General features: G+C 64.3%; 104 protein-coding genes and 1 tRNA gene (2 of these 105 only partly in view). 55 read left to right on the top strand and 50 right to left on the bottom strand.

Annotated elements, in window-relative coordinates; translation table 11 throughout:
• The 3 genes from tcuB to def form a co-directional block, all read left to right on the top strand.
• Positions 1–364, top strand: the 3' portion of a protein-coding gene (gene tcuB, locus CAL22_RS04285; protein WP_094810670.1) for a tricarballylate utilization 4Fe-4S protein TcuB. It extends 842 nt beyond the left edge of the window; 364 of the gene's 1206 nt are visible here — the last part of the coding sequence; its start codon lies beyond the left edge, outside the window; the stop codon is at positions 362–364.
• Positions 365–476: 112 nt separating this feature from the next.
• Positions 477–872: a lactoylglutathione lyase gene (gene gloA / locus CAL22_RS04280; RefSeq protein WP_094810668.1), complete on the top strand. Its 396-nt coding sequence runs from the start codon at positions 477–479 to the stop codon at positions 870–872.
• A 6-nt stretch (positions 873–878) separates the two neighbouring features.
• Positions 879–1412, top strand: a complete 534-nt coding sequence (gene def / locus CAL22_RS04275) for a peptide deformylase (RefSeq protein ID WP_094810666.1) — start codon at positions 879–881, stop codon at positions 1410–1412.
• Between the two features lie 12 nt (positions 1413–1424).
• Here the strand turns inward: def and CAL22_RS04270 are convergent, their stop codons facing one another.
• The gene (locus CAL22_RS04270; RefSeq protein WP_094810664.1) at positions 1425–3674 is read right to left on the bottom strand and encodes an acyl-CoA dehydrogenase; all 2250 of its coding nucleotides are present in this window, start codon (positions 3672–3674) and stop codon (positions 1425–1427) included.
• Positions 3675–3790: 116 nt separating this feature from the next.
• On the opposite strand from CAL22_RS04270, the gene CAL22_RS04265 reads away from it, so the two are divergent.
• Complete coding sequence (locus CAL22_RS04265; protein WP_094810662.1) at positions 3791–5020, top strand: nucleoside recognition domain-containing protein; 1230 nt, start codon at positions 3791–3793, stop codon at positions 5018–5020.
• Here CAL22_RS04265 and pyk read toward each other — a convergent pair whose 3' ends face one another.
• On the bottom strand, positions 5021–6463 hold the full coding sequence (pyk, locus tag CAL22_RS04260; protein ID WP_094811116.1) for a pyruvate kinase: 1443 nt from the start codon (positions 6461–6463) through the stop codon (positions 5021–5023). It lies immediately after the preceding gene.
• Between the two features lie 99 nt (positions 6464–6562).
• Between pyk and CAL22_RS04255 the strand changes: the two genes are divergently transcribed.
• Both CAL22_RS04255 and CAL22_RS04250 read left to right on the top strand, forming a co-directional pair.
• On the top strand, positions 6563–7705 hold the full coding sequence (locus tag CAL22_RS04255; RefSeq protein ID WP_094810660.1) for a glycerate kinase: 1143 nt from the start codon (positions 6563–6565) through the stop codon (positions 7703–7705).
• A gap of 17 nt (positions 7706–7722) precedes the next feature.
• Positions 7723–8202, top strand: coding sequence for a thioesterase family protein (locus CAL22_RS04250; protein WP_094810658.1), 480 nt, complete (start codon positions 7723–7725; stop codon positions 8200–8202).
• Positions 8203–8229: 27 nt separating this feature from the next.
• Here the strand turns inward: CAL22_RS04250 and rsmA are convergent, their stop codons facing one another.
• From rsmA to CAL22_RS04235, 3 genes are read right to left on the bottom strand one after another with little or no spacing between them, the layout of a single operon-like run.
• The gene (gene rsmA / locus CAL22_RS04245) at positions 8230–9018 is read right to left on the bottom strand and encodes a 16S rRNA (adenine(1518)-N(6)/adenine(1519)-N(6))-dimethyltransferase RsmA (protein ID WP_094810656.1); all 789 of its coding nucleotides are present in this window, start codon (positions 9016–9018) and stop codon (positions 8230–8232) included.
• Positions 9019–9031: 13 nt separating this feature from the next.
• A complete protein-coding gene (locus CAL22_RS04240) occupies positions 9032–10579 on the bottom strand; it encodes a peptidylprolyl isomerase (RefSeq protein WP_094810654.1) in 1548 nt (515 codons plus the stop codon).
• Positions 10576–12987: an LPS-assembly protein LptD gene (locus tag CAL22_RS04235; RefSeq protein ID WP_208621865.1), complete on the bottom strand. Its 2412-nt coding sequence runs from the start codon at positions 12985–12987 to the stop codon at positions 10576–10578. The genes CAL22_RS04240 and CAL22_RS04235 overlap by 4 nt, the downstream gene beginning before the upstream one ends.
• 170 nt (positions 12988–13157) lie before the next feature.
• On the opposite strand from CAL22_RS04235, the gene CAL22_RS04230 reads away from it, so the two are divergent.
• The 3 genes from CAL22_RS04230 to CAL22_RS04220 all read left to right on the top strand — a co-directional run bounded on the left by CAL22_RS04230 (position 13158) and on the right by CAL22_RS04220 (position 15749).
• Positions 13158–14201, top strand: coding sequence for an aminoglycoside phosphotransferase family protein (locus tag CAL22_RS04230; RefSeq protein ID WP_208621863.1), 1044 nt, complete (start codon positions 13158–13160; stop codon positions 14199–14201).
• Positions 14201–14881, top strand: a complete 681-nt coding sequence (gene murU / locus CAL22_RS04225) for an N-acetylmuramate alpha-1-phosphate uridylyltransferase MurU (protein ID WP_094810650.1) — start codon at positions 14201–14203, stop codon at positions 14879–14881. The genes CAL22_RS04230 and murU overlap by 1 nt, the downstream gene beginning before the upstream one ends.
• Before the next feature lie 142 nt (positions 14882–15023).
• On the top strand, positions 15024–15749 hold the full coding sequence (locus tag CAL22_RS04220) for a DUF6776 family protein (protein ID WP_094810648.1): 726 nt from the start codon (positions 15024–15026) through the stop codon (positions 15747–15749).
• Between the two features lie 6 nt (positions 15750–15755).
• On the opposite strand, the gene CAL22_RS04215 is transcribed toward CAL22_RS04220, so the two are convergent.
• Both CAL22_RS04215 and CAL22_RS04210 read right to left on the bottom strand, forming a co-directional pair.
• A complete protein-coding gene (locus CAL22_RS04215) occupies positions 15756–16079 on the bottom strand; it encodes a 4a-hydroxytetrahydrobiopterin dehydratase (protein ID WP_094810646.1) in 324 nt (107 codons plus the stop codon).
• A gap of 51 nt (positions 16080–16130) precedes the next feature.
• On the bottom strand, positions 16131–16778 hold the full coding sequence (locus CAL22_RS04210; RefSeq protein WP_094810644.1) for an OmpA family protein: 648 nt from the start codon (positions 16776–16778) through the stop codon (positions 16131–16133).
• A gap of 137 nt (positions 16779–16915) precedes the next feature.
• Here CAL22_RS04210 and CAL22_RS04205 point away from each other — a divergent pair, with 137 nt between their 5' ends.
• Together CAL22_RS04205 and CAL22_RS04200 are read left to right on the top strand one after the other, a co-directional pair.
• Complete coding sequence (locus tag CAL22_RS04205; RefSeq protein WP_094810642.1) at positions 16916–17329, top strand: hypothetical protein; 414 nt, start codon at positions 16916–16918, stop codon at positions 17327–17329.
• An 87-nt stretch (positions 17330–17416) separates the two neighbouring features.
• Positions 17417–18466 (top strand): NADP(H)-dependent aldo-keto reductase, encoded by a 1050-nt coding sequence (locus CAL22_RS04200; protein ID WP_094810640.1) that lies wholly within the window; start codon positions 17417–17419, stop codon positions 18464–18466.
• A gap of 35 nt (positions 18467–18501) precedes the next feature.
• Here the strand turns inward: CAL22_RS04200 and tam are convergent, their stop codons facing one another.
• The gene (gene tam, locus CAL22_RS04195; RefSeq protein ID WP_094810638.1) at positions 18502–19269 is read right to left on the bottom strand and encodes a trans-aconitate 2-methyltransferase; all 768 of its coding nucleotides are present in this window, start codon (positions 19267–19269) and stop codon (positions 18502–18504) included.
• A gap of 117 nt (positions 19270–19386) precedes the next feature.
• On the opposite strand from tam, the gene CAL22_RS04190 reads away from it, so the two are divergent.
• Positions 19387–20031: a hypothetical protein gene (locus CAL22_RS04190; protein WP_094810636.1), complete on the top strand. Its 645-nt coding sequence runs from the start codon at positions 19387–19389 to the stop codon at positions 20029–20031.
• 28 nt (positions 20032–20059) lie between these two features.
• On the opposite strand, the gene CAL22_RS04185 is transcribed toward CAL22_RS04190, so the two are convergent.
• The 7 genes from CAL22_RS04185 to CAL22_RS04155 all read right to left on the bottom strand — a co-directional run bounded on the left by CAL22_RS04185 (position 20060) and on the right by CAL22_RS04155 (position 27642).
• Positions 20060–21640, bottom strand: a complete 1581-nt coding sequence (locus CAL22_RS04185) for an aldehyde dehydrogenase (NADP(+)) (RefSeq protein ID WP_244193797.1) — start codon at positions 21638–21640, stop codon at positions 20060–20062.
• An 85-nt stretch (positions 21641–21725) separates the two neighbouring features.
• A complete protein-coding gene (gene araD1, locus CAL22_RS04180; RefSeq protein ID WP_094810632.1) occupies positions 21726–22715 on the bottom strand; it encodes an AraD1 family protein in 990 nt (329 codons plus the stop codon).
• 165 nt (positions 22716–22880) lie between these two features.
• A complete protein-coding gene (locus CAL22_RS04175) occupies positions 22881–23885 on the bottom strand; it encodes a branched-chain amino acid ABC transporter permease (protein WP_094810630.1) in 1005 nt (334 codons plus the stop codon).
• 8 nt (positions 23886–23893) lie between these two features.
• Complete coding sequence (locus CAL22_RS04170) at positions 23894–24778, bottom strand: branched-chain amino acid ABC transporter permease (protein WP_094810628.1); 885 nt, start codon at positions 24776–24778, stop codon at positions 23894–23896.
• 11 nt (positions 24779–24789) lie between these two features.
• Entirely contained in the window at positions 24790–25521 is a 732-nt protein-coding gene (locus CAL22_RS04165; protein ID WP_094810626.1) for an ABC transporter ATP-binding protein, read from the bottom strand.
• A gap of 1 nt (position 25522) precedes the next feature.
• Positions 25523–26293 carry an ABC transporter ATP-binding protein gene (locus tag CAL22_RS04160; protein ID WP_094810624.1) on the bottom strand — a complete coding sequence of 257 codons (771 nt, stop codon included), beginning with the start codon at positions 26291–26293 and terminating at the stop codon, positions 25523–25525.
• 140 nt (positions 26294–26433) lie between these two features.
• Entirely contained in the window at positions 26434–27642 is a 1209-nt protein-coding gene (locus CAL22_RS04155; protein WP_094810622.1) for an ABC transporter substrate-binding protein, read from the bottom strand.
• A gap of 217 nt (positions 27643–27859) precedes the next feature.
• Between CAL22_RS04155 and CAL22_RS04150 the strand changes: the two genes are divergently transcribed.
• Positions 27860–28798: a LysR family transcriptional regulator gene (locus tag CAL22_RS04150; RefSeq protein WP_094810620.1), complete on the top strand. Its 939-nt coding sequence runs from the start codon at positions 27860–27862 to the stop codon at positions 28796–28798.
• Between the two features lie 62 nt (positions 28799–28860).
• Here CAL22_RS04150 and CAL22_RS04145 read toward each other — a convergent pair whose 3' ends face one another.
• Together CAL22_RS04145 and CAL22_RS04140 are read right to left on the bottom strand one after the other, a co-directional pair.
• Positions 28861–30036, bottom strand: a complete 1176-nt coding sequence (locus tag CAL22_RS04145; RefSeq protein ID WP_094810618.1) for an L-rhamnonate dehydratase — start codon at positions 30034–30036, stop codon at positions 28861–28863.
• A gap of 37 nt (positions 30037–30073) precedes the next feature.
• Positions 30074–31360, bottom strand: coding sequence for an MFS transporter (locus tag CAL22_RS04140; RefSeq protein WP_094810616.1), 1287 nt, complete (start codon positions 31358–31360; stop codon positions 30074–30076).
• A 167-nt stretch (positions 31361–31527) separates the two neighbouring features.
• On the opposite strand from CAL22_RS04140, the gene CAL22_RS04135 reads away from it, so the two are divergent.
• On the top strand, positions 31528–32454 hold the full coding sequence (locus tag CAL22_RS04135) for a LysR substrate-binding domain-containing protein (protein WP_094810614.1): 927 nt from the start codon (positions 31528–31530) through the stop codon (positions 32452–32454).
• 27 nt (positions 32455–32481) lie between these two features.
• On the opposite strand, the gene CAL22_RS04130 is transcribed toward CAL22_RS04135, so the two are convergent.
• Complete coding sequence (locus CAL22_RS04130; protein ID WP_094810612.1) at positions 32482–33351, bottom strand: cupin domain-containing protein; 870 nt, start codon at positions 33349–33351, stop codon at positions 32482–32484.
• A gap of 125 nt (positions 33352–33476) precedes the next feature.
• Here CAL22_RS04130 and CAL22_RS04125 point away from each other — a divergent pair, with 125 nt between their 5' ends.
• Positions 33477–33968 carry a MarR family winged helix-turn-helix transcriptional regulator gene (locus CAL22_RS04125; protein WP_094810610.1) on the top strand — a complete coding sequence of 164 codons (492 nt, stop codon included), beginning with the start codon at positions 33477–33479 and terminating at the stop codon, positions 33966–33968.
• On the opposite strand, the gene CAL22_RS04120 is transcribed toward CAL22_RS04125, so the two are convergent.
• A complete protein-coding gene (locus tag CAL22_RS04120) occupies positions 33959–34753 on the bottom strand; it encodes an SDR family NAD(P)-dependent oxidoreductase (RefSeq protein ID WP_094810608.1) in 795 nt (264 codons plus the stop codon). The two genes, CAL22_RS04125 and CAL22_RS04120, sit on opposite strands and share 10 nt — an antisense overlap.
• Before the next feature lie 145 nt (positions 34754–34898).
• Between CAL22_RS04120 and CAL22_RS04115 the strand changes: the two genes are divergently transcribed.
• The 7 genes from CAL22_RS04115 (at position 34899) to CAL22_RS04085 (ending at position 42076) form a co-directional block, all read left to right on the top strand.
• Positions 34899–36197: an MFS transporter gene (locus tag CAL22_RS04115; protein ID WP_094810606.1), complete on the top strand. Its 1299-nt coding sequence runs from the start codon at positions 34899–34901 to the stop codon at positions 36195–36197.
• Positions 36198–36947: an SDR family NAD(P)-dependent oxidoreductase gene (locus CAL22_RS04110; RefSeq protein WP_094810604.1), complete on the top strand. Its 750-nt coding sequence runs from the start codon at positions 36198–36200 to the stop codon at positions 36945–36947.
• Positions 36948–37049: 102 nt separating this feature from the next.
• A complete protein-coding gene (locus CAL22_RS04105) occupies positions 37050–37814 on the top strand; it encodes an IclR family transcriptional regulator (protein WP_167383549.1) in 765 nt (254 codons plus the stop codon).
• Between the two features lie 281 nt (positions 37815–38095).
• Positions 38096–39400 carry an MFS transporter gene (locus tag CAL22_RS04100; RefSeq protein ID WP_094810600.1) on the top strand — a complete coding sequence of 435 codons (1305 nt, stop codon included), beginning with the start codon at positions 38096–38098 and terminating at the stop codon, positions 39398–39400.
• Positions 39397–40416, top strand: coding sequence for a ketopantoate reductase family protein (locus tag CAL22_RS04095; protein ID WP_094810598.1), 1020 nt, complete (start codon positions 39397–39399; stop codon positions 40414–40416). The genes CAL22_RS04100 and CAL22_RS04095 overlap by 4 nt, the downstream gene beginning before the upstream one ends.
• A complete protein-coding gene (locus CAL22_RS04090; RefSeq protein ID WP_094810596.1) occupies positions 40413–41156 on the top strand; it encodes an SDR family NAD(P)-dependent oxidoreductase in 744 nt (247 codons plus the stop codon). The genes CAL22_RS04095 and CAL22_RS04090 overlap by 4 nt, the downstream gene beginning before the upstream one ends.
• A gap of 23 nt (positions 41157–41179) precedes the next feature.
• Positions 41180–42076: a polysaccharide deacetylase family protein gene (locus CAL22_RS04085; protein ID WP_094810594.1), complete on the top strand. Its 897-nt coding sequence runs from the start codon at positions 41180–41182 to the stop codon at positions 42074–42076.
• Between the two features lie 46 nt (positions 42077–42122).
• Here CAL22_RS04085 and CAL22_RS04080 read toward each other — a convergent pair whose 3' ends face one another.
• Complete coding sequence (locus CAL22_RS04080; protein WP_094810592.1) at positions 42123–43094, bottom strand: tripartite tricarboxylate transporter substrate binding protein; 972 nt, start codon at positions 43092–43094, stop codon at positions 42123–42125.
• A 13-nt stretch (positions 43095–43107) separates the two neighbouring features.
• On the bottom strand, positions 43108–43908 hold the full coding sequence (locus CAL22_RS04075) for an enoyl-CoA hydratase/isomerase family protein (protein WP_167383548.1): 801 nt from the start codon (positions 43906–43908) through the stop codon (positions 43108–43110).
• 97 nt (positions 43909–44005) lie between these two features.
• On the opposite strand from CAL22_RS04075, the gene CAL22_RS04070 reads away from it, so the two are divergent.
• Positions 44006–44764: a FadR/GntR family transcriptional regulator gene (locus tag CAL22_RS04070; RefSeq protein WP_094810588.1), complete on the top strand. Its 759-nt coding sequence runs from the start codon at positions 44006–44008 to the stop codon at positions 44762–44764.
• On the opposite strand, the gene CAL22_RS04065 is transcribed toward CAL22_RS04070, so the two are convergent.
• The gene (locus CAL22_RS04065) at positions 44749–46230 is read right to left on the bottom strand and encodes an aldehyde dehydrogenase family protein (RefSeq protein WP_094810586.1); all 1482 of its coding nucleotides are present in this window, start codon (positions 46228–46230) and stop codon (positions 44749–44751) included. The two genes, CAL22_RS04070 and CAL22_RS04065, sit on opposite strands and share 16 nt — an antisense overlap.
• A 34-nt stretch (positions 46231–46264) precedes the next feature.
• Positions 46265–47326: an alcohol dehydrogenase gene (locus CAL22_RS04060; protein WP_244193775.1), complete on the bottom strand. Its 1062-nt coding sequence runs from the start codon at positions 47324–47326 to the stop codon at positions 46265–46267.
• Positions 47327–47449: 123 nt separating this feature from the next.
• Here CAL22_RS04060 and CAL22_RS04055 point away from each other — a divergent pair, with 123 nt between their 5' ends.
• From CAL22_RS04055 to CAL22_RS04035, 5 genes are read left to right on the top strand one after another with little or no spacing between them, the layout of a single operon-like run.
• Positions 47450–48676 carry an ABC transporter substrate-binding protein gene (locus CAL22_RS04055; protein ID WP_094810584.1) on the top strand — a complete coding sequence of 409 codons (1227 nt, stop codon included), beginning with the start codon at positions 47450–47452 and terminating at the stop codon, positions 48674–48676.
• Between the two features lie 19 nt (positions 48677–48695).
• Positions 48696–50054: an acyclic terpene utilization AtuA family protein gene (locus CAL22_RS04050; RefSeq protein WP_094810582.1), complete on the top strand. Its 1359-nt coding sequence runs from the start codon at positions 48696–48698 to the stop codon at positions 50052–50054.
• Positions 50054–50401 (top strand): AtuA-related protein, encoded by a 348-nt coding sequence (locus CAL22_RS04045; RefSeq protein ID WP_432264292.1) that lies wholly within the window; start codon positions 50054–50056, stop codon positions 50399–50401. Before CAL22_RS04050 ends, CAL22_RS04045 begins: the two co-directional genes overlap by 1 nt.
• Before the next feature lie 16 nt (positions 50402–50417).
• A complete protein-coding gene (locus CAL22_RS04040) occupies positions 50418–51377 on the top strand; it encodes a Bug family tripartite tricarboxylate transporter substrate binding protein (RefSeq protein ID WP_094810578.1) in 960 nt (319 codons plus the stop codon).
• Positions 51378–51399: 22 nt separating this feature from the next.
• Positions 51400–52143 carry an SDR family oxidoreductase gene (locus tag CAL22_RS04035; RefSeq protein WP_094810576.1) on the top strand — a complete coding sequence of 248 codons (744 nt, stop codon included), beginning with the start codon at positions 51400–51402 and terminating at the stop codon, positions 52141–52143.
• A gap of 14 nt (positions 52144–52157) precedes the next feature.
• Here the strand turns inward: CAL22_RS04035 and CAL22_RS04030 are convergent, their stop codons facing one another.
• The gene (locus tag CAL22_RS04030) at positions 52158–52889 is read right to left on the bottom strand and encodes a FadR/GntR family transcriptional regulator (protein WP_167383547.1); all 732 of its coding nucleotides are present in this window, start codon (positions 52887–52889) and stop codon (positions 52158–52160) included.
• A gap of 184 nt (positions 52890–53073) precedes the next feature.
• Here CAL22_RS04030 and CAL22_RS04025 point away from each other — a divergent pair, with 184 nt between their 5' ends.
• From CAL22_RS04025 to CAL22_RS04015, 3 genes are all read left to right on the top strand, one after another.
• The gene (locus CAL22_RS04025; RefSeq protein ID WP_094810572.1) at positions 53074–54279 is read left to right on the top strand and encodes a CaiB/BaiF CoA transferase family protein; all 1206 of its coding nucleotides are present in this window, start codon (positions 53074–53076) and stop codon (positions 54277–54279) included.
• Positions 54280–54364: 85 nt separating this feature from the next.
• Positions 54365–55576: an ABC transporter substrate-binding protein gene (locus tag CAL22_RS04020; protein WP_094810570.1), complete on the top strand. Its 1212-nt coding sequence runs from the start codon at positions 54365–54367 to the stop codon at positions 55574–55576.
• 13 nt (positions 55577–55589) lie between these two features.
• On the top strand, positions 55590–56561 hold the full coding sequence (locus tag CAL22_RS04015; RefSeq protein WP_094810568.1) for a Bug family tripartite tricarboxylate transporter substrate binding protein: 972 nt from the start codon (positions 55590–55592) through the stop codon (positions 56559–56561).
• On the opposite strand, the gene CAL22_RS04010 is transcribed toward CAL22_RS04015, so the two are convergent.
• Genes CAL22_RS04010 through CAL22_RS03985 form a run of 6 tightly spaced genes read right to left on the bottom strand, consistent with a single transcriptional unit; the run spans position 56558 to position 62447 of the window.
• Complete coding sequence (locus tag CAL22_RS04010; protein WP_094810566.1) at positions 56558–57613, bottom strand: amidohydrolase family protein; 1056 nt, start codon at positions 57611–57613, stop codon at positions 56558–56560. The two genes, CAL22_RS04015 and CAL22_RS04010, sit on opposite strands and share 4 nt — an antisense overlap.
• The gene (locus CAL22_RS04005) at positions 57610–58299 is read right to left on the bottom strand and encodes an NAD(P)H-dependent oxidoreductase (protein ID WP_094810564.1); all 690 of its coding nucleotides are present in this window, start codon (positions 58297–58299) and stop codon (positions 57610–57612) included. Before CAL22_RS04005 ends, CAL22_RS04010 begins: the two co-directional genes overlap by 4 nt.
• A 15-nt stretch (positions 58300–58314) precedes the next feature.
• On the bottom strand, positions 58315–59247 hold the full coding sequence (locus tag CAL22_RS04000; RefSeq protein ID WP_094810562.1) for a 3-keto-5-aminohexanoate cleavage protein: 933 nt from the start codon (positions 59245–59247) through the stop codon (positions 58315–58317).
• Positions 59248–59273: 26 nt separating this feature from the next.
• Complete coding sequence (locus CAL22_RS03995) at positions 59274–60470, bottom strand: CaiB/BaiF CoA transferase family protein (RefSeq protein WP_094810560.1); 1197 nt, start codon at positions 60468–60470, stop codon at positions 59274–59276.
• Between the two features lie 2 nt (positions 60471–60472).
• Positions 60473–61246 (bottom strand): enoyl-CoA hydratase/isomerase family protein, encoded by a 774-nt coding sequence (locus tag CAL22_RS03990; RefSeq protein ID WP_094810558.1) that lies wholly within the window; start codon positions 61244–61246, stop codon positions 60473–60475.
• Positions 61247–61262: 16 nt separating this feature from the next.
• Complete coding sequence (locus CAL22_RS03985; protein ID WP_094810556.1) at positions 61263–62447, bottom strand: acyl-CoA dehydrogenase family protein; 1185 nt, start codon at positions 62445–62447, stop codon at positions 61263–61265.
• A gap of 157 nt (positions 62448–62604) precedes the next feature.
• Between CAL22_RS03985 and CAL22_RS03980 the strand changes: the two genes are divergently transcribed.
• The 5 genes from CAL22_RS03980 to CAL22_RS03960 are packed head-to-tail and all read left to right on the top strand — an operon-like array spanning position 62605 to position 66854.
• Complete coding sequence (locus tag CAL22_RS03980; protein ID WP_094810554.1) at positions 62605–63477, top strand: HpcH/HpaI aldolase/citrate lyase family protein; 873 nt, start codon at positions 62605–62607, stop codon at positions 63475–63477.
• A gap of 30 nt (positions 63478–63507) precedes the next feature.
• Positions 63508–64296 (top strand): ABC transporter ATP-binding protein, encoded by a 789-nt coding sequence (locus CAL22_RS03975; protein WP_094810552.1) that lies wholly within the window; start codon positions 63508–63510, stop codon positions 64294–64296.
• Positions 64289–64996 carry an ABC transporter ATP-binding protein gene (locus CAL22_RS03970; RefSeq protein WP_094810550.1) on the top strand — a complete coding sequence of 236 codons (708 nt, stop codon included), beginning with the start codon at positions 64289–64291 and terminating at the stop codon, positions 64994–64996. The genes CAL22_RS03975 and CAL22_RS03970 overlap by 8 nt, the downstream gene beginning before the upstream one ends.
• A gap of 11 nt (positions 64997–65007) precedes the next feature.
• Positions 65008–65895, top strand: coding sequence for a branched-chain amino acid ABC transporter permease (locus CAL22_RS03965; RefSeq protein WP_094810548.1), 888 nt, complete (start codon positions 65008–65010; stop codon positions 65893–65895).
• Positions 65892–66854, top strand: coding sequence for a branched-chain amino acid ABC transporter permease (locus tag CAL22_RS03960; RefSeq protein ID WP_094810546.1), 963 nt, complete (start codon positions 65892–65894; stop codon positions 66852–66854). The genes CAL22_RS03965 and CAL22_RS03960 overlap by 4 nt, the downstream gene beginning before the upstream one ends.
• A gap of 54 nt (positions 66855–66908) precedes the next feature.
• Here CAL22_RS03960 and CAL22_RS03955 read toward each other — a convergent pair whose 3' ends face one another.
• From CAL22_RS03955 to CAL22_RS03930, 6 genes are all read right to left on the bottom strand, one after another.
• A complete protein-coding gene (locus tag CAL22_RS03955; RefSeq protein WP_094810544.1) occupies positions 66909–67985 on the bottom strand; it encodes a fimbrial protein in 1077 nt (358 codons plus the stop codon).
• A complete protein-coding gene (locus tag CAL22_RS03950; RefSeq protein WP_094810542.1) occupies positions 67985–70633 on the bottom strand; it encodes a fimbria/pilus outer membrane usher protein in 2649 nt (882 codons plus the stop codon). The genes CAL22_RS03955 and CAL22_RS03950 overlap by 1 nt, the downstream gene beginning before the upstream one ends.
• A 170-nt stretch (positions 70634–70803) precedes the next feature.
• Positions 70804–71550 (bottom strand): fimbria/pilus periplasmic chaperone, encoded by a 747-nt coding sequence (locus CAL22_RS03945; RefSeq protein WP_094810540.1) that lies wholly within the window; start codon positions 71548–71550, stop codon positions 70804–70806.
• Between the two features lie 77 nt (positions 71551–71627).
• Positions 71628–72173, bottom strand: coding sequence for a fimbrial protein (locus CAL22_RS03940; RefSeq protein ID WP_094810538.1), 546 nt, complete (start codon positions 72171–72173; stop codon positions 71628–71630).
• Positions 72174–72593: 420 nt separating this feature from the next.
• The gene (locus CAL22_RS03935; RefSeq protein ID WP_094810537.1) at positions 72594–76085 is read right to left on the bottom strand and encodes an ATP-binding protein; all 3492 of its coding nucleotides are present in this window, start codon (positions 76083–76085) and stop codon (positions 72594–72596) included.
• A gap of 43 nt (positions 76086–76128) precedes the next feature.
• A complete protein-coding gene (locus tag CAL22_RS03930; protein WP_094810535.1) occupies positions 76129–78921 on the bottom strand; it encodes a hybrid sensor histidine kinase/response regulator in 2793 nt (930 codons plus the stop codon).
• 234 nt (positions 78922–79155) lie between these two features.
• Between CAL22_RS03930 and CAL22_RS03925 the strand changes: the two genes are divergently transcribed.
• Positions 79156–79830: a response regulator transcription factor gene (locus CAL22_RS03925; protein ID WP_094810533.1), complete on the top strand. Its 675-nt coding sequence runs from the start codon at positions 79156–79158 to the stop codon at positions 79828–79830.
• On the opposite strand, the gene CAL22_RS03920 is transcribed toward CAL22_RS03925, so the two are convergent.
• Both CAL22_RS03920 and CAL22_RS03915 read right to left on the bottom strand, forming a co-directional pair.
• Positions 79831–81054, bottom strand: a complete 1224-nt coding sequence (locus CAL22_RS03920) for an EAL domain-containing protein (protein WP_167383546.1) — start codon at positions 81052–81054, stop codon at positions 79831–79833. It lies immediately after the preceding gene.
• A gap of 220 nt (positions 81055–81274) precedes the next feature.
• Positions 81275–81934, bottom strand: a complete 660-nt coding sequence (locus CAL22_RS03915; protein WP_094810529.1) for a response regulator transcription factor — start codon at positions 81932–81934, stop codon at positions 81275–81277.
• Between the two features lie 293 nt (positions 81935–82227).
• Between CAL22_RS03915 and CAL22_RS03910 the strand changes: the two genes are divergently transcribed.
• The 6 genes from CAL22_RS03910 to CAL22_RS03885 all read left to right on the top strand — a co-directional run bounded on the left by CAL22_RS03910 (position 82228) and on the right by CAL22_RS03885 (position 90893).
• A complete protein-coding gene (locus tag CAL22_RS03910) occupies positions 82228–82767 on the top strand; it encodes a sigma-70 family RNA polymerase sigma factor (protein ID WP_094810527.1) in 540 nt (179 codons plus the stop codon).
• Between the two features lie 8 nt (positions 82768–82775).
• Positions 82776–83846 carry a FecR domain-containing protein gene (locus CAL22_RS03905; RefSeq protein ID WP_094810525.1) on the top strand — a complete coding sequence of 357 codons (1071 nt, stop codon included), beginning with the start codon at positions 82776–82778 and terminating at the stop codon, positions 83844–83846.
• Between the two features lie 160 nt (positions 83847–84006).
• Positions 84007–86478 carry a TonB-dependent siderophore receptor gene (locus CAL22_RS03900; RefSeq protein ID WP_094810523.1) on the top strand — a complete coding sequence of 824 codons (2472 nt, stop codon included), beginning with the start codon at positions 84007–84009 and terminating at the stop codon, positions 86476–86478.
• 211 nt (positions 86479–86689) lie between these two features.
• Complete coding sequence (locus CAL22_RS03895; RefSeq protein WP_094810521.1) at positions 86690–87181, top strand: sigma-70 family RNA polymerase sigma factor; 492 nt, start codon at positions 86690–86692, stop codon at positions 87179–87181.
• Positions 87182–87211: 30 nt separating this feature from the next.
• A complete protein-coding gene (locus tag CAL22_RS03890; RefSeq protein ID WP_244193774.1) occupies positions 87212–88312 on the top strand; it encodes a FecR family protein in 1101 nt (366 codons plus the stop codon).
• A gap of 166 nt (positions 88313–88478) precedes the next feature.
• Complete coding sequence (locus CAL22_RS03885; RefSeq protein WP_094810519.1) at positions 88479–90893, top strand: TonB-dependent siderophore receptor; 2415 nt, start codon at positions 88479–88481, stop codon at positions 90891–90893.
• A gap of 218 nt (positions 90894–91111) precedes the next feature.
• Here CAL22_RS03885 and CAL22_RS03880 read toward each other — a convergent pair whose 3' ends face one another.
• Positions 91112–91846 carry a GntR family transcriptional regulator gene (locus CAL22_RS03880; RefSeq protein ID WP_094810517.1) on the bottom strand — a complete coding sequence of 245 codons (735 nt, stop codon included), beginning with the start codon at positions 91844–91846 and terminating at the stop codon, positions 91112–91114.
• 197 nt (positions 91847–92043) lie between these two features.
• Between CAL22_RS03880 and CAL22_RS03875 the strand changes: the two genes are divergently transcribed.
• The 11 genes from CAL22_RS03875 to CAL22_RS03825 all read left to right on the top strand — a co-directional run bounded on the left by CAL22_RS03875 (position 92044) and on the right by CAL22_RS03825 (position 101534).
• A complete protein-coding gene (locus CAL22_RS03875) occupies positions 92044–92901 on the top strand; it encodes a fumarylacetoacetate hydrolase family protein (protein WP_094810515.1) in 858 nt (285 codons plus the stop codon).
• Positions 92898–93893, top strand: coding sequence for an ornithine cyclodeaminase family protein (locus tag CAL22_RS03870; RefSeq protein WP_094810513.1), 996 nt, complete (start codon positions 92898–92900; stop codon positions 93891–93893). Before CAL22_RS03875 ends, CAL22_RS03870 begins: the two co-directional genes overlap by 4 nt.
• A gap of 56 nt (positions 93894–93949) precedes the next feature.
• The gene (locus CAL22_RS03865; RefSeq protein ID WP_094810511.1) at positions 93950–95050 is read left to right on the top strand and encodes a cupin domain-containing protein; all 1101 of its coding nucleotides are present in this window, start codon (positions 93950–93952) and stop codon (positions 95048–95050) included.
• A 26-nt stretch (positions 95051–95076) separates the two neighbouring features.
• Positions 95077–95568 (top strand): aromatic-ring-hydroxylating dioxygenase subunit beta, encoded by a 492-nt coding sequence (locus CAL22_RS03860; protein ID WP_094810509.1) that lies wholly within the window; start codon positions 95077–95079, stop codon positions 95566–95568.
• Between the two features lie 14 nt (positions 95569–95582).
• Complete coding sequence (locus tag CAL22_RS03855) at positions 95583–96872, top strand: aromatic ring-hydroxylating dioxygenase subunit alpha (RefSeq protein WP_094810507.1); 1290 nt, start codon at positions 95583–95585, stop codon at positions 96870–96872.
• 2 nt (positions 96873–96874) lie between these two features.
• Positions 96875–97204 carry a non-heme iron oxygenase ferredoxin subunit gene (locus tag CAL22_RS03850; protein ID WP_094810505.1) on the top strand — a complete coding sequence of 110 codons (330 nt, stop codon included), beginning with the start codon at positions 96875–96877 and terminating at the stop codon, positions 97202–97204.
• The gene (locus tag CAL22_RS03845) at positions 97201–98421 is read left to right on the top strand and encodes an NAD(P)/FAD-dependent oxidoreductase (protein WP_094810503.1); all 1221 of its coding nucleotides are present in this window, start codon (positions 97201–97203) and stop codon (positions 98419–98421) included. The genes CAL22_RS03850 and CAL22_RS03845 overlap by 4 nt, the downstream gene beginning before the upstream one ends.
• On the top strand, positions 98418–98831 hold the full coding sequence (locus tag CAL22_RS03840; protein WP_094810501.1) for a nuclear transport factor 2 family protein: 414 nt from the start codon (positions 98418–98420) through the stop codon (positions 98829–98831). The genes CAL22_RS03845 and CAL22_RS03840 overlap by 4 nt, the downstream gene beginning before the upstream one ends.
• A 30-nt stretch (positions 98832–98861) precedes the next feature.
• Positions 98862–99668 carry a 2-oxo-hept-4-ene-1,7-dioate hydratase gene (gene hpaH / locus CAL22_RS03835; protein ID WP_094810499.1) on the top strand — a complete coding sequence of 269 codons (807 nt, stop codon included), beginning with the start codon at positions 98862–98864 and terminating at the stop codon, positions 99666–99668.
• Positions 99669–99673: 5 nt separating this feature from the next.
• A complete protein-coding gene (hpaI, locus tag CAL22_RS03830; protein ID WP_094810497.1) occupies positions 99674–100471 on the top strand; it encodes a 4-hydroxy-2-oxoheptanedioate aldolase in 798 nt (265 codons plus the stop codon).
• Between the two features lie 82 nt (positions 100472–100553).
• Entirely contained in the window at positions 100554–101534 is a 981-nt protein-coding gene (locus CAL22_RS03825; protein WP_094810495.1) for a Bug family tripartite tricarboxylate transporter substrate binding protein, read from the top strand.
• 407 nt (positions 101535–101941) lie between these two features.
• On the opposite strand, the gene CAL22_RS03820 is transcribed toward CAL22_RS03825, so the two are convergent.
• The 9 genes from CAL22_RS03820 to CAL22_RS03775 form a co-directional block, all read right to left on the bottom strand.
• Complete coding sequence (locus CAL22_RS03820) at positions 101942–102829, bottom strand: YDG/SRA domain-containing protein (RefSeq protein WP_094810494.1); 888 nt, start codon at positions 102827–102829, stop codon at positions 101942–101944.
• Between the two features lie 682 nt (positions 102830–103511).
• Positions 103512–104150 carry a DUF4276 family protein gene (locus CAL22_RS03815; RefSeq protein ID WP_094810492.1) on the bottom strand — a complete coding sequence of 213 codons (639 nt, stop codon included), beginning with the start codon at positions 104148–104150 and terminating at the stop codon, positions 103512–103514.
• The gene (locus tag CAL22_RS03810) at positions 104147–105367 is read right to left on the bottom strand and encodes an AAA family ATPase (RefSeq protein WP_094810490.1); all 1221 of its coding nucleotides are present in this window, start codon (positions 105365–105367) and stop codon (positions 104147–104149) included. The genes CAL22_RS03815 and CAL22_RS03810 overlap by 4 nt, the downstream gene beginning before the upstream one ends.
• Before the next feature lie 414 nt (positions 105368–105781).
• A complete protein-coding gene (locus CAL22_RS03805) occupies positions 105782–106570 on the bottom strand; it encodes a hypothetical protein (RefSeq protein WP_094810488.1) in 789 nt (262 codons plus the stop codon).
• Between the two features lie 62 nt (positions 106571–106632).
• Positions 106633–107748, bottom strand: a complete 1116-nt coding sequence (locus CAL22_RS03800; RefSeq protein ID WP_094810486.1) for an IS3 family transposase — start codon at positions 107746–107748, stop codon at positions 106633–106635.
• A gap of 91 nt (positions 107749–107839) precedes the next feature.
• The gene (locus CAL22_RS03795; RefSeq protein ID WP_094810484.1) at positions 107840–109573 is read right to left on the bottom strand and encodes a retron Ec67 family RNA-directed DNA polymerase/endonuclease; all 1734 of its coding nucleotides are present in this window, start codon (positions 109571–109573) and stop codon (positions 107840–107842) included.
• A gap of 852 nt (positions 109574–110425) precedes the next feature.
• Positions 110426–110501: transfer RNA gene (locus CAL22_RS03785), tRNA-Lys, on the bottom strand.
• A gap of 175 nt (positions 110502–110676) precedes the next feature.
• Positions 110677–112755: an AsmA family protein gene (locus tag CAL22_RS03780; RefSeq protein ID WP_094810480.1), complete on the bottom strand. Its 2079-nt coding sequence runs from the start codon at positions 112753–112755 to the stop codon at positions 110677–110679.
• Between the two features lie 126 nt (positions 112756–112881).
• The gene (locus CAL22_RS03775; RefSeq protein ID WP_094810478.1) at positions 112882–113484 is read right to left on the bottom strand and encodes a DNA-3-methyladenine glycosylase I; all 603 of its coding nucleotides are present in this window, start codon (positions 113482–113484) and stop codon (positions 112882–112884) included.
• Positions 113485–113618: 134 nt separating this feature from the next.
• On the opposite strand from CAL22_RS03775, the gene CAL22_RS03770 reads away from it, so the two are divergent.
• Positions 113619–114077: a YkgJ family cysteine cluster protein gene (locus tag CAL22_RS03770; RefSeq protein WP_094810476.1), complete on the top strand. Its 459-nt coding sequence runs from the start codon at positions 113619–113621 to the stop codon at positions 114075–114077.
• Between the two features lies 1 nt (position 114078).
• Here CAL22_RS03770 and CAL22_RS03765 read toward each other — a convergent pair whose 3' ends face one another.
• Both CAL22_RS03765 and CAL22_RS03760 read right to left on the bottom strand, forming a co-directional pair.
• Positions 114079–114651 carry a FecR domain-containing protein gene (locus CAL22_RS03765; protein ID WP_094810474.1) on the bottom strand — a complete coding sequence of 191 codons (573 nt, stop codon included), beginning with the start codon at positions 114649–114651 and terminating at the stop codon, positions 114079–114081.
• A gap of 34 nt (positions 114652–114685) precedes the next feature.
• Positions 114686–115060, bottom strand: the final stretch of a protein-coding gene (locus CAL22_RS03760; protein ID WP_094810472.1) for an AraC family transcriptional regulator. The gene runs 435 nt beyond the window's last position; the window shows 375 of its 810 coding nt (coding positions 436–810); its start codon lies beyond the right edge, outside the window — the gene reads right to left on this strand; the stop codon is at positions 114686–114688.

Here is a 115060-nt window from a genome sequence, read left to right as displayed (position 1 = left end):
CTTCTTCAGCCTGCCGGTGCTGCTGGGCACGGCCGGCGGCCTGGGCCTGCTGATCGGTCCGGCCGGCCTGCTGTGGCTCAATCTGCGGCGCGATCCGCGCCAGGGCGATACCCGGCAGCGGCCCATGGACCGGGGCTTCATCGCCCTGCTGTTTTTCACCAGCCTCACCGGCCTGCTGCTGCTGGCCTTGCGCGACACGGCCTGGATGGGCGTGCTGCTGGCGGTGCATCTGGGCGTGGTCATGGCGCTCTTTCTGACCTTGCCCTACGGCAAATTCGCCCATGGCATCTTCCGCAGCGCGGCGCTGCTCAAGTCCGCCATCGAAAAGCGTCAGCCCAACAAACTGCAACTCGGCTCGGACTGAAAGAGAGCTCAAGGCGGCCGAGCGGCCGGGGCCCCTGCGGCTCCCCCGCCGCCCCTGTTACGATGGGGGTCTGAACGCCGCGCCAGGCGCGGCTAGCCTTGAGGATAGACACATGCGTTTTCTGCACACCATGCTGCGCGTCGGCAATCTCGAACAATCCCTGGACTTCTACACCAACGTGCTGGGCATGCGCCTGCTGCGGCGCAAGGACTACCCCGATGGCCGCTTCACGCTGGCTTTCGTCGGCTACCAGGATGAAGAAGACGGCGCCGTCATCGAACTGACCCACAACTGGGACACCGCGCAATACGATCTGGGCACGGGCTACGGCCACGTCGCGCTGGAAGTCGACAACGCCTACGAAGCCTGTGACAAGGTCAAGGCCAAGGGCGGCAAGGTGACCCGCGAGGCCGGCCCGATGAAGCACGGCACCACGGTTATCGCTTTCGTCGAAGACCCGGACGGCTACAAGATCGAATTCATCCAGAAAAAAGGCCGCGCGGACTGACACGCCATGATCCATCCCATCCTGAAAATGGGCGATCCCCGCCTGCTGCGCGTGGCGGCGCCGGTCGAGGACTTCGGCAGCCCTGCCCTGCGGCAGCTGATCGAAGACATGTTCGAGACCATGGTCGAGGCCAATGGCGTCGGCCTGGCCGCGCCGCAGATCGGCGTGGACCTGCAACTGGTGATCTTCGGTTTCGAACGCAACCCGCGCTATCCGGATGCGCCGGCCGTCCCGCTCACCGTGCTGTGCAACCCCGTCATCACGCCGCTGTCCGACGAGATGGAAGACGGCTGGGAGGGCTGCCTGTCGGTGCCCGGCCTGCGCGGCCTGGTACCACGCTACCGGCACATCCGCTATCAGGGGCGCGATCCCGACGGCCAGCCCATCGATCGACAGGCCAGCGATTTCCATGCGCGCGTGGTCCAGCACGAGTGCGACCATCTCATCGGCCGCCTCTATCCCTCGCGCATCCAGGATTTTTCCAAGTTCGGCTTCACCGAGATCCTGTTTCCCGGGATGGACCCCAACCAGGACGATTGAGGCCCGCCCGGGTCAGAGCGGACGACGCGCCGGGCTTTCCGGCTCGCCGGTCAGTTCCTGTGCGGCGAAATCATCCACGGCAACCACCTCCGCCACGGCCGCCTCGGCCGCCAGAATCTGGGCGGCCACCTCATCGCTCAGGGCGCCGGCCGCATGTGCCTGCCGCCAGTCTTTGACGCCTTCGCGCCGCAAGCGGTCCCGTAACGGCCCGAGCGCCGTCACGCGCGCGAAAGCGCTTTCGAGCTTGGCGATGGCGTCGCTGCCGCCGCCGCGCTGCAGGTCCGCATTGAGGCGATCCCGCGTGGGCGAGGGTTCCAGCAGCAGATTGGCGCACTCACGCGTGAGCGCATCGCTGGGCCCGCGCGCCAGGCGCATGGGCAGAATCACCGCCCGCAAGGCCACGGCGGCGGCGCGGCGCGGCAGGTTCGAAAGCACCTGATCCATGGCCTGCTCGATACGCAGGCAGCCTTCTTCCATGCCCCAGGCCACCAGCGGCAGGTCGGCGTGGCAGCGGCCCTCGTCGTCCCAGCGCTTGAGCAGCGCAGACAGCAGATACAGCTCAGACAAAATATCGCCCAAACGGGCCGACAGCATCTCGCGCCGCTTGAGCGAGCCGCCCAGCAAGGCCATGGCGGCGTCGGCCAGCAAGGCAAACCCCGCTGAATACCGCCCCAGGCGCCGGTAATACCGGCTGACCTCGCCGGCGGGCGGCGCGGGCGCAAAGCGCCCGCCCGTCCAGGCCCGGCCCCAGGCGCGCAGAAAGGTCAGGCCGCTGTGGCGCATATGCGGCCAGAAAGCCTGTTCGAATTGTTCCTGCCCCACCGCCTGATCGGTTTCGCCCAAGGCCATGACCTCGCGCATCAGATAGGGGTGGGCCCGGATCGCGCCCTGGCCGAAGACAATCAGGCAGCGCGTGAGAATGTTGGCGCCCTCGACCGTGATGGCGATGGGCAGCGCCCGGTACAGCGCACCCAGGTAGTTGCGCGGCCCGTCGATCACGGCCTTGCCGCCGTGAATGTCCATGGCGTCGTTGACCGACATGCGCATCCGCTCGGTGGCGTGATACTTCATGATGGCCGACACCACCGCCGGTTTATGGCCCTGATTGAGCGCCGCGCAGGTCAGCCGCCGCGCGGCTTCGATCAGATAGGCATGGCCGGCCAGCCGCGCGAGCTTTTCCTGCACGCCCTCGAAGCGCCCCACCGGGATGCCGAACTGGCGCCGCACCCGCGCATACATGCCCGAGGTGTGCGCGCTGATGACCGCGCCGGCAGCCGACAGCGAAGGCAGGGAAATACCCCGGCCGGCGGCCAGCGCGCTCATGAGCATCTGCCAGCCATGGCCCGCCTTGGCCGGACCGCCGATCAAGGCCTCGATCGGCACGAAGACATCATGCCCCTGATTGGGGCCGTTCTGAAAGACCTGCATGGAAGGCAGATGGCGGCGGCCGATCTCCACGCCCGGCGCGTCGGTGGGCACCAGCGCCACCGAAATCCCCACGTCTTCCGGCCCGCCCAGCAGGCCATCCGGGTCGCGCAGCTTGAACGCCAGCCCCAGCACCGTCGCCACCGGCCCCAGCGTGATGTAGCGCTTGTGCCAATTCAGGCGGATGCCCAGCAGATCCTGGCCGTCGATGACCTGGCGGCACACCACGCCGATGTCGGTCATGGACGCCGCGTCGGAACCCGCCTCCGGACTCGTCAGCCCGAAGCAGGGAATCTCGCGGCCATCCGCCAGGCGCGGCAACCAGAACTCGCGCTGCGCCGGCGTGCCGAACTGCAGCAACAGCTCACCCGGGCCGAGCGAATTGGGCACCATGATGGTGACGCCGGCGGTGATCGAATAGGCGGAGACCCGCCGCACGATTTCCGAATGGGCGTAGGGCGAAAACCCCAGGCCGCCGTATTCCTTGGGAATGATCATGCCGAAGAAACGCTCGCGCCGCATGAGATCCCAGACCTCGGGCGGCAGGTCGCGCCGCTTCCATTCGATCTCCCACTCGTCGAGCAGGGCGCATAGCCGCGCCACCGGCCCCGCAATGAACAGCCGTTCTTCTTCGCTGAGCGTGGCCGCCGGCACGGCCAGCAGCTTGTTCCAATCAGGATTGCCCGTGAACAGATCGCCATCCCACCAGACATCGCCGGCCTCGATGGCCTCGCGCTCGGTGGCCGACAGCCCGGGCAGCGCGGCCCGGGCCCAGCGGTAGGCCGGTTCAGCGATGCGCTTGCGGCGCCAATCCGCGAAGCTTGATTTCAAATTCATGGCTGACCTCCGCGGGGATAGGGTTGTGTAACCAAGTTACCAGTTTGAAGGTCCCGGCACAAACCGGCGCGATGACGGTCTGCGACAATAGCGCACCCCTGCTTCACTGGTGAGCGATGCTGAACAAACTCTGGCTGGCTTTCTTTCTGGTTGCCTCGGCCGCGGGACTGGTCCGCTGGATCGGCCTGGGCGAACCCGAGGTGTTCCGCGCCATCGTCGCCAGCCTGTTCGAGATGGCGCGCATCTCGGTCGAAGTCATGGTGCTGCTGTTCGGCACGCTCACGCTCTGGCTGGGTTTTCTGCGCATTGCCGAAGCCGCCGGCCTGGTGGGCGCGCTGGCGCGCCTGCTGGGGCCGCTGTTCGCGCGGCTGATGCCGGAAGTGCCCCGCAATCACCCGGCCATCGGGCTGATCACGCTCAACTTCGCGGCCAACGGCCTGGGCCTGGACAATGCGGCCACGCCCATCGGGCTGCGCGCCATGCGCGAGCTGCAATCGCTCAACCCCCGGCCCGATACCGCCAGCAACGCCCAGATCCTCTTTCTGGTGCTCAATGCCTCATCCCTGACGTTGCTGCCGGTCACGCTCTTCATGTTCCGCGCCCAGCAGGGCTCGCCCGACCCCACCCTGGTCTTTCTGCCCATTCTGCTGGCCACCAGCGCCTCCACCCTCGCCGGCCTGCTGGCCGTGGCGGTGTGCCAGCGCCTCAAACTCTGGGATCCGGTGGTGCTGGCCTGGCTGGGCGGCGGCGCCTTGCTGATGGGCGGATTCATGGGGCTGCTGGCGGGCATGTCGGCCAGCGCCATCGCCGCGCTGTCCTCGCTGCTGGGCAACCTGACCTTGTTCGCCGTCCTGGTGGCGTTTCTGGTGATCGGCGCCTGGAAAAAAGTCCCCGTCTACGAAACCTTCATCGCCGGCGCCAAGGACGGCTTCGGCATCGCGCGCGATCTGCTGCCCTATCTGGTGGCCATGCTGTGCGCCGTCGGCGTGTTGCGCGCCTCGGGCGCGCTGGACTTCCTGCTCGACGGCATACGCTGGCTGGCGGCCGGCGCCGGCTGGGACACCCGCTTTGTCGACGCCCTGCCCACGGCCCTGGTCAAACCCTTCTCGGGCAGTGCCGCACGCGCCATGATGCTGGAAACCATGTCGCATTTCGGCGTGGACAGCTTTGCGGCCCTGCTGTCGGCCGTGATGCAAGGCAGCACCGAGACCACCTTCTATGTGCTGGCCGTGTACTTCGGCTCGGTGGGCATCATGCGCGCGCGCCACGCGGTGGGCTGCGCGCTCATCGCCGACCTGGCCGGCGTGCTGGCCTCCATCGGCGTGTGCTACTGGTTCTTCGGCTGATCACTCCACGCGGAGGATTTTCATGCCGTTGGTGCCGCCGCTGTCGCGATAGAAATCTCCTTTGGTCAGGATGATCCAATCGCCCGGGGCCACGCGGCCGCGCCGCTTGAGCTCATCGACGGCCGCATCGCTCAAGGCCGCCGGCTCGTAGTCGGCCGGCGCGAACGGCACGGTGTACACGCCCCGGAACAGCACCGCGCGGTTCTGCGTCAAAGGATGCGGGCTGTAGCAATAGATGGGCACGCCCGAACGGATGCGCGACATGATGAGCGGCGTATGCCCGCTTTCAGTCAAGGCGATGATGGCCTTGACGCCGGGAAAATGGTTGGCCGCATACATGGCCGCCAGCGCGATCGTTTCGTCGCAGCGCGTGAAGGTTTCGCCCAGGCGGTGATGCGAATGCGTGGTCGTCGGGTGCTTTTCCGCGCCCAGGCAAATACGGGCCATGGCCTGCACGGCCTGCACCGGATACTGCCCGGACGCGCTTTCGGCCGACAGCATCACGGCGTCGGTGTAGTCGAGCACCGCATTGGCCACGTCCGAGACCTCGGCGCGCGTAGGCATGGGGCTGGAGATCATGGACTCCATCATCTGCGTGGCGGTGATGACGAGTTTGTTCAGGGTGCGGGCGTGCTGGATGATGCGCTTCTGGATGCCCACGAGCTCGGCATCGCCCACTTCCACGCCCAGATCGCCGCGCGCCACCATCACGCCGTCACTGGCGCGGATGAGCGCATCCAGCGCCTCGTCATCGGCCACGGCCTCGGCGCGCTCGATCTTGGCGATGATCCAGGCTTCGCTGCCGGCGGCGCGCACCAGCGCGCGCGCCTCGTCGATATCATGCCCATAGCGCGGGAACGACACGGCCACATAGTCCAGCGCCAGCTCGGCGGCCAGACGGATGTCCTCGCGATCCTTGTCGGTCAGGCTCGGCGCGGAAATCCCGCCTCCGCGGCGATTGATGCCCTTGTTGTTCGATAGCGCGCCGCCCACGGTCACCGTGGTGTGGACCTCATCGCCCTCCACCCGCTCGACCTGCAGCACGATGCGGCCGTCGTCGAGCAGCAGCTCATCCCCGGGCCGGCAGTCATGCACCAGCTCGGGGAAATCGATCCCCACCACGGAAGCGTTGCCGGCCTCCTTGGGATGGGTGCGCGACAGCGTGAACGGCTGCCCCACCTCGAGCGTGACCTGCTTGTCGGCAAAGCGCGCAATGCGGATCTTCGGGCCTTGCAAGTCGCCCATGATGGCGACGAAGCGGCCGCGTTCGGCAGCCAGTTTGCGTATGGTGCGCGCGCGCTCGCGATGGTCGTCGGCGCTGCCATGCGAGAAGTTCAACCGGGCCACGTCCATGCCCGCATCGATCAGTGCGCCGATCATCTGCGGCGTGGAGCTGGCGGGGCCCAGGGTGGCGACAATTTTGGTGCGGCGCAATACAGGCATGAACACGCTCACGGAATAATCCTCAGGAAACCCTATGGTACGCCGCCGCGGTGCGCACGGGTATCATGGCCGCTTGCCGCGACACAGGAGCTGCGCGCCGTGAAGATCGTCATCGCCCCGGATTCGTTCAAGGAAAGCCTCAGCGCCGCCGAGGCGGTGCGCGCCATCGAGCGCGGGGTCAAGCAGGCCTGCCCCGGCGCGCACACCGTATGCGTGCCCATGGCCGACGGCGGCGAGGGCACGGTCGACGCCGTCCTGGCCGCCACCGGCGGCCAGGCCCGCCAGAGCCAGGTGCACGATGCCTTGGGCCGCAGCACGCAGGCGCAATGGGGCTGGCTCGACGACGGCACGGCCGTGATCGAGATGGCCTCGGCGGCGGGTCTGGAAGGCATCCCCGCGCCGCAACGCGATCCCCTGGCGGCCGACACCGGCGGTGTCGGCGAACTGATTCTGGCCGCCCTCGATGCCGGCGCGCGCAAGCTCATTCTCGGACTGGGCGGTTCGGCCACCACCGATGGCGGCAGCGGCATGTTGCGCGCGCTAGGCGCGCGCTTTCTGGATGCGCAGGGCAATGCGCTGGCGCCCGGCGGCGCGGCGCTGCAAGCCCTGGCGCGTATCGACCTGAGCACGCTGGATGCCCGCCTGGCCGATCTCGACGTGCAGGTCGCCTGCGATGTCGACAACCCGCTCTGTGGCCCGCAGGGCGCGGCCTCGGTGTTCGGCCCCCAGAAAGGCGCCAGCGCGCCGCAGGTGCGGCAACTGGATGCCGCGCTGGGCCGCCTGGCCGACGTCGCCCATCAGACGCTGGGCCAGGACCACCGCGACGCCGCCGGCGCGGGCGCGGCGGGCGGGCTGGGATTTGCCGCGCATGCCTTTCTGCGCGCGCGCTTTCGGCCTGGCGTCGAACTGGTAGCCGAATTGGGCGGACTGGCACAAGCCTTGCAAGGCGCCACCCTGGCCTTCACCGGCGAAGGGCGCATGGATGCGCAGACCCTGCGCGGCAAGACGCCGGCTGGCGTGGCGCGCCTGGCGCAGCAAGCCGGCGTGCCGGTCGTGGCGCTGGCCGGCTCGTTGGGCGACGGCTACGAAGCGCTGCATCCGGCGGGCATCACCGCCGCCTTCAGCCTGATGCCGGGCCCGCACACGCTGGACCACGCCCTGGCGCACGCCGGCGACTACCTCGCCGCACGCGCGCGCGACATCATGCAACTGTGGATGGCCGCCGCGCGGCGCCGTCTGTAACGCCCCCGAGGACACGCATGACGGATCTGCCCTGCACGACCCTGCACGTCGAACCCGCCTGGATCGACGCCTACGGCCACATGAACGCCGCCCACTACGTGGGCGTCTTCGATCGTCTGGGCTTCGAGCTATTGGGTCAGTTGGGCGTGGGCCTGGACTACACCCAGACCAGCGGCTGCGGGATCTATACGATGAATATCCAGGTCGCCTATCTGCGCGAGGTGCTCGAGGCGGACCCGCTGACACTCAGGCTGCGCCTGCTGCAAACCGATGACAAGCGGCTGCTGTGCCTGATGGAGCTCTGGCAGACGCGCGAGAACTATCTCGCCGCCACGATGGAGCAGCTCTCGCTGCATGTGGATCTGCGTCTGCGCCGGGCCCGGCCTTTCGCCCCCGATCTGGCCGCCAGGCTGGCAGCCATCACCGACGCGCACGGCCGCGTGCCGCTGCCCGTCGGCTACCGGCGCATCCTGCCGCTCAAGCCGGCGCACGGCTAGCCCCGCCGGCGGAGCCAGCGCTCGGGCTCAGGCCTTGATCACGCCGGCGGCCACCAGCGCATCGGTCAGGCCGATGAACTGCGCCACGCCGATCTCTTCGGCGCGCGCCGTGGGCGGCACGCCGAGCGCTTCCCAGGGCACGTGGGCAGCCCAATCGCCCAAGCCGCGACGCAGCATCTTGCGGCGCTGCGAAAACGCACGCGCCACCACGGCCTCGAAGGCCGCGGCGCTGACCGGACGCGGACGCGCCTCGCCCAGCGGCACCATGCGCACCACTGCCGAGACCACGCGCGGCGGCGGATCAAACGCTTCGGGCGGCACATCGAAAAGCTTTTCCATGCGGTAGCGCGACTGCAGCATGACCGACAGCCGGCCGTAGTCGGCGGTGCCCGGCTCGGCCACCATACGATCGATGACCTCGCGCTGCAGCATGAAATGCTGATCGCGCACCAGGTCCGCCGCGCCCATCAGATGAAACAGCAAAGGGCTGGAGATGTTGTACGGCAGATTGCCGACCACCCGCATCCCTGCCCCGAACTGGCCGAAATCCACCGTCAGGGCATCGGCCTCGACCACCGCAAGACGCTCGGGCGGATACTTCTTGCGCAGGCGGGCAGCGAGATCGCGGTCGATTTCAACCACGGACAGCTTGTCCAGACGCTCCAGCAAGGGAGCGGTCAGGGCCGACAGCCCGGGGCCGATCTCGACCACGGCGTCGTCGCGCGCGGGCGCGATGGCCCGCACGATGGACTCGACCACGCTCTCGTCGGTGAGAAAGTGTTGGCCAAAGCGCTTGCGCGCCTGGTGTTGCGACATGGTGCTTCCGTACTCAGCGGTTGTTCTGCTCGATGCGATCCTGCTTTTCCAGGCGATTGTCGATGAAAGCCTGACCGCGCAGTTGCTCCATCCAATCCTCGAAAGCGGGGCCGGCGCGGCGCTCGAACAGCGTCTGGCGAGCCTGCATGCGCTGGACCTCGTCGCTGACGTCCTTCTCGCGGCGCTCCAGCACCTGGACCAGGTGCCAGCCGAAAGGCGACTCGATGGGCTGGCTGACCTCGCCCGGCTTGAGCGAGTTCATCGCGGCCTCGAAGGAAGGCACCATCTCGCCCGGATTGACCCAGCCCAGATCGCCGCCTTGCGGCGCGGTGGCGTCCTGCGAATACTGGCGCGCCATGTCCTCGAACTTGGCGCCGCCCGAGATCAGGCGCTGGCGCACCTGCTCCAGACGCTGGCGCGCCTGATCGTCGCTCATGACGGTGGACGTCTTGATGAGGATATGACGGGTATGCGTTTGCGTCACGCGCACCGGGCCTTGCGGTGCGCGCGGGCTGGCGGCCTGCGCGGCGGGAGCGGGCGCCGGGGCGGCGCGCTGCGGCGAACGCGCCGGCGCGCGGCCATCGGTGCGTTGCAGCACCTTCAGGATGTGAAAGCCGTTGCCGGACTGCACGATGCCGCTGACCTGGCCGGCGGGCACGCCCTGCACGGCCTTGACGAAGAGATCCGGCCAGCCATCCAGCGTGCGCGCGCCCATGACGCCGCCCTGCAGGGCCTCGGGGCCATCGGAGGCCGCCGCGGCCACGCTGGCGAAGTCATCGCCGCGCTTGAGGCGAGCCAGCACGTCCTCGGCCTTCTTGCGCAGGCTGGCGACGGTCTCGGGCGACGAGCCCTCGGGCACACGCACCAGGATCTGGGCCAAGGCGATCTGAACCGGACCGCTGGCTTGCGGCTGCGCATCCTGCGGCGCGGGTTCGGCCGCCGGTTGCGCCGCCTGGGCGGCTTCGCGCTGCAGGGCCGGGTTGCGCGCCTGATCCTTCAGGTAGGCGTCCACCTCGGCGTCGGTGATGACGATGTGGTTGTCGATGGTGCGCTGGCGCAGGCGGTCGGAGCGGATTTCATCGCGCAGCGACTTGCGGTACTCATCCCAGCTCACGCCGCTTTTCTCGACTTCGGCGCGCAGCTGCTGTTGCGTGATCTTGTTGCGGGTGGCCACCATGTTGATGGCCTGGTTGACCTGGTTGTCATCCACGCGGATGCCAAGACGATCGGCTTCCTGGCGCTCCAGGCGCTCGAAGATCAGGCGTTGCAGCACCTGCTTTTGCAGCGTCCGGTCGTCGGGCAACTGGATGCCGCGGTGCTTCAGATCCACCTTGGCGCGCGCGGTGCCTTCCTGCACCTCGCGCATCGTGATGACATCCTTGTTGACGATGGCGGCAATGCCATCGACGAACTGCTCGGACGACGCTGCAGGCGCCTTGGCGGGCGCCGGCTTGGCCGCCCCCGCTTTATCTGCTGCATGGGCCAGAGGCATGGCCAGGCCCAAGGCCAACGCCAGAAGGCTGCCGCGAAAACGGCGCGACGAGTGCAACCTACGCATCATTCATACCTTTCAAATGTCGTGCCTGCCGCGGCAGGCTGCGAAACCGGCTGATAGCCCGGAATGCTCTTATCGAGCAGCTTGAGGGGATCGGTCCCCAAAGCACCCAGCCCGGTCAACTCGAGCTGGAAGAAAATCGCCGTATTGGTGTCATTGGCCGCCACGGCATAGCGCTGGAAGACCATGCGGCCGGTCCAGCAGCAATCACCCTTGTACTCCACCCCCGCGATGGCCTGCGTCACGCGCGGGCCGTCGGAGGCGCCCACCACCGTGCCCGGATCGGACTTGATGGCGTAGTCGATACGGCCCACGCCGTACCAACGGTTGGTAAAGGGCCATTGCAACGCCAGCGTGACCTGATTCTGGCCACGCGGCGCATAGGAAATATTGTTGATCGGATCGCGCTGATAACGATAGGCCACGGCCACCGTCGTCTGGCGCTGCGGCGACCAGCGCGCGCTCACCAGGCCGCGCGACCAGTTGTTGTCGTAGGGGTTGTACTGCGCGGCCAGGTCGGTCGTCAGGGTGTCGGTCAAGGACGCGCTGGCGCCGACCAGGAAGTCCGAACGCACATTCTCGCGCGGCGTCTCGCCGGGCAGCGTGACGCGCTGGTCCTCGAAATACAGGCGTTGCGCGACCGACAGGGCCACGCGCTGGAAGCCGGTGTTGGCGTCCAGCCAGCGCGTGGTCAACGCCGCAGTCAACTGATTGGCGTTGGCGATACGGTCCCAGCCGCCGGTGTAGACGTTTTCCTGGAAGGCCTGCTCGAAACTGAAATCGGACAGGCTGGTGTCGTAGACGGGCAGCGCATCCTGGTTGCGGTACGGCACGCGCAGGTAGTACAGGCGCGGCTCCAGCGTCTGGGTGGACTCTTTGCCGAACAGCGTGGTGGGCCGCTCGAACGTCATGCCGGCGTCGACCGAGAAGATCGGCACTGTGCGCGATTCGGTGGCCTGGTAAGGCGACAGGCTGCCCAGTTTGTTCCAGTCGGTGTTGAACCAGGAGGTGTGATACTGCGTGTAGTTCACGCCGACCTTGGGCGTGATGTACCAGCCGGCCCGCACGATGGGATAGGAAATCGTCGGGTAAGCCTGCAGGCGTTCGCCTTCCTGGCCCAGCCGGGTGCCTTCGAACAAGGGGCGCCGGAAGCGCACGGCCGTGGAATCCATGCGCACGTCGAAGCCGTTCCAGTCGTAGCGCGCGCCCTGCAGGAAGATCTCGGGCTCCTTGTCATACGGCGGCGCGATGGGCGCGTCGGGATCCTGCAGCGTGCGGTACTTGTAGACCTGCACATAGCTTTGCCAATAGCTGGACGACCAGCCCACCCGCGCCTGGCGCGGCAGATAGGTCGTCGAGGCCGTGTTCAGGCCCAGCGTGGTCATGTCGCGATAGTAGTTGTTGTCGGACACGCCGTTGATGTCCCAGTCGGCGTAGAAACCGCCGCCGAAGAACTGCCGGTGCGTCAGGCGGTACATATAGCGGTCAAAGCCGGCATCGCGGTCGCTGGGCAGGTAGGTGCCCGACACCGAGCCGACATAGCTCTCGCCCAGGTAGCGCCCTTCGCCGCCCAACTGCAGACCCCGCTTGCCCATATAGCGCGTGATCAGCGTGGCGTCGTAATTGGGCGCCAGGTTGAAATAGTACGGAACCGAAATATCCAGGCCGGTCTTGCTCGACGAACCGTAGGTCGGCAGCAGGAAGCCGGATTTGCGCTCCTTGCGGATGGGGAAGGTCAGGTAGGGCGACGCCAGAATGGGCACGTCCTTGAAATAGAGCACCCCGTTGCGCGCCACGCCTTCGTTTTCGTCGAAATCCAGATCGACCGTATTCGCCTTGATATACCAGGACGGCTTCTCGCAAGGGCAGCCGCTGTAGGTCACCTGGGTCAGGCGCATCTGCGAGCGGCTGAAAATATCGGCATGATCGGCGCGCGCCGTGCCGCCGCTGGCGCCGATCCAGAAATTCGGCTGGTCGATCTCGCCGCTATAGGTATTCATGTTGAGCCGGGCAGCCGGCCCCGTCACCAGCGTGGCGTCGCGCATGATGCGCGCATTGCCCTTGACGTCCACATCGCCGGTCTCGTTGCTGTAATGAATGCTGTCGCCCTTGACCACGCCGTCGACCCGCCGCACCTGGGCGTTGCCCTTGAGCGTGATCTCCGAAGAGGGGTCGCCGGCGACGTCGTCGGCCTCGAGATAGGCGGGGATCTGATCGTCGGGAAAGTGGCGTACCCGCAGGCCCGGCGAGATGCGCAGGCCGGGCATTTCCTGGGCGGCATCCCCGGCAGCGCTGGCTGGCGTGCTCGCGGACGAGCTTGCCGTCTGGGCAGGGGCGACATCCTGGCTGCCTTGAGCCTGAGCGGCCCCGGCGGCGCTGAGAGCGGAGAGGATCAACCACCTGATCATATGCACGAGAAAAACCAACCTGTGTCTGTGAGGACCTGCCAGCCCCGGGCGGACGCTGGATTGACCCGGTATTATAGAGAAGCCTCGCCGACCCGGTTTCCCGGATCGCCCGGGGCTGGGCGCCCCGGTCCGGGAGCCGCCCGTCCACCCAAGTGCATTTCGCGAGACCGGCCGCCTTGAACTCCCCCCAGACTGATCCCCGCCTGGCATCCCTGCACGCCTGGCTAGCCACCCTGCCCGCCGACCTCGGCCTGCAACCTGACACCCTGGCGCCGGTCTCCGGCGATGCCAGCTTCCGCCGCTACTTCCGACTCCAGGCCGCGGGCCGCAGCCTGATCCTGATGGATGCGCCGCCGCCGCATGAAGACGTGCGGCCTTTCGTGCAGGTCGACAGCGTGCTGGCGGCAGCCGGCGTGAACGTGCCGGCCATCGTAGCCCAGGATGCCGATCAAGGCCTGCTCCTGCTCAGCGATCTGGGTGAAAAAAACTATACCCAGCGCATCCGCGAAGGCCTGGACGACACCACGCTGCAACAGCTCTACCGCGACGCCCTGACCGCCCTGGTGCGCATGCAACAGGCCGACACCGCCGGGCTGGCCGCCTATGACGCCGCACGCCTGCGCGCCGAACTGGAGTTGTTTCCGCAATGGTATGTGGCCGTCCACCACCAGACCGTGCTGGACGACACCACCACCCAGGCGCTCGAGCGTATCTTCAGTCTGCTGGCCGCCAGCAATGGCAGCCAGCCGGCGGTGTTCGTCCACCGCGACTTCCATTCGCCCAACCTCATGGTCTGCGACGAAGCCCGTTTCGGCCCCAATCCGGGCGTGATCGATTTCCAGGACGCCCTGGCCGGCCCCATCACCTATGACCTGGCGTCGCTGGTCACCGATGCGCGCACCACCTGGGAAGAACCCCAGCAACTGGACTGGGCCATCCGCTACTGGGAAATGGCGCGCCAGGCCGGCCTGCCGGTCGACAACGATTTCGCCGAGTTTCACCGCGCCTACGAATGGATGGGCCTGCAACGCAATCTGCGCATCCTGGGCGTCTTCGCGCGCCTGAACCACCGCGACGGCAAGCCCGGCTACCTGGACCACATGCCGCGCGTCAACGCCTACGTCCGCCAGGTGGCGCAGCGCTACGGCGTGTTCAGCCCCCTGCTGCGCTTACTGGACCAACTCGACAACCGCGAGGTCAAGGTGGGGTACACCTTCTGATGCGCGCCATGATCCTGGCCGCCGGGCGCGGCGAACGCATGCGCCCGCTCACCGACCACACGCCCAAACCCTTGCTGCCGGTGGCCGGCAAACCCCTCATCGTCTGGCACCTCGAACGGCTGGCGGCCGCCGGTTTCACCGACGTCGTCATCAACCACGCCTGGCTGGGCAGCCAGATCGAGGCCGCCTTGGGAGACGGGCGGGCCTATGGGCTGAAGCTGCACTATTCGCCCGAAGCGCCCGCGCTGGAGACGGCCGGCGGCATCGCGCGCGCGCTGCCCCTGCTGGGCGACGGCCCCTTTCTGGTCGTCAATGGCGACATCTGGTGCGACTGGGATCCGGCCCAGGCCCGGCCCCTGGCCGCTCAGGTGCCGGCCCGGGGAGCCTGGCTGCTGCTGGTGGACAACCCGCCGCAGCACCCCGCTGGCGATTTCGTGCTGGAAGCCGACGGCCAGACCCACGCCGGCCCGGGGCCGCGTTTGACCTTCTCGGGCATCGGCATCTACGATCCTGCCATGTTCCAGGGCCTGCCGCCCGGAGTGCCGGCGCCGCTGGCGCCGCTGCTGCGCGCGGCCATGGCCGAGGGACGGGTTCGCGGCCAACGCCATCCGGGACACTGGATCGACGTGGGCACGCCCGAACGGCTGGCGGCGCTGGAGCAAAGGCTTCAGCGCAACTAGCCGTCGCATATTTCACGTTATCAACGGAGGAAACCAGAGTTGTCCGGGACGCATCCCGGCAGACACTCGCGGTATCCTCTGTCGTTTTGGCTAGCAGGCGCCTGGCGCCACGCATTACACCCGCTATAGGAATTCAGCTCGCATGGGGATGTTCGGACGGTCGCAAAAACCGGTATTCAGGCCTTCGCTCTACCAACCCGGAAAACGCTCGCGCCGCCTGCCGCGCTGGCTGGTATTGCTTTTTATCGGCATCGGCCTGGGCGCAGGCGGCGTGCTCTTTCTGCAGGCCAATTACGGCCCCCAGCGCCTGACGGTCGAGCAGTCTGAACAACTGCACACCGAACTGAGCGCGGCCAACGTGGATCGCCAACGCCTGCAGAGCCAGCTCGATGAAGCCGTCACCCAGCGCGACAGCAATAAATCCACGCACGAGCAGCTCACCACCGATCTGGCTCAGGCGCGCAGCCGCATCGACGCCCTCAACCAGGAACTGACCCTGTTCCAGGACGCCGTGCCGCCCGATCCGCGCGGCGGCGACATCGGTGTACGCTCGGCGCGCTTCAAGCGCGAACCCGGCGCGCTGGACTATCAAGTCCTGGTCATGCGCGACACCGACACGGGCAAACCCTTCCAGGGCACCGTCGAGCTGGTCGTCGAAGGCAATTACCCCAACGGCCGACGCGATCGCATCACCCCCGATCCCATCCCGCTGAACCTCGCGCGCTACGACCACGCCGTGGGCAAGCTGCCGACTCCCGATGGCTTTATCCCGCGCTCGGTCACCATCCGCGTGCTCGATGGCCAACAGCGCCAGCACGCCATGCGCATCTACTACGTGCGCAACGCCGACGGCGCGCGCGTGAACTGACCCGGCTCAGGCCGGAATCGCCAGGCCGCTCGCCCCGGCCTGCGCGGCCGCCTCGTCCATGAATTGCGCCATGCGCACGTCCAGCTCGGTCACGCCACCGGCATCGTGCGTGGTCAGGATCACATCCACCCGGTTATAGACGTTGGTCCATTCCGGGTGGTGGTCGATCTTCTCGGCGAACATCGCCACCCGGCTCATGAAGCCGAACGCCGCATTGAAATGATCGAATCGGTAGCGCTTTTGCAGCGCCTGCCGGGTGGGATGCGCTTGCCAGTCTGGCAGCGCCGCGCGCGCGATGGACAGATCCATGCGCAGATATCGTTGAGTCATGAGGGGCCTCCGGCACGGGTCTGCTGCCCTGCGAGCAGACCCGTGGCCATACTACTGCTTCACGGCATAGAGGTATATCTCGACGCGGCGGTTGGCCGCACGCCCTTCGGCGGTATTGTTGTCGCCGATCGGATCGGTGGCCGCCCGGCCCTCGACCATGATGCGCGAAGCCGCCACGCCCTGCCGCGACAGATAGGTCGCCACGGCCTGGGCGCGCTGCTGCGAAAGCGTCTGGTTGGTCGCCACCGAGCCGGTATTGTCGGTATGGCCCACCGCCTTGACGCGCAATTCGGGATGCTGCTCCAGCGACTTGGCGACACTGTCGAGCACCGGCAGCAGCGCGGGCTTGAGCTTGGCGCGTCCGGTATCGAAAGACACATTGGAAGGAATGCTGACCTTCAGCGATCCATCCGGCATTTCGACCACGTCCACACCCAGCGACGAGGCGCCCGATTGCTGGACGTCTTCCTTGACGGTCTTCCAGTTGTAGCCGATCAGGCCGCCGGCCACCGCGCCGATGCCGGCCCCGATGGCCGCGCCCTTGCCGTGCCCGACCAGCGCCCCCACGCCCGCGCCCACCGCCGCGCCCGCGCCGGTTCCCACCGCCGTATTCGTTTGCTGTTGCGTGGCGCAGCCTGCCAATAGCATGGCTCCCACCACGCCGACGACCGCAAAGCGCTTGCTGATCTGATCTCGCATGACGACCTCCACAGGGGAAAACCGGCATATGCCGGCAATTCATGCTAACAACCCGTCAGGGGCACACCGCAACAATTTGTAGCCGAGGTGAGCAGAATTGCGTATAACCGCTCTGCGTCAACCTCCACGTCTACCCCATGCGCCCGGCTGCCCGCCTCCTCTTCTGCCTGCTCCCCTGCCTTCTGGCGCAGCCCGCGCTGGCCGCGCGTTCCGACGCCCTGGTCCATGGCGCGGCCGTCAATCCCTGCCTGGTCAGCGAGGCCGCCGGTCAGCACGGCCAAAGGCTGCGCAACCTCTGCACATTCCGTATCAATATCACTTTCTGCCAGATCAAACGCGAGAGCGACGACTGCGCGGCCGGGCGCATCGGCGGCACGACCATGGCGCCCCGCAGCAGCCGCAGCCTGCTGGATGATGTGCTGGCCACCCATTACGTGGTGTGCCGCGCCCCTTACGCACTGCCCCGCGCCGCCGCGGCCTGGCAGAACGGCCGGCTGGTCGGGCGCTGCCAGGCCACGCGCGCCGCGGCACAGGCGGCCCGCCGCCACTGAAGCGGCCCGGCCCACGGCAGGAATCCGGGGTGTAAGATCGGCAGCCAAGGCGTTGCCCGCCGGCGACGCACCGACCGGAGCACTTTCTTGGAATACCGCAAGCTTGGCCGCACCGACCTCTCGGTCAGCCTCATCGGCCTGGGCACCATGACCTGGGGCCAACAGAATACGGAAGCCGACGCCCACCAGCAGTTGGACTACGCCCTGGAACGGGGCGTCAACCTGGTCGACACGGCCGAGATGTATCCCGTCCCGCCCAAAGCGGAAACCCAGGGCCGCACGGAGCGCTACATCGGCACCTGGCTGGCCAAGACCGGACGCCGCCAGGACATCGTCCTGGCCAGCAAGGTGGCCGGCCCCGTGCGCGACGCCAAACGGCCCGGCCACATCCGCGATGGCAAGACCTATCTGGACCGCAAAAACCTGACCGAGGCCCTGGACGCCAGCCTCAAACGCCTGCAGACCGACTACCTGGATCTCTACCAGCTGCACTGGCCCGACCGCACCACCATGACGTTCGGACGCCCCAACTACCCTTGGGCCGACGATGCGCATACGGTGCCCATCGGCGAAACCCTGGAGGTTCTGCAGGACTTCGTGCGCGCCGGCAAGGTTCGCCACATCGGCGTGTCCAACGAAACGCCCTGGGGCGTGGCGCAATTCATCAAAGAAGCCGAGACGCGCCAGCTGCCGCGCCTGGTCTCCATTCAGAACCCCTACAGCCTGCTCAACCGGCACTATGAACTGGGCCTGTCCGAATTCAGCCGCTTCGAAGACGTGGGCCTGCTGGCCTATTCGCCGCTGGCCATGGGCATGCTCAGCGGCAAGTACCTTGACGGCGCCCGGCCCGAGGGCGCGCGCCTGACGCTGTTCGAGCGCTTCACGCGCTACAGCAACCCGCAAGCCGAAGCCGCCACCGCCGAATACTGCGCGCTGGCACGCGAACACGGCCTGACGCCGACGCAACTGGCCCTGGGCTGGGTCAACGTCCAACCCTTCGTGACCAGCAACCTGATCGGCGCCACCACCCTGGCGCAACTCCAGGAAAACATCGACAGCGCCGAGGTCAAGATCTCGCCGGAGATCGTCAAGGCAGTCAACGCCATCCAGGCGCGCTGGCCCAATCCGGCGCCCTGAGCGCCACGCGGGCCGGCAGCGCCGGCCCCGCCCCCTCACCCCTGACGGGTGGCGATGACGAACAGCCGCGGAAACGGCAACAGCACCGTGCCATCGGGCAGCGCCGGGTAGGCCTGGGCGATGGCCGCCTCATAACGGGCGAGGAATGCCGCCTGCTCGTGCGCGTCGAGCCGGTTCAGATAGGGCAGCAGCGCAGTGCCCTTGAACCACTCGACGATGGCGCGCGCGCCCGCCAGCGGATGCATATAGGTCGTGCGCCAGACGTCCACCCGCTGCGCCAGCGGCGACAGCAAGGCGTAGTACCAATCGGCGCTGTGCCGGTCGGGATGGCGCACTCCGCCCAGTTTGTCCGCCCAGGCGGCTTCGCCGGCCACCGCGCGCGCCAGGCGGTGCGCCGGCTCTTCGAGATTGTCCGGCGTCTGCACCGCCAGGCTGCCGCCTGGCGTCAGGCGCTCGAGCAAACGCGGATAGAGCGCCGCATGATCGGGCACCCACTGCAAGGAGGCATTGGCCAGGATCACGTCGTAACGTTGCTCGGGACGCCAGAGCGAGATGTCTTCCTGCCCGAAAGTCAGGCCCGGCAACCGCTTGCGGGCCGCGGCCACCATATCGGCGGAGCTATCCATGCCGCTGACGACCGCCTGCGGAAAGCGCGCGGCCAGCACCTCGGTGGAATTCCCCGGCCCGCAGCCCAGATCGACGGCGTGCCGCACCTCGACCGTGGGGATGGCGGCGACCAGGTCGCGCACCGGACGGGTACGCTCGTTCTCGAAGGCGGAATACTGTTTGGCGGACCAGCTCATGAACCCTCCTCGGGGCAAGATAAGTCTGCCCGACAGTGTATAGGCGCAGCCCTGCCAAAGCCTGAACACGATAAGCCGCCCTGCGGGTATGATGCCGCAAGCCCAAAGGAACTGGCCGTGAGTATTCAAGACCGCGCATCAAAAACCCACCGCCTGCAAGCCGGCGTCTGGCTCGTACTGCTATTGCTTGCCATTGGCCTGGGCCTGGTGCTGCTGCACCGCGTCGCCATCAACAACGGCACCCTGCCCCAGGAAATCAAACTGCTGGAGTTGATGACCGCCAGCGGGACCGTGGGCGCGGTGATCGTCGCGTTATGGCTGTCTTTCGTGCAGCGCCGCGAGCAGGCGCTTGCCAATGCCGCCGTGGCCGAACTGTTCCAGCGCATGCTGGTGGGCAATATCCTGGCCGCCTGGAGCGATCTGCTGTTGCTGCGCGAAGTCTGCGCCCGCACGGACCTCGACGGCCTGCGGCAGTATCTGCGCAGCGCGCGCGCCGGCCTGTACTTCGACGCCCTGCACGCGCACATCGAAAAGTCCACCACGCTGCCGCACGCCGATCTCGTCGTGGTCGCCAATATCTACGGCTACATCCAACTGATCGAACACGAGACCCGGGCCTGGCATCGCATGGGCCAGCAGGACGACGATCTCGAATCGCTGGCCCGCCTGGTGCAGACCACCGCCCAGCTGTTCGCCACCTTCGCCAACACGCCCTGGATCCGCAGCGAACTGCCGCGCTGGGACAGGGACGTGGCGTCCTGATCCCGCGCGGGCGGCGTCGCTTGCCGCGCTAAGGCAGGCGCAACGCGCCGTCGACCAGGCGGCAAATCCCCAGGGGGTTGCTGTCCTGCAGCGCCGGCGGGCGCAAGCCATCGGGTAGATCCTGGTAGCAGACCGGCCGCAAAAACCGGTCTATCGCCGTGGCGCCGACCGAGGTGTACATGGCATTGGTCGTCGCCGGGAAAGGCCCGCCATGCACCATCGCATGGCTGACCTCCACGCCGGTCGGGAAACCGTTGACCAGGATGCGCCCGGCCTTGCGCTCGAGCACCGGCAGCAACTGCCGGGCCGCAGGCGTGTCCGCTTCGTCCAGATGCAGCGTCGCGGTAAGCTGGCCCTCCAGCTTTTCGGCCACCTGCACCAACTCGGCGACGGACTGCGCCCGGATGACGATGGCCGCAGGCCCGAACATCTCGTCTTCCAGCGCCGGGGTATTCAGGAAATGCTGTGCATCCGTCGCGAACAGCGCGGCCTGGGCGGCGTTCTCCTGCCCATTGGCCGGCGCGCCTTCGGCCAGCACGGCAACGCCCTGCGCTGCGGCTACGTTCGCCTTGCCTTGGGCATAGGCCTGCTGAATGCCTGGCGTGAGCATGGTCTGCGCGGCCTTGGCCTGCAGCGCTTGCGCCGCGGCGGCTTCGAAACGCGCCAGGTCCGGCCCGGCCAACCCCAACACCAGGCCCGGATTGGTGCAGAACTGGCCCGCGCCCAAGGTCAGCGAGTCGGCAAACGCCGCCCCGATGGCCGGGGCGCGCTGCGCCAGCGCCGCTGGCAGCAAAAACACCGGATTGATGCTGCTCATCTCCGCGTACACCGGGATGGGCACGCGCCGCGCATTAGCGATCTTCTGCAGTGCCAGCCCGCCCTGCCGCGAGCCCGTAAAGCCCACCGCCTTGATGGCCGGATGCGCCACCAGCGCCTCGCCCACCGTCTTGCCCCGCCCGAAGAGCAAGGAGAAGACGCCTTGCGGCAGATCCAGATCCCGCACGGCTTGCTGGATGGCCCGGCCTACCAGCTCGGACGTGCCCAGGTGGGCGTTGTGCGCCTTGACGATGACTGGCGCCCCGGCCGCCAGCGCCGAGGCCGTGTCGCCGCCCGCCACCGAAAACGCCAACGGAAAATTGCTGGCGCCAAAGACCGCGACCGGCCCCAGCGGTATCTTGCGCAAACGCAGATCCGAACGGGCCAAGGGTTGGCGCTGCGGTTGCGCCGAGTCGATGGTGGCACCCAGGAAGTGCCCATCGCGCACGACCTGGGCAAACAGCCGCAACTGCCCCACCGTGCGGCCGCGCTCGCCGACCAGACGTGCCTTGGGCAGGCCTGATTCCGCATGCGCGCGCTCGATCAGGACGTCGCCCAGCGCCACGATATTCTCGGCGATCGCTTCCAGCAGCGCCGCGCGCCGCGCCAGCGGCAACTGGCGGTAGGTATCGAAAGCCGCCTCGGCCAGCGCCGCCGCGCGATCGACGTCCACCGCGCTGGCCAGGCCGAACACGGGCTCGGCGATCTCGGCGTTGGCGGCCGGATCGAAGGCGCGCTGCGTCCCCTCCTGACCCCGGACCGCTTGCGCGCCTATCAACATTTCACCGGTCATCACTGCATCCACGCTCACGTTTCCTCTCTCTTTAACGAATCCGCGACAGGCCCGCCCGCCGCGCTGCGGCGGGCGGGCCACAAAACTAGTACAGGGGTTTGACGGCCGGGGCAGCCTCGGCCGCCGGCGCGTCGAGCGTATTGACCAGCGCCCGTCCAAACGGCGCGGCCTCCACGACCAGTTCATCACCGGCCTGCAGCCGGTGTCCGCTGGCGAAACTGAACTCGCTCGCCCCATAGAAATACACATGCACGTCGCCGGGCTCGCGAAAGCCCGCGTACTTGAAGTGGTGGTACTCCAGATTGGCGATGCTGTGGGTCATGTTGTCTTCGCCGGTCAGGAACTCGGCCTCCCAAAGCACCTGCCCGGCCCGGCGCACCGACGTCCTGCCGGCGATATGCGCGGGCAGATCGTCGACGAGCAGTTCGGGGCCATAAGAGCACTGCCGCAGTTTCGAGTGCGCCAGGTACAGATAATTCTTGCGCTCCATGACGTGATCGGTCAGTTCGGTGCCCAGCGCGAAACCGATGCGCCACACCTCGCCGTCCTCGCCGATCATGTAAATGCCCACCACCTCGGCCTCATCACCGACATCGTCGCCGTAGGCCGGCATGTCGAATGCCTGCCCTGGCGCCACGGCCCACAGGCCGTTGCCCTTGTACGCCCACTCGGACTGCACGCCCGGCTCGGCACCCGCCGGCTTGCCGCCCTCCAGGCCCAGCTTGAACATCGCCATCGTGTCGGTCAGACTGCCCGCGGCCAGCGTCTTGTGCATGGCGTCGCGCGAGGTGGCGCTGCCCAGATGCGTCAGGCCGGTGATCGCGATCGTGGTGCGGTGTTTGTCGGGATGCTCAAACGGCAACAACAGGCGCCGCTGGCGCACGATCGCGTCGTAGTCGATCGCCTCGCCCAGGCCGTGCGCCAGTACGCGCGCCTTGAGCCCCTGCCCCGCGCGCATGGCCTGCTGCGCCAGGTCATAGCTCGTGCTGGCGTCGCGCACGACACGGAAGCCCTCGCCCAGGTCAGCCGCCACCCGGCGGGCACCCTGTTCGTCCAGATACTGTATGAGTCTCATGTTTGTCTTTGCGTATGAGGTGCTGGTTTTGTGCTGCGAGTCTAGGCCTGGCGTGGCGCGCCGGATAATGAAAACATGCTATCGCGCTAGAACCGCAGGTTATCTCTGATCAAAATATGCCCAGGCGCCGCGCGGCCACGCATGGCCGCCGCGCCGCAGCGCCGGCTACGCCGCTGACGCACGCGCAGCACGCCGCGCCTGCCGGCGCTGCAGCCACGCGATGACCTCGCCCATGACGCCCCTGCGAAAGGCCAGGACGCACACCACGAAAATAAAGCCCGTGACGATGGTGACCGATTCGCCCAGCGCGTTGAACCAGGCGATGTGGGTCAGGCCGGCCAGAAAACTTCCCACGTCGCCGATCTTGTTCTCCAACATCACCACAATCGCCGATCCCACGATCGGTCCGGAGAGGGTTCCCAACCCACCCACCAGTGTCATCAGCACGGCCTGCCCGGAGGTGGTCCAGTGCACGTCCGAGAGGGTGGCAAAGCCCAGTACCAAGGTCTTCAGGGATCCGGCCAGCCCGGCCAGCGCCGCAGAGATGACGAAGGCCAGCAACTTGAAGCGGTCGACGTCATAGCCCAGCGAAATGGCCCGCGGCTCGTTGTCCTTGAGCGCGCTGAGCACCTGGCCAAACGGCGAGTTCACCGCGCGCCATATCACCAGCATGCCCAGCACGACGATCACCAGCGCGACGTAGTACATCGTCAGGTCGTGACCGAGATCCAGCAGGCCGAACAGGCGGCCGCGCGGCACGCCTTGCAGCCCATCCTCCCCGCCGGTGAACCTGGCCTGCACCGCGATGAAATACACCATCTGCGCCAAGGCCATGGTGATCATCGCGAAATAGATGCCCTGGCGGCGGATCGCCAATATCCCGAAAACCAATCCCATGGCCGCGCCCACCGCCGTGCCCAACAGCAGACCGGCCTCGGGCGAAAAGCCCCAGGCCGTCATTGAGTACCCGGCCAGGTAGGCCGAGCCGCCCAGAAACGCGGCATGGCCGAACGACAGCAGGCCGCCATAGCCCAGCAACAGATTGAACGCCGAAGCGAACAGCGCGAAGCACATGAGCTTCATGACGAATACGGGGTAGGCCCCCGCGAACGGCGCGCACACCAAGGCAAGGACCAGGAGGGAATAAAGCACTGCGGATATTTTTTTCATCTGGCGCCTCACTGAGTTTTGCCAAACAGGCCCGCCGGACGCACCAGCAGCACCACGACCATCGCCACGAAGACCACCGTCGAAGCCGCCTCGGGATAGACCACCTTGGTCAATCCTTCCAGCACGCCCAACCCCAAGCCGGTCACGATGGCGCCGAGGATAGACCCCATGCCGCCGATGACCACCACGGCGAAAATCACGGTGATCAGGTTCTGGGCCATGATGGGCGAGACCTGCGTCACCGGCGCGGCCAGTACGCCGGCCAGTGCGGCCAGCGCGCAACCCAGGCCATATGTCAACGTGATCATGAGCGGCACGTTCACGCCGAAGGCCTCCACCAAGCGAGGGTTCTCCGTGCCGGCACGCAGATAGGCGCCAATACGGGTCTTCTCGATCAGGTACCAGGTCACCAGGCATACGAAGAGCGAGGCGACGACCACCCAGGCGCGGTAGTTGGGCAGGAACATAAAGCCCAGATCCGAGGCCCCGGCCAGCGCATCGGGAACGTCATAGCTCAGCCCCGATACCCCGAACGCCGAGCGGCAGATGCCCTCTATCATCAGCGTCAGGCCCAAGGTCAGAAGCAAGCCGTAGAGGTGATCGAGCTTGTAAATCCAACGCAGCATGGTGCGCTCGATCACCACGCCAAGCAGACCGATCGCAAAAGGCGCCAGCACGAGCATCACCCAGTAGTTCAGGCCCAGGCGGTTCAGGCCCACCCAGGTCAGCAAGGCGCCCAGCATGAACAGCGCGCCGTGCGCGAAATTGATGACGTTGAGCAAGCCGAAGATGACGGCCAGACCCAGACTGAGCATGGCGTAGAAGGAGCCGTTGACCAGGCCCAGCAACAGTTGGCTATACAGCGCGGGAAGAGAGATTCCGAAAATTTCCATGACCTGCCCCCTCAAACACCCAGTAGCTCGTTGAGAACGGGCATCTTGGCTTCAAGCTCTGACGCACCGAAGGCCTGCACGATGCGGCCATGCTCCATGACATAGAAACGGTCGGCCAAGGGCGCGGCAAAACGAAAGTTCTGCTCTACCATGACGACCGTGTAGCCTTTCTGCTTGAGCGTCAGAATCATGCGCGCCAGCGCCTGGACGATGACGGGCGCCAGCCCTTCGGAGATCTCGTCCAGCAGCAACAGCCTGGCGCCCGTGCGCAGGATGCGCGCTACGGCGAGCATCTGCTGCTCGCCGCCAGACAACCGGGTGCCCGGGCTGTGTTTTCGCTCCGCCAGGTTGGGAAACATGGCATAAATCTCCTGCACACTCATGGCCTGCTTGCCCGCCTTGAGCACCGGCGGCAGCAACAGGTTCTCCTCGCATGAAAGACTGGAAAAAATCCCGCGCTCCTCGGGGCAGTATCCCAGCCCCAGATGCGCGATGCGATGCGTGGGCAGGCCGATGGTCTCGACGCCATTGACCTTGATCGAGCCTCGGCGCGACCCCGTCAACCCCATGATGGCGCGCATGGCGGTTGTGCGGCCCGCGCCGTTGCGGCCCAGCAGCGTCACGACCTCGCCAGGATTGACCACGATATCCACGCCATGCAGCACATGGGATTCGCCATACCAGGCCTGCAGGCCCGCGATCTCCAATGCCGGTACTGACCGGCCGCTTGTCGCGATTGCCATCTCAGTGCGCCCCCTGCAAAACCGCGGCCGATGTTCCCATGTAGGCCTCCATCACCTGCGCATTGCGCGACACATCCGCATATGGCCCTTCGGCCAGCACGGCCCCGCGTTGCAGCACCGTGATGCAGTCGGCGATGGTCGAGACCACCTTCATATTGTGTTCGACCATCAATATGGTCCTGCCGGCGGAGACTTTCTTGATCAAGCGGGTGACCCGATCGACATCCTCGTGACCCATGCCTTGAGTGGGTTCGTCCAGAAGCATGAGCTCAGGTTCCATGGCCAGGGTGGTGGCGATTTCGAGCGCGCGTTTGTGTCCATAGGAGAGATTGACGGTGCGCTCGTCGGCCATCGCCTCCAGGCCCACCTCGGACAACAACTCCAGCGCACGGCCGTGAAGCTGGCGCAGTATCCGGTCGCTGCGCCAGAAGTGATAGGAGACGCCCAGCTGCCGCTGCAGTCCCAGGCGCACGTTCTCCAGCACCGTCAACTGCGGAAACACGGCCGAAATCTGAAACGAGCGGATGATGCCCCGTCGCGCTATCTGCGAAGGCCGCTCGGCGGTGATGTCCACCCCGTTGAAAACGATGGTGCCTTTCGAAGGAACCAGGAATTTTGTCAGCAGATTGAAGCAGGTCGTCTTGCCGGCCCCGTTCGGACCGATCAGGGCGTGGATGGAGCCGCGCCGGACCCGCAGATTTACCTGGCTGACCGCCGTGAAACCCTTGAACTCCTTCGAGAGTTCGCGCGTCTCGAGGATGAAGTCGCTCATCGTGATGCACTCGTTATGAACTGCCGTGCGTTGCCCTCACCATGCGCGGTGATGCAATGGGCAGGCAGGGGTAGAAACGGCGCCCGGAACCGGGCGCCGGATAAGAGAGACCGCAGGCGCGCCAGGGCGCCGCTAGGCGATCACTTCCAGTACTGGCAGCTCGATTCCGCCTTGGTCATGAAGGCCTGGCTCCCGGGCACGGTCTGGACCAGCTTGGCGTAGTCCCAGGGATACTTCGACTCAGCGGGCTCCTTGACCTGCATCAGGAACATGTCGTGCACCATCCGCCCGTCCGGACGAATCACGCCGCCTTTGGCGAAGAAATCCTCCACCGGCATCTCGCGCATTTTCGCCATGACCTTGTCGGCGTCCGTATCACCGACGGCTTGCACGGCCTTCAGATAATGCATCGCCGCCGACGCATCGCCCGCCTGGTACATCGAGGGCATTTTCTTCATTTTCTCGAAGTAACGTTTGGCCCAGGCGCGGGATTCCGGCGACTGGTCCCAGTACCAGCCGTCGGTGTAATAAAAGCCCTGCGTCTGCTTCAGGCCCAAAGCGTGAATGTCCGTGATCAGCATCAGAGGCGCGGCAATCTGCATCTTTTTGTTGATGCCGAACTCGCTGGCCGATTTGATTGCGTTGATCAGATCGCCTCCGCCGGTCGCAAGTCCCAGCACCTGCGCTTTGGAGCTTTGCGCCTGAAGCAGCAAGGATGCGAAATCGGCCATCCCCAGCGGGTGACGCACGCTGCCGATCACCGTGCCGCCATTGGCCTTCACCGTGTCCGCCAGCTCTTTCTCCAACGACGTGCCAAAAGCCACATCGGCCGTGATATAGAACCAGCTCTTGCCGCCCTGCTTGGCGATCGCGTTGCCCGCCACGCGGGCGGCGGCAGCGGTGTCATAGACATACTGCACGCTATAGGGGTTGCACTCCTCGTTGGTCATCCGGGTGGTCCCGGAGCCGGCGGAGATGAACACCTTCTTCTTCTCCCCGGCGATCTTGGCCATCGCCAGGGTCGCCGAAGAATTGGTCCCGCCGATCAGCAGATCGAGGTCCTGCTGGTCGAACCATTCGCGCGCCTTGCTGGCCGCGATGTCGGCCTTGTTCTGATGGTCTGCCGTGACCAGCTCGATCTTCTTGCCGTTGACGCTTCCGCCCATGTCGGCGATCGCCATGCGGATGGCCTCGACGCCTCCCGGACCATCGAAATCGGAATACACCCCGGACATATCCGTGATGAACCCGATGCGCACGACGTCCTTGGCGGCGTGGGCGGCCAAGGGGCTGAGAAAGGCCGCCGCGACGGCCGCGGCAATGCCAAGACGCTTGACAGCAAAGCCCATGGTTTGTCTCCTGAATAAGTTTTATTGACGCGCGATGTGGCAACGACGGCCTGCATCAGGCCGGGGCCGGGAAACCGAACGAGCCGGCTCGGGTCCTTACCGAGGTCCGGGCCGGGATCAACGAGACTGTAGGAGCGCCAACGATCTTGAGAAAATGAAAAGATTGGATACGGCAATAACCGTAGGTTATGCTTCGCTCTCTCAGAGGAGCGGCGCCATGATCCCCAGCATTTCGCACATCCTGCGGCGCTTGCGCGGCGCGCATCTGGCGCTGCTCGTCGCACTGGATGACACGGGATCGCTGAGCAAGGCGGCCGATCGCATCGGTGTGTCGCAGCCGGCGGCCACCAAGGCGCTGCGCGAAATCGAAACCATGTTCGGCGCCCAGCTGTTCAATCGCTCATCCAAAGGCATGGAGCCCAACGAACTGGGGCGCAGCATCATCCGCGGCGCCTTGAGACTGCGGGCCGAAGTCACCGCCATCCGCAATGAAATGGCGCAGATCCTGAGCGGCGCCGGCGTGCGGCTGTCGGTCGGGGCCGTCATGGGCGCCGTCCCGGTCGTGCTGAGCTCGGCCGTCGCGGCCCTGCACCAGAGCTACCCCGAACTCTCGCTCGAGGTATCCGAGGGGACCAGCGCCAATCTCCTGCGCATGCTCGACCAACGGCTCATCGATCTCGCCATTGCACGCCCGAGCGTCAGCCCGCATTCCAACGCCTACGACTTCACGCCGCTCAATCCGGAGCATTTGCTGCTCGTCGTGGGGCCGAAAAGCCCGCTGGCCAAGCGTCGCAAGCTGAAACTGCAAGACCTGGCAGGCTGCCGCTGGCTCGTGTTTCCGCCGCAAATGCCCATGCGCCGTTTGCTGGAAGAAGAGTTTGTCGATGCCGGTATCGACTTCCCTGTCAGCGTCATCGAAACCGACTCCACCTTCGCCACCACCACGTTCCTGGGCGAGTACGAAAACCTCATCGCCGTCATGCCCAATAGCGTGGCCGACTACATGAGCGCTCGCAAACTGGTCACGGTGCTGCCCGTGCGCATCCGCCGGCAGGCCGACCCCTACGGCATCGTGACCCGCAAGGGCACACCCATCAGCCCGGTCATGCAACGGTTTACCGACGCTTGCCTGCAGGCAACGCTTGCCGTAACGTAAACCCCGACTGGCAGCGTGCAGAGTCGTCCTCCCGAAGGCGGCCGACTCTGTTTTCCCGAGGCCTATTCGATGATATTGAAGTGCTCCAGATGGCGCGTGGACAGCGTCAAGCCCAGGCCGGGCAGATCGTCATCCAGCTGCAGATAGCCGCCCTGCGGTTCGGGATCACCTTCAAAAATGTAGTAGAAGAGTTCATTGCCCGCCTCCACATCGAAGACCGGGAAGAACTCGGCCATGGGGCTGGCCGTGGACGCCATGGTGAGATGGTAGTTGTGCATCTGACCCGCGTGCGGAATGACCGGCACACTCCAGGCCTCGGCAATGGCGTTGATCTTCTGCGCCACCGTTATCCCGCCGACGCGGTTGGTGTCGTACTGGATGACATCGATCGCGCGGCGTTCGATGAGATCGCGGAAGCCCTGCACGGTGAACTCATGCTCGCCGCCCGAAATCGGCACCAGGTTCTGCTTCTTCAGTTCGACATAGCCTTCGATGTCGTCGGCGATGACGGGCTCTTCGAGCCAGCGGGGCCGCAGCTCGGCCAGGCGCGGCAGCATGCGCTTGGCGTAGTCCAGGTTCCAGCCCATATAGCATTCGAACATGATGTCCACGCCATCGCCGACCAGATCGCGCAGCGCGCGCGCCTGCCGCAGATTCTTCTGCACGCCTTGCGGGCCATCCTTGGGCCCATAACCAAAGCGCATCTTCATGCTGGTGAAGCCCTGCTCCAGGTAGCCGCGCGCCTCGTCGAGGAACTTGTCGATATCGTCATTGGCGTAGAGCTTGGAGGCATAGCACTCAATACGCTCCTTGGTGCGCCCGCCCAGCAACTTGAACACCGGCTTGCCCACGGCCTTGCCCATCAGATCCCACAGCGCGATGTCGATGGCCGAGATCGCCGCCATGCCGATGCCGCGGCGCCCCCAGGCCAGGGTGCGGCGGTACATTTTCTGCCAGAGATACTCGTTGTCGAAAGGGTCCTGGTTCAGCACCACCGGCGCCAGATACTGATCGATGATCTGTTTGGCGATCCGTGGCGCGAGCGCGCAGTTTCCGATGCCGACCAGCCCCGTGTCGGTCTCGATTTCCACCACCAGCCAACCGTGGAAGCGGAAGGACCCCATGGCATCGCCATTTTCGAACAGCAGATCGCTGGCGTTGGTGCAGAAGTGGGCCTGCGGGGCGACGGTCTTGCCTTTCCACTCCATGACGCGGGTGCGGACTCGGGTGATTTTCACGATGATGTATGCCTTGTCTATTGATCGAAAGAAGGGGTCAGGCCGCGACGGCGCGCTTGCGGCCGACCGAAAGAAGAACCAGCGCGCTCAGCAGCGCCGTCACCCCCATGACCCCCATGCCAAGGCTGGGCAGCCCACTGCTGGCCTCGGCCCAGGTCTTGAGATTGGGCGCCACGAAGCCGCCCAGATTGCCCAGGGAATTGATCAGCGCGATGCCACCGGCCGCGGCGGTGCCGCGCAGTTGCAAGGTGATGTGCGTCCAGAGAATGGGGGTGGCGCAGAAGTAACCGATGGCGGCCACGCACAAGGCGATGAAACCCATGACCGGCGTCACCGCGGTGGAGACGGCCAGACTGATGCCCAGGGCCAGGTACATGCCGACGATCAGGGGTTTGCGCACGCCGCTGCGGTCGGACCAACGGGTCACGTAATAGGTGGCGATCATCGCGATGATCCACGGCACCGCGGCCACCAGGCCGACCCGCAGGCCGATCTTCTCGCCCATCATCTGCGAGATGATCGACGGAAAGGAAAAGATCAGGCCATAGACGGCGATCTGCACAAAGAAGAACACGACGGTCAGCAGCACCACCGTCTTGTTGAAGACGGACTTCAGCGTGGTGGCCGCGCCATGCGCGGACTTGCGCTGGTCTTCGCTATCGAGCCGCGCCTGCAGATCCCGCTTCTCGGCGGCCGTAAGCCAGCTCGCTTCTGCCGGCCGGTTATCCAGGTGGAAATACGCCCAGATGCCCACGGCCACCGTCAGCAGCCCCTGCACCATGAACATCCACTTCCAGCCGGCCATGCTGGCCAGGCCGTCCAGATCGAGCAGATAGCCCGAGAGCACGCTGCCGAACGTCAGCGAGACCGGAATCGCAAAGTAGAAGACGCCGATGGCCCGCGCACGGTGGCGCTCCGGGAACCAATAGGTGAGATAGAGGATGATGCCCGGAAAGAACCCGGCCTCGGCCGCACCCAGCAAGAAACGCAGGATGTAGAAAGTGGGCTCATTGGACGCGAACATCATCGCCGTGGCCACGACACCCCAGCTCACCATGATGCGGCACAGCCAGGCCTTGGCGCCGACTCGCGCCAGGATCAGGTTGCTCGGCAGTTCGAAAATGGCGTAGCCGATGAAAAAGATCCCGGCGCCGAAGGCGAAGGCGGCGTTGGAAATGCCGGTGTCGGCCTGCAGCGCCTGCTTGGCAAAGCCAACGTTGGCCCTGTCAAGAAACGCCATGACGTACATCAGCATGAGAAACGGCAGCAGCCGGATGCTTGCTTTGCGCACGGCGCTAGCCAGTGCGGGCGACTCGGAAGTCATGTTGTCTCCTAGGAGCCTTTCTCAGGGCCCGTTCGTTCGTATTAGAGACCCGGACCGCGGCAGTCATCGGCCACGGCGCAGGGCATAGGCATCCTAGGGACGACCAAGCTTGTGCGAAATTGAATTTTTATTCATAGTTGATAACCAGATAGAAATCTCATCCCGCCATGACCGCCAGCCCGGATCACTCCCGCCTCCTTGCACGGCTCAAGCTTCGCCATCTGCGCCTCATGGACGCCCTGGCGCAAACGCAAAGCCTGCGCCGATCGGCCGACATGCTGGCGATCTCGCAGCCGGCCGCCACCAAAATGCTGCAGGATCTGGAAGAGGTCTTGGGGGTGCAGTTGTTCACGCGCACGGCGCAATCGATACGCATCAATCCACTGGGCGAGTTCGTCGCCCGCTACGCGCACCGGATACTGCAGGAGACCTTACGCTTTGGCGAAGACTTGCAGGAACTGGACCACGGCGGCGCCGGCACGCTGACGGTGGGCGCCATCATGGCGGCCCACACCTGGATCATTCCCGCGGGTATCGATCAACTCAAAAAGCGCCGGCCGCTGCTGACCGTCAAGCTGATCGAATCCTCCAGCGACCGTCTGCTGGAAGATCTGCGCAAGAATGAGTACGACATGGTGATCGGCCGCTTTTCCCAGGATATCCATCAAGTGGAGTTCGACTTCGCGCCCCTGACCGAAGAGGCGCTGTGCATCTTCGTGCGCAAAGGCCACCCGGCGCAAAACGCGACCACCCTGGCCAGCCTGGTCGAACTGCCCTGGCTGCTGCAACCGCAACCCACCCCCACGCGCACCCTGCTGGGCAAAGCATTCGCGGATGCCGGCCTGCGCCTGCCCACCAATGTCGTGGAGACCGCCTCCATTTACGCCACGCTCAATCTGGTCAGGCATGCGGACATGGTGGCGGTGCTGCCCCGGCCGGTCGTCGAGGCGCAGGGCGATGCGGTATCGATACTGCCCATCCGGCTGGGCCTGACGCTCTCTCCCTTTGGCGTGATCACGCGCAAAGGCACGCCGGCGGCGCCAGCCACCACCGAACTGCGCGACATTCTGATTGCCCTGGCCGCATCGGCCTGAGCGGCCCCGCGCGCCAGGAGCGCTTGCTCAACGCCGGGTCAGCACCGACGGCGCGCGATTGGCAAACCGCAAGGGGTCGCCATGCGCGGAGGTGAACCCATACAACTCCGGACTGACCGGCCCGTCTTCCCAGATCGATGGGCCATCGGCCCAGAGCAGAAGACTGGCTCCATAACGAGACTCGAACACCACTTGAGTGTCCGGCTCCATCACGACAAAGTCCCCGGCCTTGGCGTGGGCGCTGCGCCCGTTGGCGCGAAACGTCACGTCGCCGCCCAGCACATACAGATCGATCAAGGCCGTCAATCGATGCGCGGGAATCTTCGTGCCCGGCAGCAGCATCAATTGCGTCATGCGGCGTTGATGCGGCGTGTGCGCGTAGTCGTACACCAGCCGGCGCGTCAGCCCCGCCACGCGGGTGCCCGTCACCGCCACGCTGGTCAGCATGATGTTCAGGTCGGGCAGGTGCTCGGGAAACTCGTTCTCGAATTCCGTATGGCGATTTCCCGCGTGCAGACTGTGCTGAACATCGGCCCCGTAGGCGACCGGGCCTTCCATCCGGCCGACCGTCAGCGTCGGCAGATAGGCGATGGCGTCATGCGTCGAGCCGGGAAAGTTGATCCCCAGCTCGCCCATGACGGCCGTGCCCTGATAGTCGGTCAGGCCGCCAGACAGAAAATAGCTGAAGGCATTGCCCAGATGCTGATGCACACCGGTGCGGGTGAGCGTGTCGAAAGACATAAAGCCGAACGAATGGCCGGTACGTTCGTCGCGGCGCACGACCTTCTGGGCCAGCCCCGCCTTGCCCACGCCTTGCCAGCTGTTTTCCGCGACGTCATAAACGTAAATGCCCGCTTCGCGCAGGCTGGGCGCGGCGCGCTCCGTGGTGGTGTGCATGTTGTCTCCGATAAGGTCTTTGTTTTTATTATCATATGATAATACTTGGCCGCACGCTATCGCTGCCCGGCGGCCGCATCCGGATAGCATAGAATTTCGGCATCCCTGCTGCCTTCAAACGACCCATGCAATTCAAACGCCTGACCGCCTACCGTGTGCGAAGAGTGGCTGAGTCCATCCTGGGACTGGCCGAAGACCTTTTCGCCCGCCACCTGGGCATACGGGCGCTCGAATGGCGCGTGCTCGTCAAACTGAAGGACGCCGGCCAGAGCATCTCCACCGAGATCGGCCGCGACATGCTCCTGAGCCCGGTGCAGACCGGCCGCTCCTTGCTCAAGTTGCGCGAGCTCGGCCTGGTCGAAGCCATGCCGGATCCGAGCGACGGCCGCGCCACGCGCTACCGGCTGACGGCGGCCGGCGAGCGCAGTTGCGAGGCCGGCATGCGCATCGTCTTGCGGGTGCAGAGCCATGCGCTGCGCGACTTCAGCGCCGTCGAACAGGTGGCCCTGGAGGGCCTGCTCGAACGTCTCATGGCCAGCAGCGATTACACCAGCGAAGAAGTGGATGCCCTGTCGGCCGAGCTTTTCGGCAAAGCGCCAGCGCGCGGTCAGGCCTGATCGCGCGACTTGGCATAGTCTTGCGCGGTGCCGCCGGTCACCAGCGACAGGCCGCCATCGACGTCCAGCGTCGCGCCGGTGATCATGCGGGCCGCCGCGCTGCCCAGAAAGAGGATTGCCTCGGCCACGTCCTGCGGGCTCAGCCAGTTGCCCAGCGGCACCATGCCCGCCACATGCTGGATGTCGTCATCGCTCAGGGCGTTGCGCGTCAGTTCGGTCAAGACCGGGCCAGGGCAGACCGCGTTCACGCGTATCCGCTTGAGTGAAAGCTCGAAGGCGGCGTGGCGCATCAGCCCCAGCATGCCCGCCTTGGCGGCCGTATAGCCTATGCCGCCTGTGTAGGACACCCGCTTGGCCGCCAACGAGGCCACCTGCACGACCGCCTTGCCCTGGCCGGCCTCCAGCAAGGGGACGAACCATTGCGTGCACAGAAACGCCCCCGTCAGGTTGACGTCCAGCGCCTTCTGCCACTCGGGCAGAGAGGTCTCCTCGAAGCGGCTGCGCGACACGATGCCCGCGCAATTGACCAACATATCGACCTGCTTGACGCCGGCCTGCCCGATGGCCTGGATGGCTTGCCGGACCTGGGCTTCCGAACTGATATCCACGCCGATCGGAAGGATGCGCGACGTGCCCGTCCATGCCGAGGCCAGCGCTTCCAGCGCGGCGAGATCGCGGTCCAGCGCCACGACGGTGGCGCCCCGGCTGGCGGCGGCCAGCGCCGTGGCGCGACCGATCCCGCTGGCCGCGCCGGTGATAGCCACCACGTTGAGGGTCTCATTCATTTTTGTCTCCTTGTCTCTGCTCGCCCTGATCACTAGGGATAGTCCCAGTGAAGACGTCGAACGCGTCCGTCGCGAACAGGTATATATTATCAACTGATAATAAAACACGCCTCATCGGATTGGCGTGCCAAGGAGACAAGCCATCATGCATTCCGTGCTCGAGGGCCGCGCGCCCGATCAGGCATCCATCGACGCCAAAGTGTTCTGGCGTTTGATTCCCATCATTCTCGCCAGCCTGATCGTCAATCAGCTGGACAAGGTCAACGTGGCCTTCGCCAAGCTCGAAATGGCGCCCGACATCGGACTGTCCAATGCCGCCTACGGCCTGGGCGCCGGCATTTTCTTCATCGGGTATTGCCTGTTCGAAGTGCCCAGCAACATGATTCTTCACCGCGTCGGCGCCCGCGTATGGTTGACGCGGATCATGATCAGCTGGGGCATTCTGTCGGCCTGCACTTTGTTCGTGACCGGTCCGCTCTCGTTCTACACCGTGCGCTTTCTGCTGGGCCTCGCGGAAGCGGGTTTTGCGCCGGGCATCATGCTCTACGTCAGCCAATGGTTCCCGCCGCGCACCCGGGGCCGCATCATCGCCGCCTTCATGACCGCCCTGCCAATCTCCGGCGTCATCGGCGCGCCGCTGTCGGCCTGGCTGATGAACAGCACGCCGCACTTTCTGCCGCTGGTGGGCTGGCAATGGATGTTCCTCTGTGAGGGCCTGCCGGCCGTGGTGTGCGGCCTGATCTTCTGGCGCCTGGTGCCCGACCGCATCGAGGATGCCAAATGGTTGTCCCACGAGGAGAAAACGCAGCTCAAGGCGGAACTGGGCGATGCCGACCACCACCACACCGGCAGTTTCCGCGCCGGCTTGGTCGATGGCCGCGTCTGGCTGCTCTGCCTGATCTACTTCTGCTTCGTGGCCGCGCTCTACGGCGTGAGCTTCTGGCTGCCGACCCTGATCAAGGCGCTGGGCTACACCACGCTGAGCCAGATCGGCTGGCTGACGGCCATTCCCTACGGCGCCGCCGTGATCACCATGCTGATCCTGGCCTGGAGCTCCGACCGCCATCATGAACGGCGCATGCATCTGGCCTTTGCCGGCCTGCTGGGCGGCGCGCTGCTCGTCGCCAGCGTGCTCCTGCGCGCCGACCCCATATGGTCCTTCGTCGCGCTGACCGTGGCCATGGCGGGCATCGTCAGCACCATCCCCCTGTTCTGGAACCTGCCCACCACCTTCCTGACCGGCGCGACGGCCGCAACGGGCTTCGCGCTCATCACTTCCATCGGCAATCTGTCGGGATTCGCCGCCCCCTATCTCGTCGGCCTGGTGGCCGACGCCACCGGCCAGGTCAGCGCGGGTCTGTACGGCCTGGCTGCGGCGGCATTCGTCGGTGTCGTGCTGGTCTGGCTGTTGCCGGCCCGCATGCTCTCGCAGAAGGCGGTATAGATGACGCGCTCGCTTCCCCGCGTTGCGGTCGTGACCGGCGGCGCCCATGGCATCGGCGCGGCCATCGCCGCCCAACTCGATGCACTGGGCCACCATGTGATCATCGCGGACCTGGACACGGCGGCCGCCAGCCAGGCCGCCGCCGGACTGCGCAACGCCAGCGCGCACAGCCTGGACGCCGGCGATCCGGACAGCATCCGGCGCCTGTTCGACAGCGTGCGCACCCGGCACGGCCGGTGCGACATCCTGGTCAACAACGCCGGTATCGCCCATCCTGGCCGCTTCGAAGACTATCCGCTCGAACGCTGGCAGCAGGTCATGGCGGTCAACCTCAATGGCCCCATGCTGGCCTGCCAGCACGCCATCGGCCTCATGAAACCGCAGGCCTGGGGCCGGATCGTGAACATCACCTCCATCAGCGGCGAGCGCGCCAGCGCGGACCGCGCGGCCTATGGCAGCTCCAAGGCTGGCCTGGCCGCGCTCACCCGCCAGATCGCCGTCGAGTTCGCCGGCGTGGGCATTACCGCCAACTGCGTCGCCCCGGGCCCGATCGACACTCCCTTGACCCGGGCCCATCATCCCGCCGCCACCCGCGCCGAGTATCTGCAGCGTGTGCCCGCCGGCCGTTACGGCGCGCCGGACGAGGTCGCGCAGGCGGTCGCCTACCTGTGCGGCGAACACACCGGCTACATCACCGGCCAGACCCTGGCGGTCGACGGCGGCTTTCTCGCGGCCGGCCTGCGCGGCTGAGCGCGTCACCCGCCGGCCGGCACAGCGGTCGGCGGCAACCTTCTAGGAGCCACTCGCGATCTACAGCATAATTCCAGCGTTCCTGTGATGGATGTGAATGCAATGAGTGAGGTTGTTCGATCTGCGGCGCGGGTGCTGGACCTGCTGGAATTTTTTGCCGAACACGACGCCAGTCATAGCCTGGTGGACATCGCCACGCGCTTCGGCCTGCCCAAGAGCAGCGCCCTGGGCCTGCTGCGCACGCTGTGCGCGCGCGGCTATGTCATTCGCAACGAGAACGGCCACTACGCCATGAACGCGGCCTTCCGGGCGCACGGCTTTGGCTGGGGCGGCGACACCCTCGCGCACATCGTCGCCGTCGCCACGCCGCTGATGACCGAACTGGCTGCCGAGCTGGGCGAATCCGTTTTGCTCGGCGCGCTTCAGGAGCAAGGCAGCCTGCGTATCCTCAACCAGGCCCGCTCCAGCCAGCCCATCCGCTACGAGGCCAAGCCCAGCCAGCACTTCCCCGCCTACTGTACGGCCATGGGGCGGGCGATGCTGTCCATGATGCCGGAGACGCGCCGCCGCGCGGTGCTGGCCAAGTTGCCGCTGGTGGCTCTCACCCCGTTCACGCTGACCAAGCCCGCCGACATCAATGCCCGCATCAAGCAGGCGGCCCTGGACGGCTATTGCGTGGTCGAAGAAGAATGCGAGCGGGGCGGCACCGGCATGGCCATGGCCATCCGCGACCGCAGCGGCGCGCCGGTCGCCGCGCTCAATGTCGCCTTCGTGTCGACCCGCTTCGCAGAAAAGCGCGAGCTCGCCATCGCCGCGCTCGGCGCCAAAGTCGGCACGATCCACGCCGCGCTGGGCTTCCAGCCCTGACCCCGGCGGGCCCGCCGCACGCCGGCGGGCTGCCGCATCCTCCCCCGCCCGGCTGACTCCGGCGGACTCTCCCCGCCTCACGGCTTCCCCCCGCGCACGCCGGCGTTGCGCGCGACGACCGCGCGCGCGCCATCCCCCCACATCCCCTCTGACCTCCGGGCTTCCCCTTATCGACAGGGCAGTTCCGTGCGCGGCATCATGTTCACATATTTGATTGTCGTTCATATATATGAACGATTGCCCGTAGTTCAGCCCTTCACTCTTGAACTGACAGCTCTCTTATGACCACTGCAAAAGCAACCTCTGGCGCCGCGTGGGCGGATCAAAACAGCACGCCGCGCCCGAAGAAACAGCTGGGCGCCGCGATGATCGGCAACGTGCTCGAGTACTACGATTTCATTGTGTATGCCTTCCTGGCCGCGACGCTGGCCAAGAAGTTCTTCCACGGGGACGAGGTTGCCGGCCTGCTGGCCAGCTTCGCCACTTTCGGCGTGGGCTTTCTGGCGCGGCCGCTGGGCGGGGCCATCATCGGCCGCATCGCCGACGTGCGCGGCCGCAAGACCGCTTTGCAGATCACGATCTTCGGCATGGCCTTGGGCACGGTGGGTATCGGCCTGCTGCCCACCTATGACACCATCGGCCTGGCCGCGCCCGTCCTGCTGGTGGCCCTGCGCCTGATCCAGGGCCTGGCCGCCGGCGGCGAATGGGGCAGCGCCACCACGCTCATCGTCGAGTCGGCGCCCGCCGGCCGGCGCGGCTTCTTCGGCAGCCTGGGCCAGGCGTCGATCGCCGCCTCCAGCCTGCTCTCCAGCCTGGTGGTCGCCGGCATGGTCGGCATCTTCACGGCCCAGCAAATGGACGATTGGGGCTGGCGCATTCCCTTCCTCTTGGGCGGTCTGCTGCTGCCGGTCGGCTTCTACATGCGCCGCAATCTCGAAGAGACGCCCGCCTTCACCAAGTTGCAGCAAGACGCCACGCCCGCGCCCAAGACCGAGCGCTCGGAGATGTTCCGGATGCTGGGCCGCGCGTTCGGCTTCACCATCATCTGGACGGTGTCGTACTACATCATGCTCTCCTACATGCCGACCTTCCTGGTCAAGCATGCCGGGCTGACGCAACAACAGGCGCTCAACTCCAACTCGATCGCCCTGGTCGTCCTGGTGCTGTCCACACCCCTGTTCGGCTGGCTGTCCGACCGCATCGGCCGGCGCACATTGCTGCTGGCCTGCTGCGCCGCCTTCATCATCCTGCCCTACCCGCTGTTCAACATCATCATCAGCAAGCCGGGTTTCGGCACCATTCTGACCATCCAGATCATCTTCAACCTCTTTATCGGCGCGTTCTCCGGCGCGGCCCCGGCGGCACTGTGCGAAATTTTCCCCACGCACTCGCGCACCACGCTGCTGTCCATCGGCTACAGCCTGGCTACGGCCATCTTTGGCGGCTTCGCCCCCTTCATCGCCACCGCACTGATCGAAGCGACCGGGTCGTCCATCTCGCCGACGTATTACCTGATCTGCGCAGGCGTGGTCTCCGGCCTCGTCATCTTCTTCCTGCGTGAAACCGCACACGACAAACTCAAATGAGCAACCCGAACCAAGACATCCTGATCTGGGGCGCCGGCGCCATCGGCGGCACGGTCGGCGCCTACCTGGCACGCGCCGGCTACGACGTCACCCTGGTCGACGCCGACCCGGCGCACGTGGCGGCCATCCGCCAGGACGGCCTGCATATCACCGGCCCCATCGACGATATGGTCGTCCGCCCGCCGGCGTTCACGCCGGCCGAGGTGCAAGGCAAGTGGCAGCGGGTGTTTCTGGCGGTCAAGGCACATCACACCACCGAAGCCGCGCGGCAGCTGCTGCCCCATCTGGCCGATGACGGCTATGTGCTGTCGCTGCAGAACGGCCTGTGCGAGCCGCTCATCGTCGACGTGGTGGGCGCCCAGCGCGTCATCGGTGCCTTCGTCAACTTCTATGCCGATTGGGTCGCGCCCGGCGAGCTGCTCTATTCCAACCGGGCTGCGGTGGTCATCGGCGAACTCGACGGCCGCGTCACGCCGCGCGCCGAGCAGCTCCTGCAGGATCTGCACCACTTCGAGCCCGACGCCATACTTTCGGATGACGTCGATGGCTACCTCTGGGGCAAGCTGGCCTACGGCGCCATGCTGTTCGCGCAGGCCGTCGGCATGTCGGGAATCGCCGACGTGCTCGAGCGCGACGATCTTTTCCCTCTGTGGCGTGGCCTGGCGCAGGAAGTCGTCGACGTCGCGCAGGCCGAGCAAATCGACCCTCGCGGCTTCAACGGCTTCGAACCCGCCGCCTTCGCCGCCGGCGCGCCCGAGGCTCGCGCCCGGGCCAGCATTCAGGCCATGGTGGACTTCAACCGCCCCAACACCAAGACCCATTCCGGCGTCTGGCGCGACCTGGCGATCCGCAAACGCAAGACCGAAGTGGACATGATCGCCGTGGTCGTCACCGTCGGCCGCCAGCATGGCAAGCCCTGCCCCATCCTGAGCCAGCTCGTCGCCATGATCGGCGAGATCGAACAAGGCAAGCGCGCCCAGACGGATGACAACCTCCTCGAACTGGTGCCGGCATGAGCACACTGGACTTCACGGGCCGCACCGTCGCCGTCACCGGCGCCGCGCTGGGCTTTGGCAAGGAGATCGCCGAGGCTTTCGCGCGACTGGGCGCGCAGGTGCATGCCTGCGACATCAACCCCATGGCATTCGACCCGCAGCACGACATCCGCACCCGAATCGTCGACCTGCGTGACCGCCGCGCCGCGGCCGACTGGATCGCCGGCGTGGAGAACGGCGGCGCCGTCGACATCCTGATCAATAACGCCGGCGGGGTGGCGGGCCAGGCGCCGCAACCCATCGAAGCGGTCAGCGATGCGCAATGGGACACCATCATCGACATCAACCTGGGGGCCGCCTTTGCCGTGAGCCGCGCCGTGGCCGCGGCCATGAAGGCCGCCGGACGCGGCGTCATCGTCAACATCAGCTCCGGCGCGGCGCTGCAAGCCTCCCTGACCGGCGTGCAAGCCTATTGCTCGGCCAAACACGCCGTGCTGGGCCTGACGCGCCAACTGGCCCATGAGCTCGGCCCGCATGGCGTGCGCGTCAATGCCGTGGCGCCGGGCTTTGTCATCACCAACGCCGCCACGCAGCGGCAATGGGATGCCATGGGCGCCGACGGGCAGGCCGCCTTGCTGCGCGGCATCGCGCTGCGCAAGCTCGCCACCCCCGCCGACATCGCCAACGCCACCTTGTGGCTGGCCTCTGACCTCTCCGCCATGATCAACGGCCAGATTCTGTCCGTTGACGGCGGCAAATAACGCATCCAGACCCCGGAGCATCCATGGACAGCAACTCCCCCCTCGAACCCTGGCAATGGCCCGACGAGACCTGGCGCAACACCATCAATCACGTCCGGGCCGGCCGCAGCCTGCGCCCCGCTTCCTGGCCCGGCGGCGCGCCCTTCGCGGTCGCCCTGTCCTTTGACAGCGACCACGAGACCAACGAGCTGCGCGAAGGCGGCAAATCCATCGGCCGCATGAGCTGGGGCCAGTATGGCGCCCGCGTCGGCGTGCCCCGTCTGGAACGCCTGCTGCAGCGCTACGACGCGCGCGCCAGTTTCTACGTCCCCGCCGTCGCCGCTCTGACCTACCCCGAAGAGCAGCAACGCCTCATCGACGCCGGCCACGAGATCGGCCTGCACGGCTGGATTCACGAGCTGAATTCCGTGCTGCCCTACGAAGCCGAGCGCGACCTGCTGCTGCGCTCGTCGGATGCGCTCGAGCGCATCACCAAAGTGCGGCCGGTCGGCATGCGCACCCCCTCCTGGGACTTCAGCCCCCACACGCTGCGCATCGCGGTCGAAATGGGCCTGGAGTACGACTCCTCCCTCATGGCCGACGAAGACTGCTATGAACTGCTGCTCGACGGCCAGCCCTCGGGCGTGGTGGAGCTGCCGGTCGAATGGATCCGGGACGATGCCGTCTACTTCATCATGCATCGCTTCCAGTCCCTGCGGCCCTATACCCCGCCGCAGGCCGTGCTCGACATCTTCATGCGCGAGCTCGAGGGCGCCGAGCAGGACGGCGGTCTGTTCCAGCTGACCATGCATCCGCACGTCATCACCGCGCGCTCGCGGATCTGGATCCTCGAAGAAATCCTCAAGGCCGCGCGCGCCAAAGGCGCCTGGGTCGCCACCCACGCCGAGGTCGTGCGCCACGTCAAGGCGCACGCCGCCTGAGCGCGCCCGGCGCGCGGGCAGCGGCCCGCCGCCGCCCGCGCCGGCACTAATTGGGGCTCAGCCCCGCCGCCTTGATGACGGCGCCCCATCGCTGCAGGTCGTCGCGAACTTCGGCATCCATGGCCGCGGGGCTGTTCAAGGCCAGTTCATAGCCCATCTCGCGCATGCGCGCCTGCATCTCCGGATGTTTGGCGGCGGCGGCCAGCGCCTCGTTCAAGCGCGTCACCACGGCATCCGGCGTCTTCGCCGGCGCCATCACGCCGTACCAGATCCGCACTTCGTAGCCGGGCACGATCTCGGCGATGGCGGGCACGCCAGACAGGGCCGCCACGCGCTGGGCGTCGGCGACGGCCACGCCTTGCAGCTTGCCGGCCTCGATGAAGGGCTGCGCGGAATTGATCGCCGCCGACACCAGGGAAATATGCCCGGCCAGCAGGTCCGACAGCGACTGGCTGGATCCCTTGTACGGAACATGCGTCATCTTGGTGCCCGTCATATGCATCAGCAGCTCGACCGCCAGATGCTGCGGCGTGCCGACGCCGGGCGTGCCGTAGCTGACCTTGCCCGGGTTGCTTTTGGCGTAGGCGAGCAGACCCTCCAGCCCTTTGAAGGGCGACGCCGCGCCCGAGACCAGCACGATGGGAGAAGTCGCCACGATGCCCACCCCCCGCATATCACGCGCCAGATCGGTCGCGATGTCGCGGTACATGTGCGGGTTGATCGTGACGGTGTTGGCCGCCAGCAGCAGGGTATAGCCATCCGGCGCGGCGCGCGCGGTCTGGTCGGTGGCGATATTGCCGGCCGCGCCGGGCTTGTTTTCCACGACCACGGGCTGGCCCAGCTCCTGAGAAATATGCGTCGCCACCAGACGCGCGATCAGATCGGTGCCCCCGCCGGGGCCATAACCCACGAGCAAACGCACCGGGCGTTCGGGATAGGCGCCCGCCAGCGCCGGCGGCGCGGCCAGCAAAGGCAGCAGCAGACAAGCCAGGGCACGACACAACCAAGCTCTCGACATGATGATCTCCTGATCAGCGGCCCTTGAAGACCGGCGCACGTTTGCTCAAAAAGGCGTCCACCCCTTCCTGGTGGTCCTCGCTCATGATCGCCGCCGTCTGGGCCCAGTTCTCGACATCGAGATAGGTTTCCAGGGCGGGGGCATAGACCTGCCGGAACATCCGCTTGCCGAACCCGTAGGCCAGCGTCGGTCCCTCGGCCAGAGTGGCCGCCATGGCCAGGGCCTCGTCCTGAAGCCGATCGGCCCCGACCACCCTGGTCACCAGGCCCATCTGGCAGGCTTCCTCCGCGCCCAGGCGGCGGCCCGACAGCACCAGCTCCTTGGCGCGCAGCAGGCCGATGTTCTGCGCCAGAAAATGCAGGGCGCCGCCATCGGGCGCCAGCCCGACGTTCTTGAACACCTGCGAAAAATATGCCGTGTCGGCGGCATAGATCAGGTCGCAGGCCAGCGCCATGCTCCATCCGATTCCGGCCACCGCCCCCTGCACCGCAGCGATGACCGGCTTATCGATGTCGGCCAGCGCGCGGATCATCCGGTGCGCCCGTTGCAGACGCTCGCGCGCGGAGTCGACATTGAATTCGCGCATGTTCGACACATCGCCGCTGGCGCAGAAAGCCCGGCCGGCCGCGCACAGCACCACCGCTCGCACCGCGCGGTCGCGGTTGGCCTGGCCGCACAATTCGGCCAGCGTCTCGCGCATCTCGACCGTCAGGGCATTCATCCGCTCGGGCCGGTTCAACTGGATGATCGCCACACTGCCCTCGATCCGGTACTGCACGCACGGTTGCGGCGCTGCCGCCTGTCCGTTTTCCATCGCTGTCTCCTGATTGGTGGGTGTTACTATCGTTGAATCAATGGTCAAACAATTAAACTTCGTCGGGTCGGCCCGCATGCCGCGACGCGGTACCGCCATGAAACTCGACAAACCCGAAGCATCCGCCCCGCCCCGCCTGGAACCGCTGCACATCCCGAAGTCGTGCGATGTCCTGGCCAATCATTTGCGCCAGAAAATTCTCGATGGCAGCTTTCCCGACGGCAGCCTGCTGCCCGGGGAGCGCGACCTGGTCGACCAGACCGGCCTGAGCCGCGGCTCGGTACGCGAGGCGCTGCGCATCCTCGAGGCCGAAGGGCTGGTCAGCACGCGTCCGGGGCGCTATGGCGGCTCGCGCGCCACCCGGCCCAGCGGCACCACCGTCGCGCGCCAGATCGCGCTCTTCGCGCGGGGCAGCCATCTGCCGCTGGCCTCCATCATCGAAGCGCGCGAAGCCGTGGAGCCGCCCATCGCCGAGCTGGCGGCGCTGCATCGCAGTGACGCCGATCTGGCCGAACTGCGCGAGATCGACCGGCGCCTGCAACAGGCCCACGACAACGTGCCGGCCTACCTCGAAGAAAACGTCAAATGGCACTGCCGGCTGGCGGCGGCCAGCCGCAATCCCTTGCTCGAGGCCTTCATGCATTCGCTGGCCAATCTGATTCACGAAGCCTCGACGCTGCACAACTTCGCCACCGATGAAGTGCGCAGCCTCGTGCTGCAAGCGCACACCCGCATTCTCGACGCGGTTGAAAAACAGGACGCGGCGGCGGCCCGGCGCCGCATGACGCGTCACGTCCAGGCTTATTCCGCGCAACTGCGCAACCTGATCAAGCAGCAGGATCAAGGTTTGATATAGACGCTCTTGGTGTCCATATAGGCCTCCAGATGATGCAGGCCGCCCTTGACCCCGTAGCCGCTGCTGCGGGTGCCGCCAAACCCCACGGCGGGATCGATGACACCGTAGCAATTGACCCATAGCGTGCCCGAACGAACGCCATGGACCATCTTCATGGCCTGGCCCAGGGAACGGGTCCATACCGCTCCTCCCAAGCCATAGTCGGTGGCGTTGGCCAATCGCAGCGCCTCGTCCGCGTCATTGAAGGGAATCACCGAAATCACCGGGCCGAATATCTCTTCGCGCGCGATGGTCATCTCGTTGTGGACGTTGGCGAAGATCGTGGGCGCCACGAAATAACCCTTAGCCAGATCGCCATCCAGCCGTTGGCCGCCGCCGGCCAGCGCGGCACCTTCGGCCGCCGCGCCGTCGATATAACCCATCACGCGGTCGAGCTGGCGGGCCGAAATGAGCGGGCCGAGCTGCACTTTGGGATCCAGGCCGTTGCCCACGCGCAGCGTCTTGCTGAAAGCGGTCAGACGCGCGACGAACTCGTCGTGGATGCTGCGCTCCACGAACAGACGGGAACCGGCATAGCAGACCTGGCCGCTGTTGGAGAACACGGCCATGGCCGCCCCCGGCACCGCCACGTCCAGATCGGCGTCGGCAAACACGATATCGGGAGATTTGCCGCCGAGCTCGAGCTGCAGGCGTTTGATATTGACCGTGGACGCTTCGATGATCTTGCGCCCCGTCGCCGTGGAACCGGTAAAGGCGACACGGTCGACGTCGGGATGGCGCGCCAGCGCGGCCCCCGCCTCGGCGCCCATGCCTGTCACGACATTGACCACGCCCTCGGGCAGACCCGCCTCGTGCAGCAGTTCGGCCACGCGCAGCACGCTCAGGGAAGCATCCTCGGCGGGCTTGAGCACCACGGTGCAGCCGCTGGCCAGTACCCCGCCGAGAATCCACCACTGGCTGATCAGCGGCCCGTTCCAGGGAATGATGCCGCCGATGACCCCGGCGGGCGTGCGCAGATTGAGCGTGGTGATCGCGCCAGGCAAGGAGTTGGGCAACGTTTCGCCGGCCAGATTGGCAGTCTGCGTGGCGTAATGCAGAATCGTTTGCAGAATGAAGCCGCGAAACGCACGAGTGCGCGACAGCGGCGCGCCCATGTCCAGCGTTTCGAGCAAGGCCAGCTCGTCATAGTGTTGGTCGACCAGCTCGTGCACGCGAAACAGCAAGGCCTGCCGCTGATAAGGCGTCCAAGATCGCCAGGGCCCTTCGAACGCCTTGCGGGCCGTGCGCACGGCGGCGTCCACATCCGCCTCCGTGCCGCGGGCCAGTTGCGCAATGACTTCCCCCGTGGCCGGATTGCAGGTATCGAACAGCCTGCCGTCCTGCGCGGGACACACGCGCCCGCCGATCAAATGTCCCTTGGCGCCTGTTCCCAGATAGGGATGCGTCGTCGTGTCAGACCTCGTCATACCTGCCCCTTCTCGTCAAACGGATGGTTGCGGTTCACGGCGTGAGGACAATGCGCCCCACCACTTTGCCCTGCTGCAAGTCCTTCAAGGCTTGCGGCGCATGGCTCAACGGCCGGATGTCCAGCGGCACGCGCGGCAGACCGAGACGGCGGGCCAGCGCGATGAACTCGCGCAACTCCGCCGGCGACCCGGTATAGCTGCCCTGTATCGTCAGCACCTTGAGCGGCAAACTCGGCACGGGGATGGAGATGGCGCCGCCAAACAGGCCCACCACGACGAGCTGGCCGGCCTTGTCCAGCGCATCGAGCGCCAGTTGCACGGTCTCAGAACTGCCGACCACATCCAGCACGCCCCAGACCTGCCCGCCCACGGCGGCCTTGATGGCCGCCACCGCATCCGGCGCGGCCGGGTCGATGGCGTGGCTGGCCCCGGCATCGAGCGCGGCCTGCCGCCGGGCGGGATCGATTTCCACCGTCACCACGCCCGTGGCGCCGAGCATGCGCGCCACCGAGATCGCAATCAGCCCCAGCCCCCCCGCGCCGATCACGACCAACGGCCGCCGCGCCTGCAGAGGGCCGAACTTCTTCAGCGCGCTGTACGTGGTCAGGCCGGAGCAGACCATGGGCGCGGCCGCGACCGGATCCAGGTCGCCCAAGGGAATCGCATAGCGCTCATCGGGCAGATCGACGTATTCCGCGAAGCCGCCATCGCGATTCACGCCGATCACGCGCGGCGCCGTGCACAGGTTTTCCAGGCCCTGGCGGCAGTGGTCGCACTCCATGCAGCCGATCCAGGAGCACGCCAGGCATACATCACCCACGGCCAAATGCGCGACATCCGGCCCGACCGCCACCACCTCGCCCGAGACCTCATGCCCCAGGGTGCGCGGAAACCGGATGCGATCGGCAAACGACAGCGTCTTGCCGCCTCCGAGTTGGTAATGGCCTTCGCAGATGTGCACGTCGCTGTGGCACACCCCCGCGCCGATGACTTTCAAGCGCACCTGCGCGCCTTCGAGAGCGGGCAGATCCACGACCGCCTCGCTTAACTCGGTGCCAAACGCCCTGATCTGGTAGCAACGCATTTGCTGCGCCATGTCCCGTCTCCTCGGTGTCGATGATGCGTTGACTTTTGGAAGGCCAATAAATACCATCCACCATAGACTCAGTCAATGGTCTGACCATAAGAGCGATGCGCAGTATCGCCAACGGAGACATCCATGCCGCACCGTAATCCGCTTTGCGCCGGCCGTTTGTTCGCGGCCGCCTGCCTGGGTTTGGCGTTGACAGCCCCCCAGGCGCCGGCCGCGGCCCAGACCCCGGCGCCCTTGAAGATAGGCGTGCTCACCGACCAGTCCGGCCCGGCGGCCGACTACTCGGGACGAGGCACGGTGATCAGCGCCCGCATGGCGGTGGAAGACTTCGGCGCCACCGTGCTCGGACGGCCCATCGAAGTGCTGGCGGCCGACCATCTGTCCAAACTCGACGTGGGTTTGGGCATCGCGCGCAAATGGTATGACAGCGATGTGCAGTTGATCCTCGATGTCGGCATCACCAGCATCGCGCTCGGCGTGCAGGAGTTGGCCCGCGACAAAGACCGCATGGTGATTTTCCTGAGCACCGGCAGCAATGACCTGACGGGCGAGCACTGCTCTCCGAACGGCATTCACTGGACCTACGACACCTACAGCCAGGCGCGCGGCGCCTTCCTCGCCTATGGCGACGACGCCCGCAAAAGCTGGTACTTCCTGACCGTCAACTACGCCTACGGCACGAACATCCAGCGCGACATCACGGCCATGGTGCAGGCTGCCGGCGGCAAAGTGCTGGGCGCGACCAAACACCCCTTCGATGCCTCCGACTACGGCTCAGACCTGCTCTCTGCCCAGGCGTCCAAGGCCGCCGTGGTCGGCCTGACCACCACGACGATGCAGGCAGTGACCGCGCTCAAGCAGGCCGAGGACTTCGGCATGCGCGCCGCCGGCCAGCATATCGCCGTGCCCAGCATCACCTTCCACGACGTCAAGGCGCTGGGCCTGCAGGCCGGGCAGGATCTCGTGGTCACGGAGGCGTTTTACTGGGACCAGAACGAGGCGACGCGCGCCTTCGCCCAACGCTATGCGCAGCGCGTGGGCAAGATGCCCAACGCCAACCAGGCCAGCGCCTATGGCGCCGTCATGCATTACCTCGCGGCCGTCAAAGCCACGGGCAGCACCGACGCGGCAACCGTGATGGCGCAGATGAAGGCCACGCCGGTCAATGACTTTATGACCCGCCAGGGCGTCATCCGCCCCGACGGCCGGCTGGTGCGTGACATGTATTTGTTCCGCGTGAAAAAGCCCAGCGAATCCAAAGGGGAATGGGACTTGATGGAACAGATCAGCGTGATCCCGGGCCAGGACGCCTTCAAGGCGCCCGACCCTGCTGCCTGCAAGTATCTGCGCTAAGCGCGATCTGGAGCCCGATATGAAGGATGTCCTGAACATAGGATGCGGCGCCGGCTTTTCCGGCGACCGTCTCGATGCGCCTGCGCCGGTGGTGCGCACCCTGATAAAGCGCGGCGGCCCGGCCGTACTCATCTTCGAAACCCTGGCCGAACGCACGCTCGCCTTCGCGCAGCTTGCACGCCGCGCCGACCCGCAAGCCGGCTACGAAGCCCTGCTCGAACCGCTGCTGCGGCCCATCCTGCGCGACTGCCTCACCCACGGCATCACCATCGTCGGCAACTTCGGCGCGGCCAATCCGCCGGCCGCGGCGCGGCTCATCGAACGTCTGGCCCGCGACCTCCGCCTGCCTGCGCCGCGCATCGCCGTATTGGCCGGCGATGACTTGTCCGGCCCCTTGCAGCAGGCCGGGCCCATCCGCGACTGCTTCGGCAGCGGCTTTGACGCGGCGCGTTTCGTCAGCGCCAATGTCTATCAGGGCGCCTTCGAAATCGCCGAAGCGATCACGGCCGGCGCGCAGATCGTCGTGGCGGGCCGGGTGGCGGATTCCTCGCTCACGCTAGGCCCGGCCATCGCCCACTTCGGCTGGCAACGCGAGGACTGGGATGCCCTGGCCGGCGGCACCATGGCAGGCCATCTGCTCGAATGCGCCGCGCAAGTCTCCGGCGGCTATTACGCCGACCCGGGCAAGAAGGAAGTCCCGGGCCTGGACGACGTGGGCTTTCCGATCGCCGAGATGCAGGCCGACGGCTCCTGCATCATCAGCAAGGCCGACGACACCGGCGGCATCGTCAACAGCCAGACCGTCAAAGAACAGCTCCTTTACGAAGTGCATGATCCCGCGGCCTATCTGACGCCGGACGTGGTGGCCGACATCAGCGACGCCAGCGTCGAAGAGATTGCGCCGGGCCGCGTCAGGCTGGCCGGCGTACGCGGCCACCCGCGGCCGCCGACGCTGAAGGCCGCCGCGTTTTTTGAAGGCGGCTGGACGGGCGACGCCGAAATTTCCTATGCCGGCCCCAATGCGGAAGCGCGCGCGCGGCTGGCCATGGCGGTGCTGGACAAGCGGCTCGGCGAGCTGCTGCAACTGCGTTTCGACCTGATCGGCGTGTGCAGCATCCTCGGCGACGATCGCGGCCATATGCTGGCCAGCACGCCCGTGGGCCAGGCCACCGACGTCAGGCTCAGGGCCGCGGCGCGCCATGACGATCCCGCTTTGATCGATAGATTGCACCGCGAGGTGACGGCCCTGTGGACGGGCGGCCCGGCCGGCGGCGGCGGCGTCAAAGTCAGCAAACGCAGACGGCTGGAGATGCGCAACTTCATGGTCCCGCGCGAACTCGCCCCCGCCTCCTATCACCTCACCGCGCCGACATCATGATGACTCAGACCCTGCTTTATGAACTGGCTCACGCTCGCACGGGCGACAAAGGCAATCACTCCAACATCAGCCTCATTGCCTACCAGCCGCAAGACTATCCCTGGCTGGTGGCGCAAGTGACCGAGCAACGGGTGGCGCAACACTTTGCCTATCGCAACCCGACCCGCGTGCGGCGCTATCTGCTGCCGCGCCTGGGCGCCATGAACTTCGTCATCGAAGACATCCTGGACGGCGGGGTCAATGACTCCCTCGACCTCGATCTGCATGGCAAATCGCTGTCCTTTCATTTACTGACCCTGCGGATCGATCAGAACCCGCTTTCCCCCCCTCACGGCGCCTCGCGGTAACGCACTGGAGATTCCCATGAAAAGCTTCGTCCGTGTCCTGGCCGCCACCCTGGCCGTGCTCACCGCTGGCGCCGCGGCTGCCGCCGGCTACCCCGAGCGGCCCATCCGCGTGCTGGTGCCCTTCCCGGCCGGCAGCGCAACCGATCAGCTCGCCCGCATGGTCAGCGCCGACATGCAAAAAGTATTGGGCCAGCCGATGGTCGTGGAAAACCGCCCCGGCGCGCAGGGCATCATCGCCGTGGGCACCCTGACCGACGCCAAGCGCGACGGCTACACGCTCATGATCAGCGCCAACACCGCCATCGCGGCCAACGCCAGTCTCTTCAAGAACCTGCCCTACGATCCCCGCAAAGACTTCACGCCCATTGCCGGGCTGGGGGCCAATCTGCTCGTGCTGATGGTCCGCAAGGACTTCCCCGCCGACAATGCGCGCGAATTCATCGACCATGTCCGCAAGCATCCCGGCAAGCTGACTGCCGGCTTCGGCTCGTCCAGCTCCCAGGTCTCGCTGGCCATGCTGAAGTCGGAAGCCGGCCTGGACGTGCTGGCCGTGCCGTACAAAGGCATTCCGGATGCCGTGGTCGATGTCCTGGGCGGCACCCTGGACTTCACCTTCGTCGACGCCGCCAACGCGATCGCGCAGGCCAAGGGCGGCAAGCTCAAGGCCATCGCCATCACCTCGCAATCCGAAAGCCCGCTGACGCCTGGCTGGCAGCCCCTGGCCGAGACGCTGCCGGGCTTTGACATCACCGCCTGGTTCGCCCTGGTCGGCCCCGCCGGCCTGCCCGTGGAGGTCGTCGACCGACTGACCCACGTCGCCCACGATGTGCTGGCGCAGCCCGCGCTGAACCAACGCATGATCGACAACGGCATCGCGCCGGCCTACCAGGATCCGGTGACGCTCAAGCGCTTCATCGACGTGGAGATCGACAAGTGGGCGGACCTGGTCAAGAAAGCCGGCATCGAGCCGCAATGAACCCACGCACGCAGGACCAACCATGACCAAGATCGTTCTGATCACGGGCGCGGGCCGCGGCATCGGGGCAGCCATCGCCGCCATGGCCGCCGGCCAGGGATATGCCGTCGCCGTGAACTACCGCCGGGATGCCGCCGCCGCCGAAGCCGTGGTGGACCGCATCCGCGCGGCAGGGGGCCGCGCCATCGCCGTGCAGGCCGACGTCGGCCAGGAGCAGGAGGTCGAACGCCTCTTTCTCGACGTCGACCGGCAATTGGGCCCCGTGGATGTGCTGGTGAACAACGCCGGCATGCTGGGCCACTGCCTGGTGCGGGACATGGACGCGGGCGAACTGGAACGCCTGTTTCGCGCCAATGTCTTCAGCATGTTCTTCTGCGCCAGGCAGGCGGTCCAACGCATGTCCACCCAGACAGGCGGCAAGGGCGGCGCGATCATCAATCTCTCGTCCGTCGCCGCGCGCCTGGGCGGGTTGGCCGGCGGCTGCCACTATGCCGCCAGCAAGGGCGCCATCGACGCCTTCACGCTGGCGCTGGCCAAGGAAGTGGGCACCCAAGGCATCCGGGTCAATGCCGTGCGGCCCGGTTTGATCCAGACGCAGATCCACGACATCCACGGCGGCCTCGACGCCATGGAAACGCTGGCCCGCACCACACCGCTGCAACGCTCCGGCACCCCGGACGAAGTGGCTGAGGCGGTGCTGTGGCTGGCCTCGCCCGCGGCCTCTTACATCCATGGCACCGTGGTGGACGTCGCGGGCGGCCGCTAGGGCCTTGGGGCTGCCTAGAGGGTCATCCCCGCTTTGCGCGCGCGCTCCGAATAGGCCTTGACGTGCCGCTCCGCGCGGCGGCCGGCCGCCGCGACATCGCCGTCGGCGATCGCCTGAAAGATACGCTGGTAGATATGGATGATCTCCTTGCGGCTGGCTTCGGACGTGAAATCCTCCAGCCCGGACAGATCGTGGATCAGTTCGGCCAGCGAGGTCATGAACACGCGTAGCAGCTCATTGTGACTGGCGGTGGCCACGCCGTAGATCCAGTGCCGCGTCTCGGCGAGAAAGGTGGCGGGATCCTGCGCGGGCGGAGCCGCCAGGCGATCCAGCACCCCCTGCAATTCGGCCAGGTCGTCGGAATTGCGATTGGCCGCGGCCAGCATGGCGATGCGCGGCTCCAGGGACTCGCGCGCCTCGAGCAGGGCTTCCAGCGGCAATTTGCGGCCCCGCGCATAGACCCGGAAGTGGCGCGCAAACATTTCGTCTGAAGGCTGGCACACGAAAGAGCCGCCATAGCGCCCCAGGCGCGTCTGCACCAGGCCCTCGGCCTCGAGAATGCGCAAGCCCTCCCGGATGGCATTGCGGCTCAAGCCTGTCTGGCTGACGAGATCCCGTTCCGCGGGCAACTGCGTGCCGGCCGGATAGACCCCGGACAGGATTTGATTGCGCAGACGCGAAGCCAGCATGTCGCAGGATTTGGGGACATCGATCAAGCCCAGCGTGTCGGATTCGCCAAACGCCATGTTGAATTCCTTATGGTTGAAATATCCATCTCTTAAACCATTGTATTGCGCCAAAGCCATCCCCTTCCAGTCGCCAGCCCGCGACCCCCGGCTTTGCACCGATTGACTTCGCGAGCGTCACTTTCAATAATGATTGAACCTTTTGATGAATGTAATACATAAACCATTAAACCAAGGACGGAGAATGAATTTTCCTTTGGCTGGGTTGAAAGTGTTGGATCTATCCAAAGTCTTGGCCGGGCCGCTGTGCGCCCAGATGCTGAGTGACTTCGGCGCCGAGGTCACCAAGGTCGAGCCGATCGATATTGGCGACGAAACGCGGCACTGGCCGCCCTACGACGCACAGGGCTGCGGCGCGGTCTTCCTGTCGGCCAATCGCAATAAACGCAGCATCGCGCTGGATCTGAAGTCGGCGCCGGGCCAGCGCATCGCGCACCAGCTCGCAGCCGCCGCGGACGTCGTCATCGAAAGCTTCGCGCCGGGCGTAGCCGCCCGCCTGGGCGTGGGCCGCGAGACGCTGCTGGGCGTCAACCCCCGGCTGGTCTATTGCAGCATCTCGGGCTACGGCCAGCACGGCCCCTTGAGCGCGCTGCCGGGTTACGACCTGATCCTGCAGGCCTTCAGCGGCATGCTGTCCATCACGGGCGAACCCGGCGGCGGCCCGGTGCGCTCGCCCATGTCGCCCATCGATCAGGCCACGGGCATGAATGCCTTGTCCGGCATCCTGGCCGCCCTGGTGCAGCGCGAACGCACCGGCAAAGGCGCCGCGATCGAGGTCTCGCTGTTCGACAGCGCGGCCGGCCTGCTGGGCTACACGCTGCAAAACTACTGGCAATCGGGGAAGCTGCCCGGCAAGTCGGGCTCCGGCCATCCCTCGCTCTGCCCGTATCAGGTCTTTCAGGCCCAGGACCGCGACATTCTCATCGGCATCCCCAACGACAACCTCTGGAATCGCTTCTGCAAAGCCGCCGAAGCGCCGCAAGCCGCCAGCGATCCGCGCTTTGCCACCAATGGCGCGCGGGTCAAGCATGCCGCCGAGACCATCGCCCTGGTGCAGCAGCTGATCGGCTCGCGGACCTGCGCCGACTGGCTCGAACGCCTGACGGCCGCCGGCGTACCCGCCGCGCCGCTAAACAGCCTGCAGGATTTACTCGACCACCCGCACATGCAGGCGCGCGGCATGGTGCTGGAAGGCGCGACGGGAAAAACCATCGCCGCCCCGGTCACCTTCGACGGGGTGCGCCCGGCCATGCGCAGCGCGCCTCCGGGCCTGGGCGAGCATTCGCGCCAGATCCTGGCCGAGCTGGGGTATGGCGACGGCGACATCGACGCCCTGCTGTCCGCCGGGGTGGCCCAGAGCGCCCAAGCCGGGGCCGCAGGCAAACCATGACGCATTGAGCAGAACGGCCGCCGCGTCCCGTTGGCGCGGCAATACCCAGGCGCTCCGACAGAGAGCGGCCCGAGAAGGAGACACCATGAAGATAAGTGCGCATCTGGCTAAGCTGGCCGCAGTCTGGTTGGTGGGAGCCGGCGTTGCTGCCGGCGCGATGGCCCAGCCCGTGAAGATCGGTTTGCTCAGCGACATGGGCGGCACGTTCAGCGCCCTGGGCGGCGCGGGGTCTTGCGCCGCCGCCAAAATGGCCGCCACGGATTTCGGCGGCAAGGTCCTCGATCGCCCCATCGAAATTCTCTGCGCGGATCACCAGAACAAAGTCGAGATCGCCTCCAGCCTGGCCCGCAAATGGATGGACAACGAAGGCGTCACCGCGCTGGCCGACATTGCCTCGAGCGCCGCGGCCCTGGCGATTCAGCAGGCCGCCACGGAATCGCGCAAGGCCGTCGTCCTGACCTCGGCCTCCGGTACCGAATCCCTGGTGAACTCGGCCTGCTCGCCCGTCGGCGCGGTGTGGGCATGGAACACCAAGTCCCAGGCCATGAGCACCGTCAAGGGCGCCATGAAGGAAGGCGGCAAGAAATGGTTCTTCATCACCGTGGACTATACCTTCGGCCACGCCCTGGAGCGTGACGCCACCAAGTACGTCGAGGCCAACGGCGGCACGGTGGTCGGCAAAGTGCGGCATCCGCTGAACACCACAGATTTCTCGTCTTATCTGCTGCAGGCCCAGGCCTCGGGCGCCGATGTGGTGGCGCTGGCCACGGGCGGCGCGGATCTGGTGACCGCCATCAAGCAGGCGCAGGAATTCGGCCTGACACGCGGCAAGCAGAAAGTGGTCTCCTTCATCACCTTCCTGACCGACATCCATGCGCTCGGGCTGCAACGCGCCCAGGGCCTGGTGCTGACGACCTCGTTCTACTGGGACCAGAACGATGAAACCCGCGCCTGGGCCAAACGTTTCTACGATATCCGCAAAGCCATGCCGACCATGGTGCAGGCCAGCGTCTACTCCAGCGTGGGTCACTATCTGAAAGCGGTGCAGGCCGCCGGCACCACCGACGCCATGACGGTCATGAAGAAAATGCGGGAACTGCCCGTCGACGACGTCTTCACCCACAATGGCAAACTGCGCGAGGATGGCGTGATGCTGCACGACATGCTGGTCGCGCAGGTCAAGACGCCGCAGGAATCGAAAGGGCCTTGGGACTATTACAAGATCCTGTCCACGCTGCCGGCCGACCAGATCTACTGGCCGCTGTCCGAAAGCGAATGCCCCTTGGTCAAGCCCTGAGCGGAGACACGCCATGCTCATCCGCACCCTGACCGCCTTCGCGCTCGCCGCCGCCACGGCCGGCCCGGCCGTGGCCGCCGACCCGGCGGCCAACTATCCCGACCGCCCCATCCGGCTGGTCATCTCCTTTCCGGCCGGATCCGGCTCGGACATCATCGCGCGCTACCTGGGCAAGCAGGCCAGCGCCACGCTGGGCCAACCCATCGTGGTCGAGCCCAAAGTGGGCGCGCAGGGCAGCGTGGCCGCGCGCGAGGTCGCGCGCGCCAAGCCCGACGGCTACACGCTGCTGCTCGGCACCAACTCGACCCACGCCGCCAATGTCTACATGATGAAGGACATCGGCTACGACCCGGTCAAGGACTTCAGTCCGGTGACGCAGCTGACGTCCAACCCGCTCATGATGGTGGTGCGCGCCGACCTGCCTGCCCGCAACATGACGGAGTTCCTGCGCTACGCGCGCGAGAACCCCGGCAAGCTGAACTACGGCACCGGCAATTCCGGCGGGCTGGCCGCCGCGCAACTGCTCAAGTCGCTCACCGGGATCCAGAGTCTGGGCGTCCCCTACGCCGGCACGCCGCAAGCCGTCACGGATCTGATCGGCGGACGCCTGGACTACATGATCACCGATGTCATGGTCACGCGCCCCTATCTGGAGAGCGGCAAACTGCGCGCCTTGGGGGTCACGAGCCGGCAGCGTCTGCCGTCCAGTCCGGACGTGGCGCCGCTGGCCGAGTCAGGCGTGGACGGCTATGAATTCGCTTCCTGGGTCGGCCTGTTCGCGCCGGCCGGCACCCCGCCGGCCATCGTGAACAAGGTCAATGCCGCCTTCGTCGCCGCGCTGCAGGCCCCCGACACCCGGCAGTTCTTCGACAGCATGGGCATGCTGCCGGCGCCGGGCACACCGCAGGAGTTCTCGGCCTACATCCGCGCCCAGTTGGACCTGTGGGGCAAGCTGACCCGCGATGCGGGCGTATCGGTGCTTTAGATCGCGATGCGGTACACGCGCCGGGCCGTTTCCATGAAGACGGCCCGGCGGTCTGCCGATGGCAGGGATTGCGTCGCAAGCTTGAACGCATTCCACAAGGCGTTGTAGTCGCAGGACTGGCGATCCACCGGAAAATTGCTCTCGAAGAGACAGCGTTGCGCGCCGAAAAGCCCGATGCACCGCTCGATGTACGGCTGCCAGCGCTCGGCCAATTGCGCGGAGGTAGGCGGGCCGTCGCCCGTCTCAAACCCGAAGCCGAACACCGGCATGCCCATCCCGCCCAGCTTGACGACCACATTCGGGCAGTCGGCCAAGGCGGCCATCTGCTCGCTCCACTGCGCAAAGGCCTGCGCCTGCCGGCCAGCGTAGGCGTCCACGCCCAGCACGCCGCCCACGTGGTTGAGCACGATGACGGTGTCGGGAAACGCGCGCGCCAAGTCCCGCAGGCCGGCGAGCTGCGGATGGTACAGCCAGGCATCGAAGCTCAAGCCCAACGGCGCCAGTTGCGCGACCCCCGCCCGAAACCCGGCCTGGTACATGAGGTCGGCGTCCACGGGATGTTTGATGTACTTCCCCACGGCGCCGGTGGCATGCGCGACCTGATGGCGTATACCGCGCAGGCGCCCGCCCGCCGCCGCCTGCTGCGCGAGCAGCACCTCGCGCACCTGCGCGCCCAGCCGCAAATCGGCGTGCGCCACGATGGCCGCGGCGATCCGGCAAGGGCCATAGGTGCCGCTGTCGGCCATGGCGGCCATCCCCGCGGCGAACTCCACCTCTCCGACCGGGCGCAAGGCCTCGGGGCCGTCAGCCCGCCACATGGCGGCGGCCTCGACGTAGACGCTGGCGACGATGTTGTGCCCGCCCTGCACATCGGCCAGATAATCGGGCAACAGATAGCGGTTCCCCACGGCGGGGAAATCCCACAAATGGTGGTGCGCATCGATGATGGGCAGCTCCGGCTCCAAGGCGGCTTCGCGCGCGCGGCGCCCCAGCCAACGTCCCAGGTCGGCACTGTTGCGCGGCTGGTTGCCGATATAGGCGGGATGACTCATGAGGGTTCTCCTGGCGGGCATGCGCCGCCTGGCTGCGCGCGCCCGATCTGAGCGATCAGATGGGCGCGATACTGCCGCAGATAGTCCGCCCGCGCCTCGGGATCGACCTTGGCCACGGCGTAGGCGGCAAACGGCGGCAAGGCCGTCATGCCGACATAAGGAAACAGCCCCTTGTTCAAGGGCAATAGCGTTCCCGCGAGATCGGTGTAGGCGCGCGGGCTGTCCAGCGAAAACCGCGCGGCCGGACTGCCCGTCGTGATGGTCACCATGGCCTGGCGGCCGCTCAGCGCGCCGCGCTCGAAGCGCCGGTCGGCATCATAGGCAAAGCCCACGGACATGACGCGGTCTATCCAGCCCTTGAGAATGGCCGGCGGACCGAACCACCACAGCGGGAAGTTCAGCATCACCAGATCGCACCAGCGCAATTTCTCCTGCTCGGCGGCAATCTCCGCGCAATAGCTGCCGCGCTGGTGGGCCAGGCGCTGCTCGGACTGATAATCGAACGGCGTATCGCAGACATCATGGACAAAGTCGTCCACATCGCCCACGGCGGAAAACTCCATGCGATACAGGTCGGAAACCTGCAGCTGATGTCCCAGCGCTTTAAGCGTGGCGCAGGCGGTGTCCCGCAACGCCCCGCTGAAACTGGCCGGCTCGGGGTGGGCGAACACGATCAGGACATTCATCGCGCACCTGGCGGATCAGAAGGCGACGGCGTCGCCGCCCTTGAGCGCGAGCATCTGGCGCGCCTCATCCGGCGTGGCGACCGACATGCCCATGCTTTCGATCACTTGACGCACGATGCGCACCTGCTCGGCACTGCCCGTGGCCAAGCGCCCGGGGCCGGCCCACAGCGAGTCCTCCAGCCCAACACGCACGTTCCCGCCGCCGGCCAGCGCGATCGCCGCCACCTTCATCTGGGCCGCGCCCGCGCCGAGCACCGACCACTGATACTGGTCGCCGAACAAGCGGTCTGCCGTGCGCCGCAGATGCTGCACGTCCTCCGGATGGGTGCCAATGCCGCCCAGTATCCCGAAGACCGTCTGAATGAACAGCGGCCCCTTGACCAGCCCCCGGTCGAGAAAATGCCGCAGCGTATAGAGATGGCTGGTGTCATAGCACTCGAACTCGAAACGCGTGCCGTTGGCCGTGCCGGTTTGGAGAATGTGCTCGATATCCTTGAAGGTATTGCGAAACACCAGCTCGCGCGAGTTCTCCAGATGCTCGCGCTCCCAGGCATGCTGGAAGTCCTTGTACTTATCCAGCAGATGGAACAGGCCGAAGTTCATCGACCCCATGTTCAGCGACGCCAGCTCGGGCTTGAACGTCGCCGTCGGCCGCAGGCGCTCCTCGACCGTCATATAGGGACTGCCTCCCGTCGTGATGTTCACCACGGCCTGGCTGCGGCGCCGGATGTCGGCCAGAAACGGCGCAAAGGCCTCCGGCCGTTGATCCGGCTTGCCATTGCCCGGATCGCGCGCGTGCAGATGCAGAATCGCCGCGCCTGCCTCGGCGGCGGCTACCGCATCGTCGGCGATCTGCGCGGCGGTGACGGGCAGATAGCGGGACATGGAGGGCGTATGGATGGCGCCGGTCACGGCGCATGAAATGATGACTTTTCGGCTGGTGGCCATGGTTGTCTCCTGAAGGGATAGCGGGTTCAGATCACACCGTCGGCGCGCAAGGCCTGCAAGTCGGCCGCCGGCATGCCCAGCCATCCGCCGTAGATGTCTTCGTTGTGCGCCCCCAGCTCCGCGCTGGGCTCGATGGCCGGCAGCGCGGAGTCTTCGTAACGCATGGGCGAGCGGGGCAGCGTGACGCGCCCGTATTGCGGATGATCGACCTCTTCCAGAAAGCCGCGCTCGTGCAGGTGAGGATCCGACGTGACCTCCTCCAGATCGCGAACCGCCGCGCACGGCACGCGCTGGGCCTGCAGGCGCCGCATCAACTCGGCCTTGCTCAGGCCCGCGGTGAACTCGCCGACCAGCGCGTCGACCGTTTCCATGTGCGCGACACGGCCCGCGAGGGTGGAGAAGCGCTCGTCCTGCAGCAGATCCTCGCGGTCCAGGGCGGTCAGCAGGCTCTTCCAATGCGTTTCGCCGACACACAGAATCGCGATATGGCCATCGGCGGCCGGATAGACGTTGTAGGGCGATTCGGCCAGGCCGCCATGGCGGTTGCCGGTGCGCGCCGGCGCCTCGCCCCCGGAGCCGTACCACAACCCCAGGCTGGAACTGAGCGAGGCGTAGACGGCTTCCAGCATGGCGACCTCGACGCGCCGGCCCAGGCCCGTGCGCTCGCGCTCGAACAGCGCGGTCATGACCGCGCCGTACAGATGCACGCCGCCCGAGAAGTCACAGACGGCCGGGCCCGCGCGCACCGGAGACCGGTCGGGGAAGCCCGTCACGCTCATGATGCCCGAGGCCGCCTGCACCGTGAGATCCATGGCGGGCAAGTCCCGGTAAGGCCCGGACAGGCCATACCCCGACCCCGAGGCGTAGATCAGACGGGGATTGATCTCGCGCAGCGCGTCGTAACCCACGCCCAGGCGGTCCATCACCCCGGGCGCGAAGTTCTCCAGCAAGGCATCGCTGCGCCGGACCATGGTGCGCAGGATCTCGCGGCCGCGCTGCTCCTTGAGGTTGAGCGAGACAAACCGCTTGTTGGAATTGAGCATGGCGAAAGGCAGCGCCGCGCCGCCCACGACGCTGCGCCGGCGCAGGTTCTCGCCTCCCGGAGGCTCGACCTTGATGACGCGGGCACCGGCCATCGCCATCAGGAAGGTCGCGTAGGGGCCGTTATAGATCTGCCCCAGATCGATCACCGTCACGCCATGCAAAGGCAGCTCGCGGCTCATGCTCACCGCCCCTCGAAGCGCGCCGGACGCTTCTCGGCAAACGCCGCGGGCCCCTCCTTGGCATCGGCGGTTTCCTGCAGCAGCCGGTTCACCAGGGCCTCGACCCGCAATCCGGTGTTCAGGTCCATATCGCGGCTGCGCAAGGCCAGCTCCTTGGCCGCCTGCACCGCCAACGGCGCATTGACCGCGATCCGCCTGGCATAGGCCATGGCCGCGTCCATCAACTGCTCGCGCGGCACCACTTTGTTGATCAGCCCCCAGCGCAGCGCCGTCTGCGCATCGATCGCATCGCCGGTCAGCGTCAGCTCCATCGCCAAGGCATAGGGAATCTGCGACATCACCCGCTGCGTGCCGCCATTGCCGGCCACGATGCCGCGCTTGACCTCGGCCAGGCTGAACGTCGCGTGCTCGGCCGCGACGCGGATATCGGTGGCGAACAACAGCGTCGTTCCGCCGCCCAGCGACAAGCCGTTGACGGCCGCGATGACCGGCTTCCAGACCTCGAGCCCGCGATTGAGCAGTTGATCGCGCTGCGTCAACCACATCTCATCCCAGGGAGAAGGCGCGGAGACAAAGGTTTTGATGTCCGCCCCGGCGGTGAAGGCGCGATCGCCGGCGCCGGTAATGATGGCCACGCGGACCTGCGAATCGTCGCGCACCCGCTGCCAGGCGGCGGACAGGGCCTGGTAGTGCTCCAGGTCCATGGCGTTCATGCGTTCGGGACGGTTGATCGTAATGACGGCAATGCCGTCTTCGACGGTGTAATCGATGGACATGAATGCTCCGTTCGCGTTATTTGGATCGGTTGCCAAGCAGATGGCGGGCGACCACCATGCGCTGCACTTCCGAGGGACCTTCGCCGATGCGCTTGATGCGCAGTTCGCGGTACCAGCGCTCCAGCGGCATTTCGCAGGCCACGCCCATCCCGCCCAGAATCTGAATGCAGCGGTCGACGACCCGCCCGGCGGTCTCCGTGGCGCAGACCTTCGCGATGGAGGCATCCACCTTGATGTCCTGACCCCGGTCGGCCTTCCAGGCGGCCTGATAGACCAGCAGCCGCGCGGCGCGCAACTCGATTTCCGAATCGGCGATCATCCATTGCACCGCTTGCCGGTCGGCCAGCAAGGCACCGAACGTGCTGCGCTGACGCGCCCAATCGATGGCGATCTCGAGCGCGGCCTGGGCGATGCCCAGCGTGCCGGCCGCATAAGGCACGCGCCCATGCACCAGCAGGCGATCCACCAGCGCGAACCCCTTGCCCACTTCGCCCAGCACATCCTCCAGCGGCACTTTGTAGTCATTGAAGTGCAGCTCATACGGCGCATAGGCGCGTATCACCGGAATCACCTTGGTGGACACGCCGGGGCGATCCATATTGATGATGAAGGCCGTCACACCATCCCGGCCTGGCCCGGTGCGCGCGAATGCCACCCCCCAGCGCGACTCGCTTGCCGCGGTGATCCAGATCTTGGTGCCGTTGAGCACATAGTGATCGCCCACACGCTCCGCCCGCGTCTGGATCGCCCGGGCCGGGTCCGACCCGCCGCCCGGTTCGCTGATGGCAAAAAACGCCTTCTCGCCACGTTCGATGGCAGGCACCGCGTACTTGCGTATCTGTTCCGGCGTTCCGCCGAAGATGATGCTGGGAGGATCGAAACCGAAGGCCCCGCAAGCCGGAATGTAAGCGCCCATGCGGCACTTGGCGGACTCCTCCGCGACAATGCATTGGCCCAGCAGGTTCAACCCCGCGCCCCCGTAGGCCTCGGGGCTTTGCACGCACCACAGGCCCAGCTCTCGCGCCTTGGCCTGCAATCGGGCCAGGTCGGCCGGCGGCAGGGCATAGGCGTCGTGCTCCAGCCTGTCCTCCAACGGCGCCACCTCCTGGCGCATAAAACGCCTGACAGTTTCCTCCAGCATGCGGAGTTCCCCGGGCATCTCCCAACTGCCCAGCTCCGCGGCCGCCTGCACCTGCTCCATGGTGAGTCTCCTGATTGTTCTTGGACCTTCGGCGGCCGGTCTGACCGGCCTGCGAAATCATCTTATCTCAATCTTTTTAAAAAATGAACCATTGAAATGATTGAAATGGTGTGATGAAATCTGCCGCACACAAACTCGAACGCTGGAGACAAGCAACATGGCCATTCGATCACTGCTGTTCGTACCCGGAGACAGCGAGCGCAAGTTCGCCAAAGCGGTGCAGACCCATGCCGACGTCCTCATTCTGGATCTCGAGGATTCGGTTTCCGCCGAGAAGGCCGGCATTGCCCGGCGCATGGTGCGCGAATTCCTGGATGCCCATCCCGCCGCCACGCGCAAGCAGCAACTCTGGGTCCGCATCAACGCGCTGGACCACCCGGCCGCCCTGGCCGATCTGGTGGCGGTCGCCGGCGGCCAACCCCAGACCATCCTCTTGCCCAAAACGCGCGGCGGCGCCGACGTGGCCCGGCTGGACCACTACCTGACCGCCCTGGAAGAACGCGACGGCGTGCCCGCGGGGGCCATCACCATCGTGCCGGTGGCCACCGAAACGCCGGAGTCGGTCCTGACCATGCACAGCTATATCGGGTGCAGCCCGCGCCTGTCCGGCCTGACCTGGGGCGCCGAAGACCTGGCCGCCGCGGTGGGCGCGTCGAGCAACCGGCAGGAAGACGGCACACTGGAGCACACCTACCGCAACGCGCGGTCGGCCTGCCTGCTCGGCGCCCGGGCCGCGGGCGTCGAACCCGTCGACACCCTCTGGGTCGATTACAAAGACCCCGAAGGGCTGGCCAAGGACGCGGCGGCGGCCCGCCGGGCGGGCTTTACCGCCAAGGTCGCCATCCATCCCGACCAGGTGGATGTCATCAACCTCGCCTTCACTCCCAGCGCCGAGGAGATCGCCTACGCGCGCCAGGTCGTCGAGGCCTTCCAGACGCAAGGCACCGGAACGGTCGGCCTCAAAGGCAAAATGCTCGACATGCCGCACCTCAAACAGGCCAAGCGCCTGCTGGCCCAGGCCGGGCAGTAAGCCCGCGCACTGACATCCTGGGGGTGCCCCATGCACAAGCAGCATCCGGACTCGGCACGCGAAGCGTCCGCGCCCGCCATCCTGGAGGGGCGCGGCCTGCGCCGCGACTTCCGTGGATTCACGGCAGTGGACGGCGTGGACATCAGCGTGCGCGAAGGCAGTATCCACGGCCTGATCGGCCCTAATGGCGCGGGCAAAACGACCGTCTTCAACCTGCTGAGCAAGTTTCTCGCGCCCAGCAGCGGCCGGATTCTGCTCGATGGCCAGGACGTGACCGCGCTGAAACCCGCCGAGATCGCGCGGCGCGGCCTGGTGCGGTCGTTTCAGATCTCGGCCATCTTCGACAGCCTGAGCACCCGCGACAACCTGCGCGTCGCGCTGCAGCGGCAGGCCGGCCTGGCCACCCAGATGCTGGCCTCGCCGCGCCGGCTGGACGCGCTCAACGACCGGGCCATGGCCCTGCTGGCCGACGTGGGCCTGACGGCCTTCGCCAACGTGCGCGCCGGCACGCTTTCCTATGGGCGCAAACGCGCACTCGAACTGGCGGCCACACTGGCGCTCGAGCCCCGGATCATGCTGCTGGACGAGCCCATGGCGGGCATGGCGCACGAGGACGTCGATGCCGTGCGCGACCTGATCCGCAAGGCCGCCAGGGGCCGGACCGTGGTCATGGTCGAGCACAACCTCCCGGTCGTAGCCGCGCTGTGCGACCACGTCACCGTTCTGGAACGCGGCAAAGTCATCGCCCAGGGCAGCTACACCGAAGTCAGCAACCTGCCGCGCGTACGTGAAGCCTATATCGGAGTCGACGATGACTGAATCCGCCATCGACGTGCGCGACCTGCACGCCTGGTACGGCGAAAGCCATGTGCTTCACGGCGTGTCGCTGTCGCTGCAGCCTGGCGAGGTCGTCGCCCTGCTGGGCCGCAATGGCGCGGGCAAGACCACGACGCTCAAGTCCATCCTCGGTGTGCTGCGCAAGCGGCGCGGCGAGATCCGCATCGGCGGCAGGGACGCCAGCCATTGCGCCCTGCACCACATCGCCGATTACGGCATCGGCTTCGTGCCCGAGGAGCGCGGCATCTTCGCCAGCCTGACCGTGGCCGAGAATCTCGTGCTGCCTCCCGTGAAAAAACCCGGCGGCATGAGCCTGGAAGAGATCTATGCGCTGTTTCCCAACCTGTACGAACGCCGCCACAGCCCCGGGACCCGCCTGTCGGGCGGCGAACAGCAAATGCTGGCCATCGCGCGGATTCTGCGCACGGGCGTCGACATCATCCTGCTCGACGAACCCACCGAAGGCCTGGCCCCGGTCATCGTGCAGCGCATCGGCGCCCTGATCCACACGCTCAAAGCGCGCGGCATGACGATTCTGCTCGTCGAACAGAACTTCCATTTCGCCCGCAAAGTGGCCGACCGCTACTACGTGATGGAGCACGGCCGTATCGCCGACACCTTCGTCAGCGCCGAACTCGAAGGCCGTCACACCCAACTGACCGCCCTGCTCGGGCTTGCCTGAAGGCGTGAACCATGACCACTTTATTTGGCATTCCGACTGCGGCGCTCTACGGCCAGTTGTTGCTGGGCCTGATCAACGGGTCTTTCTACGCGCTGCTCAGCCTCGGCCTGGCGGTGATCTTCGGCATGCTGCGGGTCATCAACATGGCCCACGGCGCGCAATACATGCTCGGCGCTTTCGCCGCCTGGCTGCTGCTGAACTACTTCGGCGTAGGCTTCTGGCTCTCCCTCGTCCTGGCGCCGCTGTGCGTGGGCCTGCTCGGGGTGCTGATTGAAAGGCTGCTGCTGGCGCGCCTGTATCAATCCGACCATCTCTACGGCCTGCTGCTGACGTTCGGCGTGGCGCTGGTCGCCGAAGGCTTGTTCCGTTACTGGTTCGGCTCGGGCGGGCAACCCTATGCGCCGCCGGAAAGCCTGCAAGGCGCCCTGGACCTGGGATTCATGTTCCTGCCGGCCTACCGCGGCTTCATCGTACTGGCCTCGCTGCTGATCTGCTTTGCCGTGTGGTGGATCATCGAGCGCACGCAGTTCGGGGCCTACCTGCGCGCGGCCACGGAAAACCCCATCCTGGTGCAGACCTTCGGGATCAACGTGCCCTTGCTGATGACCCTCACCTATGGGCTGGGCGCGGCGCTGGCCGCGCTGGCCGGCGTGCTGGCGGCCCCCATCTATCAGGTCAGCCCGCTCATGGGGCAGAACCTGCTGATCGTCGTGTTTGCCGTCATCGTGATCGGTGGCATGGGATCCATCGGCGCGGCCATCGCCACGGGCTACCTCGTCGGGCTGATCGAGGCGGCCACGAAACTGTTTTATCCGGAAGCCGCCAACACCGTGATCTTCGTGCTCATGGTGCTGGTGCTGTTCTTCAGTCCCAAAGGCCTGTTCGGGAGGGAGCAATGATGACTGTCCGCAAAGACCTCGCCCTCTATCTGGCGCTGGGCATCGGCCTGTTGCTGATCGCCCCTGTCCTGATTTACCCCGCGTTTCTGATCAAGATCCTGTGCTTCGCGCTGTTTGCCATCGCCTTCGACCTGTTGCTGGGCGGCGCCGGCCTGCTGTCCTTCGGGCACGCCGCCTTCCTGGGCTGCGGCGCTTACGTATCGGCCTACACCATCAAATACCTGAACGCCGATCCCCTGCTGGGCATTCTGGCCGGTACCGTCAGCGCTGCCGTGCTCGGTCTGCTGTTCGGATTGGTGGCGATCCGGCGCCAGGGGATTTACTTCGCGATGATCACCCTGGCCCTGGCCCAACTTTTTTACTTTCTGTGCGTGCAGATTCCGCAGACCGGAGGCGAGGACGGCATCCAGGGCGTGCCGCGCGGCAAGGCACTGGGTTGGCTCGATCTGAGCAGCAACCTCACGACCTACTATCTCGTGCTGGCGATTTTTCTGCTGGGGGCGTATACGAGCTGGCGCATTCTGCGATCGCCATTCGGCACGGTCCTGCGGGCCATCCGCGACAATGAAACGCGCGCCATCTCCCTGGGCTACCGGACCGCCAGGTACAAACTCGTCGCCTTCGTCGCCTCGGCGACGCTGGCCGGCATGGCCGGCGCCACCAAAGCCATGGCGTTTCAGGTGGCGTCTCTGCTGGACGTGCAATGGCAGACCTCCGGCGAGGTCATCCTCATGGCGCTGATCGGAGGGATCGGCACGCTGCTCGGCCCCCTGGTCGGCGCCACGGTGGTCGTGTCACTGGAAAGCTATCTCGCCGATCTGGATCTGCCCATCACCGTCGTGATCGGCGTCATCTTCATCGTCTGCGTCTCCGTCTTTCGCGCCGGCATCATGGGCGAAGTCGAAAAGCGCCGCACGGCCCGGCTCGAACGCGAGCAGGACGCCAGGACCACGGCCTGACGGGCACGAGACGGCGCCCAGGCGGGGCGGGGCGGCGCGCCGCCCCGCTTGGCTCTACTGATAAGACATCGTAAACGTCGCCAGCCCGTTGACCGTGCCGCCCTTGATCTGCGTGTCCGTTTTGATGTACCTGGCCTTCAGTGGCACGTTCAACTTCCCGCTGACGGGTTTACCGGCATACCATTGGTTCGGGTTGCCCGAGGAGATGGAGTCGGCGCCGTAAGAGATCGGCGACCCCGATGGGTCCAGGATCTGCAAGGCGACACCGCTCGCCGTGGAGGCCTGGGTCAAGGTGAGCTTGTCCGTCAGGTTGGATCGATTGGCGCTATCCGTCAGGGTCATATAGACACCGCTGATGGAGGTCGGGCAAGTCAGGTTGATGGAGAAGGGCTTTTCACCCGCCGTGCTGTTCACCCCGGAAAACGCAGTGGTGAAGACGGGATCCAACGTGACCGGAATCGCGCTGTTGACCACCGAACATGACCCCGAACTGATCGTGGTGACGTTGGGCAGCATGGTCACGTTGAACACCACCGAGTTGCCGGCCGTGCCATTGCCGGCAAAGAACGTAGCCACGGTATTGGCCACGCCGGTCCCGCGCGGATTCAACGTCAGTTTGCCCGTCCCGATGGTCGACTTCGTGGCGATGAGTTTCACCGTCACATAAACCTGCGAAAGAAACTTCATCTCCTTGTCGAGGGTATTGATCTGCTTGTCCATCCAGATGGGGCTGGAGCTGACGCCGGACAGGCTGGCGGTATAGCCCACGCCATCGATCGAGGTCGAGCCGACGTTGTTAGCCACGTACGAGTTCGACTTGATCTGCCAGTAGTAAGAGTAGTAGGTATTCCCTGTGCAGGTCGCGTATTGCACGCCCTGCGCCGTACCCGGGACGGCCACGGTGATCGTGGCGAGCTCCGTATTGGCTGCGATGTTCGGCGGGATCACCAGCGTGGGCGGAAAATTGACGTTGAGGTCCGGCAGCCTCACCGCCGTGCAGTCCGCGAGCGCGGGCGCGGCGAGAAAAAACGTCGCCAACACCCCCGCGACGGCGGCCAACAAGCCTTTGCCGCGCCGCGCGGCGCCCGCCCCGCCGATGGGTTGACGGAATACCTTGAACACAGACTTCATCACTGCTCCTGCTTATCAGTTGCGGAGGCAGATACGCGCTTGGCGTGGGGCGTGGCGTCATGACCCGGCCGGCCCCCCTCCAGATGGTTGGAATGGCCCGGCGACCCGTCGCCAACCGCCACGCACTGCAATTGCAGGGAGAGGTAGGCGGCCCGGGATTGGGGCTTGTCTTGCGGCAGTTGGTAGTCGATCCGGCACTGCTTGTGCGAGCCTTGGCCCCACTTCACGAACAAGCTGCCCTTGGGCTCCAGGCCGCGCGCAAAAATCTGGCTGTCCTGGGCGACGACCCCCACGCTCACGCCCTTCTCGTCCACCACATCGGCACCGAAAGGCAAAGGCGCATCATTGGCCAGCGGGGCGCGGATCAAGGCTGCCCGGCCGCTCACCATCTTGTACTTGAGCATGACCACCGAACCCAGGCGCGGCACCGCTTCTTCCGACGTGGATTCGAACTCGACCTCGGTGGACGTCCCCTTCGGATCGATATCCACCATATTGCTGCCGTACGGCGTCAGATAAGGCACAACCGCGTAGCCGCTGCTGTTGATCTCGACCCCGGGTGCGCTCAGCACGCGAGCCCCCTCGGCGCCCGGCGCCTCGACCACGCCAAAGGTGTCACCCACCATCTGCGACAGAGTCACGCCGCCCGGGTGAGCCACGATGGACCCGCTGATACCGGCGGAAACCTGGTTGGTGTCCCTGCCGCTGCTGCCCGACGCCGTGATCTGCGCATACGGCGCACGGTAGGTGCCGCTGACCCCCGCGTCGGTCGAATGGCTGGCATTGCCCGACGCATAGGTGCCGTAGGCGTTGTACGAGTACTCGTTGGTCTCGCCCAGCGAGCCGCTCAGGCTGGTCTGCATCTGCGTATCGCCGCCCGACCGGGACAGACTGGTCGACAGCATGGGGGCGTGCTGGGTGCGACCAAGCGGGATGCTCAGGCTGACCATGAACTGGTTGGACATGGTGCCGTCCCAGCTGCGCGTGCGCCCGGCGCTCAGGCTGTAGGAGCCGTACTTGAAGCTGTCGGTGTAACCGGCCTGATAGAACGTGTCGCTGCCGCCGCGATTCCAGTACTGTTGCGCCGAGGCGCTGACGAAGACGCTGCCGCCATACTTGAAGTTCTGGTTCAGGGTCAGTTGCAGCCGGTTCTTCTGCCGGTAACGCGACCGGATATCCTCGTTGCGCCGCGCCAACTCGCGCACCCACGAGGCATCGGTCAGGCTCAGATAGTTCTCCGTCGAGTAGCGGTAGGCCGCCAGCGCGATATTGGTGTTCGTGGGATCGATGAACTTGTTGTAGCCCAGGCGCCAGCTCGTGCCGCGCATCGTGCTCTGCCCCGGCACATGGGTTTGCGCGCCCGTCACGTCGACCGAGACCGCACCCAGGCTGGTATTGGCGGCCACCCCAAGGTTGGCCGAGGCGTAGCCGCTGCTGCCGACTCCCCCGCCATACAGCGTCCACATATTGCTCAACCCGTGCTGCACGGTGAACTGCCCGAACTTCGGCTTGTGGTCAAAGCCCAGATTGCGCAACTGGCCCGCCGTGCCCGAGAACCGCGTCACGCCCTGGCGCAGCGACTGCGTCACCGACGCAAAGGGCACGGTGAAGGTCTTGGTCCTTCCCCCGGCTTCGGTCACGGTGACGTCCAGATTGCCGCCATAACCGGTGGCGTACAGGTCCCGGATCTCGAACGGCCCCGGCGAAACACTGGTCTCGTAGATGACCTGATTGTTCTGCCGGATCGTGACGCGGGCGTTGGAGTCCGCCGTACCGCGCACCACCGGCGCATAGCCGCGCTGGGAGTCGGGCAACATGCGGTCTTCCGACGCGATCTGCACGCCGCGGAACTGCACGCTATCGAACACATCGCCCGTCGTCGCGCCGTCGCCCAGCGTCACTTGCGACTTCAGCGCCGTCACGTCGTGCTGCAAATAGGTCGCGTAGTTATCGAAATGCGAGGAATTGCCGGAAGACTGCGTCAGCGATGATTGATGCCGCAGGCGCCAGCCGCCCAGATTGAAGCCGGCGTTCAGGCCCAGATAATTCTGCGTGGAGCTAAAGCCCGAGCCGCTGGTGTGATAGGTATTGGCGTTGTAGCTGACAAAGCCGGCGGTCACACCGTCCTGCCACAGTTCCGGGGGCACGTAGCCGCGCACCGTGTTACGCATATACATCTGCGGCACGGTCAACATCAATTGCTGATCCGAGAAATCGAAGTCCACCTTGGCGCCGGGCACCGCGCGGGCCAGGTCGACACACTCCCCCACGCTGGCGGCGGTATTGCCCGAAGGCACCTTGCTGAAATCCACCCCCAGCGTATCCAGCAGCGTGCGCGTCAGACAGGGCTGCGACCCCGCACCGGCGCGGTTCGCCTGAAACCGGACAGGCTGGCGGGCGACGCGCTCGTCGTTGACGAAGATGTCCACCGAGTAAACCCCCGGCGAGACCGGGTTGCCGCGCGCAAAGCGCGTCACGTCGACGTGCTGCGCGGAATCCACGCGCAGAAAGGACTCATCAAACGTCACGACAGCGGGGTCGGCTTCCGGCGCTGGCACCGTGGCCACTTCCGCCGCTTGCACGCCCCCCACGAGCAGGCAGGCGCTCACCACTGTCGCCACGCTGGGGTACAGGCGGGCCAAAGCCATCGAGAGGGCGGTTCTGGTCCAAGACGGGAATTGCGGAGTCTGCTTCACGATCTGGCATGTCCTGCTGCGGATCGACAGGCGTGCGCATACACCGCCCGTGCTCACCACGTTCAGATTGAAAACGAAAGGAGAAGAAATCGCGCCTGGCCGCGCGCGGCAGCCGCCGCGCGCTAGCGGCCTAGCGTGGCTTCGCCCACAATGGCGCCGCCGTAATCGTTGATGGCGCTGTACTTCACTTTGGCGCCCGCGGACACGGCCTTCATGTTGGTGACGGGAAGCACTTGCGTGGCTTTGGGTGCCACCATGCCGCCCACTTCATTCTTGAACGTCTGACCCCCGCTCTGCACCGTGATCTGGCTGAACGAGACGTGATAAGGGGTGGGATTCGAGACACTCAGGGACTGGCCCTTGCCGCCCTGTCCATCGACGATTTTCCAGTCGAGTTGCGCGGGCGCCTCGTCGGCCTTGCCCGGCAGATTGTCAGGCCGCACGAACAGCTTGACGCGCGTGCGATAGGCCACTTGCATCGTATTGGTTCCCGGCGCCACATCCGGCTTGGGAGGGATATCCAATACGTTCAACCAATATACCGACTCGCGATCCTGCGGCAATGCTTCGCCGCCCGTATGCATGATGCGCAGCGTCTGGCGCTTCTTGGCATCCATACGGAATATCGGAGGCGTAATGACAAAGGGTGCTTTGACATCACCCGGTTGTGCATTCTGTTCACCGTTGTCCAGCCACACTTGCACCAGCGAAGGCGAGGCGCTGTCGTTCTCCAGCCTCACCGTGACTTCGCGCTGGTCGAGCGGATAGACCACCCGAGTGCCGCCGATAATTACGCTTGCATCCGCTCCGCCCGCCAACAGCAGGCATGCCAGCCCGAATCCTAGTTTCAATTTCTTGGGGAGCTTCATTTTCTACCCTTAAACCGATCACCTGTCTGTTGTAGAAGGAGGCGCCCATGACCGTAAGCGCCTCCTTGCACGTGCGCTTACTGGTACTGCATCGTGAAGTTGACCGAGGTGTTCACGGTACCGGCCGTGGCCTGACCCGTGGCGTAGTAACGGGCGAAGTACTTCAGATCCGCCACGCCACCGGTGATCGCCGCACCGTTGGAATCCATCGTGTTGTTGGAGTTGGTGGTGATGTTGATCGGCGCCATGTTGCCGTTCAGCAGCTGGACTTCAACGTTCTCGGCGGTGCCGCTGTTGATCAGGTTGCCGGAATCCTGGTTGACCTTGGAACCGTTCTCGAACGAGGCGATCGCCTTGACACCCGAGGTGCAGCCCGACAGCGCGAAATGCAGGTCGGCCGGTTGCGACGTACCAGCGGTTTGGCCGGGGGAGGTCAGCGAGCTGGCGTTGACCGACGGCAGCGTGATGGTCTTGCTGTAGGACGAACCGGCGGTGCCACCATTGATCGAGCAAGTCGTGTCTTCGACGACGCCGTTGATAGTGATGGTGCCGTCAGCTGCGTGCGCCATCGACGACAGGCCCAGCAGACCACCGAGTGCGAGAGCTGGAATGAGTGCTTTCATGTTGGTTTACCTAAAGGTTAAGTTTCGGAAACTCGGCCGATGACAGATGTCCCGCAGCCGCTTGTGCCAGCACGCCCCATCGAGCCTCGCGGACTGATGTGCTTTTTAGGTGGATTGATTTCACCTGTCTGGCCGAAACGATATTAGGCATTCCGCCCGTCCGGCTATATAGGACAGGTCTGAAATATCCCCGTGGTTTACAGGACTGGCGTCCCCGGCTTGTGTTGTGTCAATAAACCGGTAAAACACGCGCGGCGCCGCGGTGTTCAAGCTTGGCGAAAATCGTTCGCCAGCACCGCGAAAGCGGCGCCGACGGAGTCGCGCGCGGGCGTGGCGACGCCTGTGGGCAAGCCACGCCAGATCATGGCGCCGATACGCCCCCTGCCGTGCGCCGGGATGGCCCCGTCAACCCGGCGCGTGCTAGGCCTTGTGCGTTTGCGCGTGGGTGCGATCGAGATCGCGCAAGGAAGCGAGCAAGATGCGCGAGAGCGCGCGCGTCGTGTCGTGCGCGCCGCCGTCGGCGGATCCCTCCGCACGCTCCCTCAGCTTGCGGTCGAGGCGCTGCGCCTGATTCGACAGGCAGGCAGGATCCCGCGTGGCCGTGGCCTGCAGCGCATCGCAAAGCGCTTGCACCGTCTCCGGATCCTCCAAGGCGCCGCGCTGTCGCAAGGCGTGCTCGGCCTGCGCGCAGCACGCGCCTATGTGGTCGAAGCCGAACACACGGCAGGCCCCCTGCACCGAGTGCAGTTCGGCCAGCAGGGTGTCCACGTCGCCCCGCTTGGCCGCAAACTGCAAGCGCTGCACCGAGGCTTCACACGCCTGCACATAAGCGCGCCAGGTCTCTTCCGGCAGCGGGCGCCCGCCGAGCGGCCCGGGACCGGCGGCGGCGCTGTCCACCCGCCCCGGGCCGGCCAACTGCGCCAGGGCGCCGGCCAGCTCGGCCAATGACACCGGCTTGGCCAATACCCTGGAAATACCGGCCAGCCCGGCCTGCTCGAGCTTCTGCGGCGTGACGTTGGCGGTGGCGGCCAATACCGGCATATCGGGCCAGCGCTGCCGCACCAGCCGGGTCAGGGAAAAACCGTCTCTGCCGGGCATGGCCAGGTCCGTCAGCAGTACATCGAAAGCGGCCTGGGTCAGTTGTTCGAGCGCCGCGCCCGCATCGTGCGCCGCCGTGGGCAGGCAGCCCAGCAGCTCCAGTTGATCCATGAAAAGCTGGCGATTGAAGGCATTGTCTTCGACCACCAACACCCGCAGCCGCTGCGCGAGCTTGCGCAGCGGCGCTTCGCGCACCGCGGGGGCTTCGCCCAGCAAGGCATAGCGCAAGCCATCGGCCAAGGCCCGCAACCCGAATGTGGAGACGGCCACCACGCGCCCCGATGCGATGGGGTAGCCAGGCCCGTCCTCGGTGCCGTCGATGACCCAGCTGGCCTCGTCGGCCAACCGTCGCTCATCCTCGGGATGCCATGTTTCTCGCCCGCCCCAGAAGACCAGGGCCTCGGCGTCTTCGGCCTCGCGCGTCTGGACCAGGGCAGGATGCCCGTAGGCCGCGACCAGCAGTCCCCAGCCGGCCAGCACTTGCGACACCGCGTCGCGCTCCGCGGGCGCGGCCGTCAGCAGCAATATCCGTTGGCCCTCGAAACGAGGCGGCTGCAGCGTCGCGCTGAATGCCCCCCGCGGCAAGGTCACCGCGAAAGCGCTGCCCTCGCCCAGCCGGCTACGGGCCACGAGAGTGCCTTGCATGGCATGCGTCAAACGCCGGCACAGCGCCAGGCCCAGCCCGGTGCCGCCGAAACGGCGCCCGATGCTGGGATCCATCTGCCGGAAATCCTGGAACAGCTCCTGCACCTGGCCGGCCGTCATGCCTATCCCCGTATCCGTGACCGTGACCGTCACCTCGGAGCGCGCATCATCGCGCGCAACCTGTAACGTCACCGCGCCGGTCGCGGTGAACTTGATCGCGTTGGACAGCAGATTGTTCAGCACCTGGCGCACCCGCAGCGGATCGCCGCGCATGGGCAGCGCCACCTCGGCGCCCAATTCGCCATGCAGGGCCAGGCCCTTGTCCTTGGCCAAGGGCGCGAACACCCGCAGCGCATCCGCGGCCAGCTCCATCAGGTCGTAATCCAGATCTTCCAGCGCCAGCTCACCGGCCTCGATCTTGGAAAAATCCAGGACATCATCGACCAGCGCCATCAATCCGCCAGAGGCGCTGCGGATGACGTCCAGGCGATCGCGCTGCGTCTCGTTCAGGGGCGAATAGGTCAGCAGCTCCAGATTGCCCAGGATGGCATTGAGCGGCGTGCGGATCTCATGACTCATGGCCGCCAGAAACGCCGATTTGGCGGCGTTGGCGTGTTCGGCGGCCAGGCGCGCGTTGCTCAACTCGATCTCGAGCTCTTTGTTCCGCGTCACGTCGGTGATGGCCGCGACCAGCACCTCCTGCCCCTGGTAGCGCGCGCCCACCATGCCGACCGACAAATCCAGGCGGCGGCCCGCGTCGAGCGGGAACACCAGATCGCTGCGCAGAATCCGCGGCTCGGCCGGCGGCGCGGCCGCCTCCGCATCACCGTTCTGCTCGCGGTAGTTCTGCAAGAGTGCCTGCGGCAGACTCCCGCCGGCCTCGTTCACCTTGGCCGTCAGCGCCGCCATGGCAGGGCTGTGCAAGAGCACCTCGCCATCCTCTCTGGCGATCAGTCCCAGCCCGACGGGCGCGGTCTGCACCAGGGTGCGGCTGAGCTGTTCGCTGTCGAACACCCGTTGCGACTGACGCACCGCCGGCGTCAGCACGCGCCGCTTGACCAGCAGCAACAGCACCCAGACCAGAGCAATGATGAGCACGGAGGTCGCGACCGTCACCGCGACCTGATCCCGCACGCCGGCCAGGATCTCCCGCCATGACTGCACATGGACCAGCGTCCAGCCAGTGGGCCCGAAGGGCCAGGTCTTCATCACCGCGCCCAGGGCCAGGCCTTTGCCCGAGGACGGATCGACATGCTGCAGGTCTGCCGTGCCCGCCTGCGATTGGCCGAATCGCGCATCCGCCGGACAGCGGGCGACTTCGGAATGGTCGCTCGCGAGCAACAGGCAGGCGCCACCCACCGCTCCCGAAGGCAGCAGTTCGAGCAAGGTGGTCAGCGGCATTTCATAAACCAGCGTGCCGATGGGACCGCCGTCGGCGTCCTTGAGCTGGGCCGCGATGCGTACGGCATCCCTGCCCGACAAGGGGCTGCGATACGGCGGCAACCAGCGCATGCGCGGCGCCGCCGTCGACACCAGCCCCTCCGCGGAAGGCGCGAACGTGATGTCTTGCCCGTCGGAAGACGTCAGCGCCGCGAACAGGGCAGGCGGGTTTTTCAGGATGCGGTCCTGCCATGGCGGCCCGCCCCAGGGCAGCGCGGACAGGATGATGTATTTCTTGTCGGGGCTGAACACGTAGGCCGCCAGCGAACCGCCGTTGCGCGCGGCCGCGGCGCTGGCGGTCGCGGCCATGCGTTGCGCCACCTGCGCGAAGCGCTGCGTCACGGCGGCATCGGGCGTGCCGCCATCATGGATGACCAGCAAGGGCGGCACATCCGGCGTGGGCTGCACGCGCAGAACATTATCCTGGCCCAGCGCCAGCGCCGCGTCGGGTTGCGCTCGGGAAGCCTCGGCCCAGGCCGACTCGATGTTGCCTACGTTCTGCCGCAAGGTCGCGATCGCCTGCGTGGTGACGTCGAAGGACCTGCGCACATCTTCCTCGATGGCTTCCTTCGTGTGCGTCAGATAGGCCTGCGCGGACGCGCCGATCTCCACCAGACTCGCCACGATGATGGACGCGGTAATGATGACGCCGCCGCCAATCAGCAACGCATGCTGGTAGCGGCGAAGACGCGCCAGCACGGGACTCGGTTCGCTCTTTTGGACACTCATGTCAGCTCATCATGGTCTGAGATTGGGGTTGCAGCATCGGTGCTCATCCAGGCGCGCGCGGCGTCTGGCCATTCCTTGAACCGTCTGCGCCGCCGTCAGCGGCGCCCTCCAGCTGTTCTTCTATGGAATCCAGCAGCGATCCCGATACGGCCAGACCGCCCTCGGCCTTGAGGTAGGCCTCGACCTGGCACACGACACGGCCCAGCTTGTTCTCGCCGAAGATGGACAGCATGCCCCGCAAAGTGTGCAACTCGGCCAGCAGAACGATGACGTCTCCGCCCTGGCGCGCCAATCGCAGCCTGGCCAGCGATGTCTGGCAGGCCTTGGCGTACAAGCCCTCCCAGTCTTTGGCCGCCGCGATATCGCCGGCCGCCGCCCCGGCGCGCACATGCAAGTATCTTATCCGCTCGCCCGTGACTTCCGAAATTGCCTGCGCCAGCTGCGTCTGCGCCAGCGGCTTGCTCAACACCACCGCCACGCCCGCCAGCCGGCAGCGCGCGCGCTCCTGCGAGGCCACATGCGCGCTGGCGGCAATAATGGGCATATCGGGCCAGCGCGCGCTCGCATGCTCGGCGACGGTGTAGCCGTCCAGCCCGGGCATGGTCAGATCCGTCAACAGGATATCGAAGGCGGCGCCTTCCAGGCAGGCCAATGCCCGCGACCCGTCCTCGACGCAGACCGGCTCGCACCCCAGCATCCGCAACTGATCCTCCAGCAAGGTGCGGCTCATGGCGTCGTCTTCGACGACCAGGATACGCAGCGCACGCTCGAAGTACGCCCGTTTGAGTCCGCTGCCGTTGAGCGGCGCGCCGAGCAAAGCATGCCCCAGGCTCGCCGCCAGACCGCCCAGACCAATACTGGAGGTCTTCAGCACGCGGCCCATCACCAAAGGATCGCAGGGCCCATCCGCGGCGCAATCGATCACCCAGTGCGAGAGCTCGATCACCCGGTTTTCGTGCTCGGGCGGCCAGTTGGCCGTATCGGCCCACAGCACGACCGCCGAGGCCGCCTGGATGGCGTGCGGATCCAGCAGCCCCGGATCGGCACACATCTGAGGCCGCAGGCCCCAGGCGCGCAAGGCGGCTTCAAGGCGCAGGCTCGCCGTGGGGCAGGCGCTGAGCACCAGCACGTGCTGGCCATCGAAATGCGGCATTTGCGGCGCGCCGGGCGCCTCCTCCAAAGGCAGCCGCAGCGTGAACACACTGCCCTGCCCGGCCACGCTGCGCACCGATAGCGCGCCGCCCATGGCCTGCGCCAGCCGGTGCGACAGCGCCAGGCCCAGCCCCGTGCCGCCAAAGCGCCGGTTGACCGTGACATCGCCCTGGCTGAAGGGCCGGAACAATCGGCTCATCTGCTCAGCGGACATGCCTATCCCCGTGTCGCGGACCTCGATGGTGATCCAGCCGGCTTCCTGCTCGAGCGCCAGGCACAGATCGACCTCGCCGGCAGGCGTGAACTTGATGGCGTTCGACAGCAGATTGTTGATGATCTGCCCTAGCCGGGTGGGATCACCGGCCATCGGCAGCTCCACCGCCTCGCCAAACCAGCCCGTCATGCACAGCGACTTGGCGCGGGCGGCAGGCAGGAACAACCTCATCGCCTGGCCCAAGACGCCCACCGCGTCGAACTCGATGCGCTCGAGCCGCAACTCGCCGGCCTCGATCTTCGAGAAATCCAGTACGTCGTTGACCACGGCCAGCAGCCCCTCCGAAGAATCCCAGATCGTGCGCAGCCGCTCGCTCTGCTCCGGCGTCAGGGAGGATTGAGACAACAGCTCCAGATTGCCGAGGATGGCATTCATGGGCGTGCGGATCTCATGGCTCATCGCCGCCAGAAAGGCGGACTTGGCCGCGTTGGCCGAGATCGCGGCCTGCCGCGCCTTGCGCAACTGCTGCTCCACCCGCGTCTTGGCCGTCACGTCGGTAAACGCCGTCACCAGCACGCTTTTGCCCTGGTAGCGGGCCCGCACCATGCTGACCGACAACTCCAGCCCGTTGTGGTCATGCGTGTCGAACCGGAAATCCTGATTGAACACGCCATGCCGCCAGCTGGCGTCGCCGCTGCTCACGTGGCTTGCATACTGCTGCAGACAGCGCTCCGCCAAGGTCTCTTCGGCAGGCGCGATCCGCCGGGCCAGCTCCGCCATCACGGGGCTGCGCATCAGCACCTTGCCGTTATCGGTGGCGATCACCCCCAGACCGACCGGCGCGGTATCGATCAGCGCCCGGCTGAGCCGGTCGCCCTCGTAAACGCGGCGCGACCACTCCAACAGCGGGCGGAAAACCCGCAGTTTCAGCGAGAGCAGCAACAGCCACATCATCGCCAGGGTAGGCAGCGTCAGCATCAGATCGATGACGACATTGCCGCTGGCCGTCGCGCTCAGCCCGTGCGGCGAGTAGGCATGGATCAGCACCCGCGAATCCGGCAGCCGGCGGTAGAGCAGCAGCAGGCCGTCGGCCCGTTCTTCCTTGACCTGGCCGCCCGCGCTGGCGGCCAGCCGGGTGATGGTCTTCTGCGTCAGCGGACAGGCGTGCGACACACAATCGCCCTGCCGGGCATCCGTATCCCCCTGCCGGTCGACCAGCACGGCCAGGCCCTGCCTGCCGCTCAGTCTTTCCGGGGCGATCACGCCCTGCCGCCCGAAGTGCTGGACAAAGTCGTAGCTGGTTGCAAAAGCGCGCCGCTTGGCCTGCAAGGACGCCTCCAGCGTGGCGTTCACCCCCCAGGCGAGCAGGAAAATCGCGATCAGCGTACACAACAGCCCGCCGCCAAAGAGCAAAAACCGCTGGAAACGCCGGATGCGGGCAAGAATGGTGAGGTTTCTATCGACAGTCATGCGTGCTAAGGTTGCCTTGTAGGCGCACCCCTTCCCATTGCGGATCTGCTTCCCGGTAATGGGAGACGGAGAGCGGGATCCATCACGTTGTTCTTCAAAGCCTGCTGCGCGCCCCGAAGCTGCACCCGAGCAGTTTGCATTCCACGGACGGCCGCTCGTCCTTACCGTTTACCGCGCGGCGCCTGGCGTTGCCGACCCTCGCCCCTTGATATTTGCCCAAGGCCAACCGTCGCCATGAAGATCCACGTCCTGCTCGCCGATGATCATCCCGCCCTGCTTTCCGGCATCAAGCACGAATTGCAGGCCGTCGCCACGCTCAAGGTCGAGGGTCTGGCGCGCGACTCGGGGCAATTGATCGCGCTGCTCGATACCGTGCCCTGTGACGTGCTGGTGACCGACTACGCCATGCCGGGCGGCGCTTACGGCGATGGGATCTCCTTTGTTTCCTATTTGCGCCGCAACTACCCCGGCACGAAAATCATTGTCTTCACCACGCTGGACAGCCCGGCCATCGTGCAGGAGCTGTTCAAGCTCGGCGTGCATTCAGTCATCGGCAAGTCGATGGAGATCCGCTATCTGATCTCCGCCATCCACGCCGTCTATGCGGGCGCGAACTACTTCCCGACCAGCAATCCGTCACAGATGGGCGACAGCCGCAACCAGCCCGCACGATCCGGCCCCGATCTGACCAAACGCGAACTCGAAGTCGTGCGCCTGTTCACCTCGGGGCAATCCATCAACGAAATCGCGGCACACCTGAACCGCTCCAAGCAAACCATCAGCAGCCAGAAGTCCAGCGCCATGCGCAAGCTGGGCATCGAGCGCGATGCGGACCTCTTCCGCTTTGCCTTCGAAACCGGCCTCGTGGCCGCGGCGGAAAAGCCGCCGCCCGACCCGGATACCGGTTGATCAGGGGCTCGTCCGGCTGCCGTACGCGTCGACTTTGCGCACATAGGCGTCAACCTCCATCGGCCGGTCCAGCCCGTAGCCCTGCCCGGTCAGGCAACCCAGGTCCTGCGCATACCGTGCCTGCTCGGCGGTCTCTATCCCCTCGGCCACCACCGACGCACCGATCACCCGCCCCAGCTCCAGCGCGGCCGACACCACGGCGCGCGACGCCGCGTCAAACGGCAAGCGCTGCACGAACACGCGGTCGATCTTGATCTCGTCAAACGGCAGCAGCACCAGACGCTCCAGGCTCGAAGAGCCGGTGCCGAAGTCATCCATGCTGATCCCGAACCCCCGCGCCCGCAGCCGCAGCAGCCCCGTTTTCACCGCCGCCATATCGGCGATCAGGCCACGCTCGGTCACTTCGATGTTCAGCAGGCCGGCCGACAGCCCCCGGTCACGCACCCGCGCATCCAGGCTGTTGACCACCCCCGGCATGGCGAGCGTCGCCACCGAGGCATTGACCGATAACCGCGTATAAATCCCGGCCCCGACCAGCTGCAATTGCAGGGCGATGGCGCGTTCGGTCACGAAATGGAACAGCATCGGCCCCAATGACAGACGCGCGACGTCGCGCAGCATGTCTTCGACCGGAATGTCGCCCAGCGCCGGCTGCCGCCAGCGGATGAGCGCTTCGGCGCCGACGATCCGGCCAGTCGACAACTCCTTTTGCGGCTGCAACACGATGCGCGCCTGCCCGGTGTCGGCACCGGCCAGCGCGGCCACCAACTGCTCGTCGCGCTCGCTCATGACCTCGGCCGGCAGCTCCACCGCGCGCGGGGCCGACGTCAGGCAGCGCAACACCGCCTGCGACACGTCCTCGTCGGGCGCCGCCGTGCGTATCCGCACCCCCTGCTCCTGCCACAGCGCCGCGAACGGGTCGAGCGCGCAAGCCGGCATATCGCTGATCCACAGCACCTTGGGCAGGCGCTGCGCCTGACGGGCCTGGCGCAACATGCGCGACGGCACCCACAGGCCTTCGCTGCGGCCATCCGTGACATCGCAGACGATCACATCCACGCCCCCGCCACGCACCCAGTTCATCAGCACATCCAGATCCGGACAGTGGTGCAGCGCGGCCACGGCATCATGAGCGCGCACGCGCTGCCACACCGCATCAAGCGCGCGCTGCCGCCCCAGCACGACCACGACCGCTCCGCCGGCAAACGCGGGTACAGATTTCACGAGTGCGTTGTCCATGATGAAGGTCCCACGGGTTGCAATAAGGGCGCCACGGACGACCCAGACGCGAGCGCGCAGGCGCGCGCGCCATCGCGCCCGGGTCGGGCGTCAGGGTTTCAGGAAGGCCGGCGTGCGCGGCGACAGAACAAGTATGGGCGGCGCCCTGGGGGCCAACAATCGGACTAGTACCAAAAATGCAGCGCGGCCCGGATCGTGCGCATCGCTAGTCCTCGTTGCTGCCGCTTACGCTCAGCAGGCCGGTTTCATAGGCGAATTTGAACAACTCGACGTCCCGCTCTATTCCCAGCTTGCGCATGGCGCTGGCCTTCTGCGAGCTCACCGTCTGCTTGCTGCGATTGAAACGGCTCGCGATTTCGCTGACCGACACCCCGGAGACATAGAGGCGGATCACCTCCGCTTCGCGCCGCGACAGCTTTCTTTGCGCAGCAGCGTCCATCGCCCCGCCACTGATGGCGGCGGGTCTGAACTTGGGCGACAGATATGTCGCCCCCGCATAGACCGCATGGATGGCCGAGATCATGTGATCGATCACATCGGCCTTGCTCAGCACGGCGTTGGCGCCGGTTCTGACCACCTCGGCCACGACGGCGCGATTCTCTATCGTCGTGAACACAATGATTTTCAGATCCGGATAGCGCCTGCGCAGCGATGAGACCATCTTCATCCCATCGCCAAAGTCACCGCCCGGCATCACATAATCCGTCACCAGCAAATCGCAGGGATAACGTTCGAGCAGCGCGAATATCTCGGTGGAATTGCTGGCCGTGCCGAGCACGGAAATGGTGCGAAACTGCGTGAGTTCGTACTTCAGACCCGCGATGAGCGTAGGGTGGTCATCCGCGAGAATTAAAGAAATTGTCATCGTGCATTGCCTTTTTTTGCCATGTCCGGCACGAGAGATGACAACTGTAATTCCGCGCCCCGGGCCGCCCTCTCGTACTTGTTCGCATCCTGACGAGAAAGCGGCCGTACTAGTACGAAAAAACGCCGAGGACGGGCGCGCGGCGTGCCGTGCTTTACGAAACAGGGCAAAAACCGGGGCGGGCCGCGCCGCGGCACCCCCACGCGCGCTGATGCCGCCAAGCAACGTTTACTCACAACTCTTTGCGGAAATCCCCGCTTCTGCGATAATTGATATTCATTCCCATTTAGATCATGGATGTCGGGGACGGCATCGCAGACCAGATCGTGCCCGATCCCTCCTCTTCTCACGTCGAAGTCCTCTATGGCGAGCATCACGGATGGTTGCTCGGGTGGCTGCGCCGCAAGCTCGGCAACTCCTTCGACGCAGCGGATCTCGCGCACGACACCTTTGTGCGCGTGCTCCGGGCGCGCGATCGCGACGCCATCCGTGAACCCCGCAGCTACCTGACCACCATCGCCCACGGCCTGGTCGTCAGCCACTGGCGCCACCAGGCCGTCGAGCGCGCCTGGCTGCAGGCCTTGGCCGCCCAACCCGAAGCCACGGTGTACTCCCTCGAACAGCGCGCGCTGATTCTCGAAACCCTCGAAGACATCGCCAGCCTGCTCGATGGCCTGCCCGCGCGGGTCAGCAGCATCTTTCTGCTGTCCCAGATCGAGGGGCTGACCTACCCGCAGATCGCCCAGCAACTGGGCGTCAGCGTCAACGTCGTGCAAAAGGCCATGGTGCGCGCCATGGCCCAGTGCTACAAAACGCTCTACGCGCAGGGCTGAAGCTGGCCATGGATGAAAGCGTTCGCGCTCGCCTGCTCGCCGCCGGGCCAGACCACGAGATCCCCGTCCCGCTCGACGCGCACGCGCGGCCCATTCCCGACCCTGTCATCGAGCAGGCCGTGACGTGGTACGCCCAGCTGGCCTCCGGCGTCGCCACCGACCAGGACCGCGCGGCCTTCGCCCGCTGGCGCGACGCCCAGCCCGATCATGCCCTGGCCTGGGCGCGCCTGCAGAACATGGGGCAGCGCCTGCAGGACAGCAAGGCCCGCGTGGCCCCGGCCGTAACGCAGGCCACATTGACGCGGCTGGCGGCGCTGTCCAACCGCCGCCAGGCCCTTAAACGGCTGGCATGGATGGGCGCGGCCGGCGCCGGCCTTTACCTGGCCCAGGATCAATGGGCCTGGCGCAGCCAGCTCGCCGCGGCCCTGGCCGATGAGCACACCGCCGTCGGCCAACGCCGCCATCTGATGCTCGCCGACGGCACGCGTCTGTCGCTCAATACCGACACCGCCGTCGATATCCGCTTCAACGCCCACCAGCGCCGCATCGTGCTGCGCAACGGCGAAATCCTCGTGTCCACCGGCAAAGACCGCATGCACCGGCCACTCGTCGTCATCACGGACGACGGCGAACTCGTGCCCATGGGCACCCGCTTTACCGTCCGCCGCGATGCCGATGACAGCGGCCCGGCGGTCACGCGCCTGGCCGTCACCGAAGGCGCGGTCGAAGTCCGCCCCGCTGCCGCCGCGGCCGCCCAGCGCATCCACGCCGGGCAGCAAGTCAGCTTCACTCGGGAGGCCATCGATACGCCCATGGCGGTCCAGCCCGAACGGCTGGCGTGGATACAAGACGCGTTCGCGGCCGAGAGCATGCGTCTGCAAGCGTTTCTTGCCGAACTCAGCCGCTACCGCACGGGCCGGCTGCGCTGCGCGCCGGCGGTGGCCGACCTGCGCATCACCGGCGTCTGGCCCCTGGACGGGCCGCAGGCCACCGAGCGTATCCTGGACGCACTGGAGCGGCGCCTGCCCGTGCGCGTGCAGCGTTACACCCGCTACTGGATCACGGTCGCCGGCCGCTGATCCGCCGCCGCTTCCCCGGCCTGCCGTCGCCGTTACAACTTAAACCGGCAGTTTTTTCCCGCTCTCGCGGCTTACCTCTTGGAAGCCCGCGAGATACATCGTCTTTCCCCTCTCAGGTGCTCCCCTAACCCACCCCGCATCGCATAGAGGAATCCGCATCATGGTCGCCAGCCGGGCCCCATCGCCCCATCTCTCGGTCTCCCGCCTTCAGCGCGCGCGCGCGTCGCTCCCGCGCCGCCCCCGGCTGCCGGCCCTGACACCGTTCGCCCGCACGCTGCTATGGGCCGCCGCGGCAGCCCCGCTCGGCTTGGCGCCCCAGGCGGCCCTCGCGCAGCCCGCGACCGCCCCCGCCCAAGCCTGGCAAGACTTCGACATCCCAGCCGGCTCGCTGGACCAGGCCCTGGTGCGCTTCGGCCAACAATCCGGCGCGGCGCTGTCAGTCGACGCCCGCATCACCGCCGGCCTGAGCACCGCTGGCCTGCGCGGGCGCTACAGCCGGGACGACGCCCTGGCGCGTCTGCTCGACGGCACCGGCATGCAAGCCGTGCGCGACGCCACGGGCGAATACACCTTGCGCCCACGGCCCGAGGCCGCCGCAGGCGGCGCGGCGACATTGCCGGCCATCGCCGTCACCGGCAACAACACCGAAGCCGAGCGGCTGAACCCACCGACGACCGTGGGCTCCAAAACACCGCTGGCCCAGCGCGAGATCCCGCAATCGGTCAACGTCATTACCCAGGCACAGATCCAGGCGCAGAACCTGAGCACCATCGCCGACGTCGTGGATCGCTCGCCCGGCGTGACCGTCATCCGGGGCCTGCCTACCCCCTTTCTCGGCTCCCAGGCCTACTCCCGGGGGTGGCAGATCACGAACTACAACGTCGACGGGATTCCCACCACCATCGACCTGATGCCCCAACAGAACTCGGCCCTGTATGACCGCGTCGAAGTGCTGCATGGCGCGGCCGGGCTGTATGGCGGCCTGGGCGGCGCGGGCGGCACCATCAACGTCGTCCACAAGCAGCCCGGCAAAGACTTCGCCCTGAACAGCTCCGCCAGCATCGGCACCCACGACACCTACATCGGGCAGATCGACGCGACCGGGCCGCTCAACGAAGCCGGCACCCTGCGCGGCCGGGGCGTGGTCTCCTGGCAGCGGCTCGGCTATGACAACGGCACCTTCGACAAAGGCACGTCGGTGTACGGCATCCTCGAGGCCGACATCGCGCCGCGCACCCTCGTGCAACTGGGTGCGAGCTATGAAGCCGACAGCGGCCGGCCGGACACCGGCTTTCCGAACGAAGAGGGCGGCAAACTCAGCCAACCTTCGCGCTCGAATTCCTCCTTTTATCCGCCGTGGCAGCGCTACACGAACGACGTCGCCACCGTCTTCGCCAACATCAGCCACCGGCTGGAAAATGACTGGACGCTCAAGCTGGCGGGCCACTACTCCGATACCCGCACGCTGAATCACAACACCTGGGCCGCCAGCGCGATGGACCCCGCCACCCAGACCTTCCTCGCCTGGGCGGCCTACTCGCCCTACAGCCGTCACGAGCAGGCCTATGACCTCTACGCGGACGGCCCCTTCACCCTGTTTCAGCGCAAGCACCACCTGACCATCGGCGCCAACTACTACAAACTGGACCTGAAGAGCGACCTGAATGAACCGTGGGACATCTTCACCACCTCATTCGCGACCTCCTATCTCATGCCGGGCTTCGACTGGCAGACCACCGGCGGCGGCGTCTATGAAGACCGGCAAAGGCAAACGGCGGAAAACTATGGCGTCTACGCCAACGCCAGATTCAGCCTGGCCGACCCGCTCACCCTGGTGCTGGGCGGCAGAATGGCCTGGTACAAAGACTCCACGACTAACGACTACAACAACAATGGCGCGTTCTCGAGCGCCTCGACCGGCTACGGTTATCACAACAAGCTCACGCCGTTTGCCGGCCTCATCTACGACATCGACAAAACCTACTCCGCGTATCTGAGCTACTCCACCGTCTTCACGCCCAGAAACGTCACCGACAAAACGGGCAACCTCATGAAACCCCTGGAGGGCCGCCAGTACGAACTGGGCATCAAGGGCGAATACTTCGAAGGCAAGCTCAATGCCTCGGCCGCCATCTTCCGCGGCACCCAGAAAAACCGCATCGTCCAGGACCCCACGGACCACAACTACTACGTCCCCGCCGGGTCGGCACGCGTGCAGGGCGCCGAAATCATGGCCTCCGGCCAGCTCACGGACAGCCTGACCCTCTCGGGTGGCTACACCTACCTGAACACCCAGGTCTTTGACGACAACGCGTCCAACAGCAACTTCAGCCAGTACACCCCCAAGCACATGTTCAAACTCTGGGCCAACTACCGCCTGCCGGGCAGCCTGGAGCAATGGAGTGTGGGCGGCGGAGTGACCGCGGTCAGCGCCACGGGATTTCAGGATTGGCGGCAAGGCGGCTACGCCATCACCAGCGCGGCCATCGGCTACAAGGTCGACCGCAACGTACAGCTCTCGCTGTCGGTCACCAACCTCTTCGATCGTTATTACTACGACTACGTGGGCTCGGGCTACAACCACCTCGGGCCCGGCCGCAACGCCATGCTGACCGTCCGCGCCACCTACTGACGCCCGCCCCCGTCGGCGCTGCCCCTGCGCCCGCGAGGGGGCCGCGCCCTCGTTCCCCGCGCGAACCTGCCCGCGGCGTGGCTGGACAATCGACCGTGATCTGCGATAATGAGAAAAATTCCCATCATCATTACGACAATCAGGTTGGCCGTCGCCGCGCAGCGGTCCCAGACCGCCACCGGGAATTCACCCCCTTGGCATCGCCCGCCCCGTGCTCGAGCGCTACTACCGCGAACTGCTGAATTTCTGCGCCCGCACGGTCAAAAGCCGCGATGCGGCGACCGATGTCGTGCAGGAAAGCTACGCCCGCGTCCTGGCGATCCAGCAGTCCGGCCAACCCATCCCCGAACCTCGTGCGCTGCTGCATCAAACGGCGCGCCGCCTGATGATCGATCAGCATCGGCGCAATGAAGTCCGCGACCACGACGACATCGACAGCGACGCGCACACCGAGGCGCTGGCCTCGCCCCGCCATCAGCAACCGGACGCGGTGTACGAATACCGCCAGCACGCCGAAGCCATCCTGGCCACCATCGACGCCCTGCCGGCACGCTGCCGCGAAGCCTTTGTCCTGAACCGGTTCGAAGGCCTGTCGCACCAGGAAATCGCCGAGCGCATGGGAATCTCCAAAAACATGGTGGCGCAGCACATCATTCGCGCCGTGCTGGCGTGCAAAGCCTGCGAAGACCGGCTCAAGAACTAGTACCCTGACGCCATGACCCTGCATTCATCCGTGAACGACCGCCCCGCCTCCTCGTCCTCGGCCGCCCTGGCCAACGACGAGGCGCGCGAGTTCGCCACGTTTGCACAGAGTCAGGATGCACTGACGCTCATGGCGGCGAGCTGGCAGGTTCGCCGCCAGGATGGCCTGAGCGCCGGTGAAGAAGCCGAATTCCAACAATGGCTGGCCGAGGCGCCCGCCCACCAGGCCGCCTTCGATCAGCTGGACACCGTCTGGCGCCGGCTGGCCAGCTTGCCGGCCGCCGACGTCAGCCGCCTGGGCGCCGCCCCGCGCCCGACGCCTGCCGCGCCCGCTCGACCGGCCCGCCGCGCCGCGCGAGCCGGCGCCAGCCGACTTTTCTCCGGCATGGCCGCGGCCGGCGTAGCCCTGGCCGTCGCCGGCGCCGCCTGGATAGGCTGGCATCAATGGCTCAACCCCTGGGGCTACGCCCACACCTATGTCACCGCGCGCGGCCAGCAATTGGAGGTCCGCCTGCCTGATGGCAGTACCCTGCAACTGGACACCGCGACCCGCGCCGACGTACGGCTCACGCCGCAACGACGCGAAGTGCTGCTGCCGGAAGGCCAGGCCCTGTTCCAGGTGCAACCCGACGCCGGCCGTCCCTTCGACGTGCTGGCCGGCCCCCTGCGCATTACCGTCGTGGGCACCCGTTTCTCCGTGCGCAACACCCAGACGGGGCTCGACGCCGGCAGCGTCAACGTCGTCGTCGAAGAAGGCCGCGTGCGCGTCGCGCCCGCTCTGGCCACCGGCGCGACCCCGCCCGGCGCCGTGGAGCTGACGGCGGGCCAATCCATCCGGGCGGATGCCGCGGGTCACCTGGGCCCCGTCACGGCGCAGGCTCCCGGCGGCCTGATGCCATGGCGCGAACACCGCGCCAACTTTGAAAGCACCCCCTTGGCCCTGGCATTGGCCGAATTCGAACGCTATGCCGCGACCGGCCTGACCATCGACGACCCTAACGTCGCCGCCCTGCGCGTGAACGGCAGCTTCGACCTGCGCCAGGCCGGGGCCTTCGCCAAGGCCTTGCCCCAGGTCTTGCCGGTGCGCCTGGTCAAACGCCAAGGCAGCACCGAGATCGTTTCCGCCCCATAGCGGGCAGCGGGCCGCTGCGGGGCGGCCCCGCCTCACACTGACCCGCAATCCCCGGCTCCCCAAAAAGCATTCAAGAAATTTGTAAATCGACCTCAACTGTTTCGACGCTGGTGCGTCTTCATGGGTAGTGATTCTTATTGTGACTACCGTTGCGGAGATTGCGTTGATGTTGCCCCCGAGCCTGCCCCCTCTTTCCCTGGTCATTGCCCTCGCACTGGGCACGACCGCCCTCGCCGCCACGGAGCCGGCCGCCGCCCAGACCGCGCCGGCCGAAACCCCGGTCGAGATCTCCCTGCCCGCCCAAGCGCTGGGCAGCGCGCTGAACGAACTGGCCCGCCAAGCCCATCTGCAATTGCTGGTGCATCCCGACCTGGTGGCGGCCAAGACGGCCCCGGCGCTGTCGGGCAAATTCACCGCCCGCCAGGCGCTGACCCAATTGCTCGCCGGCAGCGGACTGGAAGCGCACCTCGACGGCAACATCGCCATCATCAAAGCCGCGCCCTCGGGCGCGGGCGCCACCACCCTGCCAGCGGTGGCGGTCACGGGAGACTTTCAGGAGACCGCATCCGGCCATGTGGAGGGCTACGTGGCCCGCCTCAGCGCCACCGGCACCAAAACCGACACCCCCATCGTCGAAACGCCCCAATCCATCTCGGTGATCACGGCCGATCGCATGGAGGCCCTGGGCGCCACGCGCGTCACCGACGCCCTGACCTACACCCCGGGCGTCAAAGCCTTCGACAGCTTCGACACCCGCTACGACTGGCTCTCCATCCGGGGCTTTGACGCCTACTCGCCAGGCTTCTACCTGGATGGCATGCAATTGCGCAACAACGCCGGCTACTCGGTCTGGCGCACCGAAACCTACGGCGCCGAACGCATCGAAGTCCTGCGCGGCCCGGCCTCCGTGCTCTACGGCCAGAACTCGCCGGGCGGCATGGTCAACATCGTGAGCAAACGGCCGACCGAAGAACCGCTGCACGAACTGCAGGCCCAGATCGGCAACCACTCGCGCCGCCAGATCGCGGGCGACTTCTCCGGCCCCGTGGACGAAGACGGCAAAGTGCTCTACCGCCTGACGGCGCTGGGGCTGGACAGCAACACCCAGGTCGACCACGTCAAAGACGATCGCTACTACATCGCGCCGGCCATCACGCTGAAACCCTCCAGCGACACCACCCTGACGCTGCTCAGCCACTACTTCCGCATCGACGCCGGCAACTCTTACGGCTTCCTGCCGCCCGACGCCACGCTTCTGTCCAACCCCAACGGCCGCATCCCCACTTCGACCTTCGTGGGCGAACCGGACTTCGACCGCTTCAATCAAACCCAATGGTCAGTGGGCTACCTCTTCGAGCACCGCCTCAACGACGCCCTCACCGTCCGCCAGAACGCCCGCTTCAGCAAGATCGAGACCGACTACCGCCAGGTTTATCAAGGCGGCTTCATCACCACCAACCCCAACAACCCCAAGGATCCGGCCAACTACCGCGAAGTCGAACGCTACGTATTCGGCAGCCCGGAAAACGGCCGCGTCTTCACGATCGACAACCAAGTGCAGGCCAAACTGGGCTCGGCCGACTGGCAGCACACCCTGCTCCTGGGCCTGGACTACCAGCACGGCGACTACAAACAACGCAGCTACTTTGGGGCCGCGCCGTCGCTGGACATCTACGCGCCGGTCTATGGCCAGGCCATCACCATCCCGGATGCCTACATCGACGCACATACCCGGCTGGCGCAGACCGGCTTCTACCTGCAAGACCAGATCAAATGGCGCGAAAACTGGGTCGCCACACTGGGCGGGCGCTACGACACCGCCAAAGTCAAATCGCACAGCTACCTCGACGGCAGCAACGTCAACCAGACGGACAACAAATTCAGCGGCCGGGCCGGCCTGGTCTACCTCGCGCCCAACGGACTGGCGCCCTACGTCAGCTACGCCGACTCCTTCTCGCCCACCACGACCATCGACCCCTCCACCAGCCGCCCCTTCAAACCCGAAACCGGCGCGCAGTATGAAATCGGCCTGCGCTACCAGCCGCCCGGCACGCGCGACATGTACAGCGCCGCGATCTTCGACCTGCGCCGCAAAAACGTCATCACCTTCGGCCAGGGCTTCGTCCCCATGCAAACAGGCGAAGTCCGCGTGCGCGGTGTGGAACTCGAGGCAAACTTCCGCCCGCTCCCCAACATCAACACCATCCTCGCCTACACCTGGACCCCGGAAGCCAAAGTCACCGCCAGCAGCGACCCCGACCAGATCGGCAAACAACTGGTCGCCACCCCGCGCAACCAGATCTCCTTCTGGACCGACTACCGCTTCAGCAACGGCCTGAAAGCCGGCGCGGGCGTGCGCTTCGTGGGATCCACGCACGGCGCCAACGAAACCGCGCCCGCCAAGATCCCCTCCTATACCCTGTTCGACGCCATGCTGAGCTACGGCTACCAACACTGGACGCTCGCACTGAACGTGCGCAACCTCACCGACCGCACCTACATCGGCCGCAACTGCGACGCCTACAGCTGCGGATATGGCGAACGCCGAACCGTCATCATGACCGCGGCCTATCGCTGGTAACGCCGCCCGCGCGGCGGGGCCTGAGCATGCGCGACACCGCTCGGGGCGCGACGCTGTCGCGCGCAGAATGCCCATCGTTCCGGCCGCGCCGACGGCATGCACCACATCGACCCACCGCCCTTGCGCACACCACGCGCGGATAGCGCTCCCACTCCCCCGCCACTCATCCCATGAAGTCCCAGTAAGAAAGGTCCTTCGCCGCTTCCACTCCGAAGCAATCAGCGCGTCACGGACTCGGCGCTCAAAGCCATGCTATGACGCTCCGTCTTGATGGATTCGAGCATGACGCGTTTGTTCTCGCGGCTGCGGTGCGCGTGCTCACGCATGATGTTTTCGGCTCGAGAGGACTCCCGCCGCGTGATCGCACGCAAGAGGTCTTCGTGATCAGCCTGAGCGCGCAGTACATAGGGAGTCTCGAGCATGGACGGCGTGGAGGGCAGGGTCAACGCTGCCGGTCCGGCGAGCGGCGTCTTGTTGTTGTGCTCTAGCGCTGACAATAGCGCACGATTGCCTGCGGCCTGACAAATAATGTCGTGAAAACGCTGATTGATGCGCCCCCAAGCTCGGGCATCTACGAGCGCCTTGGGATCGCGGGCAGCAGGAGCAAGCAATTGCCGTCCGGCCTCGACAGTTTCAGTCAAGTTGGCCAACACATCCTCGGGCACGCCACGTTCGGCCAGCAGGCGAACAGCCATGCCCTCCAAGACACCACGAACCTCCACCGCATCACCAATTTCATCGACCGTAAACGCTCGCACGCGAAAGCCGCGTGACGGCAGCCGCTCGAGCAAACCCTCTGTTTCCAGCTCGGTCATGGCGATGCGCAATGGTGTACGGGACACCCCCAATCTTGCGGCGAACTGCAGTTCGACGATGCGTTCCCCGGGAGCGATTTCTCCCGAAAGAATCATGTCGCGCAATTCTGAAATGACCTTATCGATTTGAGCGGCCATGCAGTCTTCTCCTCTAACTAGGGACAGTGTATCGGCGGATTGCATGCAATGAGGGTTTTTTCTAGGTCACCAGGCTTGTTAAAACACATAATTGCATGCAATATAGAAAAAAAGGAGCAGTGGACGGGCTATTTCGCCGCCATTGCATGCAAAGCGTCGCTGGAATGTTTTTCAGGGCGTGAACTCGAGGAGACAAAATGAAGCTTCAAAGCTTCGTACACGCTGGTGCCCACGCCTGGGGCGTCAGGGAGGGCCAGCACATCCGCCTCATGACGTCCCATTGGCCCGATGTGGTCAGTGCCTTGGATGCGGGGTTGGATCAAATCGCCCGAGCCACCCAAGAGGCAGCCCCCTTGCTCGACGTTGCCGGGTTGCAGTGGCTGACTCCGGTAGTGGCACCGCGAAAGATCATCTGTGTAGGGCTCAACTATGGCCGTCATGTCCTGGAGGCCGGCCGAGAACTCCCCCGGCATCCTTCCGTGTTCATCCGATACGCAGACTCGTTGGTGGGATCGGAGCAGCCCGTTTGGCGCCCTCGCGCTTCGGAGATGCTGGATTTCGAAGCCGAGTTGGCTGTCGTAATCGGTCGTGGTGGCCGCCATATTCCAATGGAGCAAGCAAAGGCCCACATCGCCGGTTACACCTGTATGGCCGAAAACTCGGTTCGTGACTATCAAAAACACAACGCGCAGGTCACGCCAGGCAAGAACTTTGACCGTTCCGGAGCACTCGGCCCGTGGATTGTCACTGCGGACGAAGTACCTGATCCAGCCTCGCTACGAGTGCGCTCCTTCCTCAATGGCGACTTGATGCAGGACGGCAGTGTTGCCGACCTGATTTTCTCCATCCCTGCCCTGATCTCCTACATCAGCAGCTTTACGACTCTGGCCCCGGGTGACGTAATTGCCACCGGCACACCGGAGGGTATCGGCGCCACGCGTAAGCCGCCACGTTTCCTGAAACCGGGCGACGTATTCGAAATCGACATTCCCGGCGTCGGTCGGTTGGTCAACCCAGTGATAGATGAACCTCAATGCGGGCAGGACGTGGAATGAGCCAAACCATGCGGTATCTATCAGAAGCCGACGTAGTGGGTGCACTGGACATGCCGGCAGCAATCGAAGCGCTAGCCGCTACGCTGTCCTTGCAGGGACAGGGGCAAGCCCGCAATGTCCCAAAGGCGCTTGCGACGTGGGGAGAAGGCAGTTCAATGCACGCCCTGGGATCGGTGATCACCGGAGAAGACGGCGTCTGTGGTTTCAAAACCTGGGTGCATACGCGACAGGGGGGAGGGTCCATCTTCACTTTGTTCGATGCGGCCCGCGGGACACTGTTGGCAGTGATCGAAGCTCGGGCGCTCGGAATGTTGCGCACGGCAGCCATCACTGGGTTGGCCACCCGCACGTTGGCACCTGAAGCTCCACAGTGCGCCGCGTTGATCGGAACGGGCCCACAGGCCGTCACACAGTTAGCGGCGTTGGCCGCCGTCCGCACGCCGCAGTCTCTACGTGTCTATAGCCCAACTGCGGAGAAGCGAGAAACCTTCGTTCGGCAAGCACGAGAGCGCTACGACTTTGCGATAGAAGCCGTCGGGAGCCTGGAGCAGGCTCTCGATGGCGCACAGATTGTGACGTTGATCACCCGCGCTGAAGAACCGTTTGTCGATGCAGTTTCCCTGCGCGACTGCCAACACCTGAATGCCATAGGCGCCATCCTGCCGGCCCGAGCCGAGTTTGCACAAGACGTCTTCGACAGCGCAGATCTGGTCGTCGTCGACGACATCGAGAATGCACGCCGCGGATCGCGTGAGCTGCGTGAACGTTACGGTTCTGGCGCCGCCCCCTGGGAGGGGGTCGAGGTGCTGTCAGATCTGCTCGCCAGAAAATACCAACGTCCACCCGAAGCGCAACTGACGGTATTCAAGGCCATGGGCATGGGACTGTCCGATCTTGCCTTGGCACGCGTGGTTTACCAAATGGCTTGTGAAAGAAACCTGGGTCAACGTCTGACGCCTCAGACTCGCGAGAACCTGCTGTTATCGCGCTGATTTCGCCCCTCAAAAAAACTGGCGAGTTCGACTCGCCATCAAGCAAGGAGAACACCATGTTCGTGGACGTGAGCGGGAACTCGCCCCGCCAACAGACTATGTGGCCATCTATCGTGATTGCCAAAGAGGATATCGATCTGGAGATCGAGCGTCTTATCGACGCCGCGCGTCCTGATAATGGCCGCAGAGCAAGCCTCATCGTTCATCCGCTGGCTACAGCCCCCGGCCTGGGCCTTGCGCCCGGAACCGATGTCACGATCAACGTCGTCAATCCCGGAGAAAGCACCAGAAAACTGCGTAAGAACTCCAACATGCTGGAGATCTGTATCAGCGGAGAAGGCGTAGCAAGTGTCGGGGGCCGCACCTTCTCCATTGGGAAATGGGATGTATGGAACACGCCGTCCATGCAGGTACACAGTTACCGCAATGAGGGCCAAGTACCCTGGGTTCGACTCTCATACTCCAATGCCCCACTTCTGGAAAAGTTGGAAGTGCATTTCGTGGAGGAGTTCGACGGCGATGTACCACCATCGGATGCCAACACCACTCGTCGTGAAGGCCCGCAAGCCGGATCCGCGCGCGCGCGAGACCTGGCGCTCAATGCGCCGGTTGGCACGGAAGGCGCTCGTCTCCTCGGCTATGAATGGCTGATCGACATCGACGTATTGGAGTCCAAAGCTTTGCACTGGCCATATGCAAGCGTGGCAGAGCACCTCCCCTCCGTGGAGGACATCGCAAAGGGCTATAACGGCCGCCGTCTTTTTGTGCTCTATAACCCGGCGACGGAACGCAGGATTGGCACGACGCACAGCTTCTTCGCCACAATTTCCAGTTCGCCGCCCGACAACCATCATGTCCCGCACCGCCACAGCTCATCGGCCATCAACTATTACCTCCGCGGAGAGGGCTATAGCAAGGTCAATGGCGTGCGTCTTGACTGGAAGGCTGGCGATCTGATCTTGTCGGCACCGGGATGGGCAATGCACTCGCACCACACAAAAAACAGTACGACATCGTCGTTGACCGTCCAGGACCATCCCTTGCAGATCGCAATGGAATCACTGATCTGGCAGGAACGCTTGCAGGAACCCATCCTCGCGTTGGGCAGCCAGAGTGGATTCGAAAGCAATCGGGCGCAGCTTACTGCGGCCCGCTGACTCACTACGCACGGATACTTAACGCTATGTCGAAACATGACGAGCTCGATACTCGTGAACTGCGCGCTGCGCTTCGCGATCTCTACGATGACTATGCCTTCTGCTTGGACGAAGGCGACCTAGAATCTTGGCCCGATTTTTTTACCGAAGACAGCCACTATCGAGTCCTATCTCGCGAGAACCACGATGCTGGTCTACCGCTTGGCCTGATCTACTGCATGAACAAAAACATGCTCAAAGACCGAGTCACAGCATTGCGCGAGACGACGATGTTCGAACCGCGTTCCCTGCGGCACTTCATAAGCGGAGTGCAGGTGCGTAAACGGCGTGGCGAAGAGGTGGAAGCGCAGGCCAACTTTGCCATCATGGAGTCGCTGTCTGATCGGGAGCCCAGCCTGAACATGGTGGGGCGCTATCTCGACATCTGGCGGCAAACAAATGACGGTTGGCGTTTGGCGCGCCGCGACTGTGTCTACGACAACTATCGTGTCCGCACCTCGCTCATTGTGCCCATTTGATTCTGGAATCGACCATGTCCTGCACTCACAACGAATCTCATGAGGCTTGTGCCTCGCATGCGCCGGCCGCAGCCGAGCAACCCATTCATATCGAACGCCGGTGGCCAGACGGAGGGCATACCCGGATTCCAAATTGGGTATATACCGATCCGGCTGTTTTCCAGAAGGAGATGGATATCTTCTTCAACGGCAATACCTGGAACTACATCGGCCTGGAGTGCGAAGTCCCTGACATCGGCTGCTATAAGCGCAACTGGATCGGAACGAGCCCGGTCATCATGGTGCGCACCGAAAGCGGCGAGATAGCTGTTCTGGAAAATCGCTGTGCGCACCGCGGCGCCCAGATCTGCTGGCAAAACACTGGCAAAGTCGCAGACTTCACCTGTCCCTACCATCAGTGGAACTACGATCTGAATGGCAACCTGCAGGGCGTCCCGTTCCGCCGTGGAGCGATGGGCAAGGGGGGAATGCCACGTGACTTCGACCCCAAGAAGAACGGGATTCGAAAACTCCGCAGCGTCAATCGAGGCGGATCAATCTGGGCGACATTCTCAGACGAAGCACCGAGCTTCGAAGACTACTGCGGCGCCGAAGTGCTGGCAGAGATCGACCATATGTTGCCCGGGAAAAAACTCAAGCTGCTGGGTTACAGCCGCCAACTAATTCCTAGCAACTGGAAGATGTACCTTGAGAATCTCAAGGACCCGTACCACGCTACCTTGCTGCACACTTTCTACATCACCTTCGGTCTGTGGCGCGCCGATTCAAAATCAGAGTGCATCCCGACTGGAGGTGGGGCACATAGTGTAATGGTCTCGCACAACGAGGGTAAGAAAGTCACCGAGGCGACATCTGAGATGAGCCGCTTTCGCAATGACTTGGAGCTGCTGGACCTCGAAACCGTAACGCCGCGTGCAGAGTTCAACCGCGGTCGGGTAGGTGGTGCCTGGGTTTTCCCAGCAGCCCAGTTCGGCATTCAAGCCAATTCCCTCAAAACCCGCCATGTTATTCCTCGCAGCCCCACAGAACATGAGTTGGTCTTTACCTACTACGGTTACGAGGACGACGATGAGGAAATGACGCGTTTGCGCCTAAAACACGCAAACCTTCTTGGACCTGCTGGGTTTGTCTCAATGGACGATAGCGAAATGCTGACCCAGTGCCAGATAGGTGTCACGGGCTATCCCAACGAGCGCGGCGTCATCGAAATGGGTGGGCGTGATACTGAGCCCGCAGATTACATGGTTACGGAAGTTCTTATCCGCTCGTTCTACCAGTATTACCGTCAAGCGATGGGTTACTGATCATGGCGGAAGCAAAAACATGGCAGCCGGTAGCCCTCGTCAAAGACATATCTCCCGACACGCAGACCCTACGCGTAACGCTCGACGGCGAGGCGGTCTGCCTCTACAACCTACAAGGTCGGATCTGCGCCACTCAGGACAAGTGCCCCCATGGAAATGCCAGTTTGGCTGAGGGCTGGGTAGAAGACGGCACCATCGAGTGCCCGCTACATCAGGGTGTCTTTGATATCTCCAGCGGCAAGCCACAATGCCCCCCGGTAACGACCCCCCTCCGCTGTTACGACGTGCGCGTTGAGGATGGAACCGTGTTTCTCCTCGGCGATTCGGCATGAGCAATTCAAACACAATGCTGATCGTGGGCGCCGGCCAGACGGGCGCATGGGCGGCCCGCACACTACGGGAGCAAGGCCACACTGGCCGTATCGTGTTGTGCGGCGTCGAGCCGCACTACCCCTACGAACGCCCGCCGCTGTCAAAAGGCCTGATTACAGGAACCACCTCTACCAACGACATTGAACTGCTGAGCAAAGCAGAAATGCACACGCACGGCATCGAGTTCCTGCCGCAGTTAAGGGTCGAGATGATCGATCCCGCAGCTCGCCGCGTGCAATGCGCGGACGGCCGATACATCACGTACGAAAAACTCCTTTTAGCCACAGGTGGTCGCCCTTTCAGACCGCTCATCCCTGGCATTGAGCACTCCTGCGTGTTGCGCTCGATCGACGATGCAATAGCTTTACGCCAGGCGTTCAATGCCCGCGCACGGGTGGCGATCATCGGTGGCGGGTGGATCGGGCTAGAGGCGGCCGCGACCGCCCGTGCGCTGGGTTGCGAAGTCACGATAATCGAAGCAGCGCCACGGCTGTGTTCCCGCAGCGTCATGCTCCCGGTTTCGACATATCTGCAGCGCCGGCACGAAGCCGCCGGAGTCACAGTACATCTTAACTGCTGCGTTACCGGCCTGAGCCGCAGCGCCGCCGGGATCGAAACAGTGTTAAGCGCAGGCCCACCCCTCGAGGCCGACCTAGTCTTGCTGGCCGTCGGCATGACGCCTAATGATGAATTGGCACGCGAAGCAGGGCTGGACTGCGCTCGCGGCGTTCGCGTAGACGGCGCCTGCCGCACCTCTGATCCTCACATTTTTGCAGCGGGCGACGTTGCCTTGCTTGCTCACCCCCGATCAACCCAGGGCTTGCGGTTGGAATCTTGGCAGAACGCGCAAGATCAGGGCGTGGCGGCAGCACAGGCAATGCTGGGCCAGGACGTGAAATACACGCCCATACCGCTGCTTTGGTCCGAGCAATACGACCATTTAATCCAAATCTCCGGATTTCCAGGCCTAGCGCGTAGAACCATCTCGAAGCGCCTGAGCAACGGCGGACAACTTTTCATCGGTCAAAGCACCGAAGGCGCGGCGGTCGTCGCCGTCGGGATCGATGCCGGCCGCGAGTTCCGAGCAGCTAGAAAATGGGTCGAACAAAGCGCTGTCCCTCCTGACGATAACTTCCAGGTCTGCGATACAGAAATTGAGCATGGAGTACCGATATGAGTGATGCGCTTCTTCCCCTCCGCCAGCAAGCTGGCGAGCAGGTACTGAACTTCTTTGCAGCGCTGGATCAGCGCCGCCATGAGGCCGTTGCGGCTCTCATGGACCACGATGGCATCTGGCATCGCCAAGGACAAGCTCTGGTAGGCCCGGCAGGCGTAGCTGCAGCGTTGGCACAGCGCGATCCCGCGCGTGAGACTGCTCACATCGTCAGCAACTTGCGAGCTGAGATGACGGCTTCCGACCGCGTACAAGTGCATTTTTACCTAGTCGCCTACGACGGCCGCCGGGGCGATGAAGCCCCCCGCCTGGTCGCGATCCGCTCCTGCATGGATGAGTTGCGACTTACCCCCGAGGGATGGCGGTTCACCAGCCGGACCAGCAAACGTCATTTGCCACCTGAGCTGCGCTGATCTTTCTTCCCCTTTTCATCGAGAGCAACCATGGCCTTGAACGCCCTTACCGTTGACGCGATCGCGCACCGCCTGCACGAGGCTGAACGCACTCGTACGCAGATCCGCCAGATCTCGCTGGATCATCCTGATATGGACATCGCCGACGGATACGCTATCCAGCGCCGTTGGCTTGAAATCAAACAAGCCGAGGGGCGCCGTCTAGTCGGCCACAAGATCGGGCTCACATCGCGCGCCATGCAACTGTCCTCACAGATCGACGAACCGGACTTCGGTGCCCTGCTCGATGACATGATATTCACAGAGGCAGCGGCAATCCCCCGCGATCGCTTCATCGTCCCCCGGCTGGAGGTAGAGTTGGCCTTCATCCTCGACAGACCGCTGCGTGGCCCTGACGTCACGTTATTCGACGTTCTGGATGCCGTTCGCTATGTCATCCCAGCGCTAGAGATCATCGACGCGCGCTCCCACCAGATCGACCCCGAGTCACGCCGCCCTCGCAAAGTCTTCGATACGATTGCCGATAACGCGGCCAACGCCGGCGTGGTGTTGGGCGGGCGGCCCGTTAAAGTGAATGACATTGATCTGCGCTGGGTGGGTGCGATCCTCTCGCGAAATGCGGTAATCGAAGAGACGGGGCTCGCCGCGGGCGTCTTGAATCACCCCGCCAATGGCGTCGTTTGGCTGGCCAACCGGCTGTCCGACCACGACGTCGCTTTGGAAAGCGGCCAGATTATTCTCAGCGGCTCGTTCACGCGCCCAGTCTATGCCGAGCGGGGAGACGTTTTCTATGTCGACTACGGTCCTTTGGGCACCGTCAGCTGCCGCTTCGAGTAACTCCCATGCGCACCCCCGACAACACCTTTAAGGCTGCGCTATTGCGTGGCGAGTCGCAGATTGGCCTGTGGCTGGGCCTGGCCAATAGCTACGCTGCCGAAGTGGTCGCAGGCGCCGGTTTCGACTGGCTGCTCATCGATGGCGAACATGCTCCCAACACCTTGGACAGCATCCTGACACAGCTGCAAGTCCTCGCGGCATACCCACTAGAGCCGGTGGTACGACCCGCCTGGAATGACCCGGTGGAGATCAAGCGCCTGCTTGATTTGGGGGCTCGTACCTTACTCGTCCCCATGATTCAGAGTGCCCAAGAGGCGGCAGCTGCCGTAGCGGCCATGCGTTATCCACCTATGGGAGTACGAGGCGTAGGCAGCGCCCTGGCCCGGGCATCTCGTTGGAATCGGTTACCCAGGTATTTGGCCGAAGTCGAAGCGACTATTTGTACGTTGGTGCAGGTCGAAACACGCCGCGGCATTGAGGCACTGGACGAGATCTGCGACGTGGACGGCGTGGACGGAGTATTTATCGGGCCGGCAGATCTGGCGGCAGACTACGGCTATCTTGGTCAGCCAAATCACCCCGTGATCCAGGAGACCATAGAGAGCGCCATTGCCAGTATTCGCAAAGGAGGCAAGGCAGCAGGAATCCTGACAAGCGATCATCAACTCGCAGAACGCTACATCCAATGCGGCTGCGCTTTCACTGCGGTCGGTGTGGACGCCACGCTACTAGCACGAGCGGCGACAGATCTCGCTGCACGCCACGGGCGCTCAGCCTCAAGCGGCACCGCAGGCATCTACTAACCCCAAAGGCTGAAACTCATCGGCCGCTCATAAACACTAAGGCCGGGATAAGGCCAATACCCGAAATCGAGGAGACTAAAGCATGAAACGCACCAAATCCCGCGCTGCCTTATGGGCGGCCAGTATCGTAAGCTGTATGGTCTTCGCCTCGCCCAGCAGCGCGGAAACCTGGCCCAGTCGCTCCATTAACATGATCGTGCCCTTCCCCGCAGGCGGAGGTGCTGACACTCTCGCACGGCTAATGGCCGGGCCCATCATGCAAGAACTGGGCCAGACGATCGTGATAGAAAACCGACCTGGAGCGGGGGGCAACATTGGTAGCGCCACGGCCTCGCGTGCCGAACCTAATGGCTACACCTTGGCCTACGCGACCAACGGCACACAAGCTATCAATCACTGGCTCTATAAGAACACCGGTTTCTCGCGCACCGATTTCGAACCCATTTCGAGACTAACAACAATTGCTGCCGCCGTTGTCGTCAACCCCGACGAACCGTACCAGAATCTGACTGATCTCTTGGCTGCCGCAAGAGCCAAGCCCGGTGTCTTGACCTGTGGCTCCGCAGGCAATGGGACCACGTCCCATCTGGCCTGTGAGCTGCTAAAACAAATGACGGGGGTTAATATCGTCCACATCCCCTACAAGGGGGGGGCTGCCGCCATGACAGATCTCATGGGAGGGCGACTCTCGCTCCTCATCGATGTCATGCCCAATGTGGCGCCACAGATTAAGGCGAAACGTCTGCGTGCATTGGCCGTGACGACCGATGAACGGTTAGCCTCCAATCCTGATATCCCGACGGTGGCGGAGGCAGGCGTTCCAGGGTACTCGTTCTTTGCTTGGGACGCCCTCTATGCACCTAAGGGCACTCCGTCAGCGGTACTGGACAAGATGAACGCGACAGTAAGAAAAGTCTTGGCTGACCCGACGGTTCGCGCACAACTGGAAGAACGGGGCGCTCAACCTGCACCGACCACCCGCGAAGGCCTGCGCACCTTTTCGAATGAGGAATATGAGCGCCTGGGCAAGCTGGTGCGGGCATCGGGTGCTGTTATCGACTAAACGCCGCTGCGAGACCGGGCGACGTCCGTCGGAAACGAACTGCCAGATCGCTCCTCGGGCCCCGTCTTCTGGGGGGATGCTCAAGAGAACTTGAGCGTCTCCTCTAAATGTGTCGCAAGGGGGAAACTCGCCAGATGCCGTGAATCAAAGATCGCGAATCCAGCACGAGCGCCAGCTATACGCCCCAAGCTTTCGGTAGCCCGAGCAGAGCTGCCCGTAGGCCGAACCGCGGTCTCCCTCGCATCCGATAAAACTGGCGAAAATCCCTACACGAAAATGTATGACCCATCGAATTTCCCGGCAGGACTACTGTAATTTCTCCAATCCAAATCGGCACTGAAAACAGGGTTATGGTCGCACTGCCCCTAAGACTCGTCCTCGACACGACAATAAAAATACCAATCCAATCAGTCGTATTTAATCCGATCAAAATAATGGTCGCGATGATACTTCAAGTACTCTTTACTGATTTCGTGCCCTTTTTTCACTGTAAGAACACCGTCAGCACCAACCAACGTCATATCCTCTTCTATCGAGAAAGCACCTAGATCGAACATCACATGATGATTTGGACACAAGGTAATGATGTTTTCTGGGGTATCTGGACCATTGTGGGGGTTTCCTAACGGTCTAATATGGGCAGCCTCTGCATAGGGCCCAGACGCCGTCATAAGCCTCACATTGCATACCTGACAGTGATAATCATAGTGTCGCTTGATTTCCTTAGAGCACGTCGTATCACGCACTACCCTTTGCGCGATGACCAACTTACGCTCTGGCTTTGGATTACCTGCGCCCAAAGATACGTCAGCCTCAGTCTTGGTCGAAACATCGAATACACCATCAATCTTTTCAAGCCGAAACCGCCACACTCTAAATCCGCTTTTTCCGATTTCATGCCAATGACTTGCGACTGTAAATAAGCCATCGTATCGGTAACCATGTTTGGGAGAGAATTTGCTCTTAGGGTCTTTTCCCCTGATCACACGGAGTGGCAGACCTTCTTTTTCACTCACAGCTAACGCCAAGTTACCTCGAGTTAGCTCTTGGTCTTTGACATGTTTACCCGAATCATCTCGCCCTCCCTGACCGGTATAAACAATAACGTCCCCCATATCCTCATCATCTTCGTAGCCTCCCGAGATAACAATAGAATCGGCACCAACAGATCCTGGTCCAGAGATTCCTCCCATTGCCGAACGGTGGACCCCAATCAGATTCATTTGTTTATAAGAATCGAAAGTCGTTCCAACCGAAACGCCTGGAACATGCCCGAAGATTTGCTTAGATTTCATTTTTTAGCACACCGATGCCATGGCCGTACGCTTAGCAGTTTCTGGCCGACTCTTTAAGTCATCCAATCGATTACGTGGACAGGCCAGCATCCGCTCCGTTCCATTTACCATTTCCACGTGACGAATACCTGAGACCGTAGCATCAGGCAAGAAAATTCGAACAGGTTTCCCAGATTACATGACAGAGCGCCCCCATCTAACCAACTAGATATTATGATATTGCACAGTACCAAGCAAATTTATATTTTATGTAGCTCAAATTATTTTTTGTTTTTCTCAGAAGCCTCAACTGCACTGATAGCAGTCGCAGAAATTAAATCCTCAACGCTCGCACCATCTGCAATACCGTACCGCTCCCGAATCAACCACGGCACTCTACGCTCCCAAAGCACCCCACTACCACGCATACAACGCGAATACCCGGGCCATTCTTCGCTTTGGCCGCATCACCTGAGCCACGTTCGCTGAGTCATTACATGTCCTTCGTATCCTGGTCGAACAGTACGGTCTGCTTCTTTGCCTTCTTTCCGCGACCGGCGTGTTCCGGCACGCGAAAGAAGTCGCTGGCAGGGCGACGGCCTTCGCGCTTTTGTGGTCGCGTCGCATCTTCCGTGCGCCGGTGAAACTTCGGCTCATCGAATGAGCGAACTGATGATGGGCGCTTCGACAGCTTTGATTTGACTCATACTGCATCCAACGCTACTTCATGGCGAACGCCATCAACCAACTCTCTGAGGCTGGGTGAGCGAGGGTTATCAAGGTCGAGGTGCGGTGCAATAGCCTCCGCCCAAGCATACTTGTCCGCGCCAGTCACCAAATGCTTGTTGACCCCCAAAGCATCGGCCAAAGTCTCCCATGCGCCAACTATCGCGTCTGGCTCGATATTGCGGAGCCTCTGCACTTTGGCCTTCGGAAACGCAGCAAGAATCGCAGTTTCGTCCGCAATGAACCAACTTTCGGTTTCCTCTATGGCGAGACGAAATAGCACCCGTCGAGGCCGCGTTGGTAGCTGCTCCAGCATTGCTTGTAGGCTGGCCAATAGCTCATCGCGGGGAGTGTCATCCGCGTCCAGGACAACAAGTACGCAAGAGTCATCACCTAGATACCGACCAAATCCGCGCAGTTTTGCAGGAAGCTGCTCCAACAATGCTTGATGCTTCGGGTCTGGTTGTGCCAACACATTTCCCGGCAACTTTCCACGCCCTTTGTGTGGATGAATCCGAAAGTGCGTGTCTTCTTCCAGGTTAAATTTGCGAGTCAGAATCTCCCGAAGGGTCGGCACGTCAGAGCCGCCCTCGACCAACACTTCGAAGTAGCTCATGGGTTACCGATGCCAAAATGATTGCTGAACCACAGGCTGCCCATCGGGATGCCCTCCTCGAACATGGCACGAACTCCCGGAATGTCTGCCGCGCGAGTCAATCGACTGTATCCATCTTCTCCCTTGTCCAGAATCCAGACCTCTTCTGGCGATAGGGCATCGACGAAATTCGGCGCATGCGTAGTAATCAGAACCTGTGGCCCCTTTGATTTTCTTGCGAAGTCCTTGAATTCAGTGGCAAGGTCGGCCAAGAGCTGGTGATGCAGGCCGTTCTCGGGCTCTTCAATACCAATCAATGGCGCAGGGTCGGGGTCTTCCATCATCAGCAGATACGCGAGCATCTTTAGCGTACCGTCAGACATATCCTGCTGATAAAATGGCTCTGCATATCCTTTGGAGCGAAATGCTAGTAAAAGCCTCTTGTCGGGCGCTTCCACTGATGAAATTTCAGTAATACCCGGAATTTTCTTAGCGACACGATTCAGCATCAATCGGAAATTTTCAGGGTTTTCGCGGGCGATATACTGTAGATACTTGGCCAAATTTTCTCCGGTACTGTCCAGATGCGGTTCTGCACCAGAAATCGGCTGAGTTCGAGCAAGTTGTGGGACAAAGTACGACAAGTACCATCCCGACAAAAAAGCCCGGAACGAGGAAATTCGAGGGTGGTCAGCCAAAGTACCAAGCGTTGCGATACCGAGAACCTGACGGTCACTCATCTTCACATCGTCATGGCGCGTACCTTCCTGTTCCGTTGTGGCTTCCCCGGCCCACACGGTACCAATGCCATTTTCAATTTGCAGAAAGGAATGGGGCCACCCTGAACTCTGACCCTTGCGCCTTTGACGGAGACGCTCATAGACCACCTGTGCACGACCATGCTTATCGCAATTAATGTGCAGCGAATAGCTAATCGGTCGCGCGTCCGAATTTTGTCGATATCGAATCTCAATCTTTATTGGCTCAGTCACACCTTGCGTGCGCAAGCGTTCGAACCCGCCGCGATGCGGCTTATCGCAAGCCGCCTGCACCCCTTCCTGTAGACAGTCACCAACAAATCCCAACGCATCCATCAGGCTGGATTTTCCAGAGCCATTTGGACCGATTACCGCCATAAGGCGCGGCAAGACTTCTTTGTCATTGTCGAATGTCTTACCCAAAGTGACGTTCTGCAAGGCCCGGAAATTTTGGATTTGAATCCCTTCAAGGATGGGCATTACGCTATCTCCACAATACGCATCAACTCGTTGCCACGTTCATCAATCACCTTGACCGCGATGCGATGACGCGCCCCAAAGACAAACGGCTCGCTCGTGGTGCCTGCCAAGTGCGACCACACCGACTCATCGCAATCAGCCCTGAGAGAGTTTTTCAGATTGTCCCAGGTGCTGGTTTTAGGGCAAAACACCTGCGAGGCATAGAAAAAACCGAGGGGTCATCGTCAGTGCCCAGCACCCAGCAAGATAGGCTGTTTTTCAAATAATTTTTCCCTCTTCAGCCTCTCCGCATCCTTTGCATACCAAAGCAAATAATTAACGAGCGTAGCGATGGCACAAGTTGCAAATCCCGATGTCGGTTGAAAGGTGGCCAGGGATATAAATTTTTTAGCGTCAAATACCTCGTCTATTATTTCACGGAAGTGATGGATTTTGTCGTAGCTCCCAAGTGTCACAATAGGTTTTGACCATTTCCGGCTCGCGGGTCATCTCGTTATCCGCGCCGTCCTTTACATCGCGCTTCCGTACGAACGGCTGAAAATTCGAGCCGAACCTCACCCCGTATGCAGGATCTATATAGACCATCTGCATCTGGCCGTCCAAAGTTTCAAACTGCTGCATAGAATTCATGACCTGCAGGCTATCGCCCAGAATCATGCGGTTCTGCCACTGCCCCTTGTGCTCATAGGCATCAAGTCGGTAGGTCATGTCCAGTTGCGAGTCGCCACACAGGTCAAGGATGGTACTTTTAGCCCTGCGGTTCTTGATGCCGTGTAGGATGGCTTTGGTCGAATGCCGTTCATGCACGAACAGCGGGATGGTTGGCTCGCCGAGTTGATGCCGTTCAGTTGTGCCAGCCCAGGTCAGGAAGGGTTGAGAGAGGGTCTGCAACAAATGTGCTGCAGCCTGGAAAGACTGCACTTGAACCCCACCTCCTTTCCAGACTTGCGGCGACTGAAAAACCGCCGCTTCGCCTTCCTCCGCACAGCGGACAACCACGCCAATCAGCCACTCGCCAAGCTCGCGCTCACGATTCCCATCCCACGACAGCGCCGGGTCCAGCCTGGAGTCGTAGCTATAGACCCGGTTCGGCCTTTTGATGCTGAACTGGTTCTGGACACCTACGTCAGGCCGTTGTACCGCCTCTTGTTTATGCTGGTGTTGGGCTGACTTATGCTGGGGTTGGGCTGACGTATCGCTCACCGGGGCTCCTTTATCCCATCGCTGATCATCGCACTAACCTCAGATAATAGCGTAAGCCCCTGTCAAGTAGACACCGTCTGATAGACGATCGGAGCGAGGGTTAACCGAGGCATGAATTGCACCACCGGGAGGCCACCCCGCGATTCGTGTGGGCGGTACTGGTTGTAATCGACCAGCCATTGATCGGTAATCGCTTGGACCTGCTCAAGATTGGCGAACAGGTGCGCGTCGAGCACCTCGGTTCGATACGTTCGATTAAAGCGCTCGATGAAGGCATTCTGATTTGGCTTGCCAGGCTGGATACAGCGGATCGCTATGCCCTTTGCGCCAGCCCATTCGGTAAAGGCTTCTGAGATCATCTCCGGACCATTATCCAGGCGTATTGCGGTAGGCGACCCATAGCAGGCGATCAATCGGCCCAAGACTCGAATCAGGCGTGCCAAAGGGATGGGCACGCCTACCTCGATGGCCAAGCACTCCCGGTTCGCCTCCTCGATCACGTTCAGAGTTCGAAACCGTCGGCCGCAGTAAAGAGCGTCGTGCATGAAGTCGAGCGCCCAACAACGATTAGGCTCTGTGGCCAGATCCAGTGGCTGTCGCAGCCGGTCGGTTAGCCGTTTTTTGCAGCGTCGAGGCGAATTCACACCCATGTCGCAGTACACCCGATGAACGCGCTTTTTGTTCCAGCCACGGCCGCCGAGCTGCAGCCGGGTAAAACACTTCCAGAATCCCCAGCGCCCATGCCGAGTCTCAATAGCATTGAGAGCATAAATAACTTGGGCATCCCGCTCAGATGCCGGCATTGGTTTCTTGAAGTACGCCGCCCGCGATAGGCCGGCAATCTGACAGGCGCGCGTGATTGAGAGCTTGGCTTGTACCGGCTGTTCCATCACTTCGCGCCTGGCCGACGGCGTCAAGATTTTCGATTCAAGACATCCTTGATCGCAGCATTCCTGTGCCAAGTCGGAAAACATGCGTTTGAGCTTGGCGTTTTCAGTTTCCAGCTCGCGTAGCCGTTGCAACTCGGAAACTTGCACGCCGGAGAACTTGCTCTTCCAAAGGTCATACGTGGCGTTGCGGATGCCATGCTTACGGCACAACTCGGCGACCGGCATGCCGGCTTCGCCTTTCTCCAGCACAGCAACGATCTGGCTCTCGGTAAATTTGCTTTTCTTCAAGGGAATCTCCGACTCAGGGAGGCTCCAAAATTCTACCGATTGGTGTCTACCTGAAGGGGGAGCTTACGGATTGCACTTAACAATTGAAAATCTACAATGCCAACCGCGATGCATAGTAGTCGCTCATCACACCCTCTATCCTCGATAGAATTCCCCTAAAAGCATTGAAGTCTATCTCGTCGGCATATTTCTCAACGACTTCTTTAGCAAAGATTGCCTTACCATAATGAGTACCTGTGTCGTGCTCATCGCCCGGGTCAAATGCCTTGCCTTCGACCGTTCGCAATTTCACTGCATCGTCAAAAAAATCCTCAATTGTCGATGGTTTTTCGCCATGCAAAAACGGCGTCAAGACCAAGTAGAGATTCTCGCCCAAGCGAAAAAAATCACCACCCCTATCGACAGAAATTTTTGTCCTCTTTAGTGCATAGCTACAGACCGCATTAGCCCCCGAATCATTATCCATCATAATAATTACCGGATGTTTTAATCCGGCAATAGGGTGCGTGGGAAACTGTCCAACCTCAGACAAATAGGCATGAGCAAATTTTTGAAAATCTCCGCCCCCACCGCTTAGCCCAAGAATTCTTCCTGTACTAGAGTCTGCAAACTTATAAAAACGTACGTTGTGTTGAAATTTATTCTCGCCGGTCTGCTCACCCAGCTTAGGGTACTTAGCAGCCAGTTGCCGCACAGCATTCTTCAGATAAATAATATCTGTCTTACCCTCGCAAAGCACTACCGGTCTCTCGGCTAGAAAAAAGTCCTTATACAGCAAAAATTTCCTGTAAGTTTTTTCTTTCTCGGAAAGCTCTTCGAGCCTTAACCCGTGCTTTCGGATGTTGTATTGATCCACTCCATCTATAAAACCCAACATGCCATGCAATTGGGGGAGCGAGCCCGGCTCCTCACTTGACACAGCGCCTGCTGCTGTCGCGGCCACTTTAGTACTCGGAACTGCAAACTGGCCGGTCGTAAATAGTCGATGCACCATCGCACGGACTCTACGACGATACTCGCTACGCACGTTAACTTTCCGATTAACGACCAACCCCGTGACAGTTTGACGCGAATCGCAGTATTGCATTCGAGTTTTCTTAGTATTTAATGAATAATTATTTGCACTAAGGACAACCTCAAGCTCGGCCCCAACAACCCAAGCATGAGAGTCTGGCTCTCGCATAGCAATGGCTTGTGGAAATTCTTTTTTGTTGGTGGAAAAAGTAATATCATCCGCATAGCGGGAATAGCGACATCCATTTTTCGCAGCTAACCCAGCAAGCCGCACGTCTAGAATGTGGCCTATGAGATTAGATATTACTGGGGAGCATGGACTACCCTGCGGCAGGGTGTGGTTTCTGCAGGCAATCTGCGCCAGGATAGTCGCCACATTCGGATTCAACTCGAACCGATCGTCCTTAATTAAAAACCCTCTTAGCCGACCAAAGTTTATCGAACCGAAAAAATCAGATATATCAATGTTGAACACAAAGCGCTTGGCACGGTGCGTCACCGCGTTAGTTACGATTCCTTTTTTCCTTAGGAAACCATGCGCCATATCGTCTTTATATAGCTTTTTTTCTCGCAACTCATCCAGACAGTTGAGCAACAAGACAGACAGGTTGCGCTGAAGCTGTTTTAGTCTGGGGTCGGGGGCAGCAATCGAGCGTGTGCCACCACTTCTTTTAGCTATTTCAAACGTTTTATACTTTTCCTCATCCTCTGCTATGTACAGCAAGTAGGACAACTTATTTGGTTTGAAATTTAGCAGCGTCGCCACATCATGAAGGTTTTTAGCTTCCTTCAGCTTCTGTAACTGCGTCATCTTTGATCCGTGAGGGTGGCCTACAGGCACTCCTATGCGCTATGCGCAGACACCACATGATGGACTCATGAGGCTTAATGGGACCGACAGGAGCAATGCACCTGCCATTACTGTCACATGCCACGAAACGATGGCAAAAAATCTGCCTGTAGGCCGACTACAGACTATCATATTATGTGTCTAGTTACAACATATAAGGTTGCGCTATCGATTCCATATATCGCCATCGCGGCATCTGGGTGCCGCAGACTGAACTGCACAGCCAACCGAGTCGCAGACTCTATGAGCTTCGGACTGCGCTTCAGCGCCAGCCTGAGGCGGGCGGCGAATGCCTGCTTGTCGTCCATGCTCTGCATGGCCGGAAGTGTGCGAGAGCGCAGGCACTTAAAGGGAACCGTTTGGTCGTTCTGACGTTCTCCCAAAAAACGTGGGTAAGTCAAAACTAGAGTAAGGTCGCCTCAGGCTCTTTTGAAGAATGAGCAAGACGCGATGAAGGAGTCTCGTTACACCGAGGCGCAAGTGACATATGCACTAGGCCAAGCAGAAGTCGTAACGCCTGTAAAGGATGTCTTGGTATTCACCGCGCTTCTGAATGTTAGCCACGCTGCTTATCTCACAATTTGAGGATTGAGGTATAAGCGCCAACGCGGGAGGGCCCTTGCTTCGCGGGGCCCCGTTTCGCCGAAAACTACCAGCAAATGGAGGCAGAAATTTTTTCTGTAACAGCGCTCGAAGGTCGCTGCCAGAGTCCGCAAAAACACCGGAGTGCGTTAGAAGTGCGGTCAAAATTCCCTGAAAGCAAAAAGCCCACCGTTTCCGGTGGGCTAAGCGCTTGATACTACTAGAGAATTCTGGTGGGCTGTGAGTGGCTCGAACACTCGACCTACGGATTAAGAGTCCGCTGCTCTACCAACTGAGCTAACAGCCCGGCGCATGCAGTGTTATCACCGAGGAAATGTGCCAGCAATTCATGACCCGAAGGTTTTGAGACGCTGGCCTTATTTCGCTGCAGAACCGCTGCAATTGCGAGAGGCCGAATTATACATAGTTTTTTGGGCTTGTCCAACTCAAGCCCAAAAAGGTTGCGCGGGGCCCTGCCGGCCTTACTTCTTGGCGGGCTGTTTCAGACGTTGGAAGAGTTCGCTGCATTGGTTCTCCTGGGGGGAGCTGGGCACGATCAGGGCCAGCAGGCCGGCGGCGGGGGTCAGGAGTACGCCCAGGGCCACGGCGCCGGCGCCGCGCGCGGCCAGGGGCAGGACGTGGACGCCGGTGTCCGGATGCTTGAAGGTGCCGCGCACATAAAGGGGCGAGCGCAGCGAGAACAGGCGAAAGCCCTTGCTCTCCGGCGAGATGTCGAGGTCCATGGCTTCGGTGCGGAAGTTGATGCTGCCGTCGATGGAGATGATGGCGTTTTCGGTGTCGAAGACGAACAGGCGCGTGTCCATGACGCCAGCCTTCATCTGCAGGTCGGCCGCGCCGCAGTTGATCTTGACTTCGTCGTCGCCAAACAGTTTGCTGACTACGTAGTTGCCGACGTTCAGGCCCGCAAGTTCCATGAGGGCGCGGCTGATGACGCCTTCATTGATCAGCAGTTGCGTGTTGCCGTTGGCCGAGCCGAGCAAGGCGGCGACGGAGTTGCCGCTGCCGGAGAGGGTGGCGTCGCCATTGAGTTCGCCCAGGGTGCGCTCCATGGACTGCATCTTGGGAAACAGTTGCTTGAGCTGCAGGCCACGCGCCGCCATGTTGATGCGGCCCGCCATGGGCGAGGTGGAGCCGTCGAGGTTGAGTTTGCCGTTCAGGCGCCCACCCGCCATGTTAAAGCGCAGCGGGTCGAGGGTCAGTTGGCCGTCCTGCAGGACGACGCCGACGTCCAGGTTGCTCAGCGGCAAGGTCTCGCCATGGATGATGCGCGCGGCGGCCAGCTTGATGTCGGCGTCCATGTCACGCCAGCGGTCGGTGCGGAACTCTTGCACCGGCAGGACTTTGTCGGCTGGCTGGGCCTGGGTTTTTTCGCCCTCGGCCTTGATGCTTTTGGCGGTGGTGCCCGCCCCGGATTGCACGCCCACCAGTGGGCCCAGGTCGGCCATGCGCAATTGGTTGGAGGAGAGCTTGCCGGTGAGTTTGGGCCGCGGGGGCTGCATGGCGAAGCTGATGTCGCCGTGCAGGTCGCTGTTGCCCACCTTGCCGTTGAAGTCCCGGTAATGAAACACCGGGCCGCCGGCTTCGTGCAGCCGGGCTTCAAGGTGGCCGTCCGTGGAATAAGGCGGGGTATCGGGCAGGGTGACACCCGTCAGGGTATGCAGATTGGCCATGGATGCGCCTGACAACTTCAGGCGCAAATCCAGTGCGCCCAGTTGCAGCGGATCGGTCAGCGTCCCGACGACGGAGGCCTTGGTCGAACCGGTGCTGACCTCGGCCTGCAACGGAAATGGTTGCGAGGCATCGCGCAACGCCAGCATGCCGCCCACCTTGCCCTCGCCCTGCACGGGCAGATCTTTGTACTTGCCCTTGACCTTCCAGCCAAAGACGTAATCGGCCGGTTGAGCTTGGGTGGCGGGTTCGGCGGCCGGGGCGTCTTTTTTGGCCAGCGCATTGCCAGCCAGTTCGGCAAAGGGCACCGGCTTGCCCAGCGGGTCGACCAACAGTTCGAGGTCGGCCTTGAGCAGCGCGTCCTGATAGCTCACCCGGCCCTGGTCGAAGCCGATTTCGTTGAGGTCGATGGTCCAGGGCGACGGCTTGCCGGTATCCGGCATGACAAAGACCCAATTGGCCTGGCCGTCGGCCTGGCGCTCCAGGTTGGCGCTGGGATGCGTCAGTTGCACCTGGCGGATGACGACGCGGCGGGCCAGCAAAGGCAAGGGCGACAGCGTGAAGCTCGCCCGCTCCAGCGTGGCCAGCGCGGGGGCCTGGCCCCAGGGCGCATTGGCAATGGTGATGTCGGAGGCCGAAATGCGCGGCCACGGCAGCCACGACCGCCACCCGGTTTCTTCCGCCTGGCGCGCCCATTGGACGCTCAGGTCGCCTTCGATGGCGAACGGCCTGCCGATGGCCGCCGACACCTTTTCATTGATGGTCGGCTTGAAGCGGTTCCAGTCCAGATTGCTGATCACGACCACGGCCACCACCGGCAAAGCCAGCAGTACCACGAGGATAGCGACGAGGATCTTGCGCCGGGTTGTCATTGTGTATGCGCCTTGGATCGCGCCGCCGGAAGCACCTCGCCCCCGGCAGCCTCCCGTTCAGGGTATCTCAGTCGACGCGCGGGATAAACCCCGATGCAGCGTCAAGATACAAAGCGCAAACAGTCGTCACGCAGCCGGGCGTTGGAACTGTCGGCGCGCTTGCGCGCATTGACTCTGCGCATAGCAATCGGCGTGATGATCATTGACCATGCCGATGGATTGCATGAAGGCGTAGACCGTCGTCGGCCCGACGAAAGACCAGCCGAGCTTTTTCAGGGCCTTGGACAAGGCGATGGCCTCCGGGGTCGGCGCGCCATCGGTCAGGGGCCTGTCCGGCCCCTCGAAACGCCAGAAGAACGCCGCGAGCGAGCCTTCACGCTCGCGCATTTCCCGCGCCCGCGCCGCGTTGTTGATGATGGCCTCGATCTTGCCCCGATGCCGGACAATGCCCGCGTCCTGCACCAGCCGCTCGACATCCTGCGGGCCGAAATGCACGATTTTGTCGATATCGAAACCGGCGAAGGCCTGCCGGTAGCCCTCGCGCTTATTCAGAATGGTGCGCCAGCTCAACCCCGATTGCATGCCCTCCAGGCAGATCTGTTCGAACAGATGGCGGTCGTCGGCGCTGGGCCGCCCCCATTCCTGGTCATGGTAGGCGCAATAAATGGCGGAGTGGTCGACCCAGCTGCAGCGGGTTTTGCCGTCGGGAAAGTCGTGGCGAGCGGGCATGTTGGCGTTGATCAGGATGGCGGACCGCTCATTCTGACGGGGATGGCCAAAGCCGGCAATCCGGCGTGCCGCGCCCTGCTAATATTGCGCGTCGGCGAGCCAGCGGCGCCCGGCCGACCTGCACGGATCTCGCCATGACGCGACTCACCCACGACCCCACCACGATAGTTTCCCTGGCCGATCTGGCCGGGCACCCCGACGCCAATCCCTGTCTGAGCTGCGGCGCTTGTTGCGCGCACTTCCGCGTGTCTTTCTATTTTGGAGAGGTGGATGTGCACGGCGGGCTGGTGCCCGAAGCGCTCGTCACTCAGATCAGCCCCTCGCGCGTCTGTATGAAAGGCACGGAGCAGGGCTCGGGCCGCTGCATCTCGCTGCGCGGGGAGCTGGGCCAGCCCGGCATCCACTGCGCCATCTACGAAAACCGCTCCACGCCCTGCCGGGAGTTCGAAATGTGGCAAGCCGATGGCAGCCCCAATCCGGATTGCCAGCGGCTGCGCGCGCAACTGGGACTGGCGCCGCTGGGTGCGCGGCCTGACGCCGAGAACGACCCCCAAGGGCCCTCGACGCCGTCCGATCAGCCGCGCGCCGCCTAGCTCAGCGGCCCTGGCCCACGCTCGCGGGGTCGATCGTGCGCACGTCGTGGCGCATTTTCTTCAGGTCGACTTCCACGGCCTGGCCGGCCGACAACTCGACGAATTCGCGCGGGCCGGCCGATTGCGTGCGCACTTTCACCTCGCCCTGCTTGACCCGCACGATCAAACGCTCGGCATCGAGGCTGACATCGAAGATCGTGTCGGGCGTGGCCATGGCCGAGGCCAGCACATTCACTTCATTGACGCCCATAAGCACGTTCAGATTGGTGCGGAACTTGTAAACCACGCGGAAATAGACCTGCCCGTGCGCCAGCGTGACATCCCGGCGGCGCGGATAGACCGCCACGCCCAACTCGGTATCGCCGCCGGCGATGATCTCCGTGCCGTCGGCCAGCGTGATCGCGCGCGACTGGCCCGGCGGCGTATCGACCTGCACGCTGAATTCCGGGCTGCTCTCCCGCAGCACCCAGTTGGCCGTGAAGGCCAGCGCCAGCCCCGACGTGATCACCACCAGGACAATGGCCAGCAAATGTTTGCGCCAGAAGGGACGAGGGTCGATGCGGGACTCGGGCATGACGGATGACTCAAGGAAAGCAACAATGGGCGGATTATAGAAAGCCCGCTTCGTTCTGACCCGCGACAAAGGGACGCGCACCCCGCGCCAGCGAAGACGGCGGGCGGCCCAGCGCGCGCCGCACCATGGTGGAGAACGCCGCCGGGCTGTCGTAACCCAGGTCCAGCGCCACGGTCGTCACCCCCGCGCCGCGCGCCAGTTCGGCCAGCGCCTGGCCCAGGCAGGCGCGCTGCCGCCATTGCGCGAACGACATGCCGGTGGCGCGGCGAAAACGCCGCAGCAAGGTGCGCTCGCTCAGGTTGAGGCGCTGCGCCCAGGCCGCAGGACGCTCGTCGATGCGTGGTGCGCGCATAAAGGCCAGGCAGGCGGCGTGCAGCCGCGCATCGTCCTGCGGCAGCGGAATATGCAG

The organism is Bordetella genomosp. 12 (genome assembly GCF_002261355.1).
Lineage (GTDB): Bacteria > Pseudomonadota > Gammaproteobacteria > Burkholderiales > Burkholderiaceae_B > Bordetella.
The sequence above is the reverse complement of the archived record's forward strand: the minus strand, read 5'-3'. Positions and strand labels throughout refer to the sequence as shown.

Bases quoted from the DNA above. Each gene is read 5' to 3' on its own strand.
- CAL22_RS04135 (WP_094810614.1), top strand. From the start codon at position 31,528: ATGACCGCCAGCCCGGATCACTCCCGCCTCCTTGCACGGCTCAAGCTT.
- murU (WP_094810650.1), top strand. From the start codon at position 14,201: ATGCGCGCCATGATCCTGGCCGCCGGGCGCGGCGAACGCATGCGCCCG.
- CAL22_RS04165 (WP_094810626.1), bottom strand. From the start codon at position 25,521: ATGGCAATCGCGACAAGCGGCCGGTCAGTACCGGCATTGGAGATCGCG.
- CAL22_RS04160 (WP_094810624.1), bottom strand. From the start codon at position 26,293: ATGAGCGACTTCATCCTCGAGACGCGCGAACTCTCGAAGGAGTTCAAG.
- CAL22_RS04010 (WP_094810566.1), bottom strand. From the start codon at position 57,613: ATGAGTCATCCCGCCTATATCGGCAACCAGCCGCGCAACAGTGCCGAC.
- CAL22_RS03850 (WP_094810505.1), top strand. From the start codon at position 96,875: ATGGCGGAAGCAAAAACATGGCAGCCGGTAGCCCTCGTCAAAGACATA.
- CAL22_RS04090 (WP_094810596.1), top strand. From the start codon at position 40,413: ATGAGCACACTGGACTTCACGGGCCGCACCGTCGCCGTCACCGGCGCC.
- CAL22_RS03905 (WP_094810525.1), top strand. From the start codon at position 82,776: ATGGATGAAAGCGTTCGCGCTCGCCTGCTCGCCGCCGGGCCAGACCAC.
- CAL22_RS03845 (WP_094810503.1), top strand. From the start codon at position 97,201: ATGAGCAATTCAAACACAATGCTGATCGTGGGCGCCGGCCAGACGGGC.
- CAL22_RS03950 (WP_094810542.1), bottom strand. From the start codon at position 70,633: ATGGCTTTGGCCCGCCTGTACCCCAGCGTGGCGACAGTGGTGAGCGCC.
- CAL22_RS03975 (WP_094810552.1), top strand. From the start codon at position 63,508: ATGCACAAGCAGCATCCGGACTCGGCACGCGAAGCGTCCGCGCCCGCC.
- CAL22_RS03795 (WP_094810484.1), bottom strand. From the start codon at position 109,573: ATGACGCAGTTACAGAAGCTGAAGGAAGCTAAAAACCTTCATGATGTG.
- CAL22_RS03815 (WP_094810492.1), bottom strand. From the start codon at position 104,150: ATGAGCTACTTCGAAGTGTTGGTCGAGGGCGGCTCTGACGTGCCGACC.
- CAL22_RS04120 (WP_094810608.1), bottom strand. From the start codon at position 34,753: ATGAATGAGACCCTCAACGTGGTGGCTATCACCGGCGCGGCCAGCGGG.
- CAL22_RS04070 (WP_094810588.1), top strand. From the start codon at position 44,006: ATGAAACTCGACAAACCCGAAGCATCCGCCCCGCCCCGCCTGGAACCG.
- CAL22_RS03930 (WP_094810535.1), bottom strand. From the start codon at position 78,921: ATGACTGTCGATAGAAACCTCACCATTCTTGCCCGCATCCGGCGTTTC.
- CAL22_RS03775 (WP_094810478.1), bottom strand. From the start codon at position 113,484: ATGCCCGCTCGCCACGACTTTCCCGACGGCAAAACCCGCTGCAGCTGG.
- CAL22_RS04000 (WP_094810562.1), bottom strand. From the start codon at position 59,247: ATGGCCACCAGCCGAAAAGTCATCATTTCATGCGCCGTGACCGGCGCC.
- CAL22_RS04100 (WP_094810600.1), top strand. From the start codon at position 38,096: ATGACCACTGCAAAAGCAACCTCTGGCGCCGCGTGGGCGGATCAAAAC.
- CAL22_RS03780 (WP_094810480.1), bottom strand. From the start codon at position 112,755: ATGACAACCCGGCGCAAGATCCTCGTCGCTATCCTCGTGGTACTGCTG.
- tam (WP_094810638.1), bottom strand. From the start codon at position 19,269: ATGAGCTGGTCCGCCAAACAGTATTCCGCCTTCGAGAACGAGCGTACC.
- CAL22_RS04125 (WP_094810610.1), top strand. From the start codon at position 33,477: ATGCAATTCAAACGCCTGACCGCCTACCGTGTGCGAAGAGTGGCTGAG.
- CAL22_RS04030 (WP_167383547.1), bottom strand. From the start codon at position 52,889: ATGGCGTTTGGCGAATCCGACACGCTGGGCTTGATCGATGTCCCCAAA.
- CAL22_RS04040 (WP_094810578.1), top strand. From the start codon at position 50,418: ATGAAAAGCTTCGTCCGTGTCCTGGCCGCCACCCTGGCCGTGCTCACC.
- CAL22_RS03925 (WP_094810533.1), top strand. From the start codon at position 79,156: ATGAAGATCCACGTCCTGCTCGCCGATGATCATCCCGCCCTGCTTTCC.
- CAL22_RS03855 (WP_094810507.1), top strand. From the start codon at position 95,583: ATGTCCTGCACTCACAACGAATCTCATGAGGCTTGTGCCTCGCATGCG.
- CAL22_RS03995 (WP_094810560.1), bottom strand. From the start codon at position 60,470: ATGAGCCGCGAGCTGCCTTTGCATGGCGTGACGGTGATCGATCTGGGG.
- CAL22_RS03990 (WP_094810558.1), bottom strand. From the start codon at position 61,246: ATGTCCATCGATTACACCGTCGAAGACGGCATTGCCGTCATTACGATC.
- CAL22_RS04115 (WP_094810606.1), top strand. From the start codon at position 34,899: ATGCATTCCGTGCTCGAGGGCCGCGCGCCCGATCAGGCATCCATCGAC.
- CAL22_RS04110 (WP_094810604.1), top strand. From the start codon at position 36,198: ATGACGCGCTCGCTTCCCCGCGTTGCGGTCGTGACCGGCGGCGCCCAT.
- CAL22_RS04205 (WP_094810642.1), top strand. From the start codon at position 16,916: ATGCGCCCGGCTGCCCGCCTCCTCTTCTGCCTGCTCCCCTGCCTTCTG.
- CAL22_RS04060 (WP_244193775.1), bottom strand. From the start codon at position 47,326: ATGGCGCAGCAAATGCGTTGCTACCAGATCAGGGCGTTTGGCACCGAG.
- CAL22_RS04035 (WP_094810576.1), top strand. From the start codon at position 51,400: ATGACCAAGATCGTTCTGATCACGGGCGCGGGCCGCGGCATCGGGGCA.
- CAL22_RS04220 (WP_094810648.1), top strand. From the start codon at position 15,024: ATGGGGATGTTCGGACGGTCGCAAAAACCGGTATTCAGGCCTTCGCTC.
- def (WP_094810666.1), top strand. From the start codon at position 879: ATGATCCATCCCATCCTGAAAATGGGCGATCCCCGCCTGCTGCGCGTG.
- CAL22_RS04210 (WP_094810644.1), bottom strand. From the start codon at position 16,778: ATGCGAGATCAGATCAGCAAGCGCTTTGCGGTCGTCGGCGTGGTGGGA.
- CAL22_RS04140 (WP_094810616.1), bottom strand. From the start codon at position 31,360: ATGACTTCCGAGTCGCCCGCACTGGCTAGCGCCGTGCGCAAAGCAAGC.
- CAL22_RS04240 (WP_094810654.1), bottom strand. From the start codon at position 10,579: ATGATGCGTAGGTTGCACTCGTCGCGCCGTTTTCGCGGCAGCCTTCTG.
- CAL22_RS03875 (WP_094810515.1), top strand. From the start codon at position 92,044: ATGAAGCTTCAAAGCTTCGTACACGCTGGTGCCCACGCCTGGGGCGTC.
- CAL22_RS03980 (WP_094810554.1), top strand. From the start codon at position 62,605: ATGGCCATTCGATCACTGCTGTTCGTACCCGGAGACAGCGAGCGCAAG.
- pyk (WP_094811116.1), bottom strand. From the start codon at position 6,463: ATGCCTGTATTGCGCCGCACCAAAATTGTCGCCACCCTGGGCCCCGCC.
- gloA (WP_094810668.1), top strand. From the start codon at position 477: ATGCGTTTTCTGCACACCATGCTGCGCGTCGGCAATCTCGAACAATCC.
- CAL22_RS04065 (WP_094810586.1), bottom strand. From the start codon at position 46,230: ATGACGAGGTCTGACACGACGACGCATCCCTATCTGGGAACAGGCGCC.
- CAL22_RS03970 (WP_094810550.1), top strand. From the start codon at position 64,289: ATGACTGAATCCGCCATCGACGTGCGCGACCTGCACGCCTGGTACGGC.
- CAL22_RS04175 (WP_094810630.1), bottom strand. From the start codon at position 23,885: ATGAAAAAAATATCCGCAGTGCTTTATTCCCTCCTGGTCCTTGCCTTG.
- CAL22_RS03865 (WP_094810511.1), top strand. From the start codon at position 93,950: ATGTTCGTGGACGTGAGCGGGAACTCGCCCCGCCAACAGACTATGTGG.
- CAL22_RS04170 (WP_094810628.1), bottom strand. From the start codon at position 24,778: ATGGAAATTTTCGGAATCTCTCTTCCCGCGCTGTATAGCCAACTGTTG.
- CAL22_RS03825 (WP_094810495.1), top strand. From the start codon at position 100,554: ATGAAACGCACCAAATCCCGCGCTGCCTTATGGGCGGCCAGTATCGTA.
- CAL22_RS04265 (WP_094810662.1), top strand. From the start codon at position 3,791: ATGCTGAACAAACTCTGGCTGGCTTTCTTTCTGGTTGCCTCGGCCGCG.
- CAL22_RS03960 (WP_094810546.1), top strand. From the start codon at position 65,892: ATGATGACTGTCCGCAAAGACCTCGCCCTCTATCTGGCGCTGGGCATC.
- CAL22_RS03985 (WP_094810556.1), bottom strand. From the start codon at position 62,447: ATGGAGCAGGTGCAGGCGGCCGCGGAGCTGGGCAGTTGGGAGATGCCC.
- CAL22_RS04045 (WP_432264292.1), top strand. From the start codon at position 50,054: ATGACTCAGACCCTGCTTTATGAACTGGCTCACGCTCGCACGGGCGAC.
- CAL22_RS03810 (WP_094810490.1), bottom strand. From the start codon at position 105,367: ATGCCCATCCTTGAAGGGATTCAAATCCAAAATTTCCGGGCCTTGCAG.
- CAL22_RS04095 (WP_094810598.1), top strand. From the start codon at position 39,397: ATGAGCAACCCGAACCAAGACATCCTGATCTGGGGCGCCGGCGCCATC.
- CAL22_RS04050 (WP_094810582.1), top strand. From the start codon at position 48,696: ATGAAGGATGTCCTGAACATAGGATGCGGCGCCGGCTTTTCCGGCGAC.
- CAL22_RS04270 (WP_094810664.1), bottom strand. From the start codon at position 3,674: ATGAATTTGAAATCAAGCTTCGCGGATTGGCGCCGCAAGCGCATCGCT.
- CAL22_RS03870 (WP_094810513.1), top strand. From the start codon at position 92,898: ATGAGCCAAACCATGCGGTATCTATCAGAAGCCGACGTAGTGGGTGCA.
- CAL22_RS04020 (WP_094810570.1), top strand. From the start codon at position 54,365: ATGAAGATAAGTGCGCATCTGGCTAAGCTGGCCGCAGTCTGGTTGGTG.
- CAL22_RS04215 (WP_094810646.1), bottom strand. From the start codon at position 16,079: ATGACTCAACGATATCTGCGCATGGATCTGTCCATCGCGCGCGCGGCG.
- CAL22_RS04055 (WP_094810584.1), top strand. From the start codon at position 47,450: ATGCCGCACCGTAATCCGCTTTGCGCCGGCCGTTTGTTCGCGGCCGCC.
- CAL22_RS03880 (WP_094810517.1), bottom strand. From the start codon at position 91,846: ATGGCCGCTCAAATCGATAAGGTCATTTCAGAATTGCGCGACATGATT.
- CAL22_RS04005 (WP_094810564.1), bottom strand. From the start codon at position 58,299: ATGAATGTCCTGATCGTGTTCGCCCACCCCGAGCCGGCCAGTTTCAGC.
- CAL22_RS03965 (WP_094810548.1), top strand. From the start codon at position 65,008: ATGACCACTTTATTTGGCATTCCGACTGCGGCGCTCTACGGCCAGTTG.
- CAL22_RS04250 (WP_094810658.1), top strand. From the start codon at position 7,723: ATGACGGATCTGCCCTGCACGACCCTGCACGTCGAACCCGCCTGGATC.
- CAL22_RS03860 (WP_094810509.1), top strand. From the start codon at position 95,077: ATGTCGAAACATGACGAGCTCGATACTCGTGAACTGCGCGCTGCGCTT.
- CAL22_RS04080 (WP_094810592.1), bottom strand. From the start codon at position 43,094: ATGTCGAGAGCTTGGTTGTGTCGTGCCCTGGCTTGTCTGCTGCTGCCT.
- CAL22_RS03885 (WP_094810519.1), top strand. From the start codon at position 88,479: ATGTTGCCCCCGAGCCTGCCCCCTCTTTCCCTGGTCATTGCCCTCGCA.
- CAL22_RS03765 (WP_094810474.1), bottom strand. From the start codon at position 114,651: ATGCCCGAGTCCCGCATCGACCCTCGTCCCTTCTGGCGCAAACATTTG.
- rsmA (WP_094810656.1), bottom strand. From the start codon at position 9,018: ATGTCGCAACACCAGGCGCGCAAGCGCTTTGGCCAACACTTTCTCACC.
- CAL22_RS04150 (WP_094810620.1), top strand. From the start codon at position 27,860: ATGATCCCCAGCATTTCGCACATCCTGCGGCGCTTGCGCGGCGCGCAT.
- hpaI (WP_094810497.1), top strand. From the start codon at position 99,674: ATGCGCACCCCCGACAACACCTTTAAGGCTGCGCTATTGCGTGGCGAG.
- araD1 (WP_094810632.1), bottom strand. From the start codon at position 22,715: ATGAGACTCATACAGTATCTGGACGAACAGGGTGCCCGCCGGGTGGCG.
- CAL22_RS03820 (WP_094810494.1), bottom strand. From the start codon at position 102,829: ATGAAATCTAAGCAAATCTTCGGGCATGTTCCAGGCGTTTCGGTTGGA.
- CAL22_RS04015 (WP_094810568.1), top strand. From the start codon at position 55,590: ATGCTCATCCGCACCCTGACCGCCTTCGCGCTCGCCGCCGCCACGGCC.
- CAL22_RS03945 (WP_094810540.1), bottom strand. From the start codon at position 71,550: ATGAAGCTCCCCAAGAAATTGAAACTAGGATTCGGGCTGGCATGCCTG.
- CAL22_RS04185 (WP_244193797.1), bottom strand. From the start codon at position 21,640: ATGACCGGTGAAATGTTGATAGGCGCGCAAGCGGTCCGGGGTCAGGAG.
- CAL22_RS03935 (WP_094810537.1), bottom strand. From the start codon at position 76,085: ATGAGTGTCCAAAAGAGCGAACCGAGTCCCGTGCTGGCGCGTCTTCGC.
- CAL22_RS03955 (WP_094810544.1), bottom strand. From the start codon at position 67,985: ATGAAGTCTGTGTTCAAGGTATTCCGTCAACCCATCGGCGGGGCGGGC.
- CAL22_RS04130 (WP_094810612.1), bottom strand. From the start codon at position 33,351: ATGCACACCACCACGGAGCGCGCCGCGCCCAGCCTGCGCGAAGCGGGC.
- CAL22_RS04155 (WP_094810622.1), bottom strand. From the start codon at position 27,642: ATGGGCTTTGCTGTCAAGCGTCTTGGCATTGCCGCGGCCGTCGCGGCG.
- CAL22_RS04105 (WP_167383549.1), top strand. From the start codon at position 37,050: ATGAGTGAGGTTGTTCGATCTGCGGCGCGGGTGCTGGACCTGCTGGAA.
- CAL22_RS03915 (WP_094810529.1), bottom strand. From the start codon at position 81,934: ATGACAATTTCTTTAATTCTCGCGGATGACCACCCTACGCTCATCGCG.
- CAL22_RS03940 (WP_094810538.1), bottom strand. From the start codon at position 72,173: ATGAAAGCACTCATTCCAGCTCTCGCACTCGGTGGTCTGCTGGGCCTG.
- CAL22_RS04025 (WP_094810572.1), top strand. From the start codon at position 53,074: ATGAATTTTCCTTTGGCTGGGTTGAAAGTGTTGGATCTATCCAAAGTC.
- CAL22_RS03840 (WP_094810501.1), top strand. From the start codon at position 98,418: ATGAGTGATGCGCTTCTTCCCCTCCGCCAGCAAGCTGGCGAGCAGGTA.
- CAL22_RS03910 (WP_094810527.1), top strand. From the start codon at position 82,228: ATGGATGTCGGGGACGGCATCGCAGACCAGATCGTGCCCGATCCCTCC.
- CAL22_RS03770 (WP_094810476.1), top strand. From the start codon at position 113,619: ATGACGCGACTCACCCACGACCCCACCACGATAGTTTCCCTGGCCGAT.
- hpaH (WP_094810499.1), top strand. From the start codon at position 98,862: ATGGCCTTGAACGCCCTTACCGTTGACGCGATCGCGCACCGCCTGCAC.
- CAL22_RS04085 (WP_094810594.1), top strand. From the start codon at position 41,180: ATGGACAGCAACTCCCCCCTCGAACCCTGGCAATGGCCCGACGAGACC.
- CAL22_RS03900 (WP_094810523.1), top strand. From the start codon at position 84,007: ATGGTCGCCAGCCGGGCCCCATCGCCCCATCTCTCGGTCTCCCGCCTT.
- CAL22_RS04075 (WP_167383548.1), bottom strand. From the start codon at position 43,908: ATGGAAAACGGACAGGCGGCAGCGCCGCAACCGTGCGTGCAGTACCGG.